The sequence below is a fragment of the Natronosalvus caseinilyticus genome (assembly GCF_017357105.1).
Taxonomy (GTDB): Archaea; Halobacteriota; Halobacteria; order Halobacteriales; family Natrialbaceae; genus Natronosalvus; species Natronosalvus caseinilyticus.
In genome coordinates this window covers 1,922,893-2,038,235 of sequence record NZ_CP071596.1, presented here as the reverse complement: position 1 = coordinate 2,038,235, position 115,343 = coordinate 1,922,893, and the positions used below count along the sequence as shown (strand labels likewise).

The 115,343-nt window shown below is 63.3% G+C and carries 105 protein-coding genes, 2 tRNA genes and 1 pseudogene (1 of these 108 running past the window's edge); 53 read left to right on the top strand and 55 right to left on the bottom strand.

What is annotated here, in order from left to right:
* The first annotated feature begins 22 nt into the window (after positions 1-22).
* The 9 genes from J1N60_RS09900 (at position 23) to J1N60_RS09860 (ending at position 7,582) form a co-directional block, all read left to right on the top strand.
* Positions 23-1,000, top strand: a complete 978-nt coding sequence (locus tag J1N60_RS09900; RefSeq protein ID WP_312907031.1) for an ROK family protein — start codon at positions 23-25, stop codon at positions 998-1,000.
* A gap of 87 nt (positions 1,001-1,087) precedes the next feature.
* Positions 1,088-2,632 carry an LVIVD repeat-containing protein gene (locus J1N60_RS09895; protein WP_312907029.1) on the top strand — a complete coding sequence of 515 codons (1,545 nt, stop codon included), beginning with the start codon at positions 1,088-1,090 and terminating at the stop codon, positions 2,630-2,632.
* 38 nt (positions 2,633-2,670) lie between these two features.
* Positions 2,671-3,033, top strand: a complete 363-nt coding sequence (locus J1N60_RS09890) for a NifU family protein (protein WP_312907027.1) — start codon at positions 2,671-2,673, stop codon at positions 3,031-3,033.
* Positions 3,034-3,183: 150 nt separating this feature from the next.
* Complete coding sequence (locus tag J1N60_RS09885; protein WP_312907025.1) at positions 3,184-3,816, top strand: amino acid-binding protein; 633 nt, start codon at positions 3,184-3,186, stop codon at positions 3,814-3,816.
* Positions 3,816-4,757 (top strand): homoserine dehydrogenase, encoded by a 942-nt coding sequence (locus tag J1N60_RS09880; protein WP_312907023.1) that lies wholly within the window; start codon positions 3,816-3,818, stop codon positions 4,755-4,757. The genes J1N60_RS09885 and J1N60_RS09880 overlap by 1 nt, the downstream gene beginning before the upstream one ends.
* Positions 4,758-5,006: 249 nt before the next feature.
* On the top strand, positions 5,007-6,272 hold the full coding sequence (tuf, locus tag J1N60_RS09875) for a translation elongation factor EF-1 subunit alpha (protein ID WP_312907021.1): 1,266 nt from the start codon (positions 5,007-5,009) through the stop codon (positions 6,270-6,272).
* Complete coding sequence (gene rpsJ, locus J1N60_RS09870) at positions 6,273-6,581, top strand: 30S ribosomal protein S10 (protein WP_253434333.1); 309 nt, start codon at positions 6,273-6,275, stop codon at positions 6,579-6,581.
* Positions 6,582-6,785: 204 nt separating this feature from the next.
* Entirely contained in the window at positions 6,786-7,415 is a 630-nt protein-coding gene (locus J1N60_RS09865) for a rhomboid family intramembrane serine protease (RefSeq protein ID WP_312907019.1), read from the top strand.
* Positions 7,416-7,510: 95 nt separating this feature from the next.
* A tRNA-Ala gene (locus tag J1N60_RS09860) sits at positions 7,511-7,582 on the top strand.
* Between the two features lie 214 nt (positions 7,583-7,796).
* Here the strand turns inward: J1N60_RS09860 and J1N60_RS09855 are convergent.
* Positions 7,797-8,258 carry a hypothetical protein gene (locus J1N60_RS09855; RefSeq protein WP_312907018.1) on the bottom strand — a complete coding sequence of 154 codons (462 nt, stop codon included), beginning with the start codon at positions 8,256-8,258 and terminating at the stop codon, positions 7,797-7,799.
* Positions 8,259-8,665: 407 nt separating this feature from the next.
* Between J1N60_RS09855 and J1N60_RS09850 the strand changes: the two are divergent.
* A pseudogene (locus J1N60_RS09850) lies at positions 8,666-9,995 on the top strand (RNA-guided endonuclease InsQ/TnpB family protein).
* Between the two features lie 136 nt (positions 9,996-10,131).
* Here J1N60_RS09850 and J1N60_RS09845 read toward each other — a convergent pair.
* A complete protein-coding gene (locus tag J1N60_RS09845) occupies positions 10,132-10,362 on the bottom strand; it encodes a DUF8106 domain-containing protein (protein WP_312907016.1) in 231 nt (76 codons plus the stop codon).
* Between the two features lie 561 nt (positions 10,363-10,923).
* Here J1N60_RS09845 and J1N60_RS09840 point away from each other — a divergent pair.
* Positions 10,924-13,842 (top strand): Eco57I restriction-modification methylase domain-containing protein, encoded by a 2,919-nt coding sequence (locus J1N60_RS09840; RefSeq protein ID WP_312907014.1) that lies wholly within the window; start codon positions 10,924-10,926, stop codon positions 13,840-13,842.
* Between the two features lie 151 nt (positions 13,843-13,993).
* Here J1N60_RS09840 and J1N60_RS09835 read toward each other — a convergent pair whose 3' ends face one another.
* Entirely contained in the window at positions 13,994-14,557 is a 564-nt protein-coding gene (locus J1N60_RS09835; RefSeq protein WP_312907012.1) for a DUF7344 domain-containing protein, read from the bottom strand.
* A 639-nt stretch (positions 14,558-15,196) separates the two neighbouring features.
* Between J1N60_RS09835 and J1N60_RS09830 the strand changes: the two genes are divergently transcribed.
* A complete protein-coding gene (locus J1N60_RS09830; protein ID WP_312907010.1) occupies positions 15,197-16,336 on the top strand; it encodes a hypothetical protein in 1,140 nt (379 codons plus the stop codon).
* 385 nt (positions 16,337-16,721) lie between these two features.
* On the opposite strand, the gene J1N60_RS09825 is transcribed toward J1N60_RS09830, so the two are convergent.
* The 7 genes from J1N60_RS09825 to J1N60_RS09795 form a co-directional block, all read right to left on the bottom strand.
* Positions 16,722-19,700, bottom strand: coding sequence for a midas domain-containing protein (locus tag J1N60_RS09825; RefSeq protein WP_312907008.1), 2,979 nt, complete (start codon positions 19,698-19,700; stop codon positions 16,722-16,724).
* Positions 19,701-20,108: 408 nt separating this feature from the next.
* Positions 20,109-20,267, bottom strand: a complete 159-nt coding sequence (locus J1N60_RS09820) for a hypothetical protein (protein ID WP_312907006.1) — start codon at positions 20,265-20,267, stop codon at positions 20,109-20,111.
* A 100-nt stretch (positions 20,268-20,367) separates the two neighbouring features.
* The gene (locus J1N60_RS09815; protein ID WP_312907004.1) at positions 20,368-21,666 is read right to left on the bottom strand and encodes an ABC transporter ATP-binding protein; all 1,299 of its coding nucleotides are present in this window, start codon (positions 21,664-21,666) and stop codon (positions 20,368-20,370) included.
* Positions 21,663-22,874, bottom strand: coding sequence for an ABC transporter ATP-binding protein (locus tag J1N60_RS09810; RefSeq protein WP_312907003.1), 1,212 nt, complete (start codon positions 22,872-22,874; stop codon positions 21,663-21,665). Before J1N60_RS09810 ends, J1N60_RS09815 begins: the two co-directional genes overlap by 4 nt.
* A 1-nt stretch (position 22,875) precedes the next feature.
* Positions 22,876-23,877 (bottom strand): ABC transporter permease, encoded by a 1,002-nt coding sequence (locus J1N60_RS09805; RefSeq protein ID WP_312907002.1) that lies wholly within the window; start codon positions 23,875-23,877, stop codon positions 22,876-22,878.
* Positions 23,874-24,950 (bottom strand): ABC transporter permease, encoded by a 1,077-nt coding sequence (locus J1N60_RS09800; protein WP_312907001.1) that lies wholly within the window; start codon positions 24,948-24,950, stop codon positions 23,874-23,876. The genes J1N60_RS09805 and J1N60_RS09800 overlap by 4 nt, the downstream gene beginning before the upstream one ends.
* Before the next feature lie 166 nt (positions 24,951-25,116).
* Positions 25,117-26,781 carry an ABC transporter substrate-binding protein gene (locus tag J1N60_RS09795; RefSeq protein ID WP_312907000.1) on the bottom strand — a complete coding sequence of 555 codons (1,665 nt, stop codon included), beginning with the start codon at positions 26,779-26,781 and terminating at the stop codon, positions 25,117-25,119.
* 107 nt (positions 26,782-26,888) lie between these two features.
* Between J1N60_RS09795 and J1N60_RS09790 the strand changes: the two genes are divergently transcribed.
* The 3 genes from J1N60_RS09790 to J1N60_RS09780 are packed head-to-tail and all read left to right on the top strand — an operon-like array spanning position 26,889 to position 28,456.
* Complete coding sequence (locus tag J1N60_RS09790) at positions 26,889-27,524, top strand: ribonuclease H family protein (protein WP_312906998.1); 636 nt, start codon at positions 26,889-26,891, stop codon at positions 27,522-27,524.
* A gap of 51 nt (positions 27,525-27,575) precedes the next feature.
* Entirely contained in the window at positions 27,576-28,028 is a 453-nt protein-coding gene (locus J1N60_RS09785; protein WP_253434235.1) for a DUF2240 family protein, read from the top strand.
* A 23-nt stretch (positions 28,029-28,051) separates the two neighbouring features.
* Positions 28,052-28,456 carry a DUF7993 family protein gene (locus tag J1N60_RS09780; RefSeq protein ID WP_312906993.1) on the top strand — a complete coding sequence of 135 codons (405 nt, stop codon included), beginning with the start codon at positions 28,052-28,054 and terminating at the stop codon, positions 28,454-28,456.
* A 65-nt stretch (positions 28,457-28,521) separates the two neighbouring features.
* On the opposite strand, the gene J1N60_RS09775 is transcribed toward J1N60_RS09780, so the two are convergent.
* The 5 genes from J1N60_RS09775 to J1N60_RS09755 all read right to left on the bottom strand — a co-directional run bounded on the left by J1N60_RS09775 (position 28,522) and on the right by J1N60_RS09755 (position 34,157).
* Positions 28,522-29,577, bottom strand: a complete 1,056-nt coding sequence (locus tag J1N60_RS09775) for a Leu/Phe/Val dehydrogenase (RefSeq protein ID WP_312906991.1) — start codon at positions 29,575-29,577, stop codon at positions 28,522-28,524.
* 1,227 nt (positions 29,578-30,804) lie between these two features.
* Positions 30,805-31,458, bottom strand: coding sequence for an HAD family hydrolase (locus J1N60_RS09770; RefSeq protein WP_312906989.1), 654 nt, complete (start codon positions 31,456-31,458; stop codon positions 30,805-30,807).
* 114 nt (positions 31,459-31,572) lie between these two features.
* A complete protein-coding gene (locus J1N60_RS09765) occupies positions 31,573-32,847 on the bottom strand; it encodes a cation:proton antiporter (RefSeq protein ID WP_312906987.1) in 1,275 nt (424 codons plus the stop codon).
* Positions 32,848-32,880: 33 nt separating this feature from the next.
* Complete coding sequence (locus J1N60_RS09760; protein WP_312906985.1) at positions 32,881-33,375, bottom strand: cation:proton antiporter regulatory subunit; 495 nt, start codon at positions 33,373-33,375, stop codon at positions 32,881-32,883.
* Positions 33,376-33,530: 155 nt separating this feature from the next.
* The gene (locus tag J1N60_RS09755) at positions 33,531-34,157 is read right to left on the bottom strand and encodes a DUF8159 domain-containing protein (protein ID WP_312906983.1); all 627 of its coding nucleotides are present in this window, start codon (positions 34,155-34,157) and stop codon (positions 33,531-33,533) included.
* A gap of 87 nt (positions 34,158-34,244) precedes the next feature.
* On the opposite strand from J1N60_RS09755, the gene J1N60_RS09750 reads away from it, so the two are divergent.
* On the top strand, positions 34,245-35,504 hold the full coding sequence (locus J1N60_RS09750) for a cation:proton antiporter (RefSeq protein ID WP_312906981.1): 1,260 nt from the start codon (positions 34,245-34,247) through the stop codon (positions 35,502-35,504).
* A 56-nt stretch (positions 35,505-35,560) separates the two neighbouring features.
* Here J1N60_RS09750 and J1N60_RS09745 read toward each other — a convergent pair whose 3' ends face one another.
* From J1N60_RS09745 to J1N60_RS09730, 4 genes are read right to left on the bottom strand one after another with little or no spacing between them, the layout of a single operon-like run.
* A complete protein-coding gene (locus tag J1N60_RS09745; RefSeq protein WP_312912520.1) occupies positions 35,561-36,286 on the bottom strand; it encodes an ABC transporter ATP-binding protein in 726 nt (241 codons plus the stop codon).
* Positions 36,279-37,088: an ABC transporter ATP-binding protein gene (locus J1N60_RS09740; protein ID WP_312912519.1), complete on the bottom strand. Its 810-nt coding sequence runs from the start codon at positions 37,086-37,088 to the stop codon at positions 36,279-36,281. Before J1N60_RS09740 ends, J1N60_RS09745 begins: the two co-directional genes overlap by 8 nt.
* Positions 37,088-39,133 (bottom strand): ABC transporter permease, encoded by a 2,046-nt coding sequence (locus tag J1N60_RS09735; protein ID WP_312912518.1) that lies wholly within the window; start codon positions 39,131-39,133, stop codon positions 37,088-37,090. Before J1N60_RS09735 ends, J1N60_RS09740 begins: the two co-directional genes overlap by 1 nt.
* Before the next feature lie 18 nt (positions 39,134-39,151).
* A complete protein-coding gene (locus tag J1N60_RS09730) occupies positions 39,152-40,471 on the bottom strand; it encodes a substrate-binding domain-containing protein (protein WP_425499341.1) in 1,320 nt (439 codons plus the stop codon).
* A gap of 265 nt (positions 40,472-40,736) precedes the next feature.
* On the opposite strand from J1N60_RS09730, the gene tnpA (J1N60_RS09725) reads away from it, so the two are divergent.
* Entirely contained in the window at positions 40,737-41,117 is a 381-nt protein-coding gene (tnpA, locus tag J1N60_RS09725) for an IS200/IS605 family transposase (RefSeq protein WP_312912516.1), read from the top strand.
* The gene (locus tag J1N60_RS09720) at positions 41,114-42,442 is read left to right on the top strand and encodes an RNA-guided endonuclease InsQ/TnpB family protein (RefSeq protein ID WP_312912515.1); all 1,329 of its coding nucleotides are present in this window, start codon (positions 41,114-41,116) and stop codon (positions 42,440-42,442) included. The genes tnpA (J1N60_RS09725) and J1N60_RS09720 overlap by 4 nt, the downstream gene beginning before the upstream one ends.
* A gap of 47 nt (positions 42,443-42,489) precedes the next feature.
* Here the strand turns inward: J1N60_RS09720 and J1N60_RS09715 are convergent, their stop codons facing one another.
* A complete protein-coding gene (locus J1N60_RS09715) occupies positions 42,490-42,951 on the bottom strand; it encodes a MaoC/PaaZ C-terminal domain-containing protein (RefSeq protein WP_312912514.1) in 462 nt (153 codons plus the stop codon).
* Positions 42,952-43,094: 143 nt separating this feature from the next.
* On the opposite strand from J1N60_RS09715, the gene J1N60_RS09710 reads away from it, so the two are divergent.
* From J1N60_RS09710 to J1N60_RS09695, 4 genes are all read left to right on the top strand, one after another.
* Positions 43,095-43,508, top strand: a complete 414-nt coding sequence (locus tag J1N60_RS09710; protein WP_312912513.1) for a universal stress protein — start codon at positions 43,095-43,097, stop codon at positions 43,506-43,508.
* Positions 43,509-43,675: 167 nt separating this feature from the next.
* The gene (locus tag J1N60_RS09705; protein ID WP_312912512.1) at positions 43,676-44,272 is read left to right on the top strand and encodes a GNAT family N-acetyltransferase; all 597 of its coding nucleotides are present in this window, start codon (positions 43,676-43,678) and stop codon (positions 44,270-44,272) included.
* 202 nt (positions 44,273-44,474) lie between these two features.
* Positions 44,475-44,864 carry an IS200/IS605 family transposase gene (gene tnpA, locus J1N60_RS09700; RefSeq protein ID WP_312912511.1) on the top strand — a complete coding sequence of 130 codons (390 nt, stop codon included), beginning with the start codon at positions 44,475-44,477 and terminating at the stop codon, positions 44,862-44,864.
* A 1-nt stretch (position 44,865) separates the two neighbouring features.
* Positions 44,866-46,050 (top strand): RNA-guided endonuclease InsQ/TnpB family protein, encoded by a 1,185-nt coding sequence (locus J1N60_RS09695; RefSeq protein WP_312912510.1) that lies wholly within the window; start codon positions 44,866-44,868, stop codon positions 46,048-46,050.
* Here J1N60_RS09695 and J1N60_RS09690 read toward each other — a convergent pair whose 3' ends face one another.
* Both J1N60_RS09690 and J1N60_RS09685 read right to left on the bottom strand, forming a co-directional pair.
* The gene (locus tag J1N60_RS09690) at positions 46,051-46,893 is read right to left on the bottom strand and encodes an enoyl-CoA hydratase/isomerase family protein (protein ID WP_312912509.1); all 843 of its coding nucleotides are present in this window, start codon (positions 46,891-46,893) and stop codon (positions 46,051-46,053) included. It lies immediately after the preceding gene.
* Positions 46,893-47,813 (bottom strand): 3-hydroxyacyl-CoA dehydrogenase family protein, encoded by a 921-nt coding sequence (locus J1N60_RS09685; RefSeq protein ID WP_312912508.1) that lies wholly within the window; start codon positions 47,811-47,813, stop codon positions 46,893-46,895. Before J1N60_RS09685 ends, J1N60_RS09690 begins: the two co-directional genes overlap by 1 nt.
* A 169-nt stretch (positions 47,814-47,982) precedes the next feature.
* Between J1N60_RS09685 and J1N60_RS09680 the strand changes: the two genes are divergently transcribed.
* On the top strand, positions 47,983-49,125 hold the full coding sequence (locus tag J1N60_RS09680; protein WP_312912507.1) for a thiolase family protein: 1,143 nt from the start codon (positions 47,983-47,985) through the stop codon (positions 49,123-49,125).
* 79 nt (positions 49,126-49,204) lie between these two features.
* Here J1N60_RS09680 and J1N60_RS09675 read toward each other — a convergent pair whose 3' ends face one another.
* The gene (locus J1N60_RS09675; RefSeq protein ID WP_425499349.1) at positions 49,205-50,692 is read right to left on the bottom strand and encodes a zinc ribbon domain-containing protein; all 1,488 of its coding nucleotides are present in this window, start codon (positions 50,690-50,692) and stop codon (positions 49,205-49,207) included.
* Positions 50,693-50,697: 5 nt separating this feature from the next.
* Positions 50,698-51,870, bottom strand: a complete 1,173-nt coding sequence (locus J1N60_RS09670) for a thiolase domain-containing protein (protein WP_312912505.1) — start codon at positions 51,868-51,870, stop codon at positions 50,698-50,700.
* A gap of 180 nt (positions 51,871-52,050) precedes the next feature.
* Here J1N60_RS09670 and paaK (J1N60_RS09665) point away from each other — a divergent pair, with 180 nt between their 5' ends.
* Positions 52,051-53,337: a phenylacetate--CoA ligase PaaK gene (paaK, locus tag J1N60_RS09665; RefSeq protein WP_312912504.1), complete on the top strand. Its 1,287-nt coding sequence runs from the start codon at positions 52,051-52,053 to the stop codon at positions 53,335-53,337.
* 580 nt (positions 53,338-53,917) lie between these two features.
* Here the strand turns inward: paaK (J1N60_RS09665) and paaI are convergent.
* Both paaI and J1N60_RS09655 read right to left on the bottom strand, forming a co-directional pair.
* On the bottom strand, positions 53,918-54,313 hold the full coding sequence (gene paaI, locus J1N60_RS09660) for a hydroxyphenylacetyl-CoA thioesterase PaaI (protein ID WP_312912503.1): 396 nt from the start codon (positions 54,311-54,313) through the stop codon (positions 53,918-53,920).
* Positions 54,314-54,443: 130 nt separating this feature from the next.
* A complete protein-coding gene (locus tag J1N60_RS09655; protein ID WP_312912502.1) occupies positions 54,444-55,082 on the bottom strand; it encodes a helix-turn-helix domain-containing protein in 639 nt (212 codons plus the stop codon).
* Between the two features lie 87 nt (positions 55,083-55,169).
* Here J1N60_RS09655 and paaA point away from each other — a divergent pair, with 87 nt between their 5' ends.
* The 6 genes from paaA to paaK (J1N60_RS09625) all read left to right on the top strand — a co-directional run bounded on the left by paaA (position 55,170) and on the right by paaK (J1N60_RS09625) (position 59,471).
* Positions 55,170-56,108 carry a 1,2-phenylacetyl-CoA epoxidase subunit PaaA gene (gene paaA / locus J1N60_RS09650; protein ID WP_312912501.1) on the top strand — a complete coding sequence of 313 codons (939 nt, stop codon included), beginning with the start codon at positions 55,170-55,172 and terminating at the stop codon, positions 56,106-56,108.
* A gap of 2 nt (positions 56,109-56,110) precedes the next feature.
* Positions 56,111-56,440, top strand: a complete 330-nt coding sequence (gene paaB / locus J1N60_RS09645; protein WP_253434174.1) for a 1,2-phenylacetyl-CoA epoxidase subunit PaaB — start codon at positions 56,111-56,113, stop codon at positions 56,438-56,440.
* Positions 56,440-57,294 carry a 1,2-phenylacetyl-CoA epoxidase subunit PaaC gene (gene paaC, locus J1N60_RS09640; RefSeq protein ID WP_312912500.1) on the top strand — a complete coding sequence of 285 codons (855 nt, stop codon included), beginning with the start codon at positions 56,440-56,442 and terminating at the stop codon, positions 57,292-57,294. The genes paaB and paaC overlap by 1 nt, the downstream gene beginning before the upstream one ends.
* Positions 57,295-57,467: 173 nt before the next feature.
* On the top strand, positions 57,468-57,872 hold the full coding sequence (gene paaD, locus J1N60_RS09635; RefSeq protein ID WP_312912572.1) for a 1,2-phenylacetyl-CoA epoxidase subunit PaaD: 405 nt from the start codon (positions 57,468-57,470) through the stop codon (positions 57,870-57,872).
* A gap of 1 nt (position 57,873) precedes the next feature.
* On the top strand, positions 57,874-58,041 hold the full coding sequence (gene paaE / locus J1N60_RS09630; RefSeq protein WP_305882370.1) for a 1,2-phenylacetyl-CoA epoxidase subunit PaaE: 168 nt from the start codon (positions 57,874-57,876) through the stop codon (positions 58,039-58,041).
* A gap of 146 nt (positions 58,042-58,187) precedes the next feature.
* Entirely contained in the window at positions 58,188-59,471 is a 1,284-nt protein-coding gene (paaK, locus tag J1N60_RS09625) for a phenylacetate--CoA ligase PaaK (protein ID WP_312912499.1), read from the top strand.
* Positions 59,472-59,531: 60 nt separating this feature from the next.
* Here paaK (J1N60_RS09625) and J1N60_RS09620 read toward each other — a convergent pair whose 3' ends face one another.
* Positions 59,532-60,977, bottom strand: coding sequence for an aldehyde dehydrogenase family protein (locus J1N60_RS09620; RefSeq protein ID WP_312912498.1), 1,446 nt, complete (start codon positions 60,975-60,977; stop codon positions 59,532-59,534).
* A 232-nt stretch (positions 60,978-61,209) separates the two neighbouring features.
* Between J1N60_RS09620 and J1N60_RS09615 the strand changes: the two genes are divergently transcribed.
* Positions 61,210-61,686: a VOC family protein gene (locus tag J1N60_RS09615; protein ID WP_312912497.1), complete on the top strand. Its 477-nt coding sequence runs from the start codon at positions 61,210-61,212 to the stop codon at positions 61,684-61,686.
* Positions 61,687-62,146: 460 nt separating this feature from the next.
* On the opposite strand, the gene J1N60_RS09610 is transcribed toward J1N60_RS09615, so the two are convergent.
* The 5 genes from J1N60_RS09610 to J1N60_RS09590 all read right to left on the bottom strand — a co-directional run bounded on the left by J1N60_RS09610 (position 62,147) and on the right by J1N60_RS09590 (position 69,636).
* A complete protein-coding gene (locus J1N60_RS09610) occupies positions 62,147-62,521 on the bottom strand; it encodes a methylglyoxal synthase (RefSeq protein WP_312912496.1) in 375 nt (124 codons plus the stop codon).
* Between the two features lie 72 nt (positions 62,522-62,593).
* Positions 62,594-64,120, bottom strand: a complete 1,527-nt coding sequence (locus tag J1N60_RS09605; protein WP_312912495.1) for a TrkH family potassium uptake protein — start codon at positions 64,118-64,120, stop codon at positions 62,594-62,596.
* 240 nt (positions 64,121-64,360) lie between these two features.
* On the bottom strand, positions 64,361-66,673 hold the full coding sequence (locus J1N60_RS09600) for an amino acid permease (protein ID WP_312912494.1): 2,313 nt from the start codon (positions 66,671-66,673) through the stop codon (positions 64,361-64,363).
* The gene (locus J1N60_RS09595) at positions 66,666-67,097 is read right to left on the bottom strand and encodes a universal stress protein (RefSeq protein ID WP_312912493.1); all 432 of its coding nucleotides are present in this window, start codon (positions 67,095-67,097) and stop codon (positions 66,666-66,668) included. The genes J1N60_RS09600 and J1N60_RS09595 overlap by 8 nt, the downstream gene beginning before the upstream one ends.
* A 178-nt stretch (positions 67,098-67,275) precedes the next feature.
* A complete protein-coding gene (locus J1N60_RS09590; protein ID WP_312912492.1) occupies positions 67,276-69,636 on the bottom strand; it encodes an amino acid permease in 2,361 nt (786 codons plus the stop codon).
* A 318-nt stretch (positions 69,637-69,954) separates the two neighbouring features.
* Between J1N60_RS09590 and trkA the strand changes: the two genes are divergently transcribed.
* From trkA to J1N60_RS09575, 3 genes are read left to right on the top strand one after another with little or no spacing between them, the layout of a single operon-like run.
* Positions 69,955-71,289, top strand: a complete 1,335-nt coding sequence (gene trkA / locus J1N60_RS09585; protein WP_312912491.1) for a Trk system potassium transporter TrkA — start codon at positions 69,955-69,957, stop codon at positions 71,287-71,289.
* On the top strand, positions 71,289-72,842 hold the full coding sequence (locus tag J1N60_RS09580; RefSeq protein WP_312912490.1) for a TrkH family potassium uptake protein: 1,554 nt from the start codon (positions 71,289-71,291) through the stop codon (positions 72,840-72,842). The genes trkA and J1N60_RS09580 overlap by 1 nt, the downstream gene beginning before the upstream one ends.
* 51 nt (positions 72,843-72,893) lie before the next feature.
* A complete protein-coding gene (locus tag J1N60_RS09575) occupies positions 72,894-73,313 on the top strand; it encodes a VOC family protein (protein ID WP_312912489.1) in 420 nt (139 codons plus the stop codon).
* Between the two features lie 312 nt (positions 73,314-73,625).
* Here the strand turns inward: J1N60_RS09575 and J1N60_RS09570 are convergent, their stop codons facing one another.
* Together J1N60_RS09570 and J1N60_RS09565 are read right to left on the bottom strand one after the other, a co-directional pair.
* Complete coding sequence (locus J1N60_RS09570) at positions 73,626-73,919, bottom strand: HalOD1 output domain-containing protein (RefSeq protein ID WP_312912488.1); 294 nt, start codon at positions 73,917-73,919, stop codon at positions 73,626-73,628.
* Positions 73,916-74,272: a DUF7344 domain-containing protein gene (locus J1N60_RS09565; protein ID WP_312912487.1), complete on the bottom strand. Its 357-nt coding sequence runs from the start codon at positions 74,270-74,272 to the stop codon at positions 73,916-73,918. The genes J1N60_RS09570 and J1N60_RS09565 overlap by 4 nt, the downstream gene beginning before the upstream one ends.
* A 935-nt stretch (positions 74,273-75,207) precedes the next feature.
* On the opposite strand from J1N60_RS09565, the gene J1N60_RS09560 reads away from it, so the two are divergent.
* From J1N60_RS09560 to J1N60_RS09540, 6 genes are all read left to right on the top strand, one after another.
* On the top strand, positions 75,208-75,867 hold the full coding sequence (locus tag J1N60_RS09560) for a helix-turn-helix domain-containing protein (RefSeq protein WP_312912486.1): 660 nt from the start codon (positions 75,208-75,210) through the stop codon (positions 75,865-75,867).
* Between the two features lie 2,221 nt (positions 75,868-78,088).
* A complete protein-coding gene (pyrF, locus tag J1N60_RS09555) occupies positions 78,089-78,886 on the top strand; it encodes an orotidine-5'-phosphate decarboxylase (protein WP_312912485.1) in 798 nt (265 codons plus the stop codon).
* A 15-nt stretch (positions 78,887-78,901) separates the two neighbouring features.
* Complete coding sequence (locus J1N60_RS20635; RefSeq protein ID WP_425499340.1) at positions 78,902-79,243, top strand: AN1-type zinc finger domain-containing protein; 342 nt, start codon at positions 78,902-78,904, stop codon at positions 79,241-79,243.
* Positions 79,244-79,343: 100 nt separating this feature from the next.
* Positions 79,344-80,111, top strand: coding sequence for a Nif3-like dinuclear metal center hexameric protein (locus tag J1N60_RS09550; protein ID WP_312912484.1), 768 nt, complete (start codon positions 79,344-79,346; stop codon positions 80,109-80,111).
* A 459-nt stretch (positions 80,112-80,570) separates the two neighbouring features.
* Positions 80,571-82,253, top strand: coding sequence for a hypothetical protein (locus J1N60_RS09545; protein WP_312912483.1), 1,683 nt, complete (start codon positions 80,571-80,573; stop codon positions 82,251-82,253).
* 227 nt (positions 82,254-82,480) lie between these two features.
* Positions 82,481-83,566, top strand: a complete 1,086-nt coding sequence (locus J1N60_RS09540) for a deoxyhypusine synthase (RefSeq protein ID WP_312912571.1) — start codon at positions 82,481-82,483, stop codon at positions 83,564-83,566.
* Positions 83,567-83,682: 116 nt separating this feature from the next.
* Here J1N60_RS09540 and J1N60_RS09535 read toward each other — a convergent pair whose 3' ends face one another.
* Positions 83,683-83,892, bottom strand: coding sequence for a DUF7563 family protein (locus J1N60_RS09535; RefSeq protein ID WP_312912482.1), 210 nt, complete (start codon positions 83,890-83,892; stop codon positions 83,683-83,685).
* 466 nt (positions 83,893-84,358) lie between these two features.
* Between J1N60_RS09535 and glmU the strand changes: the two genes are divergently transcribed.
* Together glmU and J1N60_RS09525 are read left to right on the top strand one after the other, a co-directional pair.
* On the top strand, positions 84,359-85,540 hold the full coding sequence (glmU, locus tag J1N60_RS09530; RefSeq protein ID WP_312912481.1) for a bifunctional sugar-1-phosphate nucleotidylyltransferase/acetyltransferase: 1,182 nt from the start codon (positions 84,359-84,361) through the stop codon (positions 85,538-85,540).
* 265 nt (positions 85,541-85,805) lie between these two features.
* Positions 85,806-86,057: a translation initiation factor eIF-1A gene (locus J1N60_RS09525; RefSeq protein ID WP_254160516.1), complete on the top strand. Its 252-nt coding sequence runs from the start codon at positions 85,806-85,808 to the stop codon at positions 86,055-86,057.
* A 253-nt stretch (positions 86,058-86,310) separates the two neighbouring features.
* Here J1N60_RS09525 and glmS (J1N60_RS09520) read toward each other — a convergent pair whose 3' ends face one another.
* The 8 genes from glmS (J1N60_RS09520) to J1N60_RS09485 all read right to left on the bottom strand — a co-directional run bounded on the left by glmS (J1N60_RS09520) (position 86,311) and on the right by J1N60_RS09485 (position 97,777).
* Entirely contained in the window at positions 86,311-88,125 is a 1,815-nt protein-coding gene (gene glmS / locus J1N60_RS09520) for a glutamine--fructose-6-phosphate transaminase (isomerizing) (protein ID WP_312912480.1), read from the bottom strand.
* Between the two features lie 427 nt (positions 88,126-88,552).
* On the bottom strand, positions 88,553-89,242 hold the full coding sequence (locus J1N60_RS09515) for a helix-turn-helix domain-containing protein (RefSeq protein WP_312912479.1): 690 nt from the start codon (positions 89,240-89,242) through the stop codon (positions 88,553-88,555).
* Between the two features lie 255 nt (positions 89,243-89,497).
* Positions 89,498-92,809, bottom strand: a complete 3,312-nt coding sequence (locus J1N60_RS09510) for a bacterio-opsin activator domain-containing protein (protein ID WP_312912478.1) — start codon at positions 92,807-92,809, stop codon at positions 89,498-89,500.
* Positions 92,810-92,963: 154 nt separating this feature from the next.
* Positions 92,964-93,638, bottom strand: coding sequence for a cytochrome c biogenesis CcdA family protein (locus J1N60_RS09505; RefSeq protein ID WP_312912477.1), 675 nt, complete (start codon positions 93,636-93,638; stop codon positions 92,964-92,966).
* Between the two features lie 3 nt (positions 93,639-93,641).
* Positions 93,642-94,199 (bottom strand): TlpA family protein disulfide reductase, encoded by a 558-nt coding sequence (locus J1N60_RS09500; RefSeq protein WP_312912476.1) that lies wholly within the window; start codon positions 94,197-94,199, stop codon positions 93,642-93,644.
* 1 nt (position 94,200) lies between these two features.
* Positions 94,201-95,046, bottom strand: a complete 846-nt coding sequence (locus J1N60_RS09495) for an SCO family protein (protein WP_312912475.1) — start codon at positions 95,044-95,046, stop codon at positions 94,201-94,203.
* A gap of 117 nt (positions 95,047-95,163) precedes the next feature.
* Positions 95,164-97,344 carry a CDC48 family AAA ATPase gene (locus J1N60_RS09490; protein ID WP_312912474.1) on the bottom strand — a complete coding sequence of 727 codons (2,181 nt, stop codon included), beginning with the start codon at positions 97,342-97,344 and terminating at the stop codon, positions 95,164-95,166.
* Between the two features lie 61 nt (positions 97,345-97,405).
* A complete protein-coding gene (locus tag J1N60_RS09485; RefSeq protein ID WP_312912473.1) occupies positions 97,406-97,777 on the bottom strand; it encodes an Hsp20/alpha crystallin family protein in 372 nt (123 codons plus the stop codon).
* A 257-nt stretch (positions 97,778-98,034) separates the two neighbouring features.
* On the opposite strand from J1N60_RS09485, the gene J1N60_RS09480 reads away from it, so the two are divergent.
* The 3 genes from J1N60_RS09480 (at position 98,035) to J1N60_RS09470 (ending at position 100,526) form a co-directional block, all read left to right on the top strand.
* Positions 98,035-99,240 (top strand): DUF7350 domain-containing protein, encoded by a 1,206-nt coding sequence (locus J1N60_RS09480; protein ID WP_312912472.1) that lies wholly within the window; start codon positions 98,035-98,037, stop codon positions 99,238-99,240.
* Between the two features lie 104 nt (positions 99,241-99,344).
* On the top strand, positions 99,345-99,542 hold the full coding sequence (locus J1N60_RS09475; RefSeq protein ID WP_312912471.1) for a hypothetical protein: 198 nt from the start codon (positions 99,345-99,347) through the stop codon (positions 99,540-99,542).
* Between the two features lie 225 nt (positions 99,543-99,767).
* The gene (locus tag J1N60_RS09470; protein WP_312912470.1) at positions 99,768-100,526 is read left to right on the top strand and encodes a ribonuclease H-like domain-containing protein; all 759 of its coding nucleotides are present in this window, start codon (positions 99,768-99,770) and stop codon (positions 100,524-100,526) included.
* Between the two features lie 138 nt (positions 100,527-100,664).
* Here the strand turns inward: J1N60_RS09470 and ddfA are convergent, their stop codons facing one another.
* The 7 genes from ddfA to mct form a co-directional block, all read right to left on the bottom strand.
* Positions 100,665-100,940, bottom strand: a complete 276-nt coding sequence (gene ddfA / locus J1N60_RS09465; RefSeq protein ID WP_312912570.1) for a DdfA family disk-determining factor — start codon at positions 100,938-100,940, stop codon at positions 100,665-100,667.
* Between the two features lie 434 nt (positions 100,941-101,374).
* A tRNA-Thr gene (locus J1N60_RS09460) sits at positions 101,375-101,448 on the bottom strand.
* Positions 101,449-101,463: 15 nt separating this feature from the next.
* Positions 101,464-101,979, bottom strand: coding sequence for a GNAT family N-acetyltransferase (locus J1N60_RS09455; RefSeq protein ID WP_312912469.1), 516 nt, complete (start codon positions 101,977-101,979; stop codon positions 101,464-101,466).
* Between the two features lie 150 nt (positions 101,980-102,129).
* A complete protein-coding gene (locus tag J1N60_RS09450; protein WP_312912468.1) occupies positions 102,130-102,708 on the bottom strand; it encodes a CBS domain-containing protein in 579 nt (192 codons plus the stop codon).
* A 145-nt stretch (positions 102,709-102,853) separates the two neighbouring features.
* A complete protein-coding gene (locus J1N60_RS09445; RefSeq protein ID WP_312912467.1) occupies positions 102,854-103,609 on the bottom strand; it encodes a GTP cyclohydrolase III in 756 nt (251 codons plus the stop codon).
* A 224-nt stretch (positions 103,610-103,833) separates the two neighbouring features.
* On the bottom strand, positions 103,834-104,154 hold the full coding sequence (locus J1N60_RS09440; RefSeq protein WP_312912466.1) for a DUF5785 family protein: 321 nt from the start codon (positions 104,152-104,154) through the stop codon (positions 103,834-103,836).
* Positions 104,155-104,206: 52 nt separating this feature from the next.
* A complete protein-coding gene (gene mct / locus J1N60_RS09435) occupies positions 104,207-105,379 on the bottom strand; it encodes a succinyl-CoA:mesaconate CoA-transferase (protein ID WP_312912465.1) in 1,173 nt (390 codons plus the stop codon).
* Positions 105,380-105,514: 135 nt separating this feature from the next.
* Here mct and glmS (J1N60_RS09430) point away from each other — a divergent pair, with 135 nt between their 5' ends.
* Genes glmS (J1N60_RS09430) through citE form a run of 5 tightly spaced genes read left to right on the top strand, consistent with a single transcriptional unit; the run spans position 105,515 to position 110,973 of the window.
* On the top strand, positions 105,515-105,976 hold the full coding sequence (gene glmS, locus J1N60_RS09430) for a methylaspartate mutase subunit S (protein WP_312912464.1): 462 nt from the start codon (positions 105,515-105,517) through the stop codon (positions 105,974-105,976).
* Positions 105,977-107,422 carry a methylaspartate mutase subunit E gene (locus tag J1N60_RS09425; protein WP_312912463.1) on the top strand — a complete coding sequence of 482 codons (1,446 nt, stop codon included), beginning with the start codon at positions 105,977-105,979 and terminating at the stop codon, positions 107,420-107,422.
* Positions 107,403-108,692, top strand: coding sequence for a methylaspartate ammonia-lyase (locus tag J1N60_RS09420; protein WP_425499348.1), 1,290 nt, complete (start codon positions 107,403-107,405; stop codon positions 108,690-108,692). The genes J1N60_RS09425 and J1N60_RS09420 overlap by 20 nt, the downstream gene beginning before the upstream one ends.
* Positions 108,685-109,884 (top strand): 2-methylfumaryl-CoA hydratase, encoded by a 1,200-nt coding sequence (mch, locus tag J1N60_RS09415; RefSeq protein ID WP_312912461.1) that lies wholly within the window; start codon positions 108,685-108,687, stop codon positions 109,882-109,884. Before J1N60_RS09420 ends, mch begins: the two co-directional genes overlap by 8 nt.
* 36 nt (positions 109,885-109,920) lie before the next feature.
* On the top strand, positions 109,921-110,973 hold the full coding sequence (gene citE / locus J1N60_RS09410) for an L-malyl-CoA/beta-methylmalyl-CoA lyase (protein ID WP_312912460.1): 1,053 nt from the start codon (positions 109,921-109,923) through the stop codon (positions 110,971-110,973).
* Positions 110,974-111,066: 93 nt separating this feature from the next.
* Here the strand turns inward: citE and J1N60_RS09405 are convergent, their stop codons facing one another.
* The gene (locus J1N60_RS09405; protein ID WP_312912459.1) at positions 111,067-111,465 is read right to left on the bottom strand and encodes a hypothetical protein; all 399 of its coding nucleotides are present in this window, start codon (positions 111,463-111,465) and stop codon (positions 111,067-111,069) included.
* Positions 111,466-111,609: 144 nt separating this feature from the next.
* On the opposite strand from J1N60_RS09405, the gene J1N60_RS09400 reads away from it, so the two are divergent.
* A complete protein-coding gene (locus tag J1N60_RS09400) occupies positions 111,610-112,044 on the top strand; it encodes a DUF7539 family protein (protein ID WP_312912458.1) in 435 nt (144 codons plus the stop codon).
* A 106-nt stretch (positions 112,045-112,150) separates the two neighbouring features.
* Here J1N60_RS09400 and J1N60_RS09395 read toward each other — a convergent pair whose 3' ends face one another.
* From J1N60_RS09395 to J1N60_RS09385, 3 genes are all read right to left on the bottom strand, one after another.
* Complete coding sequence (locus J1N60_RS09395; protein WP_312912457.1) at positions 112,151-112,336, bottom strand: hypothetical protein; 186 nt, start codon at positions 112,334-112,336, stop codon at positions 112,151-112,153.
* Positions 112,333-112,686 carry a HalOD1 output domain-containing protein gene (locus tag J1N60_RS09390; RefSeq protein ID WP_312912456.1) on the bottom strand — a complete coding sequence of 118 codons (354 nt, stop codon included), beginning with the start codon at positions 112,684-112,686 and terminating at the stop codon, positions 112,333-112,335. The genes J1N60_RS09395 and J1N60_RS09390 overlap by 4 nt, the downstream gene beginning before the upstream one ends.
* A gap of 92 nt (positions 112,687-112,778) precedes the next feature.
* On the bottom strand, positions 112,779-113,420 hold the full coding sequence (locus tag J1N60_RS09385; protein ID WP_312912455.1) for a helix-turn-helix domain-containing protein: 642 nt from the start codon (positions 113,418-113,420) through the stop codon (positions 112,779-112,781).
* A gap of 286 nt (positions 113,421-113,706) precedes the next feature.
* Here J1N60_RS09385 and J1N60_RS09380 point away from each other — a divergent pair, with 286 nt between their 5' ends.
* The gene (locus tag J1N60_RS09380) at positions 113,707-114,363 is read left to right on the top strand and encodes a helix-turn-helix domain-containing protein (RefSeq protein ID WP_312912454.1); all 657 of its coding nucleotides are present in this window, start codon (positions 113,707-113,709) and stop codon (positions 114,361-114,363) included.
* Between the two features lie 61 nt (positions 114,364-114,424).
* A complete protein-coding gene (locus J1N60_RS09375; protein ID WP_312912453.1) occupies positions 114,425-114,835 on the top strand; it encodes a DUF7344 domain-containing protein in 411 nt (136 codons plus the stop codon).
* Positions 114,836-114,923: 88 nt separating this feature from the next.
* Here the strand turns inward: J1N60_RS09375 and J1N60_RS09370 are convergent, their stop codons facing one another.
* Positions 114,924-115,343, bottom strand: the 3' portion of a protein-coding gene (locus J1N60_RS09370) for an NAD-dependent epimerase/dehydratase family protein (protein WP_312912452.1). It continues 372 nt past the right edge of the window; only the last 420 of its 792 coding nucleotides appear in the window; the start codon falls outside the window, past its right edge; the stop codon is at positions 114,924-114,926.

The following is a 115,343-nucleotide window of genomic DNA, read 5'->3' as shown; positions in this document are numbered from 1 at the left end:
GACGTCGGTTGCACGGATAGGAATGGTCTACTACGCGGGCGTCGACCTCGGCGCGACCAACGTTCGAGCGGTCATGGGCGACGGCGAGGGCCGAACCGTCGGCTCGAGCAAGAACGGGACGCCTCGAGGCCCGACCGGGATCGACGTGACCGAGAAGGTTCTCGCGACGCTTCGGGAAGCCTGCGCGGACGCCGGGGTCGAACCGGCTCGGGTCGAGGCCGTCGGCATCGGCTCGATCGGCCCGTTCGACCTCGCTGAGGGGGCGGTGATCGACCCCGCGAACTTTCCGGAAACGGTCGATCGAATCCCGCTGACGGGCCCGATTTCGGTGCTCGTCGACTCCGAGGAGGTCTACCTCCACAACGACACCAACGCGGGCGTCATCGGCGAGCGATTCCACTCCGACCGAAACCCCGACGACATGGTGTACGTCACGATCTCCTCGGGGATCGGCGCGGGAGTGTGCTGTGACGGGCGGATCATCTCCGGCTGGGACGGCAACGCGGGCGAGGTCGGCCACTGCGTCGTCGACCCCCGTGGGCGGTTGACCTGCGGCTGTGGCAAGGAGGGCCACTGGGAGGGCTACTGTTCGGGAAACAACATCCCCGAGTACGCCCGCCTGCTGGCCGAGGACGATCCCTCGATCGACACCAGCCTGCCCCTCGAGGACCCCGACTTCACGGCCAAGGACGTCTTCGATCTGGCCGGCGAGGACCAACTCGCCGACCACACGATCGAGCAGGTCGCCCACTGGAACGTGATCGGCATTTCGAACGTCGTTCACTCCTACGCACCCCTGGTCGTCTCTCTCGGCGGTGCCGTCGTCTTGCACAACGAGGACCTCGTGGTCGACCCCATTCGCGAACGGGTCCCCGAGATGGTGATGTCGAACGTCCCCGAGATCACCGTCACCGATCACGGTGACGACGTCGTCCTCGAGGGCGCCCTGGCGAGCGCGATGACCGAGGGAACCGGCGACCGGCGTCGAATGCGCGGGTAACCGTGTACTGGCGTCAGCGTCGACTACGCGAATCGCGTCGCCATCGACATCGGACAATGTTTTATACTCGAGGTTCGTGTTGATAATATGCAACGACGTGCCCTCCTCCGAACGGTCGCTGGCGCCAGTAGCGTCGGCATCGGTCTCAACCTCGGCCCTGGCGTCTCGAGCAGATCCGCCGTCGCCTCGGCGGCACAGGAATCCTACGAACCCCTGGGATCGGTCCCCGTCGACGGGGCCTGCGAGGTCGTCGTCGGCGACGACCGGGAGACGGCGTACCTCGCGACGGTCGACGGCTTCGCCACCGTCGACGTGAGCGATCCGACCGATCCGCAGGTGCTGGCCGACAGACGAGGGCTCCTCGAGGACGTCCAGAACGAGGACCGCTCGTTCACCGAGATTCTCGACGTCGAGGTCAGTGGCGACCGGCTGATCGTCCCCGGGCCGGCAAATCCCGGCGGACCCAATGTCTTCCACGGGTTCTTCCAGTACGACGTGAGCGATCCCGCGAACCCGACGCTGATCGGCGAGCCCGTCGAGACGGGGTATCACCTCCACAACTGCTTTCTCGACGGTGATCGTCTCTACCTCCCCCGCAACGAGGTGGGGCAGAATCGGCGGCCGAACGCGGTCGAAATCTACGACCTGAGCGGGGACGACCCCCAACGCCTCGGCGAATGGTCGCTGCTCGATCACGAGCCGCGGTGGGACGACGTCGTCGAACCTTTCCTCTGGTACCTTCACGACGTAACCGTCCACGACGAGATAGCCGTCCTCCCCTTCTGGAACGCCGGCACCTACCTCGTCGACGTGAGCGATCCGAGCGACCCGACGTACGTTTCCCACGTCTCGGAGACGTCCCTCGAGGAACAACTCGAGATCAGCGACGCCGAGATGATGGACTACTACACCGGACTCCCGGGCAACGACCACTACGGCGCGCTCGACGATACCGGGTCGATCCTCGCGGTGGGCCGGGAGGCCTGGGTGACCGACGCACCCGAGGCCGACCGACACGGCGGCATCGACCTCTACGACGTCATCGACCTCGAGAACCCCGTCCACGCGACGACGATCGACGCGCCAGAGACGCCGAACGGCGCCTACGAGGCCGGCCAGTGGACGACCTCGCACAACTTCGAACTTCGCGACGGACTCCTCTACTCCTCGTGGTACCGTGGCGGCGTAAAGCTCCACGACCTCTCGACGCTCGAGGAACCCCAGGAGATTGCCGCCTGGCGAGACCCGTCCGTTGCGGCGTTCTGGACGGCCCGGGTGCTCGAGCCGTCGGCGACGTTCGTCGCCAGCAGTACGCCAATCCTCCCCAACGCCGGGACCGAAGGCACGCTGTACGTCTTCGCGAGCGAGGCCGGTGAACAGGTCGACCCGCCGTCGTTCGACGCGGCGGACGGCTCCGGATCGGGAACCGGTGACGGAGGCAACGAAACCGAACCAGGCGAATCGGGCAACGAGACCGACGCCGAGAACGAGACCGGTGACGACGACGGCAACCAGTCCGAAGACGGTCCCGAAGACGACGACAGCGACCCGACTCCCGGATTCACCGCCGCGGGCGCTGCCGGCGTCGTCGGCGGGACACTCGCGCTCGAGGCCTGGCGTCGTCGACGCTAAACCAAACCCTTTCGGCGGTCGCCTTCCTAGAACGCCCAATGACCGACGCCGACGACGAGCCACTGAAAGCGCGCGTCGAGCAGTGGCTCACCCGCGAGATGCCGATCATCAAGATGCACGGCGGGACGAGCGCCGTTCGCGAAGCCGATCCGGAGACCGGCGAGGTGATTATCGAACTCGGCGGCGGCTGTACCGGCTGTGAGGTCGCCGACATCACGACCAGCAACATCGAGGCCGAGTTGCTGACCTGGCCCGAAATCACCGACATCACCGTCCGGGTTCCGGACCCGCGCGAGAGCCTCGGCGGACCCGACCAGGCCGAGTCGATCATGGGCATCGACCGAACCGAGGGCGGACGCGGGGACTGGGGGTCCTCGAACCCGGGGAAGGACCACTTCTGAGTCCTGAGCCCCGAGATCGAGCCCTGAACCGCTAACCGTGGCACCTGCTGACACCGCCGGTCAGTTTTGGCGACGCCTATACGCTTTTTTATGCCCGTTACGCAGATGGAGCCATGACGACGCGTGGACGACCGTCGGGAGGGATCGTCGATGAGTGACGAGTACGCTTCCGGGTCGTCGACAACAGGAGCTGCGGCCGACTCCGAGGCCGAGGCTGATGCCGACGCCACCGCGGTCGACAGCGAAGGCGACACCCCGGAGACCGACGGCGGCCGACAGGCCTACACCGTCCGCCTCGAGCTGATCGACGAACCAGGCGAACTCCTCCGGGCGCTGGCACCGATCAGCGAAAACGGCGGCAACCTCCTGAGCATCCACCACGAGCGCGGAAACATCACCCCGCGAGGGCACATCCCCGTCGAGGTCGACCTCGAGTGCGTCCCGGCCCGGTTCGACGACGTCGTCGACGGGTTGCGCGAGGCCGGCATCAACGTCATCCAGGCCGGACCCGAGCGCTACGGCGAGGAACTGACCGTGGTGCTCGTCGGCCACCTCGTCGAGACCGACCTCTCGGATTCGCTCTCACGAATCGAAGGCGACGCCCACGCCGGCGTTCTCGACCTCTCGCTGAACGCTCCCGACGGAACCGACGCGGTCTCGAGCGCGCGACTTCGCCTCGCCGTGGACACGGGTCGACGCGAGACCGTCCTGGAGGGCCTTCGCTCGCTCGCCGACGAGAAGGGACTCGGTCTGATCGAGCCGCTGTCGGGAGGTGAGATCTGATGCGCCTCGCGATTCTCGGTGCCGGGGCCGTCGGCGGGTCGGTCGCGGAACTCGCCGGCGAGTACGGCCACGAGGTCGTCGCCCTGGCGAACTCGAGTCGGGCCGCCGTCGCCGACGACGAGGAACTCGACGTCGAGTCGGCACTCGAACGAGCGGCGAGCGACGAGCCCCTCGGCTCGAGCGACCCGGATCGGGTCTTCGAGACCGACTACGACGTCCTGGTCGAGGCGACCCCGACGACCCTCGGCGAGGCCGAACCCGGCTTCTCCCACGTCGAGCGCGCGCTGGCCGACGACAGACACGTCGTCCTCGCGAACAAGGGGCCGGTCGCCGAACGCTACGAGGACGTTCGCGCGCTCGAGCGAGAGAGCGCGGGGTCAGTCCGGTTCGAGGCCGCCGTCGGCGGCGCGATCCCGGTGCTCTCGACCATCGAGGACTGCACGCCCCAGGCCGTCACCGCCGTTCGCGGCGTCCTCAACGGCACGGCGAACTTCATCCTGACGCGAATGGCCGCGGAGGGCCTCGAGTACGAGCACGTCCTTGCGGAGGCCCAGGACCTCGGCGTCGCGGAGGCGGACCCGACGTTCGACGTCGACGGCACCGACGCCGCGCTCAAGTGCGTCATCCTGGCCAACGTCCTCGCCGACGGCGGGTTCTCCCTCGAGGACGCCGACGTGACCGGCATCCAGGACGTTCCGCCGAGCGCGCTCGAGCTCGCGGCCGAGGACGGCCGAACGATTCGCCTCGTCGGGGAGGCGACCCGTGAGGGGGTGCGCGTCGGCCCGCGGCTCGTCCCCGAAAACGGCGCGATGGCCGTTTCCGGCACGCGAAACATCGTCCAGATTCAGACGCGCCACGCGGGCGACCTCTACTCGAGCGGCCGCGGCGCGGGCGGGCCGGAGACGGCGACGGCGGTACTCTCGGACGTGGGGAGACTCTGAAGGGAGGCGGGGTGACTCTGAGGGGTCGAAAACGCCCCAGGATCGCTGTGCCGTCGCCCCGTGGTTTGTCACACTGACGGCGAGCTCGAGTGAGCGACCGTCCGATCAGCAACGAACACCGTCAGGGCGTGCGCACTACTCACAAACCGCAAGCAAGCGACGGGGTCACACGAATACGCTTTCGAAATGGTTTTAACCGCATCGGCCAAAAGAGACCGATATAAGCGCCTTTGCGCGTGAGCTACAACAATGAGCGACAAACCGCACCAGAACCTGGCCATCATCGGCCACGTCGACCACGGAAAGAGTACGCTGGTCGGACGCCTCCTGTTCGAGACGGGAAGCGTACCCGAGCACGTCATCGAGCAGCACCGACAGGAAGCCGAAGAGAAGGGCAAGGGCGGCTTCGAGTTCGCCTACGTCATGGACAACCTCGCCGAGGAGCGAGAGCGTGGTGTCACCATCGACATCGCCCACCAGGAGTTCGACACGGACACGTACTACTTCACCATCGTCGACTGTCCTGGTCACCGTGACTTCGTCAAGAACATGATCACGGGCGCCTCCCAGGCCGACAACGCGGTCCTCGTCGTCGCCGCCGACGACGGTGTCGCGCCCCAGACCCAGGAGCACGTCTTCCTAGCCCGCACGCTCGGTATCAACGAGCTCATCATCGGCATCAACAAGATGGACGTCGTCGACTACTCCGAAGACTCCTACAAGGAAGTCGTCGACGAGGTCAACAAGCTCCTCAACCAGGTCCAGTTCCAGGTCTCGGACGACTCGTTCATCCCGATCTCGGCCTTCGAGGGCGACAACATCGCCGAGCCCTCCGACAACACCCCCTGGTACGACGGCCGTACCCTCCTCGAGTCCCTCAACGACCTGCCCGAGGCTGACGAGGCGTCGGACGCACCGCTGCGTCTCCCTATCCAGGACGTTTACACCATCTCCGGTATCGGGACCGTCCCCGTCGGACGCCTCGAGACCGGGACGATGAACACGGGCGACAACGTCTCCTTCCAGCCCAGCGACGTGGGCGGCGAGGTGAAGACCATCGAGATGCACCACGAGGAAGTCCCCTCGGCCGGCCCCGGTGACAACGTCGGGTTCAACGTCCGCGGCATCGGCAAGGACGACATCCGCCGCGGTGACGTCTGTGGTCCCGCCGACGACCCGCCGACGGTCGCCGAGACCTTCCAGGCGCAGATCATCGTCATGCAGCACCCCAGCGTGATCACCGCGGGCTACACCCCGGTCTTCCACGCCCACACCAGCCAGGTCGCCTGTACGATCGAGTCCATCGACAAAAAGATGGACCCCTCGAGCGGCGAGGTCAGCGAGGAGAACCCCGACTTCATCCAGTCGGGCGACGCCGCGGTCGTCACGATCCGACCGCAAAAGCCCCTCAGCATCGAGCCGGCAAGCGAGATCCCCGAACTCGGGAGCTTCGCCATCCGCGACATGGGTCAGACCATCGCCGCCGGCAAGGTCCTGAGCGTCAACGAGAAATAAATGCAGCAAGCACGCGTTCGACTCGCGGGCACCAACCCGAACGATCTGGACAACATCTGTGCAGACGTCCGCGAGATTGCGAACAACACCGGCGTCAACCTCAGCGGGCCGATTCCGCTGCCAACGAAGACGCTCGAGGTGCCAACGCGAAAGTCGCCTGACGGCGAAGGCACCGCTACGTGGGAGCACTGGGAGATGCGCGTCCACAAGCGCCTGATCGATCTGGACGCCGACGAACGCGCACTCCGACAGCTCATGCGCATCCAGGTGCCGAACGACGTCTCGATCGAGATCGTCCTCGAGGACTGAGGCGGTTCTCTCGTTCTCGGGTTCGAATCTCAAATCTCGAGTCACGAGATTCGTTTTCACTCGTTTTCGTTACTCGAGCGACTGCACTGTGCACTGCACACTGAGCGCCCACGGCTCGAGACTCGAAGCGGACCCTGCCGTCAACCGACCCGGCAGCGCACATTCGCGGTACATACTTTTGTGTCCGATCGACGAACACACAGTATGGCGTCTGACTCCGCGAGCCCGATCCTCGAGACGCTCGGTCTGTTCGCGATCGTGTTCGTCCTGCAGGCGATCGCAGCGATGTTCAGCCTCGGTCTGATGGCTGGCCTCTTCGTCCTCGCGCCGCCGCTCGAGACCAACCCGTGGACGATTATCACGAGCGTCTACGCCCACGGCGGTGTGGGTCACCTCGTCTCGAACAGTATCGGGCTGATCGTCTTCGGCTGGCCGATTGCCCGCGCGACGACGCGACTTCGCTTTCACACGTTCTTCGTGGTGACGGGTGCGATCGCCGGCGTCTCACAGATTCTCGTGACGGGGGCAGTTGCCTCGTTCGTCGGTGGCTCGACGGCAGGCGTCCTCGGCGCCAGCGGCGCCGTCTTCGCGCTCATGGGCTACCTGATCGCCGGCAACCGCGTCTCCGACAGCGTGGCGGCCCGCGTCGAGATTCCGCTCTGGGCGACGCTACTGTCGTTCGTCGTCCTGGCGGCCGTGATCACGGTCGCCACGGGTGCGCCGGGTGTCGCCCTCGTGGCTCACTTCACCGGATTCCTGCTGGGGCTCGTAACCGGTCGCCTGGGCGTCCTCGAGGTCTCGCGGGCCGCCGAGCGAACTCGAGCGACGGCGTGAGAAGCGAGCCAGGGACTCGAGCGAGCACGCCACTCGATGACGAACCTACCCCGAAACACAAGCTACAAGTACGAACCGCGGATAGAACTCCTCGAGGGCTCGTAGATCAGTGGCAGATCGCTTCCTTCGCAAGGAAGAGGCCCCGGGTTCAAATCCCGGCGAGTCCACTTCCTCACGTCGCTTCGCTCGTTGAGTCGTGGACTCGCCGAACATCGCAAACCCGTCGGGTTTGCTCAATCCCGACGAGTCCATCAGAGCGAATTTTTGAGCGAGAGAAAATGTCGAAGCGGGATTCGAAGCCCTGGAAGTCACAGCTCGAGCGACCGTCTTCCTCCGGGTTCAAACTAGCAGTCCCGTGAATTGACCGCTCACAGTGTGAGTTTACTGCTCCTCGCGAGTACACGCATTGCCCGCTACCAGGGTGCTTATTCCGAGCGTACCACCTTCCTCGATGCGATAGATTACTTCGGTTTGTTCACTAACCTGTGAGGCTATAATCTCTCGAGGACCGACACGCTCTCGGTCGTCAACCTGGCCCTCCAGGGTGAGCGTTTCTACCGTCCCGTCGAACCAATCGCGTGGGTGTAATTCCTCGTCGGAAACGACGTCGCCCGTGGCGCTCGGCAGGTCGTAGGTCCCCTGATGAACCGTCTCACCATCGGCCTGGACGTGAATATCGATCGTGTGATCCGAGTGCTGATCTCTGTTGTGGATCTCGAGATGACACACTGTAAACTGCTCAGTTTCGTCCTGGTCTGCCAGAGAACTGCAACCACTGAGACTGGCAAAAAGTGAGGCGCTACTCAGGGAGATGACCCTTCGGCGTGAAATTTCCCTGTTCATGGATAAATACAATCGTCATCTATTGAATATCTTATGGTTCAAGGGGTACCTGGCAGAGACCTCATCATCAACGGACGAAACCTCATCGTGACGTCCTGTCGAGTGGCCACCCCTCTGCACGTTATGTGTAGGCCGGAAAACGGTGACGTGAGATGAACGCTCGAGTTGCCGAGGATCGGTAATTCACCGCACTACTGCGCCGAGTTAGTCTAATCCAGTCGGAGAGAGAGACGTGGGTATCGATGAGATGATCAAAGGACCATCATTACACAGAATCAAGGAGAAAGCCTACGACTTCAGTCGTGGGATGAATCCGACACTCCGCTACCCGACCACGTGCGATGGCAGGTCTGAGTCTCCCACGCTAATCCATACTTTTACGAACCAATATTACGTATCACGTAGTGATGAAGCGAACCAACCAGTTCGACGTTTGCCCTCGTTCCGAAAAGGAGCGCGAGGTGTTCGTTCGCTGGTTGGACGCTTCTGCGAGTCTCTGGAACGAGACCAACTACGCTCGTCGCCAAGCCTTCCTCGAAGACGATGAGAGCGTCTGGGACGCCGATACCGGTAGCCTCGAAGGCAAATACAAAGGCGTCCTCAGCAGTAGTGTCGCCCAGCAACTCATCCGCAAAAACTCCGAAGCGTGGCGATCGTTCTTCTCCAGTAACGAGAGGTACCACGCCGGGAAACTCGATGACCGACCGTCGCCACCGGGTACTGGGGCAACGAAGGCGACGGACGAGTCCTACGCACCTACGTTCGAAACGACCAGTACACCCTCAAGTTCGGGAAGCGTTCCCGGCTCGAAGTCCCGATTGGCTCCGAACTCAAAGGCGAACTCGGGCTGAACCGGAATCAGCGCCTTCGCGTTGAGGTTACGGGCGACCCGAAGTGGAGCGGCGAGCAGGGCCGACTCGAACTCGTGTACGACGAACTCGCGAAGACGTTCAGGGCTTATCAACCAGTCACCATCGCCAGTTCTCAACTGGATTCACCACTGGCTTCGGAAGAAGCCGCTCTGGACGTTGGCGCGAACAACCTCGTCGCCTGCACGACAACGACCGGCTCCCAATACCTGTATGACGGACGCACCTTGTTCACGGAGTTCCGCGAAATCACCGAACAAATCGCGTACTATCAGTCGCTCCTCGAAGACCAACGCAAGTCTAGCAAGCGCATCAACCGCTTGTATCGAACGCGCACGAACCGCCGCAACCACGCCCAAGACAGCCTCGTCCGAGACCTTGTGGAACGCCTGTATGACGAGGGTGTTTCGACGCTGTACGTCGGCGACATCAAGGGCGTTCTCTCAACGCACTGGTCGTCGCGTGTGAACGAGAAGACACACAACTTCTGGGCGTACCGGCGGTTCATCGACCGCCTCGAAGACATATGCGAAGAGTACGGTATCACGGTCGGGGAAGAATCCGAAGCGTGGACAAGTCAGAGTGTCCTGTGTGCGGTGAACGCGACAATACACGTCGTCACGAAGATTCGTTGACGTGCCCATGTGGGTTCGAAGGACACGCCGACCTCATCGCGTCGGAATCGTTCCTGAGACGGCAAACAGCAGTCGGGTCGATGGCACGGCCCGTGTACCTCACGTGGAACAATCACAACTGGCGGGACGACCATAGCCCGCCTTCCATCGCGGAAACAACGACCAACGAGGAATACACAACCCGGAGTACCGCATCACGCGGGAATATCGCTCTCGGGGACTCAGACGACTGAGACTCCCACGAGAGGAATCCCACGACTTCAGTCGTGGGTGGATGTCAAGAAGTGAACTGGCACGAGCGAATCCGACCACTCGACGAACGGTTCTAGCCGACGCCGAACAGCCGTCTGACAACGGCACGTCGACGACTCAGTCACCTGGACGATAGCAAAGGGCGCCCTCGCTCTCCGGGACCGGATCGACGCTAGACGGACGGGAGGTGATCGTCGTTCCACACGCCGGGCACTCGATGTCGGTGGTATCGTCGTGCACTCGGCGAATCCAGTTCGCTTCGAGGGGGCTTTCGTGACCGCACGCGAAACAGATGAGCATCGACTTTCGAGGCGTCGATCGGTCGGGGGGCTCAGCGGAGGGAGACATACTCGACTGTAGCGGCCGGAGACGGATAACGGTGATTGCCACGTGACGATCCACAGCTACATATCGCTGGAGATGCCGGAGTTACGGTGAAGGTGTGGGTCAAAAGCGATACCGTTCTCGCTCAATTGGGCGTGGTCCACTCGTGGCCACAGTGGACGCATTCGATCGTAACCAATCCTCCGTCTCCGAGTAGTGTGCTTCGATTTATCTCGCCACAGTTCGGACAGCGAGTGCTGTTCACGGTGTTATATTGGTAGACTGTGTTCAAAACGGATACTCCCAAGCGTTTGGGGTGTGAGTATCTCCGTGACAATTACTGACCCGAATCCGGGTCGTGGGAGTCGAATCGGGAGTGGGAACTCCAGTGTGGGGATCAATCGAACAGCGGATAATTCAGCGTGAACCTCCGAATAGTCCTCGGACGCTTCGACGTCGTCCCACCACCGATCGACCGCTAGTCGCCCTCGCGCCTTCACCACCGTCGCTACGTCCGTTCGCCGAGCGGCACTCGAGTGACCCGTTGATCAACAGAATCAATACGCCCCCGCCTGAGTCCAGAGTATGCCGGGTACTCCATCCGAATCGGAGTTCCACCGTGTTCTCTGTACGCGATTACGTGACTGTGTCCACCGCGAACGAACGCCGTTCGAATCCGTTCGAATCGAGGAGGGAGGCGAGCCGGGACTGGGGAACATCGTCGTCGAATCCGACGTCACCGAGAGCCTGGTCATCGCAGTCGAGCGCGATTGCGTCTATCCCCTCGACGCCGACGTAATGACGCAGGCTCGAGACACCGCAGATGCGGCCGACGTCGAGCACTTCGCGACGTGCAACTCCCGTGACTTCTTCCTGTTTCACGACACGGGCCAGCGTGAGATTTTGGAGATTCCCCACTACTACCTCGATTTCCGTGACGTCGACGTCGACGGTCCGTCGGCAAACGACCGATTCTCGACGATTCTCTACGCGGTTCAGTTTCTCACGACCCACGGTGAACTTCCCGAACAGAGCGCACGCGACCGAATCGTCGGCCCGCTTCGTTCGTTTCACGACTCGATCTGGCCGACGTTCCGGGACCTCGCTCGAGAAACGTACGATTCCGACCCCGATTTCGCCGAGAGATTCGACGAGTGGCTCCGGGAGAACGAGTACGCGTCACTCGAGGAGTCTATACGGTTCTCCCTCGCCGCCAAACAGTACGCGTACCTGGTCGCCAGTCACCTTCTGTTCGCCGAAGTCGTTCGAGAACAGCGGTCCGAACCAGGCGAGACGAGCAGCTATCCGCTCGAGCCCCTCGTCGAAGGCGCCTCGGCGGCCGATAGCCCACCCCGAATCGGGCAGCAGGTCGAAGCGATTCGGGCGGAAATTGACTTCGAACCCGCGTTCGACGACGGTCCGTCGTTGTTCGCCGCGTACCCACACAATTCGAAAACGCGGTCAGCCGTGCGTGCACTGCTCGGGCGTATCGAGACAGAGAGCCTCTCCACCGTCGACGAGGACCTGCTGGGGGAACCGTACGAGGACCTGATCACAGAACACGATCGAACGTCCCTCGGGCAGTTTTACACCCATCCAGATATCGCCGAAGCGATCTGTACCTGGGCGCTGCAACCCCAGGAGCAGAGAGATGGCGTCCCTCGAGTCCTCGATCCGGCGTCCGGAAGCGGTACATTCCCGGTAAAAGCGTACCACCGAATGCAGGCGCTAGCACCCTCGGCAACACACCAGGAGATTCTCGACAACATCACCGCAATCGACGTCAGCCGATTTCCGTTACACCTCACGGCGCTCAATCTCGCGTCACGAACCGTCCAGGAGCGAACCAGCCGATTACACACGATCAACGACTCCTTCTTCAACGTGTCACCCGGGGACAGGCGGCTGTCGCGGGGAGACGATACGGAAGACGAGACGAGGAGATACGACGCAGTAGTCGCGAACCCGCCGTACATCCGCCAGGAGAACCTGTCTCCCGACAGGGACCACTTCCGTTCTCACCTGAGGACGTACGGCGCGGAGAACTCGAGTCGATACGCGAGCGGGCGGAACGAACTATCGACCAGGTCCGACGCGTACGTCTACTTCGTCTCACACGCGTTGCAGTTCCTCCGAGACGGGGGACGCCTCGGATTCATCGTTCCCGCGAAGTGGCTAACGACGAAATACGGCGAGTCGTTTCAGGAGTTCCTGTACGATCAGGCGAAAGTCCACGCTATCGTCGGGTTTTCCGACAGAGCGTTCACCCCCCTCGTCGATACGGTAGTGTTGTTCGCCGAACGATGTACCGACGAAACGGAGCGTCGGGAGACGGTTACGGACTTCATCCGGGTGAAAGAGCGACTGTCGCCTGCGGAACTCCCGTCGATTGCGGGCGCTCGACGGTCGGTCCCCGACGGGAAGGCGTTTGGAATCGAGATGACCGACGCGTACCGAGTCGTCAGTCTCTCCCAGAACCGCCTGGAGAGACAGGGTGGGCGAAAGCTCGGCCACTACCTGTACGGCCCGAGTCCGTTCATCTCGCTCGTCCACAGCGACAAGATGCGGCGGCTGGATACGTATGCAGACGTGGCGTTCGGCAACAAGACGGGAAATAACGACTTTTTCTTGCTCGACGAGCAGGACGTCACGCAGTGGGGGATCGACGAGCGATTCCTGCAGCCAGCGATTCGATCGATTCGAGCGCTGGAGTCGTATCGCGTGGCGGATACGGATCAGTACCTTCTCGATTTCTGCGCGTACGTCGATACTGTCGAGGCACGTCAGGACGGATTGGGCTCGACGAGCGACCTGGCAGAAGCAGTAACGAACGAGTTACGCACCGACGGGTACGAGTCGACGGTCAGCTACCTCGAGTACGGGGAAGAAGCGGGCGTCCCCGATGGACGAACCGTGTCTCAACGTACGCCCTGGTTCAACCTGGGACACCTGCTCGTCCCGGACGTCTTACATCCAGTGTTCTACAACGAACGGGTGTTCACGGTCGACAACGCCGGTGGGTATGCGCCGACGAACGCGATCCAGTGCGTCGATATCACCGAGTACGACGACGTACTTCCGGCTATTCTCCACTCGACCGTGTACAAGGTACTGCTCGAACTGTGGGGCCGTCACGAGGGCGGAGGGGCGCTTCAGTTGCTCACGTACGAAGTGTCGTCGGTTCCGGTTCCCAGTCCGGAATTGATGTCCGAGTCACAACGTGAGCGGATTGTGGCGGCCGGAGAGAAACTGGTACGGGGTGTCGACGGAGCACAGGACGAACTCGATCGAGTGCTCCTCGAGTTTCTGGATCCGGAACTGGACCTCTCCGTCGAGGAACTACAGGCCGCCCACAGCAGACTGGTGGCACAACGAGTAGACGGAGCAGCAACGGAGAACGTCCTGGTCGAGGATACCGACGGGTTCGACGAATTCGAGTTGACCTCCTCGATACCCAACTACGACCCAGACGGGGAAACGGACGCGAGTGTGGACGATTTTTGAACGAAGCGAGGAGCCGTTTGACGAATCGACGGTCCGCTACTTCGTCTCGAGGCTCGGCATCTGAGAGGTTACCGACGGGCACACCGGAACTCGAGTCGAGGTCCCTGTACAATTTTCACCGCTCTCGAGCAGCAGGACGAGGACGGCTCGACTACCGACGCGTGTCGTCGACGGTGAGCGTGAAATCCGGCGCAATCGACGTCGTCGATCGCCGAGCGGATCGATACGCGGCGTAGCTCGAGACGAGCACGACCGCGAGCAGGGTGATGCCCACGAGTCCACTGATCGCGGTCGGGAAGAGCTGGCCTCCCCAGAGGCTCACCGACGCGGCTGCAATCGAGACTCCGACGATCGTGGCTGCCGACTGCCGATCGAGTGGGGACGGGTCCGTCCGAAATTCGATCGTGACGCGTTTCGTCCGGTCCGTCGGCGAGACGACCTTTCGTTGCCGATCGAACGAGACGAGGTCTCGCTCCTCGAGCAACGGGAGGTGGGACTGATAGAGCGAGCTATAGACCGATTTGACGGTTCGCCTGTCGAGTTGATCGGGTTCGCACCCGGATTCCCAGCTCGCGACGCGTTCGACGAGGTCGAAGAGGTCCACCGGACCGTCTCGCTCTGACAGGCAATACAGCACGTATCGCCGCCGGAGATTCCTCGTCATCTCTCGAATGTCTTCCGAGAGGTCCTCGAGCAGCTGACTATTCCCGTTCATGCGTACAGCATTCACTCGACTCCATCGACCACTGCTCTCTTAAAGGGAGAACCTCGTCATGGGTTGACAATTAGAGTTATATCGTCCGTAAACCGTCACATGTTGAAGTTTCCGACTGCGGTTACTCGTCATCGTACGTGTGTGTCGTCGATACGTGCCATTTCACCGCCGTAATAGTCCCGTCGACGACACATCACTAGCGATTCACGTACGCCAGACGCGAGGGTGTCGAGACGTATCAGGATCGAGTCGACCACCGGGAGAGACCGAAATAGTTCATCGAAAGGCCACATTATACTTCCGGGATCGGGGATCGTAGAACCGGCGGGGACTCCGCACGAACACGTCCTCGAGCGACGATTCCGATAGCCGGTCCGTAACCCCCTTTTAACTCCGCTATTTCGAATTTCGCGGGTCCGTGGCCAGGTGCGCCGGCCGGTATCCAGCCCGTACACCTCGGTAATGGCCTCCTCTCTCGAGCGATGTTCGCAGTGAGTGTTCGATATTCGCCTGCTACAGACCGCTCATCCCACTGTAAATCTCCCGGATAGGCCCCAGCGGCCCCGTTGGACCACCCTACGAATGGTTGGGAAGTCATTATTAAAACACGCCGTTACCGTCGTCAAAATCGGTATTATCATGCAAAGACACACTCCCGTCCCGATCACACTACTCGCGGTTGTCATCGTCGTGATCGGCATGGCAGTCCCAGCAGGCGCATCGCTGGCAGCGACAGGTACCGTTATCGAAGCGACCCAGACGCCACTCGAGGCGACGTCGTACCAGCCCGATCAGTCACACGCGAACGCCGGGAACGGCACCGACTCGGCCACGGTCGTGACCGAAGACGGAACGATGTCGATCGAGGAGGCACTCGCCGAATTCGACACCCACGAACTCGAGGCGGTCGTCATCGAATCGAGCACAATCGACGGAGAAGAGTCGACGCGGGTGCACGCCCTGGAAGACGAGGACGCCGAACTCGTCTGGGGAACGCTGCTGGAGTCAGCGGACGACGCCGACGAGGCGACGCTCGCGGACTTCACGAACGACGTGACGGCGTCGACTGCGAACGGCGAAACGCTCGCCGTCGACGACGGCGAAGCGACGATCACGACCGATCACGGGACGGTCGTGACGGTGGAGCAAGTCACCCGCGATCGAACCGAGCAGGACGGCGAGTCGACGGCGACCGGACCCGACAGCCGCGCAGCGGTTTATCAGGAGAACAACCAGACGACGAATCAGAACGCAACGGTCACGGTCGACGCCGAACGGGCAGCCGTCCTCGTCGTCCAGTTGAACGTCCAGGAGAACGACCAGAGGGGCTACGCGGCGGCGGCTGGCGAGAACGCGTCGGCGGTCGTCCAACAGGAGAACGACCAGCGCGCGACCCAGTTCGCCTCGGTGAACGTCACCGCGTCGGAGGCGGCGGTCGTCGTCGCCCAGATCAACGTCCAGCGCAGCGAGCAAGAGGCGATGGCCGCCGCGGCAGGTCCAGGTGCGACGGCCGACGTGATACAGGAGAGTTCCCAGCTGAACGACCAGGACGTCGATATCGTCGTCGAGGCGAACGAGAGCGCGATCTACGTGATCCAGGAGAGCGTACAGATCAGTACCCAGGAGGAACACACGAGCACGAGCGACGGAGACGAAAGCGATGAGGACGAAAGTAACGACGGTGATGACGAGGACGAAACCGACGACGAACACAAAAACGAAGACGAGAGCGAGTGTGTGCCGGACTACAAGAAGCAAAAGAAGGCCGGCCACACGTAGGTGACGAACGACGGTCCGGATCAACGAGGAATCAGCACTAAACGCGGACAGTGAACGAATCGAAGTCCGTGTCCTTTTTCACGATTTCGCTACAAAATTCGTCGATGATGGGTCTTGGATGTCTCCCTAACGGAGTATCCGGACGAATCGGCTGGACCAACCGGTTCGAATAACTCGAGTTACCGCGGGTCAATTCTCGTTCAACCCGCTAGAGACGTCCGACTATCAACTCGCTCGACTCGCCTGACTCGCTCGAGACGCTCGACGAAATCACCTTTCTACAGAAAGAACAGGCCGAGTGCCTCGGGGCTTGACCCCGAGGCGGTTCACGTGTGCGTACTCAAGTCTGGGTTACACAGCTGCAAAAAACACCAGCCGAAGGCGATTACGTGGCGCTCTGGCTGGTCGTGATCGTGGTCGACTGGGACTGGGACTGCGTGTTGTCGTCACCGGACGCGTGCTGCGTTTGCGTCTGGTCGACTTCGGTCTCGTCGGTCTGGGTCACCGTGTCAGCGCCGTCCGAGTCCTGTTCGGCGTTCTGTTCGATCGAGGCGTCTTGTTCGGCGGTCTGCTCGTTGTCGTCGCCGTCCTCGACGGTCTGTTCCTGGTCCTGGGTGACTTCCGCGTCCTGTTCGATGGACTGGTCGTTATCGTCGCCAGTGGCATCCTGGTCGGCGTTTTGCTCGACCTCGGCGTCCTGTTCGGCAGTCTGTTCGTTGTCGTCGCCGTTCTCGACGGTCTGTTCCTGGTTCTGGTCGGTTTCGGCGTCCTGTTCGACGTTCTGGCCGTTCGAGGTTCCGGTCGCCTCCTGGTCGGCCTCTTGTTCGACGTCGCTCTCCTGGTCGGCCTCCTGCTCGTTGTCGTCGCCGTCTTCGACTTCTTGTTCCTGCTCGGCCTCCTGTTCGGCTTCCTGTTCAGCCTCCTGGTCGTTAGCGACACCGTTGGCGTCCTGATCGACCTCTTGCTCGGTCTCCTGTTCGGATTCGGCCTCCTGGTCGTTGTCGTTACCGTCTTCGACTTCCTGTTCCTGCTCGACTTCCTGCTCGGATTCCTGTTCGGCTTCCTGATCGTTCAGGGCACCGTCGGCATCCTGTTCGACTTCTTGCTCAGATTCCTGTTCGCTTTCGGCCTCCTGCTCGTTGTCGTCGCCGTCTTCGACTTCCTGCTCTTGTTCGGCTTCTTGTTCAGTTTCCTGTTCGGCCTCCTGTTCGTTGGCGAGACCGTCAGCGTCTTGTTCGACTTCTTGGTCGGCCTCTTGTTCGCTTTCGGCTTCCTGTTCGTTGTCGTCACCGTTCTCGACTTCTTGTTCCTGTTCGATCTCCTGTTCGACTTCCTGTTCGGACTCCTGGTCGTTCAGTGCGCCGTTGGCGTCCTGGTCGGTTTCCTGTTCGGTTTCTTGCTCAGCCTCGGCTTCTTGTTCGTTGTCGTCACCGTCTTCGACTTCCTGTTCCTGTTCGGCCTCCTGTTCGGATTCTTGCTCTGCTTCCTGATCGTTGGCGACACCGTTGGCGTCTTGATCGACCTCTTGCTCGGATTCCTGCTCGGATTCGGCTTCTTGTTCGTTGTCGTCACCGTCTTCGACTTCCTGTTCCTGTTCGGTCTCCTGTTCGGATTCCTGTTCGGCTTCCTGGTCGTTCTTGACGCCATCAGCATCCTGGTCGACCTCTTGCTCGGTCTCCTGTTCGCTTTCGGCTTCCTGCTCGTTGTCGTCGCCGTCTTCGACTTCCTGCTCTTGCTCGGCTTCTTGTTCAGCCTCCTGTTCAGCTTCCTGGTCGTTCAGGACACCGTCAGCGTCTTGCTCGGTTTCCTGCTCAGACTCCTGGTCGCTTTCGGCCTCTTGTTCGTTGTCGTCACCGTCTTCGACTTCCTGTTCCTGTTCGGCCTCCTGTTCGGATTCCTGTTCGGCCTCCTGATCGTTCTTGACGCCGTCGGCGTCTTGTTCGACTTCTTGGTCGGCCTCTTGCTCGCTTTCGACTTCCTGCTCGTTATCGTCGCCGTCCTCGACTTCTTGCTCTTGCTCGGTTTCTTGTTCAGCCTCCTGTTCAGCTTCCTGATCGTTGTAGTCGCCGTTCGTCTGCTGGTCAGTCTCCTGGTCTGATTCTTGCTCAGCCTCGGCTTCCTGCTCGTTGTCGTCACCGTCCTCGATTTCCTGTTCCTGCTCGACCTCCTGTTCGGCTTCCTGCTCGGACGCTTGCTCGTTCTCGTAGCCGCTCGCTTCTTGCTCGGCGTCCTGATCGATGTCCTGTTCGCTCTCGGCTTCCTGCTCGTTGTCGTCACCCTCTGCCGTCTGCTCCTGGCTACTGTGCTGCTCACCGTCCTGTTCGGACGATTGTTCGTTGTCGTCGCCATAGAGGACGAGCTGAACCGACCGTTGGTCGATCTCGTTGTCGTTTTGCTCGGCAGTTTGTTCGTTGCCGTCACCCTCGGCGGTCTGTTCCTGGCTCAACGACTGGCTGGCACTCTGACTGGCATCCTGGTCGTTGTTATCGCCGAAGAGCACGAGCTGGACCGACTGCTGATCGATGTCGTTGTCGTTTTGCTCGGCTTCTTGGTCGTTGTCGTCACCCTCAGCAGTCTGCTCCTGGCTGAAGATTTGCTCGGCAGCCTGCGTGGTATTTTGCTCATTGTCGTTGCCGAAGATCACCAGCTGAACCGACTGTTGGCCGATGTCGTTGTCGTTTTGCTCGGCTTCCTGGTCGTTGTCATCACCCTCGGCCGTCTGGGATTGCTCGAGCACCTGCACGCCAGTCTGACTCGCGTCTTGCGCGTTGTCGTTTCCAGCGATCGAAAGCTGGATCTGGAACTGGCTGATGTTGTTGTGGTTCTGTTCGGCGCTCTGGTCGTTGTCGTCACCCTCGGCGGACTGCGACTGGACGAGCACCTGCGCCGCCTCCTGGGCACTCAGCTGGTCGTTGTCGACACCCAGGATGACGTACTGGATCTGATCCTGCTGGATGTCTCCGTGCTGTTCGGCTGCCTGGTCGTTGTCGTCACCCTCGGCGGACTGATCCTGCGTGTAGAAAACGAGGATTCCCTGGTCTTCTACCTGCTCGTTGTCGTCACCGAACAACGCCCACTGCTCCTGGCTCTGCTGGTAGTAGAGCACCTGGGTCGCCTCCTGGCAGTTATCGTCGCCGGTCGCGAGTTGACTCTGCAGCAACTCGCCGTCTACCGTGGCGACCTGGTCCTGGTAATTCTCGTCGCCGTCGGCTTCCTGATAGCTATCTTGCGCCCCGTCGACAATCGTTACCTCCGCCTGTTCACAGTTCGATGCATTCGAATTCGATCCCGATGTCGCCCCGAGCGCCACCGCACTCCCGGCAAAGAGCATGCCGGTCGCCACGAGTAGCGCGACGAGAGTCACTATGAAACGATTCTTGCTTGACATTTATTTCATCCGGCGGGTAGCCCGCCAACACACCCTCTCGAGAACACCCCACTTTGTTATCTAAACCGAACACGTGGGTAACTTCGATTGCAAATGTCGAGTCCGCCAGTAACCTCGATTACGAATTCGAAACCGTCGTTACTGTCGTCAGAAAACGGTGTAATCGACGCTAGCGGCGTACGTATCGAAAACCGATGCTCGTCAACGGCTAGAACGTAGGACAACGAAGACGCAGACGAACCGACCCACTCGCAACGTGCAGGCGAGACACCGGACGGACTCCGGTCATCGAGATTATCTCCGCTGTGTGTTTGTCGTGCTCAAAAGCCGTTTCTCGAGGGGCTTCTATGGAGCACAGCGCCCAGCACACAGCTCACAAATCCGTTAGGATGGATCGCCGAGTTCTTCAGATTCCCACTGCGACGCGAGTCGCTCGGCCAGTTCGGGCGGCCGGTGTTCGTTCAGCAAGTGGTTTTCGAGGCTCTCGCCGGAGTCGATCGTTTCCTTACACAGTTCGCAGTAGATCGGTGCTTTGCTCGCCATAGCACCAGTAGGCGAGAAACGCGCAAAAGCATCTCGTACGCAACGGGGCGTTCGAGGCGGTAATCCACCGTTTCCCAGGAAAATCCAGATTCGTCGAACCTCAGTGCTCGCCGTCGTACAGGTGACAGGCGACGGGATGGGCCCGCTCTCCCAGTTCCGGATTCTCGAGTTCACAGACGCTCTCGTAGGCGTCGCGCAACCGCGTCGCGGATTCGTCCCAGTCTTCCTTCGCGAGCGGCGCCAGCGCTTCCTCGACCACTGCCTCGTGTTCCGGCGGCAGCGGCGTGTCGACAACGTGGGCCTTCAGGTCTGCGACGAAGGCGTCCACCTCGGCCGGGTCCACGGCGATGCCGTCATCGGTCATCACGGCGTGGTCGCTGACGACCTCGAGACTGATATTCTCCCGTTCGACCAGTTCCCTGAGGGTCATGATCTCTCGATACGCGGCTTGCTCGATTGTCACGTCCTCGGGCGGGATCACCTCCGGGCACCGCGTCCGGAACCGACAACCACTCGGCGGGTCTCGCGGCGAGGGGACGTCGCCGGATAGCGTTTTGCGGTCGCGGTCCTGTTCGTCGGTCGACGCCCGTGGGACGCTCTCGAGGAGCGCCCGTGTGTAGGGGTGTTTCGGCGAGTCGAAAATCTCTTCGACGGGGCCGATTTCGACGATCTCGCCCAGGTACATCACGGCCACTCGATCACAGATGTGGCGGATGACCGAGAGGTCGTGACTGATGAGCAGGTACGTGAGGTCGAACTCCTCCTGGAGGTCCTCGAGCAGGTTGAGAACCTGTGCCTGGACGCTCACGTCGAGTGCGCTCGTCGGTTCGTCGAGGACGACAAACTCGGGTTCGAGGGCGAGCGCCCGTGCGATGCCGATTCGCTGGCGCTGGCCGCCCGAAAACTCGTGTGGATAGCGGTCGATCTGATCGGCCGACAGGCCGACGCGCTCGAGCAACTCCTGGGCCCGGTCGCGGCGTTCTTCGGCAGTGCCGACGTCGTGGACCGCGAGTGGCTGCTGGATCGTCTTCCCGATCGTCATTCGCGGGTCGAGACTCGAGAACGGATCCTGGAAGACGACCTGTGCGTTTCGCCGGAACTCGTTGCGACGGTCACCCTCGAGTTCGAAGACGTTCTCGCCCTCGAACTGGACGATGCCGTCGGTGGGTTCTTGCAGGTGCAACAGCGTCTCTCCCGTCGTCGACTTTCCGCAGCCTGATTCGCCGACGAGACCGAGCGTCTCCCCGCGGTGCACCTCGAAGTCCACGTCGTCGACTGCGCGGACGGCGACGGGCTCGTGTCCAAACAATCGGTCGATGTACGAATCCTGTTCGTAGAAATACTTGCGGAGCCCCTCGACGCGAACCAGCGGCTGGTCGCTTCCGGTATCGATGCTCATTGGGACTCACCCCCGTCGGTCGTCACCGTCGCCTCGGGCTCGAGGGCGTCGTTCTCGAGTGCTCGATCCGGATCGTACTCCATCTCCGCGAGGTAACACTTCGTCGCGTGGTCTGTACTTCCCTCGGCCGCGTACGCCGGCGGCTTCTTCAGGCACTCCTCCATCGCTTTCGGGCACCGATCGGCGAAGTAACACCGGTCGGGCATCTCGTGATCGAGGAGGCTCGGGACGTTCCCCGGGATCGAGCGTAACCGTTCGGTGGTTCCCTCGAGGTCGGGAACGCTCCCGAGCAATCCCTTCGTATAGGGGTGGACCGACCGGTCGAAGATGTCCTCGAGGGTGCCGCGTTCGACGATCTCCCCGGCGTACATCACGCCGACGCGATCACACATCCGGGCAACCACGCCGAGGTTGTGCGTGATCAGCAGGATAGTCATTCCCGTCTTCTCTTGGAGGTCGTTCAGGAGGTCGAGAATCTGGGCCTGGATCGTTACGTCGAGTGCGGTCGTCGGTTCGTCGGCGATCAGAATGTCCGGTTCGCCAGCGAGCGCCTGTGCGATCATCGCCCGCTGGAGCATGCCGCCGGAGTACTCGTGGGGGTACTCGTCGGCGCGCTGTGCCGGGTCCGGAATCCCCACGGTCTCGAGCAATTCGATCGCCTGTGCCCTGCTGTCCTCGCTCACGTACCGCTTCGATGGGAGCGCCATCGACATGACGTACGATCCCAGGGAGTACTCCGGCCCCCGCGTTCGGGCTTCGCCGGATCGCGGGTTGGGGGTCGCCCGTTGCTGGACCTCGACGGCCTCGGCGATCTGTTCGCCGACAGTCAGACTGGGGTTGAAACTACTCTCGGGGTCCTGAAAGATCATGCTGAAGGACGTTCCTCTGAGCGAGCGACGGGCCTCGTCGGGAATCGCGAGCAGGTCGACCAGGTCTCCATCGACGGCCCCGGGATGGGACTCCCGCATGGCGTCGGCGAACGACGAATTTCGGTACTCGATCGATCCGCTCGTCACCTCCCCAGGCGACTCGACCAGGTCCATAATCGAAAGCGCCGTTACGCTCTTTCCGCTCCCGCTTTCGCCGACGATACCGAAGACCTCGCCGCGTTTGACCGTCAGATCGAAGTCGTTGACGGCGTTTACCTGTCCCTCGCTGGTGAAAAACTGGGTCGATAGGTTGCTGATGCGAAGAATGTCGTCACTCATGTTAGGCACCTCGTTCGCTTCCTTCGATGTTCGGGTCGAGCGCGTCGCGGAACCAGTCGCCGAGCAGGTTGACCGCGATCACCGTGAGCATGATCCCGACCCCCGGGAACATCGCGATCCACGGTCGCGACCGAAGGAGGTCCTGCCCGCGCTCGATTTCGTACCCCCACGACAGCGTCGTTCCGGAGAACCCGAGGTACGCCAGTGACGCCTCGAGGAGGATCACCACGGCGACCTGAATCGTCGCGAGGACGATGATGGGCGTCAGGCTGTTCGGGAGGATGTGCTGGGTGAGGATCGATCGACTCGGCATCCCGTAGCTCTTGCTCGCCTTGACGTACTCCTGGTTCCGAAGCGACAGGGCCTCCCCACGGGCGACCCGCGCGAACCAGACCCAGATAACGAGACCGGCCACGACCGTCACCGTACCCGGAATGGGGATGGATTCGGGCATGCCATCGGCCAGTCCGGCCACGACGATCGGGTCGGGGACGTAGATCGGTGAGGAGCCGAAGACGCCGACCAGCGCCATCGCGAGGACGAGTGAAGGGAACGCCAACATCGTGTCGGCGACTCGCATCAGTCCGTCGTCGATGCGGCCGCCGTAGTAGCCGGCGATGAGCCCGACTGGAACACCGACGAACATGGCCAGTGCCGTTCCCAGCAGGGCGACCAGCAGCGAAACGCGGGCGCCGTAGACGAATCGCGAGAAGACGTCCTGTCCGACGTTGTTGGTCCCCAGGATGTGCTCGCTCGTGGGTTCGACTGTCACGTCGCCGATTTCACCCTCCTGAGCGACTTGCGTCTCGTAGCTGTGACCCATCGGTGGGTACGGTGAGCCGCTCTCGGCGTAGTATCCCGTCCGGGTCGGGTCGTGGGTAGCCAGTAACGGCGCGAAGATTGCCATGAGGACGATCGCGACCAGCAAAACCAGCCCGACCTTGGGCAGGAGACTCTCGGCGAACGTCTGTTTGAGATTCGACGTGATTCGGTTGGAGATCATTCGTTGTTCACCTGCGGATTGAGCGACGTGTACAGCGCGTCGACGACGATGTTGATGATGATGAACGAAATGGCGATGAAGAGGATGATTCCCTGCATCAGCGGCCAGTCTCGAATGCGTAGCGCGTCGACCAGTCGAAGCCCGAGACCCGGCCAGTTGAACACGGTTTCGGTGATGACTGACCCGCCGATCAGCGATCCCATTTGAAGACCCAGAACCGTGATAATCGGAATCATCGTATTTCGCAGGACGTGTTTGTACCGGATCAGCGGGTTCGGGAGCCCCTTGGCCTTCGTCGCCGTCACGTACGGCTTCCCGAGTTCGTCGATCATGCCACTCCGGGTGAGCCGGGTGATGAGCGCGGTGAAGTACGTCCCGAGGGTAATGGCCGGAAGGGTGATGTAGTGCAACCAGGTTCCCATCTCCCTAATCGACTGGTCGAAGACGATCGCCCGAACTGCGTCCGCGAAGCTCACGCCCCGTCTTCCGGTCGGGAATCCGTAGAAGTCGTAGCCGATGTAGGTGGGATACGGAACGTGGACGATTCCGATCGAGAACGTGTCGGTAGCCACGTCCGGGTACGGAATGCCGAACCAGACGCTCATCACGAGGATCAACATCAGCCCGAGCCAGAAGTTCGGCGTACTGATCCCGAGGAGGGAAAACATCGTCGCGCCGTAATCGGCGGGTTCGTTCCGGCGCGTCGCGGAGACGACCCCGAGGGGAATCGCGATGACGATCGCCACGATCGTTGCGGCGACCGTGAGTTCGATCGTCGCCGGAATTCGCTCGATAACCATCGCCGAGACGTCCCTGCTCGATTGCCACGAATAGCCGAGGTCGCCCTGGAGCAACCCACCGACGTAATCGAGATACTGAACGTGTATGGGGTCGTTGAGCCCCTCTTCCTCCCTAACCCGCTCGACGAGCGCCCGACTCGCCCCTTCCCCGAGCATCAACGTCGCTGGGTCACCCGGCGAAACGGCCCGTAGCCCGAACAGGACCGTCACCACACCCCAGATGACGAATACGCCCTGGAGTATCCGCCTGATCAGAAATTTCCTCAGTGCCATCGGAACGTATCGAAGGAACCCACGAACATTAATTATACTGTCGGTCCCCGCCCGATTCTGGCGGTTTTGGGGCTCGTACGCGAACTCGAGCTGTCGCTGGTGAACCCGGTCGTTTGGCGCCTCAAAAGTCGAACGGCGGTTCTATTCGACGACGATGGGACCCGACCTACGCCTCCATCTCCCAGATGTAGATGGTCTCGTCCTCGCGGGGGTCCCACTGGATGTTGCTGTTCGCCCCGTAGATGCTCTCCTGGGTGTGCAGGAAGACGAACGGCGCCTTCTCACGCGCCAGCGCGTTGACATCCTGGAGCGCCGCGGTCCGTTCCTCGGGGTCGTCGATCTGCTGAGTCTCGAGAATGGCGTCGCTGAGCTCCTCGTCGTCGAAGGTGCGCGACGGGTTGTCGGGAATCGTGAAGAATCCCTGCACGCCGTAGTCGGTGTCGCCCGTGATGGTCCCCCAGCCGATCATGTAGAAGGGGATGTCGAACTGGCCAGGTTCGACGCCGGCCTGATTGGCGTCGGAGACGACCGGGAAGTCGACGATTTCGGCTTCACAGCTGACGTTGTCGAGCTGGTCGATCATGTCGGCGACGCGCTCGCCGATTGCGGCGTCGTTGAGGTACCGGCCCTGCGGGGCGGTGAGCGTGATCTCGACGTCGCCGTAGCCGCTGTCCTCGACGAGGCTCTCGGCACGGCCGGGGTCGTGCTCGTAGGGCTCGAGTTCGTCGTTGAAGCCGTTGATGCCGGGGGCGACCGGCTGTCCTCGCGGTTCGCCGAAGCCGCTCAGGATCTCGCTGACGATCGCCTCGTTGTCGACGGCGTAGTTCATCGCCTGGCGGAACTCCTGGCTGTCGAACGGTTCCACCGTGTTCTTCATCGGACAGAAGATGTTCCGGAAGCTGGTGACGTTTCGGATGTCGATGTCGTCGGCGTCCTGGACGGTCTGGACGTCCTCGGGGAGGATGTTCATCGTTACGTCGCTCTCGCCGGTCTCGAGCGCGGCGACGCGGCTGCTCGACTCGCCGGTGGCGTTGAACGTGACCTGGCTGAACGGCGGCTGATCGCCCCAGTAGTCGTCGAACGCTTCGACGACGATTTCCTCACCGGAGGTGTACTCGACGACCTCGTACGGACCCGTTCCGTTGAACGCTTCGGGTTCGGCGCCGGCGATCGCCTCGTTCTCGGCGTCGTAGTTGTCGATCGCCCACTGTTTGTTCATCGCCCGTGCGTAGTTCCCGAACTCGAACTCCGCGAGACCGGCCGACGCGCCGTAGTTGATCGCGACGGTGGTGTCGTCGACGGCTTCGGCGCCCTCGATGGAGCCGAGACCGTACGTTCCGATCGGGCTCTGAACGCCAATATCGGGATCGACCGTTCGGTTGATGGTCCAAGCGACGTCCTCGGCAGTGAGGTCGTCGCCGTTGTGGAAGACGACGTCGTCCCGGAGGTAGACCTCCGTCGTCCCGTCGTCCTGTGCTTCCCAGTCCTCGGCGACGCGCGGGAAGATGCCCTCGCCGGGTTGGAAGTCGAAGAGCGGCTCGTAGATGTGGTCGTAGACGTTGAAGTAGTCCCCGGTGATGTGGTCGAGTGGATCCTGCGTGTCGGGGAACTGCGTCAGCGTCAGCGTGATCTCGTCGATATCGCCGCCGCCGTTACCGTTGCCATTCCCGTTGCCGTTTCCATTGCCGTTGCCGCCGTTTCCATTCCCGTTACCTTCCTCCGGGTCGTCACCGATACAACCGGCGATCGATGCGAGTCCGAGCGTGGTCGCACCGGCTGTGTATCGAAGGACGTTCCGGCGGTTCGTGGTGAGTTTGTCAGCACCCTGCATACGCATACATGTACAACCATCCTATTTATACGTTGTTGGATTCGGTCGACCAGCACTCGATGAGAGACGGCCTAGTTGTTAAGTACTTGACTGTCCTACAGCGGCATATGGCCGCTCACGGCCGCCCCGCACTTCGGGACCTGTTCGACGAGTCGCCGACGCCGCACATCGCCCACCCCCCGTCGACCCATCATCGTGACTTCTACGTCGCCACCGACGGGTCATTCCGACGGGCTGGCGGCGGCCTCGGGGCCGTCATCGAAACGCGCGACGGCACGCGCGTCGGTCGCATCGCAGCCACCGACGCACCGCCGGACAACAACGTCGCGGAGTACCGGGCGCTCCACCTCGGTCTCGACGTTCTCGCAGCCAGGGCGCCAGTCGACGCCCGCGTCGGCATCCTCGTCGATCACGACCAACTCGCGAGCAACGTCAACGCCGCAATCCTGGCCGCCGGACACCCCGACCACAAACCACCCCGACCGTACACCGTCCCGGCGGCGACGACCCATCACTGGCGCGGGATCATCGCCAGACTCAACCGGTTCGGTGAGGTCCGAGCCGCCCGCATCGACAGCAGCCAGAACCCCGCACACCCCCTCGCGAACGCCCCCGAGGAGTACGCCCACGTCAACCGCGAACTCGACCGGTGCGTGCTCCCCGACCCGCCCGAGGTGACGTCGACGCAGGTCCCGCCGCCGTCTCGAGCCAATCGGAACCAGGGTGGACGGGCGTCCGACTGACGGGAACCCGAACCGCCAACGTTATTCACCCCGTCGCGAGAGTCGTTCTCGATGAGCCTTCGCGTCGCGGTCGCCGCGCCCTTCAAACAACACGGAACGAATCGGCTGCGCGAGAACGAGTTCGTCGTCGCGCTGTCGCTCGATCGCGACTGGTTCTCACCCGATCAGTCACAGCGACTCATCGACGTCGCGACCCAGGAGGGCGTCCTCGAGCGTGACGGTCCCGAACTGGTGGCGACGTTCGATCCCTCGAGCGTGACCATCGACGACGACTTCGTCCCCGGCGACGACCTGCTCAGAGAACGGTCGACGTTCGAGCGCGTCCTGGACGCGCTGGTCGCCTCGGGCGTCGAAAAGCACGAGGCCGTCGGCGCGATCAACTCGCTCCAGCAAGAGTACGCGATCACGATCGAGGCCGCCGCAGTCGTCTACGCCAGTGGAGAGGGGATCGACGTCGACGAACTCGCCCCCGCCGCTCGCTCGGCGTTGATCGAAGACGGTTAGCCTGCCCGGGGACAACCGCGCGTATGGTCGAGGATCGGATCACCGACGGCCGGCGGATCGCCGAGTTGCTCGCCTCCGAAATCGACGGGCGAGCGGACGACGAACTCGTATCACTCGCGGTGACGAACGCCGATCGCGACGTCGAACCGGCAGTCGGCGGCGCCCGCGCGTTCGATATTTCGTTCGTGGACGAGGACGGCGACCCGCTGGAGCGCCTCGCTCGCGTCTTCGTTCACCCGGATCGAGCGCACCTCGAGTTCGGTCGCGGACGAGAAGCGGCCGTCGACGCCGCCGCAGAGGCCGATCTTCGGACGCGTCCGAAGGCGACGACGCCGGCGAAGACGCTCGTCTTTCTCGAGTGCGCGGCGGCAGTCAAACGCGGCGTGACTGTCGTGCAGGCCGCGGCTCGAAACGGCGGTGTTCGGTGAAATCGGGACGCGGGAACGACTCGGTCCCAGAGATCGAGATCGGAGGCGAAACCGAGCTCGGGTACCTACCTGGTCGACGGAGACGCCGCCTCGGTCTTCGGCGCCTCGATCCGCTCGAGCGCGTACCGATCCGCGGCCTCGAGCACGGTCACGCTGTCGGCCTCGGCACGCTCGATGAGCGTTCGGGTCCGGTCACCGATGGCCACCGCGTCGGCGAGCGCCTGTTCTCGCGTGTCGCCGGTGTGTTCGGCCGCGACGGTGATCAGGCCGCCCGCGTTGAGCACGTAGTCGGGTGCGTAGAGAATGTTCCGGTCGTGAAGCGCCTGCGCGTGGGCTCGCTCGTCGAGGATGTTGTTCGCCCCACCAGCAACGATGTCGCACTCGAGTTGCGGAATCGTCTCGTCGTTGACGACGCCGCCGATCGCACAGGGGGCGAAGATGTCACAGGACTGTTCGTAGACGGCCGAGGGGGCGACGGTCTCGAACCCGTATTCGCGGGCGAGCGCGGCCGTCGCCTCCTCGTCGATGTCGCTCACCGCGACCTCGGCGCCGTGCTCGGCGAGGAGCTCGGCGAGGCCGCTGCCGACCTTTCCGACGCCCTGGACGACGACGGAGAGGCCGTCCACGTCGGGCGTCCCGTAGGTGGCCTCGACGCAGGCTCGCAGTCCCTCGAAGACGCCGCGGGACGTGATCGGCGAGGGGTCTCCGAGTCCCGCGCTCGTCCCGACGACGTGGTCGGTTTCGCCCGCGATCACGTCCATGTCCGCGACACCGGTGTTGACGTCGACTGAGGTGATGTAGTAGCCGCCGAGTCGGGCGATCATCCGTCCGTAGGCCGCCATCAGGTCCTCGGTTTTCTCGGACGGGTCGGCGCGGATGACGGCCTTCCCGCCGCCCAGGTCGAGGTCCGCGGCGGCCGCCTTGTAAGTCATTGCACGCGAGAGGCGCATGACGTCGCGCAGGGCGGCGTCGTGGCTCTCGTAGGGCAGGAGTCGGGTGCCACCGAGGGAGGGGCCGAGCGTCGTGTCGTGGATGGCGACGATCGCCTCGAGGCCGGTTTCGTCGTCGACGAAGTGCGTTACCTGTTCGTGGCCGGACGCGGCCATCTTCCCGTGTACCATCGTGCAAGAATTGCACGAATAGAACTATTAATGTGGCTATTTTCGATTATTCGCGTTCAGTTCCTCGTCGCGGAAAGACGATGCGAACTGTGCCTCGTTGAGACTCTTCTATGGCGATACATATCGGTTGTCGTGCGAATAGAGAGCGAATGTGGCACGACATCTGGTTCGATTTACAACAAAACGTACTAATCGTCTTTCAGAAACCTCATAATCGGGTTCTCTGTCCGGAAAAGTGGGTATGGTCTCTGTTTCGAGGGCCGATTATGAAGATAGTCTAGGAAGGATTGCACGATGAATATCTCCCTCGAGCGTATGACTTGTGTCCCAATCGTCGAGTAGGGGGCTTCTCGAGGCGATTGGGAGGTTTTCACGTATATTCTGGTGATTGCCGAGGCTGATGGGCGAGCGAGGTCCGTTTCGTAATCGGTACTCGCTGCGTAGATGCAAGACTCGAGGCATCAAACGTGCATAACCAGTTCGAGACGCGCTCTATAGTGTGTTTACCTTCTCGGAAAGTGTCTCAGTCTCTTCGGTAATTTCAGTGGTGTATAGAACCCCAAAATCGATAGCAGGAAACCGATTATGAACTTTTGAATCGTGTACTGGCCGGACCTACGATCGACTCAAGTGGTAAGTGAAATCACTGCAGAGAAGCCTCTTAACCACCAAATCCGATTTTCGTGAGAGTGGCTCGAGGCTCTCTTCGTGGCGATTCTCTTCCGGGTTACCGCCAACCCGTAAACGCAAGAGGGAAACCGATTATGAACATTTGAGAGCGTGATTTTCCACGCTTTTCGAGCCACTCCCTTTCTCCTGCTCACGCCTACTTCTGGCCTGGAAGCCATCTCGAGCGATAATCGCCTACTCCAGGATCGCTTCCTAGGTTCGTCCATAGACCACCTCAACACACTTCTTCCGGACAACTGTCGTGGTTATGATCACCAAGGTAGTCTGGCCAGTACGATCATAGAAGCGCTCATCCCTATGTGAAATTCTCCATTCGTTAGGGAGCATATTCACTGAGGCCCCTACCTTCGGCTTTCAGTTTAGCGGTTGCTCTGGAATCAAGAGTTGCTACGTCCAACATTTACTCCATGTCGGGGTGAGCATGCGGTTAGTAGCCCGGAACCGGTATGCGCGATATCACCGTGGAGGTGGCCCCAATGTACCGGTGACGGACCAGGACCGCCCGCGATTATAGCGATCACGTGCCGATGCGAGTGGCTACAACGACGCCAGAACCGCGGGCAAGTCGCGCGCGATGGTGGGTTGATCGACGTGCGCAACCGCCCGCGAGTCCGGTTCCGTATCCGCCCGAAGCACCTGGACCGCGCGCATTCCGGCTCGAGTCGCCCCCTCCACGTCCGCCTCGCGCTCGTCGCCGACGTACACGGCTCGCTCGGGTGCGACCGACAGTTCCTCCAGGATGGCCTCGAACGCCCGCGGATCGGGCTTGCCCGCCTCGAGTTCGCCGGTGACGAGCGCCGCGTCGAATCGCCCCTCCCAACCGAGCGTCTCGAGTTTGTCCCGCTGGGCGCGGACAGGGCCGTTCGTCAGGAGTCCCACGCGGTAGGTCGACCGGAGGTCCTCGAGCATGGCCTCGACGCCCGCCAGTGGCGTGAGGGCGTCGGCAATCGACTCCCGGTAGGCCGTGGCGACGGCGCCGGGCTCGGCGCTCGTGTCGTGGTCGGCGAGCAGGTCCGCGAAGATGGGTTCGCGGCTCTCGCGCGTGAGGTTGTTCCGGTGGGCCTCGAGGTACGCCTCCCTCGAGAGCGGCGGTGCGCCGGCCGCGGCCGTCGCCTCGGTGAGCAACGTCTCCCGGTCCCGGTCGGGGACCGCCAGCGTGTAATCTAAGTCGAAGACGACTGCCTCGAGCATGGGCGATGGAGGGGGCTCGAGGGGTTTGAAGTTGTCTGTTGGAATCCAGTGCGAGGTCGCGCCGACGTCCGCTGTGAGTTCGTTTCGGATGAAGAAACTCGACGGTCGAATCGATCAATCGCCGCTCGAGACCGCCCCGCTGCGCGCCTCGAGGCGCGGCACGAGCACCGCTTCGATGCGGTCGGCGTACTGCATGAACGTCGTCCCGAGGATGCTCATGACCAGCACGTAGCCGACGGTGAACGCGTAAATCCGGGTGGCGACGGGTTCGGCGATCGCTCCGCCGGCACCCGCCACGGCGATGCTCGCGATGATCAGGGAGAACTCGCCGCGGGTCGTCATGCCGAGGCCGACCCGCAGGGATCGTCGCTCGTCGAGGTCGTAGATTCGGCCACCGAGGTAGCCGCTCAGCAGTTTCGTCGGCGTCGTGACGATCACCGCGACGGCGATCAGCCCGGCGACGCCGGCGAACAGCTGCGGGTTCGTCTCGAGGCCGATCCAGAAGAAGAAGATGGCGGCGAAGACGTCCCGAACGGGCTCGAGCAGTTGTTCGAGGTCGTGGACGTGGTCGGTCGCCGAAAAGGCCATCCCGACGAAGAAGGCGGCGACGGCCTCGCTCACGCCCAGGGCGAGCGCAGCGCCCGCGATCAGGACGAGAATCCCCAGCGCCCGGAGGACGAGGAACTCGTTGGAGTCGGTCTCGAGACTCCGCTGGAACCAGGCGGTGCCGAACTGGACGAGTATCAAGAGCGCGAGGATGAATCCGATCGCAACCCCAATCGAGCCGAGGGCCTCGCCGACGTCGCCGCCGCCCAGGACGAGCGCGGAGACCACCGCGAGGTAGATTGCGATGAAGAGGTCCTCGTAGACGAGCGTGCCGAGCATCGGGTTCGCCTCGTCGTTGGCGATCCAGCCGAGGTCGATCAGGGATTTGGTGATGATCGCACTCGAGGAGATGTAGACGACACCTGCGACGAGCAGGGCTGCGAGGAGTGACTCGAAGAGCACGAACCCGAGGAGCAGTCCGGCGCCGAAGTTGACGGCCAGGTCGACACTTCCGGCTTTCCCGATGCGATGTCTGGCCGCCAGCAGTCGCTCGAGATTGAACTCGAGGCCCAGGAAGAACAGCAAGAAGACGATCCCGAGTTCGGCGCCCAGGTGGATGAACTCCGACTGGCCGTCGAGTGCCAGTGTCTCCCCGTGTGGGAGAACGTCGATTCCCAGGAGAGCTGGAATATCGACCGTTCCGAGCACGTACGGACCCGAAAGCATCCCGGCGACGATGTAAAACGGGATCACCGACTGGTCGATCCGTGAGGCGAGCAGGCCGGCGACGGCGGCGACGGCGAAGAGCGCGCCGACGTCGACGAGGTGGGTTTCAGCTGCCACTCTCGGACACCTCCAGTAGTGGCTGCACGAGGATCACCGCCCGCCGTCGCCTCCAATGAGTGTCTCGAAGTCCCGGCAGTCGTCGCGGTCGCCGACGACGACGAGCGTGTCGTCGGCCGCGAGCGTCGTTTCCGGATCCGGTGCGGCGAGAACCTCCTCGCCACGCTGGATCGCGACGATGGAGACGCCGGTCCGCTCGCGGATCTGTGCCTCGGCGATGGTCTGACCGACGAGTTCCGAGGCCGGGTCCAGGTTGTACCACTCGATGAACGTCTCGTCGGTGAGCATGGTCTCGACGCGCTCCGATTGCACCGGCTGGAAGTACGCACCCTCGAGGATCGTTCCGATCTTTCGAGCGAGCCGATCGGACAGTTCGAACACCTTCTCGCTGTCGGCGTCCTCCTCGATCTTTTTGTAGATTTCCCGTTTCCCCGTGTTGTGTGTGACGATGACGAGGCGCTCCCCGTCCTCGAGTTCTACCTCGTACTTCTTGCCGACGCCGGGAAGGTCGCTCTCGTAGATGGTCATACCCTGATGACGGGAAGGGAACGTAATAAACGCCGCGGGAATTGGCGGGCCTGCGCCGAGGATGTCGTGGGAGACGGGTCGCGGACATCGGCTCGAGCGTCGACCTGAACAGGGCCGCTGGCCCGACCGACGTGGGTTCCGCGCCGGCCCCGCAGCTATTCTTCCGGAGAGACGCCGACGAACGGCGGGTGGCGCCGGGAGTCGATCGTCGCCGCCACCAGTTCGCCGTACTCGCTGGCCGTGAGGTCGCCAGTGACGTAGCGTTCGGCCCATGCACTCTCGACCGTCGCCGAGCCGTAGGATTCGGGCGCATCGTCGAGAATCGTGATCGCGAGGGCGACGGCGTCGTAGCCGGATTCGACCAGTGCCGCGTAGGCTCCGGCGATCGGCCCGAGTTCGTGGATCGTCCCCGATTCGTACCGCTCCCGATTGACGTACTCGAGGGTCAGCACGTCCCGCTCACGCTCGAGTGACTCGACCGTGAGTTCCCGGGAATCGAGCGCCTCGGCGAACGCATCCTCGTCGGTGATCTCGTCGTCTACCGACTCGATTCCCGCCGCGAGCACGTCCGTCCGTTTCGTGATCGGCACGTCGGGAACGAGTTCGGCGATCGGCCAGGACCGATTCGGTGGAAGTTCCTCGCCAACGTCCTGAGTACAGCCCGCGAGCGACGCGGTGACGCCAACGCCGAGGACGGCGAGCGCGGCGCGTCTGGAGATTCGAGCCGGCGAGTTCGACTCCGACTCGACCGACGCACCCTCGACCTCGAGCCGTCGTTCCATAGCGAACGAACGACGACCGTCACAAACGGCCCTCTGCCTGCAACTGACGGGTCCGGTCTTATCCGATCGTTGATGGATAGTATCGGTGTGGTACTCGAGTTGTACGACATCGGCTTCGTCGTCGTCGGTGTGACGCTGTTCGGCATCGCCGTGCTTCCCCGATACGTCGCCGACAGAGCGATTTCGTTACCGATTTTCTTCGTGGGCCTCGGCTTTCTCGGAGTCTGGTTGCCGATCGGAATCCCCGCGCCGGATCCGCTCGAGCAAGGTCACGTCGTCGAACGGCTGGCGGAGTTCGGGGTCATCATCGCACTGATGGGCGTCGGACTGAAACTCGACCGGCCGCCAGGACTGCGAGCCTGGGCGTCGACCTGGCGGTTGCTGCTGATCGCGATGCCGCTATCGATCGTCGGCGCGGCGGTGATCGGCTGGTGGCTGGTCGGCCTCCTCGTTCCGACGGCGGTACTTCTCGGCGCGTGTATCGCCCCGACGGACCCCGTGCTCGCCTCCGAAGTGCAAGTCGACGAACCGGGAGACGGATCCGAAGAGGACGTAATCGGCGAGGGGGAGTACGGTGACGAGGTCCGGTTCGCCCTCTCCTCGGAGGCGGGGCTCAACGACGGTTTCGCCTTCCCGTTCACGAACCTCGCCGTTGCCGTCGCGCTCGTCGGCCTCGCTCCGGGTAACTGGATGGGAGAGTGGCTGCTGATCGACGTCGGCTACCGGATCGTGGTCGGCTCCCTCCTCGGCGTGATTCTCGGCTGGATCAGCGCCAAACTCATCTTCGCCACCGAACCGAACACGCAAATCGCCAGGTCGGTCCAGGGCCTCGAGGCCGTCGCCGGGACGCTCCTCGTCTACGGGATCACCGAACTCGTCGGCGGGTACGGCTTCATCGCCGTCTTCGTCGCCGCAGTGACGATCCGCAGTTCCGAACGGTCTCACGAGTACAACGACGCGCTCCACCAGATCAGCGAACTCGCCGAACAGGTCGCGATGGGGGTCATCATGGTCTTCTTCGGCGGCGCAATCGCCGGCGGACTGCTGGCGCCGTTGACCCTCCAGGCGGGGATTGCTGCCGTCGCCATCGTCTTCGTCGTGCGTCCGCTGGCCGGTCTCGTCGGCTTCCTCGGCTCGAATACGGGGTGGGCCGAACGCGGCGCCATCGCGTTCTTCGGTATCCGGGGGATCGGCTCGTTTTACTACCTCGCTCACGGCCTCAACGAGGCCGCCTTCTCCGACGCCGACTTGCTCTGGGCGCTCGTCGGAGCCGTCGTCCTCATTTCGATCGTCATCCACGGAATCACGGCGAACCCCGTCATGCGAATGGTGACGGACTCCTCGTGAGCGAGAAGGCGCATCGGCCGGCGGCGACTCGAGTGAAAACTCGCAAAAGAAAACGATCAGGCCGTGACGCCGAGGAACCGATCGAGTACCTCCTCGTCGGCCTCGAGTTCCGCTGAGGTCCCCTCCCAGACGATTTCGCCCTGGTTGATGACGTAGTTCCGGTCCGCGAGGGCGAGGCCGACGTGGACGTTCTGTTCGATGAGGAGAACCGTGATCCCACGGTCGTTGAGGTCCTCGATGATGTCCATGACGTCCTGCACGATGTAGGGGGCGAGCCCCTCGGTCGGCTCGTCGAGCAGGATGAGGTCGGCCCCCGCGACGAGCGCCCGGGCGATGGCGAGCATCTGCTGTTCGCCACCCGAGAGCGACGACCCGGCGTTCCCCTCCCGCTCGGCGAGGTTCTCGAACGTCTCGAGCGCCTCGTCGACCGACAGCGAGTCGACGTCGTCAGCCCCGCCGTAGGAAGCGAGTTCGAGGTTCTCCCGGACGGTCAACTCGGGGAATATCTGACGCTCCTCGGGGACGAGCGAGAGCCCCCGCTTGGCGGTCGCCGTCGCGTCGAGCTGGGTGATGTCCTCGCCGCGATAGGCGATGGTTCCCGACGTCGGCATGATAATTCCCATGATCGACCGGAGCGTCGTCGTCTTGCCGGCGCCATTGCGCCCGATCAATGAGACGATTTCGCCCTCGTCGATCGTGAGCGACAGGTCGTGCAGGACTCGCGTCTCGCCGTAGCCCGCGTCGACGGACTCGAGTTCCAGAAGCGGAACGCGATCACTCATCGAGCGTCCCTCCGAGGTAGGCGTCCTGGACGGCCTGGTTACTAGCGATCTGGTCCGGCGTTCCCTCCGCGAGGAGTTCGCCGCGATTCAACACGCTGATTCGATCGGAAAGTTCCATGACGAGTTCGATGTCGTGTTCGATGAGTAATAATGTCTGATCTACCAGGACGTCCTGGATCAGATCGATCGTTTCTCTCGTCTCCTCGACGCTCATGCCGGCAGTCGGCTCGTCGAGCAAGACCAGTTCGGGATCGGTCGCCAGGACGACGCCGATCTCGAGGCGGCGCCGATCGCCGTACGCCAGCGCGTTAGCGGTGACGTCCGCGACTGATTCGAGGCCGACACGCTCGAGGATGCGCTCGGTTTCGGCGGTGATCTCGTCGTAGCGGTCGGTCGGTCGAAACAGCGACTCGAGCAGCCCAATTTCCTCTCGGTTTACCGATTGGACCGCTAGCCTGACGTTTTCTCGAACTGATAAGCCGCCAAATATATTCGATATCTGGAACGATCGGCCGATGCCGCGGCGAACGCGCTCGGCCGGCGAGAGCGACGTAATAGGAGTCGGTTCCTCGTCGTCGCGTCCGGCGAAGTAGATCTCCCCTTCCGTGACCGGAAGCGCCCCGGATATGAGGTTGAACAGGGTCGTCTTTCCGGCCCCGTTCGGCCCGATCAGGCTCCGGAACTCGCCGTGCTCGAGCTCGAGTTCGACGTGGTCCGTCGCCGTGAATTCGCCGAAGCGTTTGACCAGTCCCTCGGTGCGGAGGATGGTTTTCGTGTCGTTCGGAAGCGGTTCGGTCGCCATCAGTCGTCACCTCCCGGTGCCGTATCGTCAGGGGTCGGTTTCGAGCCGGGACCGCCCGAGATGAGCGGGCGAAGCTGTCCCGGAAGCGAGACCAGCCCTCGCGGGAGGAAGATGACGAACAGAATGAAGATGATACCGAGTACCAATCGCCAGTAGCCGGTGAAGTCGGTCAGTACGTTCTCGAGGCCGAAGAAGACGAACGAGCCCAGAATCGGCCCGTACAGCGTCCCCATACCCCCGAGGACAACCATAACGATAACCTCGCCCGATTTGATCCACTCGGCGGCCGAGGGCGTAACGAGTCCCGTGTTGAGCGCTGACAGGCTGCCGGCGAGTCCGGCAACTGCCCCGCTGATGACGAACGCGCGGCGCTTGTAGACGGTCGTGTCGTAGCCGAGGAACGTCGCCCGCTGTTCGTTCTCGCGGATCGCTTTCATGACCGCGCCGAACGGCGAGTTGAGAATTCGGCGGGTGAGGAAGAACGAAGCGACGAGGGCCGCCAGTACGACGTAGTAGAACAAGGCTGAGCCACCGAGGACGACCGGACCGAGGACGACCTCGATTTCGTTGAGTTCGATACCGGCGCCTCCGACACCGTAGTACGCGCCGAAGCCAAAGAGCCCGTCCGAGCCGCCGGTAAACGGCCGCTCCTCGATGAGACCGAAGAGCGAAATCGTATCCAGCGAATAGATCGCGTTGTAGAACAATTCCGCGAACGCGAGCGTAATCATCGCGAAGTAGACGCCGGCGACCCGAATCGAGAGAACCCCGACGATCCACGCGGCCACCGCAGAGAGCGCGATAGCCAGCGCGATTGCGACGAACGCGGACTCGCTCACGTTGATCAGCGTGATCGCGGCCGTGTACGCGCCGAGCCCCCAGAAGAGGACGTGGCCGAGCGAAACGAGGCCGGTGTACCCCATGACGAAATCGAGCGACAGCGCGAACAGTCCCCACAGGAGCATCCGGGTCACGAGCGTGACTGCGTACCCCGAGTAGAGCCAGCCGCTTCCGAACGGAATCAACACCAGCAAGACCACCATCACGAACCCGAGTTTCAACCGCGTGTCCTGATCCAGAAAGCCACCGTCGGTTCCGGCCAGCAACGTCCCGCTTTCGTCCTCCGGAGCTTCGGTTCCGAACAGCCCCTGTGGGCGAACCAACAAGATCCCGATCATCAGTAGAAAGATCACGGTCCCCTCGAGCGCGGGGACGTTGGGTCGAATAATCGTCTCCTGGAGAACCCCGACGAGAAGCCCCCCGACGACCGCACCCTTGAAACTCCCGAGACCGCCGAGGACGACGATGACGAACGCTGGGATGATGAACGACATCCCCATGCTGGGGCTCACTTGCTGGGTGCCGCCAACGATGATCCCTGCAATCGCCGCGAGGGCGGCGCCAGCGCCGAACACCAGCGAGTAGTATCGGTCGATATCGATGCCCAGATTCCGGACCATCTGGCGGTCCTGTGACCCGGCGCGAATAATGAGCCCGTACCGCGTGTACTCGAGTGCCGCCCAGACGGCGAGGGCGACGAGAGTCCCGAAGACGATGATGAACAGGTTGTACGAGCTAAAACTGAACCCAAACAGCTCGAAGGTGCCACGGATGATCTCGGGGCGATTGAACGAGCGGTTCCCCGTTCCCCACACCAGATAGATCAGGTCGTTGATGACGAGCACCAGTCCGAACGTGAGCAAGATGTGATAGAGGGGATTTCGTCCGTACAGCGGTCGGACGGTGAATCGTTCGATCGCCACGCCGACGACCCCGACGAGAAGCGGTGCGATCAACAGGGCGGCGAAGAACGCGTACCCGCCACCGAGGGGTGCAATTAACGCGAGCGCGAAGTACGCGCCGAGCGTAAAGAGTTCGCCGTGGGCGAAGTTGATGACGTGCATGACCCCAAAGATCACGGACAGCCCGGCCGCTAGCAGGACGTATATGAGGCCGACCGTGAGCCCGTCCAGCAGTCCCTGCAAAGAGACGAAAGAAAAGACTCCGGTCGTGACCCCTTCCAGAAGGATGTGTAAAGATGTCATTCAACTAGTGCTCTCCGGTCAGAGTGAACAACCCGTCGATTCACAGTCGGGGGCAGCTTCCTCGCCGTCGAGTTCCCACCCCTCGAGGAGGTTCACGTCCGCGATGTCCCCCTCTTCGGGTTCGACGCACTCGGCCATCCAGACCGGGTTCGTCGCCTGATGATCGCACTCCCGGAACTCGACGGGACCGAAAATCGTCTCGTGTTCCATACCAGGCAGGGTGTCTTTGACGTCGGCAGGGTCGGTCGAACCGGCCTCCTGAATGCCGTTCGCGACCATCCGGATCGATTCGTAGCCGACACGCGAAAAGTTGTCCGGGAGGTCGCCGTCGTAGGCGTCCTGGTAGTCGCTGACGAACGTCTGGTTGTCGCCGGTCTCGATCGTCGGAACGTACCGGGTCCCGCTGTAGATGCCGTAGGCACCCTCGCCCGCACCGGACATCACGGCCCGGAACGATCCGGTCGTCGTCACGATCGGAATTTCGTCGTGCAGTCCCCGATCTTTCGCCTGCGTGAGGAACGTCGCCAGATCCGCGCCGGTCATCCCAACGACGAGCGCATCCGCCTCGTCGCTGGCGTCCGAAATCTGCGTGATGAACGAGGCGAAGTCCGTCGAACCGGGGTCCGAGCGGGTGATGCCGACTCCCTCGTACCCATCGCTGAGGTTCTCCATCCGCGTGCCGATCTCGTTGTGGACGGAATTGCCGTAGGCGTAGTCGGCAATGTGGTAGAACAGCTGGTCGCCCATCTCCTCGGCCATCCACTGCGACATGACCTCCGCGATCTGGGCAGTGCTCGTCTCGAACCGGAACACCCACTCGTTGCAGTTCTCCCCGGTGATGGAGACGTCGGCCGCCCCCGGCGTGTACAGTACCTCGTTGTCCTGGGCGAACTCGTTCATCGCCAGCGCAACCGAACTCGAGATGCACCCGGTGAAGAACTCCGCGCCCTGGGACTGGACGGCGTTGTTCGCCTCCTGGATCGCGGACTCGGAGTCGAGCTGGGTGTCGTACTCCTCGTACTCGAATTCGAACTCGTACTCGTCGCTCTCGTTTATCTGCTGGATGGCCAGTTCCGTTCCTCGGTGGCGTTCTTCGGCTAGCGCGCTGAACGGCCCCGTGAACGGCTCGAGGACGGCGAGTGGGACGGTTCCACTCGCGCCGCCATTGCCGTTTCCGTTACCGTTGCCGTTTCCATTCCCGTTGCCGTTCCCATCCCCATTTCCGTCACCTGACGATTGAATACACCCGGCGAGTCCGGTCAGTCCGGCCGCCCCGCCGACGACTGCACCCCTGAGAAATTGCCGCCTGTTCCCCTGGCTCATGGTATCTCGAGTCACAAGTCCATCTATCGCGGATGTTGTATAAATATTCACCCGTAGATGGACGGGTTATATAAACATACTAGCTATTCAACTGACGGAAAATCGACCGAAGACGAACGGTTCGTTCAGAACGGCGTTGAAATATTACGGAAAATTCGAGGCGAAAGCCTTGCCCTTCAGGGCGGGGATGAAGCCGACCAACAGGATTCAACCGCCGACGATGGCATAGACGGGGTTCCAACACAATCTTTAAGCCGCCCGACCGTGATAGTATGCATAGATGGTGAAGAGTACCCGTCACGCGAAATATGAACTCTACTACCACATAGTGTTCGTGCCGAAGCATCGGTGTTCACACTTGACGGGGAAGACGAAAGAGCGTCTCGAAGCCATCTTCGCGGAAATCTGTGAAGACAAAGGCCTCGAACTGGCCGAGTCCGAGGTCATGCCCGACCACGTACACCTGTTCATCGGGAGTCCACCGAAGAACGCCCCGTCACTCATCGTCAACTGGGTCAAGGGCATCTCCGCCCGCAAGTACAATCAGCGGTACGACGACCGTGTGAAGTGGACTCGTTCGTACTACGTCGGAACAGCGGAAAGCGCCTCAAAAGGCGCCGTCGAACAATACATCGCTGAACAGGAAGGTGGCGACGAATGAAGCGCGTCAACACCTTCGAGGTCGTCCCCCAGACCGAGAACGACAAAGAGTGCCTCCTACGGCTACTCGACGCCTCCGCCTCTCTGTGGAATGAACTCACCTACGAACGTCGTCAGAACTACTTCGGTAACGGCGACGTGTGGGACACCTCCGAGTACCGTGGACAGTACAACGGTGTCGTCGGAAGCGCAACCGGTCAACAGGTCACGCGCAAGAACAGCGAAGCGTGGCGGTCGTTCTTCGCCCTCAAGGAGAAAGGCGAATACGCCAACCCACCGTCGTACTGGGGCAACGAGGAAGACGGACGCGAACTCCGAACCTACATCCGATGCAACCAGTACACGATTCAGTGGGGCAAGCGTAGTCGTCTCGAAATCCCTGTCGGGCAAGAACTGAAAGACGAATACGGACTCGGCTACCACGAACGACTCCGCCTCGAAGTCCGAGGCAACCCGAAGTGGGACGGCAGACGGGGTCGTCTGGAACTTGAGTACGACGAGGTTAGCGACACGTTCAGGGCTTTTCAACCAGTCACCGTACCTGATTCTCGACTGGATTCACCACTGGCTTCCGAAGAAGCCGCCCTCGACGTTGGAGCGAACAACCTCGTCGCCTGTTCCACGACCACTGGGAACCAGTACCTCTACGACGGACGCGAGTTGTTCGGACGGTTCCGCGAGACGACCGACGAAATCGCCTGCCTACAGTCGAAATTGCCCGAGAGACGAAGTCTCTCGGAATCACGGAAGACGGAGTCTTCCGGACGACTCCGCGAGGGACGCTACAGTTCCAAGCGAATTCGACGGCTGTACCGACAGCGGACGAAGCGCCGTGACCACGCACAGAACGCGCTGTTGCGCGACCTCGTTGAACGGTTGTACGACGAGGGCGTGGCGACGGTGTACGTGGGCGATTTGACCGACGTGCTGGAAACGCATTGGTCGGTCAGGGTGAACGAAAAGACGCACAACTTCTGGGCGTTCAAGAAGTTCATCCACCGTCTCGCGTGCGTCTGTGAGGAATACGGCATCAGCCTCGAAGCCGAGTCGGAAGCGTGGACGAGTCAGACGTGTCCCGAATGTGGCGACCACGGGGAGACGGTTCGCCACGGATATACGCTGACGTGTCCATGCGGATTCGAGGGACACGCCGACCTCACGGCATCAGAGACGTTCCTTCGAGAAAACAGCGAGACGGAAGTCAGGCCGATGGCACGGCCCGTGCGATTCGAGTGGGACGACCACGAGTGGTCGGGGAAACCACACCCTCACGAAAGTCTCAAAGAAGTGCGCACAAACCCGCAAGTTGCCTCCGTGGGTCGGTAGCCGAACTCCCAACGGAGGAATCCTCGCGCTTTAGCGCGGGGAGGATGTCAATCCTGCATCTTGATGAGGAACTTCATGTCACCCTCGAACACCACGTCGTCCTCCTGGTTCGTCATGGTGGTATCGATCGTCACCAGACCCGCATCGTCTTTGCTCGAGAGTTCGCGCTTTTCGGTGACCTCCATGTCGAGTTCGATGGTGTCGTCCATGTAGACCGGATTGGGGATGTTCATGTAGTTCATCCCGAGGAAGGCGTAGACCGTCCGCTCGACGATGCCACAGCGGTAGACGAACCCGGTCGCCAGCGTGAACGTCATCGGGCCGTGAGCGACCCGGCCGTCGAAGTGTCCCTCCTCGGCGAAGTGCTTGTTCGTGTGGAGTTCGGTCCAGTCGCCGGTGAACATCGAGTGGAGGACGAAGTCGGACTCGGTCACGGTTCGGCCGACGCTCTCGAAGGTCTGTCCCACTTCGAAGTCCTCGAAGTAGTGAGGCTCGTAGCTGTATGCCATGATACGACTGTTCAAATAGAGCGGATAAATAGATTTTCCTCGCGTCATATGTCCGATCGACGCCCCCTCGAGCAGCACACCCAAATCGGCTCGAGGCATCTCGCACCCGAGAGATTATGACGATTCCACCACAATCGACGTGCATGTACCGGATACTGGTCGGTCTGGACACCAACGTCGAACGAGCACAGGCGCAGGCCCGAATGGTCGCCTCGCTCCCCGCAGCGAGTACGGACGTGACCGCAATCTTGACCCACGTCTTCCAGGACAACCCGGAGGGGGCGTCGATCCAGCAACTCGATTCCGTCCGACGCGCCATCGACTTCCTCGAGGACCACGACGTCGAGTACGAGTACTACGAGACGAGCGGGGAACCGGCGACCGAACTCGTCGAGGCGGCGGCCGAACTCGACGCCGACATGATCTGTCTCTCCGGCCGCAAGCGGACGCCTACCGGGAAGGTGCTCTTCGGGAGCGTCACCCAGGCGGTTATCCTCAGTAGCGAGCGACCGGTGACGACCGTCTCGCCGTCATCCTCAGAATCGGGTGATCGATGACGGCCGTTTCGCCGGAGTGAACAGGGGTTCAGAGCTCGCCGTCCGTTCGAGACTCCTACTCGAGACATCGTTCGCCCCTTCGAGAGCCTCGACATATATAAAGGACCCCCGCATGTTCGGGACGAACGTGATGGTGCTGGCAGCCGTATCTACTGACAAGAACGATAATGTCGACCGATACCTGCGCTGCCTGGAACCCGTCAGCGTGTGAGGGAACCGCTGGCTGTCCGCCCCGATGCCCGCGCTTCATCGACAAGCACGGACGCGCGCTGCTCGTCGAACCCGCGAGCGACCACCACCGCGAGGGCCTCCGAGCCATGTACGCGGACTACCCCGACGCCCACCGGTCGATGGGACTGCCGCCGATTCGTCTCGAGCGAATCGACGCCTGGCTCGATGCGTTGCTCGAGACGGGCACCAATCTCGTCGCTCGAGACGGGACGCGCGTCGTCGGCCACGCGGCCTACGCCCCGACCTCGAGCGCGGAACCCGAGTTCGTGATCTTCGTCGATCCGGACTATCACGACGGGGGCGTTGGCAGCGAACTCTGCCGGCACACGATCGCCACGGCCGCCGAAAACGGCCACGAGGCGCTCACGCTCGACGTAGACGCAGCCAACGAACGAGCCGTACACGTCTACCGGAAGCTGGGGTTCCGGATCACCGGTCGAAGCGGCGGCGACCTGGCCATGCGCCTCTCGTTCGACGAACCCATCGTCGACGCCGTCCGACTGCCGCCGGCCGAGCGGGAGACGCTCGCCTGAACGGCGCTCGATGGTCGGTCGGCGACGCGTCGAAAACTGCGGCGGGATGTAGCAGAATATCGGTTACATAGATACGAGGAGAAAGCCCACGACTTCAGTCGTGGGATGAATCCGAAAAAGCCGACACAATCGCTCCTCGAAAGCACGGTGTAAGGTTGATAGAATCAAAGCAACTAATAGTGAGTAGTATCTATCTAACTGTATGCCACGCGGGTATAGTCAAGAGCGAACGTCGGTTCACAACCTCCACTACCACTTCGTGTGGTGTCCGAAGTACCGCAAGTCGGTGCTGACCGACGAGGTTGTAGACCGTCTCGAACAACTCATCGAGGAGAAAGCGGACGAACTCGACCTCGACATACTCCGACTGGCAATCCAGCCCGACCACGTACACCTGTTCATCACGGGGAATCCGAAACTCTCCCCGAACAAAATCATCCAACAGATCAAGGGCTACACCTCGCGGAACCTCCGAGACGAATTCGACTTCGGCCTCCCCTCGCTGTGGACGCGCTCGTACTTCGTCTCCTCAGCAGGCGAGGTATCGAGCCAGACCATTGAGGAATACATCGAAGCCCAGACCGGCCAATAAAATGCGTCGCGAAGTCACCACCACGATACGGGTCAAGCTCCACTCACTCACTCAGCGGAAAGCCCGACTCATCGAACGCGAATACACTGCGTTCCAAGACGCCGTTCACGGTGACGATGACGCGAACCTCTACTCCGCCACCAAGCAACAGGCGGGAAAAGTCCGGTCAACCAAGAACCCACGCGAGGATACCGAACAACCAGTCGTTCTTCGAAATGACTGCATCACCATTGAACACGACGAGGATACCGTGCTGTCGTCGTGGTGGTTTAAACTCCCCGTCTACAACCCCGAGCGAGAACGCGGAGACAGCATCTGGGTACCCGTTCACGTTCCCGAGAAAGACACGCACCTTCTCACCGACGAGCACATCCGAGACTCGGAACTCGTCCGCCGCGACGGTGAGTGGTACGTCCACCTCGTCTGCAAGCGGTCTGTGGCCGTTGCAGACGCGTACGACGACGTACTCGCCGTCGATATGGGTGCCAAATGGATAGCCGTCAGTACGTTCCTCTCCGACCGTGAGACCAAATTCCACGGCGTGGAAGTGCGACGCATTCGCGAACACTACAAGCAACTCCGCAAGTCCATCGGGAAGGCGAAGGTTCGTTCGGGGGCACGAGTGATCGACCGCATCGGCGACAAAGAGTCGCGAACGGTCGAACACGAACTACATCAGGTGGCGAACGGACTCGTCGCCCGCGCTCGTAAACGGAACGCTGCCATCGTGTTCGGTGATTTGACGGGCTTGCGTTTCGACAACGATAAGGGTCGGTACGTGAACGACAAGACGCACAAGATGCCGTACGCGAAGCTGGCGACCATCCTCACGTACAAAGCCCATCTCGATGGTCGAGAGTGTTTGCCGGTGAACGAGGCGGACACGTCGGTGACGTGTTGGCGGTGTGGCAGTCAGCACACGAGTCGTGACGTGCAGGGTCGGGTGGAGTGCCACGACTGTGAGTTGGATGATAATGCGGACAAGAACGGTGCGTCGAATATCGGTAAACGAGCCGTCGGTAAGGACCTTCAGAGCCCGCTATCGACGGTGGGGGCTGTTGTGGCTCAGCCCGAAACGCAGGTCAGACTCGAGGGAACTAACGGTAAAATGGAACCTGCGAACTCCTCGGAAGACGTGGGCCTAACCCTCAGTGAGGGAAGCCCACGACTTCAGTCGTGGGAGTAGTCACTCGCCCGTCCACTCCGGCTCTCGATCCTCGAAGAACGCGTCGATCCCCTCGTCCTTGTCCGCAGTTCCGAACAGCTGAGCGAACAGTTCGGCCTCGTACTCGATGCCCTGCTCGAGGTCGGTCCGTGAGGCCGCCTTGACGGCAGTCTTTGCCAGCTCGAGGGCGACGGGGCTCTGCTCGGCCATCGATTCGGCGAGCCCGTAGACCTCCTCGTCCAGTTCCTCGGCGTCTCCACAGACGATATCGACGAGACCGATCTCGAGCGCCTCCTCGGCGTCGATCAGGTCGCCCGAGAGGATCAGGCGCATCGCCTGGCCCTCGCCGACCAGGCGGGGGAGGCGCTGGGTGCCGCCTCCGCCGGGCATGATCCCGAGGTTGATCTCCGGCTGGCCGATCTTCGCCCGTTCGTGGGCGATGCGCACGTCACAGGCCTGGGCGAGTTCGCAGCCACCGCCCAGCGCGTGGCCGTTGACCCGTCCGATCACCGGCTGAGGCAGGTCGTCGATCACCTCGTAGACGCGGGGGCGCTTCGAGATTTCGCGCTGCTCGAGGGCGCTCCGGTCGCGGAACTCGCCGACGTCAGCGCCAGCGACGAACGCCTTCGCCTCGTCGGCGCCCGTGAGGACGACGACGCGGACGTCGCTCTCGGCGACCGCGGCCGCGATTTCCTTCAATTCGCGCCGAACCTGTGCGTTGAGCGCGTTTCGAGCGTCCGGGCGGTCGATCGTGACGGTCGCGACGCCGGGCACGCGGTCGCCGACGCTCGCGTGGACCAGATCGCAGTCCTCGGCCGCGGCGTCGATGTCCTCGGCGCCGTCGACGGGTCCGTCGGGGAGCATCAGTTCGACCCTCCGCGGTCGTCACCGTCTTCGCCGGCGTCACCCTCGTACTCGCCGCTGACGCCCACGATCTCGCCGTCCTCCCAGACGTAGAATCCCTCGCCGGTCTTCTTGCCTAACTTGCCCGCGCGCACCTTCCGCTTGAGCGCCTGGGGCGGCCTGAACCGCTCGCCGAGTTCCTCGCGCAGGTACTCGAGGATGTCCAGGCGAACGTCGAGGCCGACGACATCGCCGAGTTCGATGGGGCCCATCGGGTGATTGTAGCCGAGTTCCATCGCGGCGTCGACGTCTCGCGGGTCGGCGACCCCTTCCTGAACCATCCGGATCGCCTCGACGCCGAGAGCGACGCCGAGTCTCGAGGAGGCGAACCCTGGCGAGTCGGTCACTTCGACTGGCGTCTTGCCAATCTCGTCGACGAACTCGTGAGCGAACTCGACGGTGTCGTCGTCGGTCTGTTCGGCGACGACGATCTCGACCAGCCCCATGATGTGGACCGGGTTGAAGAAGTGCAGGCCGATCACCCGTCCGTCGCGCTCGGCCGCGTTCGCGATCTCCGTGATCGACAGCGACGAAGTGTTCGTCGCGATAATGGTCTCGTCGTCGACGAGTGCCTCCACGTCCTCGAGCGTTCCTTTCTTGAGGTCGAGGTCCTCCGGAACGGCCTCGATCACGAGGTCCGCGTCCTCAACGGCTTCCGCGAGGTCCGTCGTTCCCGAGAGGCGCTCGAGGGTTGCGTCGGCCTCCTCGCGGGTGACCTTGTCGCGTTCGATGCCACCCTCGAGATTGGCTTCGATGGACTCGAGGCCGTTCTCGACGTATTCGGTTTCGATGTCTCGCACGGTCACGTCGTGGCCCGCCATGGCCGTCACCTGGGCGATGCCGTGGCCCATGGTGCCGGCGCCGAGTACTGCGACTCGCATGTGTCGGGATTTTCGGGGCTGTGTGAAAGCCGTTTCCGTTCGGGCGATACGTTCGGCGTGACGAACAACCCTGCGCGCCGAGTCGTTCATCGCCACCCCGGCTCCACAAGACCGGCGACCCCTGTGGAGAGCCAAACGCTTAACCCCCGACCGTCCGACCTCTCTCGTGATGACAGACGCCGACGCAGAGGCCGTTATCGTCGATGCCGTACGGACGCCGCAGGGACGCAAGGACGGCGGACTCGCCGAGACCTACCCCGAGGACCTCGTCGTGACCGTCCTCGAGGCGCTGGTCGAACGCACGGGGGTCCCCGCCGAGGAGTGGGACGACTTCCGACTCGGCTGTGCCAACCAGGAGAACGAACAGGGGCGGAACCTGGCGCGCCAGTCGCTGCTCGCCGGCGGCTTCCCGGAAACCGTGCCGGGAGCGACGACCACTCGACTCTGTGGCTCCTCGCTGACGACGCTCGTCGACGCCGTCCGGGCCGTCGAAACCGGTGACGGCGACGTCTACCCCGTCGCTGGCGTCGAACACATGAGCCGGATCCCGTTCTCGAGCTGGCTCCACCCCGGCATCGAGGAGCGCTACGATGCCGACGACCTCCCGATGGGCGCGACCGCCGAACGCGTCGCGAGGCGGTACGACATTTCGCGGGCGGACCAGGACGCGTTCGCGCTTCGGTCCCACGAACGCGCGCTCGAGGCGTGGGACGAGGGTCGGTTCGACGACGAGGTCGTCCCGGTCGATACGCCCGAGGGAATCGTGGAGACAGACGAGGGCCCCCGTCCCGACACCGATCTCGAGACCCTCGCCGGCCTGCCCACCGTGTTCGCGGACGACGACGCGGCCACCGTGACGCCCGGCAACGCCTCGCCGCTGACCGACGGCGCCGCAGGGCTGCTCGTCACGAGTCGCGAGTACGCCGAGGAACACGGTCTCGAGGTCCTGGCCAGCGTCGGCGCCCGCGGCGTCGCCGGCGTCGACCCGACCGTGATGGGAACGGGGCCGATTCCCGCCACCAGGCAGGCGCTCGAGGCAGCCGACCTCTCGGTTTCGGACCTGGACCTCGTGGAACTCAACGAGGCGTTCGCCTCCCAGAGTCTCTACTGCGCCGACGAACTCGGGTTCGACGAGGACAAACTGAACGTCAACGGCGGCGCCATCGCACTCGGCCACCCGCTCGGCTGCTCCGGCGCCCGCATTACGACGACCCTGCTCCACGAACTGGCTCGCCGCGACGGCCGCTACGGCCTCGCGACGATGTGCGTCGGGTTCGGCCAGGGGGTCGCCGTCGTCTTCGAGCGGGAGTGAATCAGCTCGAGCGTGCTCTTTTGTCGAGACGAAAATCCAGTTCGAGCGATCAGGACGAGAGTGCTCAGAACGCAGGCGCTCAGGACTCGAACAGTTGCATCTTGAATCCGTACCGGGTCACGCCCTCCTGGGTGTAGATCCGCCGGATCGTCGCGTCGACGCGGTCGCCGACCGACACGGACGCCGTGTCGGGCGTCAGCACCTGCGTGGGGGTCGAGACGGGCTCGTCGTCGGGTTCGGGTCCCTCGAGGGCCACGACGGCGCTGACGAACGCGCCCTCGCGGGCCTGCTGCTCGACGAACTCCGGCGGGGCACCACCCTGGCCGATCACGGTCGCGGCTTCGACGGTTCCCGTCCCCGGGAGTTCGACGTCGTCGTACTCGTCGAGCGTTCCGCACTCTCGACACGCGCCGGAAGGCGGGAACGCGAGCCGTCCGCACTCCCGGCACCGACCCGCGAGGAGGCGGTGGCGCTGGGCCATCGTCCGTTTCCAGCTGGGGACGCTGACGTAGGCGCCGCCACCGTCGGGTTCGCCGGGCGTCACGTCGCCGCGAATGCGGAGGTACTCGCCGTAGGAGAGGGTTTGGTTGCCCTCGAGTGTGGTTTCGACGGGGACGCTATCGCTCGAACTCGAGTCGCCGCCCGCGTCGCTCTCGTCCCTCCCGTCCGCATCGCCTCCGCCCACCTCGAGGCGCATTGCGATCGCCCCGCCGCCCGATCCGTACGCGACGAGAGCGAGCGAGCGGTGGCCGGCCTCGAGCGCCTTCGCGAGCCCGAGGAGAGTGCTCCCGGCACCCGTGTCGCCGAGATCGTGGACGGTCGTCCCCGCCTGGATCCGGTCTGTGTCGACGTCCAGCGCGCTTGCGGCGCGATAGGGCAGTTTGCCGTTCGGTGACTGGAGGCAGACGGCGTCGACGTCCTCGAGCGAGGACTCGAGCCCCTTGACGGCCGACGCGACGGCGTCGGTGTAGGCGTCCCGGTCGTACTGCGTGATGCCCAGACCGGTCGTTTCCGTCGACCCCGCTTCCCGGAATCGAGTGCCTGTGACGGCGTCGACGTACTCTCCGGCGTCCGTGACTCTCCCAGAACCGTCGGGCGTCAGGACGAGCGCGGCGGCGCCCGCCCCGCCCGCGTGCTCGTGTTCGTCCGAGGGGGCACCGCGAGGCGCGTCACTGGCGACGACGAGGACGGCGTCGTCGGTCGTGGTCTCGAGGCCCGTCCGGAGCGCGTCGGCTCCGACGCGGGTGCTCCCGGTGAACTGGCGGCTCTCGAGCGACGACTCGAGTCCGAGGAAGCTGGCCAGGCGCGGCCCCAGCGCCTCCTCCTCGTAGGGTGGCGTGGTCGTTCCGAGGAAGAGATGGGTGACGGTCTCGGGATCGACCGCGGCGGCCTCGAGCGCCCGTTGGGCGGCCTCGTACGCCATCGTCAACGTATCTTCGTCGCCAGCGGGCACAGCCGTCTCGGAGATGCCGGCGCCCTGGAACTGCCCCCAGGCTTCGGTGACGGCCTCCGCCGTGAGCCGGTAGTCAGGGGCGTACGCGCCGATACCCGCGATGCCGAGGTCCATGTCAGTCATCGCGCCACCTCCTGCTCGAAGACGTGGACCGCCGTCGCGCCGCCGCTCCCGCCCACGTTGTGGGTGAGGCCGTAGCGCGGGTCCTCGAGTTGGCGGTCACCCGCGTTCCCCGTGAGCTGGTCGAAGACCTCGACGACCTGCCCGGTGCCGGTCGCACCGATGGGGTGGCCCTTCGACTTGAGGCCGCCGGAGGTGTTCACTGGGAGGTCGCCCTCCGGGTCGGTGACGCCCTCGCGGAGGAGTTTCGGGGCCTCGCCGGGTTCGCAAAAGCCCAGGTCCTCGTAGGCGATGAGTTCCGCGATGGCGAAGCAGTCGTGGACCTCGGCGAAGTCGAGGTCGTCGGGACCGATTCCCGCGCGCTCGTAGGCTCGTCTGCCGGCCTCCTGGGAGGCCGAGATGCTCGTGTAGCTGTCGCGTTCGGCGAGGCCGACCCGCTCGCTGGCCGCGCCGACGCCCGCGACGCGAACGCGCTCGTCGGTGTACTCGGCCACGACATCCTCGCTGGCGAGGAGGACCGCAGCGGCGCCGTCGGAGGTCGGACAGCAGTGGTAGAGGTTGAGGGGGTCGGCGACGGCCGGCGCCGCGACGGCGTCCTCGAGCGAACACTCGAAGCCGAGGTGGGCCTTGGGGTTCTTCGCGCCGTTGGCGTGGTTCTTGACGGCGACTCGCGAGAGGTCCTCGGGGGTCGCGTCGTAGGCGTCCAGGTAGGCGCTGGCCATCTGGGCGTACACACCGGAGAAGGTGGTGCCGGTGAGGCGTTCCCACTCGGTCTCCCCGGAGACACCGAGCCAGTACTTCGTGGTGTCGCCGGACATGTCAGTCATGACCTCGAAGCCGCCCGCGAGGACGACGTCGGCCATGCCACTCTTGATCGCCTGGACGCCCTGGCGGACGGCGAAGCCGCCGGCGCCGCAGGCGTTTTCGATCCGCGAACAGGGCACGTTGTGGAGGCCGACGTGTTCCGTGACGGCCGGGCCCGAGAGGCCAATCTGGCGACCACCGACGCCGAGGGTGGCGACGACCGCCTCGTCGATGTCCTCGGTCTCGAGGCCGTTGTCCACGCGATCCCTGGCGGCCGCGTACGCCTCCGCGAACAGTTCCCGGTATCCTCGCTCCGGGAACGAACCGAAGGCGGTCTGTCCAGCACCGATGACGTAGACGTCCCGCATACTCGACCCTTGTCAGGTGGCGGATTTATAGCTTCGGACCCTGGCAGGCCTGGCTCGAGTGGAGCCGGCAACCGTAGTCGTCCGCTCTCGTCCCCGTAAATGCCGTCCACTGCCCCATCAGCCCGGGCGTTTGTGCCTACCACATAATTTTTGGTGCCCCACTCCAGAGAGGGAGATGAGATGGCCTACCAGGCAATAGAGACCGCTCCACGGAACGAACTCCGGGAGTGCCAGAACGAACGTTTACAGGAAACGGTGCGAAACGCCTACGAGAACGTCGACTTCTACCGGAACGCGCTCGAGGACGCCGGACTCACCCCAGACGATATCGAGACGGTCGACGACATCACGAAGCTCCCGTTCACGACGAAGGAGGACTTCCGCGACGAGTACCCCGACGGCCTGTTCGCCGTCGACGACGAGGACATCGTCCGGATCCACGCCTCCTCGGGAACCACGGGGAAGCCGAAGATCGTCTCTTACACGCAAAACGACGTAGACGTCTGGAGCGACGCCGTCGCCCGGTGTCTCGAGGCTGCCGGCCTCGGCGCGGGCGACACGGTCCAGAACGCCTACGGCTACGGGCTCTTCACCGGGGGCCTCGGGCTCCACTACGGCGTCGAGGAACTGGGCGCGACCGTAATCCCGATCGGCGGCGGCAACACCCAGCGCCAGGTCGAGATGCTCGAGGACCTCGAGAGCGACGCCATCGCCTGCACGCCGTCGTACGCGCTGTATCTCGCCGAGACCGCGGCGGACATGGGCGTCGACATCGAGGACCTCCCGCTGCGGGTGGTCATCTTCGGTGCCGAACCCTGCACGGACCCGATGCGCGAGGCCATCGAGGAACGCCTCGGCGTAAAGGGAATCGACATTTACGGCCTCTCCGAGATCGTCGGCCCCGGCGTCTCCATCGAGTGCGTGGAAGCCCAGGAGGGACTGCACATCCACGAGGACCGGTTCTACCCGGAGATCGTCGATCCCGACACCGGCGAGCCCCTGCCGGAGGGCGAGGAGGGCGAACTCGTCCTCACGACGCTCTCGAAGGAGGCTCTGCCCGTCCTCCGGTACCGGACCGGCGACCTGACGACGCTTTCCAGTGGAGAGTGTGAGTGCGGTCGCACCACGGTCCGCATGGACAACGTCACCGGCCGCGCCGACGACCTCGTGATCGTCCGCGGGGTCAACTTCTACCCGAGCGAGGTCGAGGACGTCGTCCTCGAATTCGACGAGGTCGCCCCGCACTACCGGATCGACCTGAATAGAGAGAACAACCTGGACACCCTCGAGATCACCATCGAGTGCGAGCACGACTTCGACGGCGACCGCGAGGAACTGCGCGACCGGGTGCTCACCCGACTCCAGAACGTGCTCTCGTTCACCCCCGATACCCTCACGATCGAGGAGCCTGGTGGCATCGAGCGAACCGAGGTTGGGAAGGTCAAGCGCGTCTACGACCACCGCTGAGCGTACGCGTATCGAGTCGCGATCGTACACTCGAGGTGCGATTCTCGAGGGTCGTCCGACCGTCAATCCGACAGTACTACCGTTTCTGTACGTTATAGCTCTACTTTCGATACCGAAGGTTCGTTTGCGGCGGAGCCAATCGTGAAATCGAACTATGGCCGGGAGCGCGTGCCCGCGACGGCGGGCCGCGCGACCCGGGGGAGGGCAGGCGGTACCCCTGGCGGACCGAAAGGGCGAACGGCGCTCGCGCCGACGGGGAGTCGCAGTGACGGCCCTATCCGAGCATAGCGAGGATATCCGTCACTGCGGTTGCGAGCGGCGTGAGGGGTTTCGTCGTGTTCGTGCAACTCGATCCGTCGTAATCGTTGTCAGAGCCGTGTTCGTCCATCTCGAGTCTCACGTTGAGTCACACTTCGACGAAGGCCGGCTCGAGGTCGACGCAACTGATCGACCGAGAACCAACCGATCGACCGAGAACCAACCGATCGACCGAGAACCAACCGATCAACCGAGAACCAACCGATCAACCGAGAACCAACCGATCAACCGAGAACCAACCGATCAACCGAGAACCAACCGATCAACCGAGAATGTACACGCGACCGCGGAACGTGGCGATTCGATCGTCGGCCTCGTCGGTGACGATCACCTCGTACTCCGCGGTGCGACCCGCGACGTGGGTCTCCTCCGCCGTCGCCGTCAGGACATCGCCCACGTCTACCGCCTCGAGGTAGGAGATGTTCGTCTCGAGGGCCACCGCCGTCTCGCCGTGGGAATTGGAGGCGGCCGCGAACGCCGCATCGGCCAGCGAGTAGACCGCCCCGCCGTGGGGCGTCCCGTGGAAGTTCGTCAGGTCCTCGGTGACCTCGAGTTCGGTCCGGGCGAGGCCGGGTTCGAAGTCGACGAGGTCGATGCCGAGGGTCGCACAGTAGGGATCGCTCTCGATGTGCTCGCGCAGCGCGTCGGTGTCTGCCATACCCACAGCCAGTGTGGCCGGGTGGCAAGAAACTACTGGTGGGGGCAACCGGTCGTCGAGAGCGACGTCGGCTCGAGTGACGTCGAAGGCGAGAGTGGCGCAACTCGAGTACCGTAAATGGCGAGTCACCTCACGCGAAAATCTGTCGAAACAGCGACTCTTCCGCCCGCCGAACCCGCTCGAGAAACGCCGACTTGCTGATCCCCAGTTCCGTCGCCACCGCCTCCGAACTCGTCCCCCGCGGGATTTCGAAGTAACCCATCTCCACGGCGACCCGGATACACTCCTCCTGGGCGGGCGTCAGATCCCACTGCTGGCTCGGGGCTTCCTGGGCCTCCGACTCCATCGGGTAGACGCGCTCGAGGCGCACGCCGACGGTGTCGCCCGCAGTCTCCATCACGTTCTTGAGCACGTCCCGGCCGACGACGGCTCCGAAGACCGTGGCGGCGCCGTTTCGATACCGGAGCGTCTCGACGATCAGGCCGCCGTTGATCAGGTCGTGGACCACGCAGGGTTGCTTCGAGAGACACCGGAATCGGTACCGTCCGTCGACCTCCGTGACGTGGAGGTAGCGGATGCGGTCGTCGGCGTCGAGCGTCTCGACGAAGTGGTCGTTTCGCGGCGAGCTAAACTGCAGCAGGTCGTAGCCGTCGGCCCGCAGCTGTGGCGCCTGGGCGTGGACCTCGAGGTCGACTGACTTTGTCGCCTCGGCGAGCGGGCAATCGTCGTGCTGCACCCGGAATTCGACGGCGAGACACTCCTCGATCATGGGGGAAGATACGCGCGAGAGTATTTAAAACCCCGTCATGTGGCGGTCAACTGCTAAGGGTCGAAACGACGTGTAGTATAGTGAACGATGGACATCGACACCGTCAAAGAACGGGCCGGGCCGCGGGAGTTCAGCCCCGCGGACGACATGCCCCTCGAGTACCGGGAGGCCGCCACCCGGATGATCGAGTTCCACGCCAACAGCGAGATCATGGGGGCGTACCTCGAGCGGCCGTTCATTCGACAGGCACCGAGTATCGACCGCAAACTGGCCTTCTCGGCGAAGGTGCAGGACGAGATCGGCCACGGGCAGTTGCTCTACCGCGCGGCTGAGTCGCTGGGCGTGAAAACGCGCGAAGAGATGCTCGACGACCTGGCCAACGGGAAGGGGAAGTTCCTCAACTGCTTCCACTACCCGATGGACAGCTGGGTCGAGACGCCGATGATCGCCTTCTTCGTCGACGGCGCGGCGATGCGCCGCCAGGCGACGCTCCGCCGGACGAGCTGGGAGCCCTACGCCCACGCCATGGACAAGGTGTGCTTCGAGGAGGGGTTCCACGTCAAACACGGCGAGAGCATCCTCGCGGAGTTGATGACTGGCTCGAAGAAGGAACAGGAGATGACCCAGGAGGCCTTCGAGACCTGGTGGCCCCGGATCATCCAGTTCTTCGGGCCGACCAACGACAAGAGCACCCACCACGACTTCTCCGCCGCGGTGGGACTCAAAGCGCAGTCCAACGACGACCTGCGCTCGATGTTCCTCCGGGAGTACATCCCGAAGGCCGAGCGCTACGGCCTCGAGATCCCCGACGAGCCACGCATCCGCGAGACCGACAGCGGCTACGAGGTCGTCGAGGACGACCTTGACTGGGACGAGTTCTTCCAGATTGCGAAGAACGACTACGAACCCGGTCTCGGCCAGATCGACGGCCGCAAGCAGGCCCAGGGCGCCGTCCAGTGGGTCCGTGACAGTCTCGAGTGGGAGAACCGACCGGCCGGAAGTCCGAAACCACAGGCGGCTGACTGACCATGATCTGGGAAGTATTCCGACAGGAAGAGCAAGGTGGGTACCACACCCACTGCGGCAACGTCCACGCGCCCGACCGCGAGATGGCCAGGCAGTTCGCGGCCATCCAGCACGGCCGGCGCAAGGCGACCAACAGCCTCTGGGTCGTCCCGAAGGAAGAGGTCGCCGAAATCGACGCCGACGAGACTTCCTTCGGCGGCACGACCGACAAGAGCTACCGCTGGGGGCCGACCTACAAGTCCGACGTCGACCACGCCGCCGAGGTCATCGAATCGGACAAAGAACAGGAAGCCGCCGAACGACAGCGCTCGAAAGCGCAGGGTGACGACTGATGGCGAGTGCCGAATCCGTCACGGCCGACGACCTCTCGGCCGACGAACGAGACGCCCTCGAGGCACTATTGCTCCGGCTGGCGGACGACGAGTTCGTCCTCGCCGAGCGCTACACCGAGTGGCAGGTCCGCTCGCCCACCCTCGAGTCCGACCTCGCGCTGTCGAACAACGCCCAGGACGAACTGGGCCACGCCCGCCTCTGGTACGACGTGCTCGAGGACCTGGGCTACGAGGAACACGAACTCATCTACGAGCGCGAGGCCGACGCCTGGCGCCACAGCACCCTCGTCGAGCGGCCGTTCCCCGAGGGCGACTGGGCAGACGCCATCGTCCGCCACTACCTCTACGACGTGGCCGAGAAGCGTCGCCTCGAGGCGCTCGAGGACTCGGCGTACCCGAAACTCGCTGACCGCGTCGGCAAGATCCAGGCCGAGGAGCGCTACCACCTGGAGCACGCCCAGAACTGGATGGAACGGCTGGCTGACGACGAGGGAGACGACGGCGGCCGAGAACGCCTCCAGCAGGCCGTCGACCGGCTGTTCCCGTACGCGCTGACCCTGTTCGCCCCCGTCGACGACGAAACCGAAGCGGCGATCGAGGAGGCCGGCTTCCGCGACGCCACGCTCGAGGAGCTGGCCACCGACTGGGCGAGCGAGGTCGTGCCGTTCCTCGAGGGACTGGGACTCGACGTGCCGATCGGCGAGGACGATGTCCTCGATCTCGATCCGGACCTGGCGCGCGGGCGCGACGGCGACCACACCGACGCCTGGGCGGACCTCCGCGAGGAGTTCACTAGCACCTACCGCGAACTGGGTCGCTCGGAGGCGACGAAGATCATGGAGAAACCGGAGTAACGCCTCCAGTTACCCGTACTCCGTACCCGCTGCTACCAACCACAATGAACCGTAACACACCATCCGACGTCGACGTTGACGCCGATGCCACGCTCGAGGCCGACTCACCGACCGAGAGCGTCGACGAAACGAACGACGACAGCCTCGAGCCGGGAGCACAGTTCGACCCGGACCTGGACCCCGAGAGCGAGGCGACCCCGTGTTCGTACACCGACTACCGCTCCGGCGAGGCCGTCGAGGACCTCCCGGCGACCGGCGAGGGCGCGACGGGCGTCGAGGCCGCCGTCTGGGACGCCCTCTACGGAGTCGAAGATCCCGAGATGCCGGTCAGCATCGTCGACCTCGGCCTGATCTACGGGCTCGTAGTCGAAGACGGTCACGCGACAGTCGACATGACGCTGACGTACTCGGGCTGTCCCGCACGGGACATGCTCCAGGACGAAATCCGAGAGACTGTCGCGGACGTCGACGGCGTCGAGTCGGTCGACCTCCGGCTCGTCTGGAGCCCCGGCTGGACTATCGAGATGGTGACCGAACAGGGCCGATCCGACCTGCGAGAATTTGGGTTGAGCATCTAATATGCGCGAAACCGATCCGTCCGTGATGACGAGCGGCGAAGCGTCGGGAGCGGAGTGTCCGTACTGTGAATCGACGGACACCGTCCGCGAGCATCCGAAGGGGCCGTCGCTGTGTCGCTCGATGCACTACTGCAACGAGTGCCAGCAGCCGTTCGAGAAGTTCGAGTGAGTCGAGGACTCGAGTGCCAGCATACTAACGTACACCGGCGAGCCGGCCACGCGAAACCCGGAGCGTTCGCTGACGCACAAACCCGTCACGGGCGACGAAACCGACGCCAAGAACTATAGGCTCGCCCTTCGTCCCCTCGAGACAGCATGGTCGCATCCGACGAACGGCTCCCGAGGGAGGAACGCCGGGAACTGCAGACGAAGCGGCTCCGCGAGACCGTCGAACGCGTTCGCGAGAACGTCCCATTTTACGACGAACGGCTCACAGCGGCTGGCGTCACGGCCGACGACATCGAGACGCTCGAGGACGTCACCAAACTGCCGTTCACGACGAAAGCCGACTTTCGAGACACCTACCCCGACGGCCTGTTCGCCGTCGACGACGAAGACATCGTCCGTATCCACGCCTCCTCGGGAACCACCGGAAAGCCGAAGATCGTCGCCTACACCGTGGGCGACCTCGAGCTCTGGAACGAGGTGATGGAACGAGCGATGCGAGCCGCCGAACTCGGGCCGGACGACACGGTCCAGAACGCCTACGGCTACGGGCTCTTTACGGGTGGCCTCGGCTTTCACGCCGGAGCGGAGTCGCTCGGGGCGACGGTGATCCCGACGAGCAGCGGCAACACCCAGCGCCAGGTCGAACTCGCCGCGGATCTCGAGAGCGACGCGCTCTGTTGTACGCCCTCCTACGCGCTGTACTTCGCCGAACGGGCCGAGGAGATGGGCGTCGATCCGCGGGAACTCCCGCTGTCGATCGTCCTCTACGGCGCCGAACCCTGTACCGAGCCGATGCGGGAGGCCATCGAGGAGCGCCTCGGCGTCACGGGCATCGAGAACTACGGCCTCTCGGAACTGATCGGCCCCGGCGTCGCCGTCGAGTGCGCCCACGCCCAGGACGGCCTGCATATCCAGACCGACCACTTCTACCCCGAGGTGGTCGACCCCGACTCCGGCGAACCCTTGCCGCCCGGTGAGGAAGGCGAACTCGTGCTCACCTCGCTCACGAAGGAAGCCCTGCCCGTCCTCCGGTACCGGACCGGCGACATGACCGCCCTGATCGACGAACCCTGTGACTGCGGCCGGACGACGATCCGAATGGACGGCGTCACCGGCCGCGCCGACGACCTGCTGATCGTCCGCGGCGTCAACCTCTACCCCAGCCAGCTCGAGGCCGTGATCCTCGAGTTCGACGCCGTCGCCCCCCAGTACCGGATCGACCTCTACCGCGAGGACGCGCTCGACCGACTCGAGGTGACGGTGGAACTCGAGCGCGGGTTCGACGGGGACGAAGAAGCGCTCCGAGACCGGTTGCTCGAGGCGATCTCGAGCACGCTCTCGTTGACGCCCGACACGCTCGCCCTCGTCGAGTACGGCTCGATCGAGCGAACCGAGGTCGGGAAGGTCAAGCGAGTGTACGATCACCGCTGATTCGAGTCGCACCGAACCGACTGAATCGGCGCCGGGCGACGACCGCGTCCGTTCGCCCTGCTACTCGAAGTTGATGTTCACGTTCTTCGCCTGTGTGTACTCGCCGATAGCTTCGGCACCCTGCTCGCGGCCCTCGCCGCTCTCCTTGACGCCGCCGAACGGCGTCTGTGGGAAGGTGACTGGATACTCGTTGACGCTCACCATTCCGTACTCGAGGTCGCGGGCGAAGCGGTGGGCTCGCGAAAGGTCGTTCGTCCAGACCCCCGCGAGCAGGCCGTAGGGTGAGTCGTTGGCGACCTCGAGGGCCTCTTCCTCGTCTGCGACCTCGATGACCGAGAGCACCGGTCCGAAAATCTCCTCGCGGGCGACGGTCATGTCGTTGGTCACGTCCGTGAGCACGGTCGGCTCGAGGAAGTAGCCCTCTCGGGCAGGGATCTCGCCGCCGGTTGCGACGGTCGCTCCCTCCTCGAGGGCGGTTTCGACGTAGTCGGCGACCTCGTCCCGGTGACTCTCGCTGACGAGCGGGCCCATCCGCGCGTCGTCGTCGATACCGTTCCCCAGCGGCGTGTTCTCGGCGCCAGCGACGACGCTATCGACGACTTCGTCGTGGACGTCCTCGTGGACGACCAGCCGGGAGCCTGCCCAGCACATCTGCCCGGCGTTCATGAAGATGCCGTAGTGGACGCCCTTCGATGCAGCCTCGAGGTCCGCGTCGGGGAAGATGACGTTCGGTCCCTTCCCGCCGAGTTCGAGCGTAACGCCGGTGACACTGTCGGCGGCCTGGCCCATCACGCGCTTGCCGATCTCCGTACTGCCCGTGAAGGCCACGTGGTCGACACCCTCGTGTTCGGCCAGCGCCGCACCGGCGACGCTTCCACGGCCGGGGACGACATTGAGCACGCCATCGGGGAACCCGACTTCCTCGGCGGCCTTCGCGTAATACAGCGCGGAGAGGGGCGTCTGGCTCGAGGGCTTGACGACCGCGGTATTGCCACAGGCCAGCGCGGGCGCGAGGCTGCGCCCCGCCAGCTGGAACGGGTAGTTCCACGGGACGATGTGGCCCGTCACGCCGACGGGTTCGCGGATGGTGTAATCGAGGCGGTCACCCGGGACTGGAATCTGGTCGCCCGCGAGCTTGTCCGCCCAGCCGGCGTAGTACCGGAACGTGTCGATGACCATCCCAACCTCGAGGGTCGCCTCGAACTGCGTCTTGCCGTTGTCGTGGGATTCGACGAGCGCGATTTCGTCCTTCCAATCCTCGAGCTGGTCCGCAAACGCCTGCAGGTACGCGGCGCGCTCGGCGGGGTCGAGGGAGGCCCACTCGCTGCCGCGCTCGAGCGCGGCGTCGGCTGCCGACACGGCAGCGTCGACGTCTGCTTCACTCGCCGCCGCGACCGTCGCGTAGGTCGTCTCGTTCGCCGGATCGACCGATTCGATCCGCCCGCCGTCTTCGCCGCCGGTCCATTCGCCGTCGATGTAGAGGTCCGTTGGACCCGTGTAGCTCATGCACGAAAAACGACGGACGGAAGCGTGTTATAGGTTGGTGTAACGGCACGACTCCGGCCCCTCTCGGTTGCGGAAATCATCGCCGTCTATCGCCGTCCAGCGCCGTGCAGACGACTCCCGTGTGGCCCCCGCCTGGAAGACAATGGCTCGGCCTGGAATCCGGACTCGGCGCCACAGGGAGCGCGACGATGGCGTCCCAAACGATTATCGTCCTCGAGAGACGTTTCGACGTATGGACGGGGACGACCTGCCGCCGATGCGCGTCGATCACACCGGAATCGTCGTCGAATCCATTCCGGAGGCCGAACCGCTCCTGTTCGCCCTCGGCTGTGAGAAGATTCACGAGGAACCGAGCATGTACGGGTCGTTCACCTGGGCGACCTACGTCCTTGGCGGCGCCTCCCGACTCGAACTCATTGCCCCACAACCGGGGTCGAACTCGTTTCTGACCGACTACCTCGAGGAACACGGCCCCGGCCTCCACCACGTCACCCTCGAGGTGGCTGACCTCGAGGCCGCAGTCGAGGCGCTCGAGGCGGCGGGCGTGTCGGTCATCGACCACAACGAGTTCGAGACGTGGGGCGAGGCGTTCGTCTCCCCGGCGAATCCCACGGGCGTCCTCTTTCAGCTGATGGAGTACTACGAAGGGTACGCCGCCGAGCGGGACGCGGGCTGTCGATTGTTCGTCGACGGAACACCTCTCGAGTGAGTCGGTTCTCGCTGGCCGACGACCCGTCCGTCGGTTCGCATCTGACCGATCGAGCGTTCGCGCTAAAAGCGTGATGAATTAGTATAGATTACGAGCATAGCTATGTAATAGTGTGTCAGTTACTAACGTAATACGGCGCGTTCGGTCTGGATCGGAGATTTCTCGGAATTAAATAATAGACTATACTATGATATTTCTGTATCGAGAGCGAAATCGGCGCCTACGGCGTTTATCGAGAAGAATCCGCTCTGACGGCGTGTCCTTCCGAAAAATGCCAGCATCGGTCTTCGACGTCGGGAGTCCCGTACGGCCGGCGTACAAGGTCGACGAAGTTCGGATTCTGTCGTAATTAGCTCTATAACGACTATAGAGTCGGTCTTGGTATCGTCGAAGCGTGGTGACGATGAAATCGAGACTGGAGGTAAATGTTTATGATATGTTTGTAGAATAGTACGGAATCTTACGATACGTCGTCAATTCCTTCAAGCAGGTATCGTGCGCTCGCGAGATTCGTCGCCAAGGCGGTGTCATGGACGTCACAGATCCGCAGGAGTGCCGAGATGTCGGGCTCGTGGGGCTGGGCCGTGAGCGGATCGCGCAGAAAGACGATCCCGTCGAGAAGGTCTTGAGCAACCTCGCTCCCGATCATCAGGTCGCCGCCGAGGGGCCCCGACTCCTTCCGGTCGATCTCGAGATCGGTCGCCTCGATCAACCGTTTGCCGGTCGTGCCTGTCGCGATGAGGTCGTAGTCGGCGAGTACGTCCTCGTACTCGCGGGCGAAGGCGATGAGGTCGTCTTTCTTCTCGTCGTGGGCGATGAGCGCGAGTCGGACCATAGGCTCGGTTCGTCCTCGAGGGGCAAGATACCTCGGACGCTCGGTCTCGAGTCTACGAGCGCCAGCGACCGCCTACGAGCGCCAGTAGGCCGGGAGCAAGAGAACTAGTACGGGGATGATCTCGATGCGACCGATCCACATCATGAAGATCATGACGAAGCGGGTGAACAGCGGGAAGCCGGCGTAGTTGTCGAACGGGCCGGCCAGGCCGAACGCGGGGCCGATGTTGAGGAAGATGGAGGCGGCCGCGCCGAGAGCCTCGAATTCCGAGACGGTGATCCCATCGCGCGCCGCGTCGACGACGATGAAGATGGTCAACAGGAAGAAGATAAGAATCGCGAGCATCACGTAGGCGAAGATGTCGTTGATCGTGTCCTCGTCGACGACGGTATCGCCGAGTCGGACGGGCCTGACCGCTCGCGGGTGGACGGAGAGAAAGAGGTTGCGAGCCAGTCCCTTCAGGATCACCAGCCAGCGCAGGGACTTGATCGAGCAGGTCGTACTGCCGGCCATGCCGCCGACGAACATCCCCAGAAAGAGGATGTGCTTCGCGCCGGGGTTCCAGAGGTCGAAGTTCGTCGACGCGTATCCCGTCGTCGTCACCATCGAGACGACGTTGAACAGGCCGTGTCTGAGCGTCGCCTCGTAGCCCACGGTGTCGCCGGCGAGGCCGATGAGTACCGAGACGATCGCTCCGAAGACGGCGATGACGCCGATGTAGAAGCGAAACTCCTCGGACTCGAGCGGCCGTGCGTACGATCCGCGGGCGACCGCGTAGAGCAACACGAAGTTCGTCGCGCCGACGATCATGATCGGGATCATCGTCCACTGGACGAGCGGCGTGAACGCCCCGATGCTGTCGGGTTCGGGCGAGAAGCCGGCCGTCGAGACGCTCGTCAGTGCGTGGGAAATCGCGTTGAAGAGGTCCATCTCCGGGGCCAGTCCGAGAAGGTGAAACGCGTAGAAGATCGCCGCCGCCGCAACCGTAAGCCCGACGTAGAGCCCCCAGATGAGCCGTGCCGTGCTCTCGATCTCGGGGGTGAGCTTCGTGACCGTCTGGGTCTGGGTCTCGGTCTCCATCAGCTGCGCACCCCCGACCATCAGGTTCGAGAGCAGGCCGATGGCGACGATCAGGATTCCCAGCCCGCCGAGCCACTGGAGGATCTGTCGCCAGAGCAGGATCGATCGCGGCTGATTCGTGAAGTCCCAGCCGCTCATCACCGTTGCGCCCGTTGTGGTCAGGCCACTCATGCTCTCGAACATCGCGTTGACCGGTCCCTCGAGTCGGCCAGAAAAGGCAGAGGCGGGGTCGGCACCCAGTCCCAGCAGGAAGAACGGGATCGCACCGATCAGCGCGACCCCGAACCACGTCAACGCGACCATCAGGAACGCCTCGCGCTGACCGAGGTCGCGCTCGTCGGTCAGGCGCTCGAGCAGCGTGCCGATGGCGACGGTGCAGGCGATGGCGACGACGAACGGAATCGTCTCGTCGCCGTCGAGGGCCGCGAGCGCGAGCGGCGCGGCTAGCGGGACGGCGAGCCAGAAGAGAACGGTTCCCGTCACGCTACAGCTCGAGCGCCAGTCGACTCGGATCCTCATCGAACGACTCGACCTGTGTCAGCGACGGTGATAACGATACTGGGTTTGGTCGTCCAGTTCGGGGTGTGATTCAGGGACTCGAACACGGTGTCGAGGGTACGGCGTCGAGGGGAAAGTGTCGCGAAACGGCGTTCACTCGAGTGCCGCGAGAAAGTCGTCCAGGAGTGCAGAGCGTTCGTCCCTCCGGGTCTCCCCATCGGGTGGTAAACCTCGAGTGAGGCTCGAGCGGATCGTCGACGGTCAGGTGCCGGATTCCATTTTTGGCTCGCCTTCTTCCGTTTCCGTGGACGCTTCGACTCCTGGACGGCCGAAGAGCCGTTCCCGGAGCGACCGCTTGGCCGGACGTTCGGCGAGCAGAACCGAACAGTCGACCTCGTCGACGACGTCGAACACGAGCGAACCGCCGACGAGGCGGGAGAGCAGCCCCTTCCTGGTTGCGCCGAGGACCACCATCGTGTGATCGTTCGCGGCGCGCTCGATGGCTCCCTCGACGTTGCCGTCTGTTTCTACGAGGAGGGTCGCGTTGCCGAGCCCGTGATCGTCGGCCCAGGTGCCGAGGAACGCCGTTCCTTTCGCCCGGTCGGTATCCTCGTCGACGACGTGCAAGATCGACACGTCGGCGCCGTGGACGTCCCGAAGCGCCTTGGCCGCCTCGGCGCTAAGGTCCGAGTCGGGACCGCCGGCCGTCGGCACGAGTACGCGCGAGGGGTCGAACCCACGGTCCTTGAACACCAGGAAGTCACATGGGAGGTTCGTCGTGAGTTCATCGAGCGCGCCACCCGTTCGCCCGCTGGTCCAGGGCCTGCTCGGACTCCATCCCATCACGACGGTGTCGGCGTTCAGTCGTTCGGCGGAGTCGACGACCTCCTCGAGCGATCGGTGGGAGACGACGGTGTGCGTTTCGATGTCGACGTCGTACTCGGCGGCAACCGCGCGGGCGTTTTCGAAGAGCTGATCCGATTCGTCGTCGATTCGTTCGATCTGATCGGCGACGTAATCGAGTGAGGTCTGGTCGGGAACCTGCACGACGTGGACAGCGTGAACGACGCCGCCCTTTTGGTTGGCCATCGTACAGCCGAGGGCGACCAGTTCGTCCTCGGTCCGGGGGTTCGAGACGGGGACCATCACGTTATAGGGGGCGGTCGCGTCGGGCGAGGCAGCCTCGGCAGCCGAAACCGCGATGTCGGGCATCTCCTCGGACCGGTCGCGGACGTACTCCCCGAGGACGCCCTGGATCGGCGTGCGATAGCGTGCGTAGAGAACGTACCAGAGGACGGCCCCGACGATGAACACCACCGCCAGGATCTGGGAGGTGGTGTCCATGAAGTAGATGAGTCCCAGCGACAGGACGAACCCGAGAATCGGTACGATCGGGTACAGCGGAACCGTGAAGTCGGGATCGTAGTCGGGATGCTCGGTCTCGCGGAAGACGATTAGCGCGGCGTTCATCAGGGCGTAGACGATCAGGTGGAGGACGCTCGCCGCTTCCGCGAGCACCTTGACGTCACCGCCCATGAGGATGACGAAGACGAGGATCAGCCCGCCGGTAACGATAATTGATCGGTAGGGTGTCGCGAATCGCGGATGGATTTCGTTGAGCCAGTCGTTGACGATCTTGTCCCGTCCCATCGCGAAGTTGATCCGGGCCGACGCCAGGATCGAGGCGTTCGCCGAGGAGGCTGTCGCCAGCAGCGCACCGAGGGCCATGATCACCGCGGCCGCACCCGCGTAGTTTCCGGGGAACGCCACTTCGGTCGCCTGGGCGACCGGCGCCTCGAGGTCGAGGTCCGGCCACGGGACGACGCCGAGCATGATCGTCACGAGAATGCCGTAGAGCACCGTGACGATGGCGACGCTCCCGACGATGGCGATTGGGAGATTCCGTCCCGGGTTCTTCATCTCCTCGCCGACAGTGGCGATCTTGGCGTACCCCAGGAACGAGACGAAGACGAGGCCGGTCGCCGGCAAGAGTTCGGCGGTGCCGAACGGCGTGTAGCCGCCGCTTCCCGACACCGTTCCCCAGTCGAAGGCGAACCAGCCCGCGATTGTGAAGATCCCCAGGATCGCGAGCAAAATGGAGACGATGATCGTCTGTACGCCGCCTGTCTCCTTCGCGCCGATGTAGTTGACGCCGACGAAGACCGCGCCGGCAACGATCGCCCCGACCTGAACGTTACTGAGAAACAGGATCGAGGGTAACTCGACGAGTTCACCCAGGTAACGGCCGAACCCTATGGTGTAGAAGGCCGAGGCGAAGGCGAGGCCGAGCCAGTCGCCCAGTCCAGATATCGAACCGAACAGCGGGCCGAGCGCGCGGTTGACGTAGTAGTAAGCGCCGCCGGCTTTCGGCATCGCCGTTCCGAGTTCGGAGACCGACAGGGCGTTGACCATGGCGATGAGCCCGCCGACGAGGAACGAGATCACGACGATCGGGCCCGTTCCCTGGGCGGCCTCACCGGGGAGGACGAAGATGCCCGCTCCGATCATCGTCCCGATGCCAATGGTCATTGCAGGAATCAGGCCGAGGTCCTTGGCGAGTTCCTCGTCACTCATCTCGGTCACCCGGCAGGATCAGGACCGGTCGATCGGTTCGGTTGATCAATTTTCGCGCGACGTCCCCCGTTAGTAGCTGTCGCCACCGACTCTCGCTGCGCGGGACGAAAACGATCGCGTCGGCGCGTTCGTCGTCGGCGACCTCGAGAATCGTCGCCGCGACGTCGATCCCGTATCCAACGGTGGGTTCGACGATGAGCGTGGATTCGTCGATGACCGCCTCGAAGATCTTGAAGAGGGTTTCGGCGAACTCCTCTCGCTGTTCGACGCCTGCAGCATCGGGAGCACCGCCAGCTTTTTCGACGACGTAGATTGGAATCAGGGTGCTGTCGTCGAACCGATCGGCGACGGCTTTACCCGTTACTCGGGCGTCCGCTTCGTTCGCAATCGGCACTAGGACACGCCGAAACGGCTCGTCGCTCATCCAAATCCACCTCTCGTCGATTCGAGAGCGTTCTTCTCGAGCAGCGTACAGCGACTGGCCGATGGTATCATAATTGAGGATATCTATCGATACATGATAAAACTCTCGCTTGGATTTTCGAATCCGCAATATTAGAGTCGAGTATTGTCGAATCGACAGTAGTCCCGTTCGCCGTCGCTTACTGGGTGGTGGTTTCGGAGTTGCTCTCGTCGACGTCGGGCGTCGTCGGCTCAGGTTCGACGCCCGTCGGTTCGTCTTCGAGGTCGCTGTCGCCGGTTCCGCCCCCGAAGAGTCGGTCCCAGAGGCTTCGCGTGTGCTTTTTCTCCGCCAGCAGGACCGAACACTCGACCTCGTCCAGGACGTCGAGCACGAGCGACCCGCGAACGAGTCGCGAGAGAACGCCCTTCTCGGTCGCCCCGATCAGGAGAAGTGTAGCACTTTCGGCAGCCTCGGCGATCCGGCTCTGGACGTCGCCGGTCTCGACGCGGAGCCTCGCGTCCTCGAGTCCGTGATCGGCCGCCCAGGACGAGAGGAACGCCTCTCCCTGCTCACGCTCGCCGTGGTCGGTCACGTGCAGCAGCGTCACGTCGGCGTCGTACTGCGACTGGAGGGTCGTTGCGACCGCGGCAGCGAGTTCGGAGTCGGGGCCGCCGGCGGTCGGGAGCAAGATTCTCGAGGGGTCGAACCCGCGGTCGCGGAAGACGAGGAAGTCACACGGGAGCGAGTGAGCGAGTTCGTCGATGGTCGTTTCGGCCCGGCCCGGGGCACCGTGGGATTCGGGACCCCAGCCCATCACCGTCACGTCGGCGCCATATCGTTTCGCCGCTCCGAAGATTTCCTCGAACGGGTCGTGCGAGAGGACGATGTGCGTCTCGACATCGGCACCGTAAGTCTGGGCGTCGGCCTGTGCTTGCTCGAGCAGGTCGTGGGCGGTCTCGTGTGCTTTCTGTTCGCGCGCGGCCTCGAGAGCGGTCTGTCTCGGGACGTCGACGATGTTGACGGCGACGACGGTACCGTCGTGCTGGTTGGCGATGGCCGATCCGAGGGAGATCAGGTCCTTCTCGTGTTCGGGGTTGGCCAGCGGCACCATGACCCGGTAATCGCTCTGTTCGGGAGCGACGCTCGTCGCGGCGGAGACAGCGACGTCCGGGAGCAGTTCCGAGCGGTCGAGGATCCAGGCGTCGAGGACGCCAGCCGCTTCGACGTGCCGTCGGGCGTAGAAGAGATACCACAGCGCCGCGAAGATGACCAGCCCCAGCGAGAGGTAGACGACGCGCGGTTCGATGTAAACGATGAGGGCGAACGAGGAGAGCGTCCCGATGATCGGGACGATAGGATAGAGCGGTACCTCGAAGTCCGGGTCGTACCCCTCGGGTTCGGTCTCGCGCATGACGATCAACGCGATGTTCAACAGTCCGTAGACGATCAGGTGCAGGACCGATCCGGCCGTCGAGAGCAATGCGAGGTCGCCCACGATCAGGAAGAAGAGGATCAGCCCACCTGTGACGGCGATGGACTTGTACGGCGTTCCGAATCGGGGATGGATCTCGTTGAGTTTCGGAGTGACGATCTTTTCTCGACCCATCGCGAAGTTGATCCGCGAAGACGACAGGATTGAGGCGTTCGCCGAGGAGGCCGTCGCGAGCAGGCCACCGAAGAGCAGAAGGCCAGCGCCGAAGGCGCCGAGGCTGTACCCGAGGAGGTCGTACTTGCCGAACAGGAGGCGAGCGGCGTCGACGACGGCCGTATTGTTCTGGGCGACGAGTTCGTTCGGCACGGCCGCGAGCAAGACCACGAGGAAGAACGCGTAGATGGTCGTGACGATGACGACCGACCCGATCACGGCACGGGGGAGGTTTCGACCGGGATCTTTGATCTCCTCGGCGACGGAGGTGATCTGGACGAAGCCGAGGTAGGAGACGAAGATGATCCCCGTGACGGGAAGGATTTCAGCGGCCATGCCCGGTTGCGCGGATCCGGCGAGCGAGTCCAGGTCGGCGTTAGCCAGACCGACGATCGAGAACAGCGCCAGAATCCCCACAAGTAAGAGCACGATGACGATCTGGAGGGTTCCGGTCTCCTTCGCGCCGATGTAGTTGACGGCGATGAAGAAAAGCGCCCCCACCAGGCCGATCAACTGGGCGGGGCCGAGCGTCACAGGCCCAAGCGCGAGGGCGCCGAGGCCGACCAGGTCGTTGACGTACTCGCCGAGACCGTACATGTAGAACGCGGAGGCGAACGCGAGGCCGATCCAGTTGGCCCACCCGGTGATCGAGCCGAACAGCGGTCCGAGTGCGCGATTGACGTAGAAGTACGCACCGCCGGATTTCGGCATCGCCGTCCCCAGTTCGGAGGCCGACAGCGCCGTGAAGAGGGCGATCACGCCGCCGAGGACGAACGTCGCCGCGGCGAACGGTCCGGCCCGGAAGACGGCGGTCCCCGGCAGGACGAAGATGCCCGCCCCGATCATCGTCCCGATCCCGATCGTCAGCGCCGCGAGGGGCCCGAGGTCCTTGGCGAGTTCTTCGTCGCCACTCACGTCGGATCACCTCGAGAGACCTCGTCGTGGACGAGAGTGCGACTCGAGCGCGGCGTCCCGTGGTAATTTCGGGGCGTTCGTCCGTCGTTGCGGCCGGCAGATGGGTGAGCGAGTATGAACATTGGTGGGAAGAATACGGCTGCTACCACCACGTATTCACACGGGTGATATCAGGGCTTCGCTCTCTCGGCGTCAGTGACGTCCCGAGCGTTAGCTCGTGCATACTAACTGGTCAGTCAGCTATCGCACTACGTCGTAACGTCTATTTCGGTACCAGCAAAACACCACCTCAATGACCGAGCCGCCACGGGGGATATCGTGCACGTAGTCATCGTCGGCGCTGGCGAAGTCGGCCGGGCAATCGCAACGAACCTCGAGGAGACCCACGACGTGGTCGTCGTCGACCGTAATCCGGATATCGTCGAAGAACTCACCTACTCGCTCGACGTGCTCACCATCGAGGGCGACGGGACCGAAATCACGACGCTTCACGAGGCGAACGTCGAGGAGGCCGGCCTCGTCATCGCCTGCACGGACGACGACGAGGTGAACCTCGTCATCTGCGGCGCGGCCAAGACGCTGACCGACGCGTTCACCATCGCCCGCGTGCGACGACGGACGCTGCTCGAGACGTGGGAGGGGTCGGAGGGCGCCTTCGGCGTCGACTTCATGGTCTGTACCGACCTGCTCACGGCCCAGGCGATCTTCCGCATCTCCGGCCTCCCCGGCGCTCAGGACGTCGACATGTTCGCCGGCGGTCTCGTGCGAATGGCCGAGTTCGAAATCAGCCCCCAGAGTCCGATCGCCAACCAGAGCGTCCAGGATGCCGATCGGTACGACTCGTTGACGTTCGCGGGAATATTCAGAAACGGGGACATGATCGTCGCCCGCGGAGAGACGGTGATCGAACCGAACGATCGCGTCGTCGTCATCGGGAGCCCCGACTCCGTCTCGACGTTCGCCGACGATCTCGTCTGTCTCCCCGAAACCGAACACGAGGAGGTCGTCATCGTCGGCGCCAGCGAGATCGGCTACCAGGCCGCCCGCGAGTTCGAAGAACACGGCTACGAACCACGCCTCATCGAGCGAGATCCCGATCGCGCCCGGCAAGTCGCCGAAGCCTTGCCAAACACGCTCGTTATGCAGAGCGACGCCACCGACACCGAGTTCCTCGAACGCGAGCACATAGACGAGGCCGACATCGTCGTCTCCGCCCTCGGCAGCGACGAGCGCAACCTGCTCGTCTCCCTGCTCGCTCGACGGCTCGGCGTCGACCGCACCGTCGCCGTCATCGAGAACCTCGAGTACGCCGAACTGTTCGAGACCGTCGGCGTCGACGTGGCGATCAATCCCCGCGAGGAGACCGCCGAGGAGATCGTCCGCTTCACGCGATCGAACCGCGCGGAGAAGGTGGCCATGCTCGAGCACGACCGTGCCGAGGTCATCGAGATCGAGGTCGGCGCCGACAGCGCCCTGGCCAGTCGAACGATCATGGACTCGGTCGCCGACCTCCCCGAGGGCGTCGTCATCGGCGCCATCTCCCGCGGCGGCAATCTCGTGACCCCCCGTGGGGACACGACGCTCAGGCCCGGCGATCACATCGTGCTGTTCGTCGATGCGACGGTTCTCGATCAGGTGCTCGAGGCGATTTAATGGACTCCCACCTCCACGTCGACACCCACCTCCGCGTCGACTGGCGGGCTGGGCTGAGCCTCGTCGGGACGATTCTCGCGTTTCTCTCGCTCTTTTTCGTGCTCCCGATCGTAACGGCGCTCGCGTACGACGGCCAGGACCTCTGGGTGTTCGTCACCACGATGGTCGTTACTGCGGGGTTCGGGCTCACGCTGCGACAGTTCGACCCGGATCCGGATCCCGGCGCTCGAGAGGCGTTCATGGTCGTCGCACTGACGTGGCTTCTCGCCGCAATCTTCGGCGCGCTTCCCTACCTCCTCGCCGGAAACGGAACGGTCGCCCACCCGACGAACGCCCTCTTCGAGAGCATGAGCGGCTTTACGACTACTGGCGCGACGGTGATGGGCGACATCTCCTTCGACACCCACTCGAGGGCGATGTTGCTGTGGCGACAGCTCACCCAGTGGGTCGGCGGGATGGGGATCATCGTCCTCGCGGTGGCAATCCTCTCCCAGATGTCCGTCGGTGGCGCCCAGTTGATGGAAGCCGAGAGTCCTGGTCCAGGTGTTTCGAAGCTGACGCCCCACATCGCGGAGACGGCGCGGGTGCTCTGGTTCGCCTACATCGGCTTCACCCTCCTCCTGATGGCGCTGCTGTACGGCCTTCACCTCGCTGGATTTGCACCGGAGATGGATCTGTACAACTCGATCGCTCACGGTCTCTCGACGATGCCGACCGGCGGCTTCTCACCGGAGGCGAGAAGCATCGAGGCGTTCTCGCCGGCCGTTCAGTGGCTCATCGTACCGTTCATGTTCGTCGCCGGGGTCAACTTCGTCCTCTGGTGGCACCTCGTCTCCGGGGACACGCGAGCCCTGTTCCGGGACAACGAGTTCCGCCTCTACCTCGGGGCCGTCACCACGCTCTCGGTCGTGCTCACAGTGGTCCTCTTTTTCGATGCCACCGCCAGCACGGATCGGGTCGGCCAGATCGGCGGTCGCCTCGAGCCCTCGTTACGGTACGCGACCTTCCAGATCGCCTCGCTGACCAACTCGACTGGCTTTGCGAACGTCGACTTCGATCAGTGGGGCGGCACCGCGAAGGGTGTGATGCTGTTCGCGATGTTCATCGGCGGGAGCACCGGATCGACCGGCGGCGGGATCAAAGTCCTGCGGTGGCTCGTCATCCTCAAGTCCCTGCGTCGAGAGCTGTTTACGACCGTTCACCCCGAGGCCGTCCGTCCGGTTCGTATGAACGGAAAAACCCTCGACGAGGAGGCGATTCGGGGCATCTACGCGTTCACGCTGCTGTACTTTTGCCTGTTCTTCCTCGGAGTTCTGCTACTGGCTGCCGACGCCGCCCGCGTCGGCCTCGACCTCGAGGCGATCGAACTGGTCACGGCTTCGATCGCCACCCTGGGCAACATCGGCCCCGGGTTCGGCATCATCGGTCCGATGGGCGGCTACGGCGAGTTCCCGGTTACCTCACGACTCCTGATGATCCTCTACATGTGGATCGGCCGCCTCGAGATCTTCCCCGTGTTGGTGTTGCTGACGGCGGCGTACTGGCGGTCGTGATCCGCGAGGCGGTCGACGCGCTTTTTTCGCCGCCCCTCCGAGGTCGAGTCGATGACGACGCCACGCGCACACCACGTCGGAATAACCGTCTCCGACCTCGAGTCCGTCTTGCCCTTCTACCGCGACGTGCTCGGGTTCGACGTGCTCGATCGCTTCGCCGTTTCGGGGCCCGCGTTCGCCGACGCCGTGGACGTCCCAGACGCCGCGGGCAGGTTCGCCCACCTCGAGGCCGGGGACGTCCGCCTCGAACTCGTCGAGTACGCGCCGACCGGAGCGGCCAGGTCGAACTCCGAACTGAATCAGTCGGGAGCGACCCACGTCGGCTTCTCGGTGGCCGACCTCGAGGCGTTCTTCGCGTCCCTGCCCGCCGAGGTCGAGACGCTGAGCGAGCCCCGGACCACCGAGAGTGGCACCTCGATCCTCTTTCTGCGCGATCCGGAGGAGAACCTGGTGGAAGTACTCGAGCGGTAGCCCCGCCCGCGATCTCGACGTTTCTGTAGCGTCGATGAGCGCCCAGTATATAGGCCGAGCGACGACGTAGGTTTCGAGGCGTTCACTCTCGAGTGCGAGGACTGATGGTCGTCGAACTGCCATATTTGTTGAAATACCTATTACAGTTATAGATTTTAACGACTGTGCTGAATACAGAGCGCGAATGTGGCCCGAGCTGAGGGCTGATCCACGGAGGGTGCTGATCGATCAGTCCAAGTGAAGAACTCATCACGGCAATGGTCGCCTATCCAACACTGCCCCCAGAGCGCGTTCTGGACCAGTCTCGGCCACTTATTCGACTGATCGCCCCGTGACGCGAATCTCGACCCCACCACCCCCCCAGAGTTCGACCTTGACCCCGTCGGTGCCGAACGTCACGGTCGTTCTCGACGGTGCGTCGTGGCGAAAGAGGGAATTGAGGGCGTCAGCGTCTATGTCCTCGTAGAGGACGAAATCCGCTCGCAAGAGGTCTTCCCCCTTATAGTCCTCGATGGCGTCGAGCACCGCTTCGGTCAACGAGCGGTCCTGATTAGGAGTGTACCATTCCCGTGTTTGGCTCGTTCGCCTGGGCTTGTCTTGCGTCATGTACTTCTCATTCCTCCATGGCATTTGGGAGAACCGGACTCGGAGAAGCGCTCCGCTACCCGTTCGAGTTGCGAGTGACCGTGATATCGGACCATTTTGGTCCGCCTGTCGTAGTCAACGAGTCCAGCGTCGTCCAGTTTGGGGAGTGCAGCGTGGTGGAGCCGGATTGCAACCTGCGTCTCGTCTGCGTGGTCACGTCGGGCAAACGCGGTTGCAATGTCATCGACAGTGGCGTGGTCTTCGGACGCGTCTTTGAAGTACTCGATGACAAAACGACAGTGCCGATTGGCGAGCGCGAGAAGGAGCGTATCTCTCCTGGGAATCATCGGCGAGGAGTCGGTTTCCGTGAACATGGTGTACTTAACTCTGAAGAGACCGCTCCACGTGAGACTTCATTTTGGTTATACAACTTCTTTATATAGTATTGAGTTCAGGTCTTCAACCCAATGAGGGGATTGCCGAGGATTCTCCGTGTCCCTCGCTGGAGTCGTGAGCCAATTGCCTACTGTGAGATACCGGTTACTGCTTGTGCGTACGTGTAGTGAGTGGGTGGTTCTCAGGTGTCGGCGTGAAACAAACGAAGTCGTCGTGCTGAATGGCACCTCTGTATTTCGCACGCCATTTCTGACAGCAGTTCGGTAGTTAGTCGAGTCTCTACAAGATACAGAGCGCGAATGATGCACGACATTTGGCTCGATCTGCGAAGACGATGATCGCTCAGTACAGATAATAGACGTAACACCAGTTCAGAAGAATAGAGAGTCTGTCTTGTAACCCAAATAATCACACCAAGGATAAGTCACTGTAGCCTGTAGTGAAACCATGAACTATTTTGTAGAACATGAGTATCCGTTTCTATCCCCTCAAGCAACTATCGAATGTACCGACTGTCAAAGTGAGGATGGGAAAGTAACTAAAGTAACATATGAGAGTGGGAAGATCTATTGGGCATTCGTTTGCGAGGACTGTATCAGAGTATACGTTATGAATTCGAATATTGCTGAAATCGACCGTGTACGGCTATCGTGAGAGTTGGTCTGTAAGCGTTCGTATGTAGTGATTGATCTCTTCCTGAAACGGCGAAATAAATGGGCTGCCCGTACTGCATACACCCTCTGAGTCGCCCATGTCATTTTTGAAAGGAGCCAGGCGATTCATTTGGTATGTGCAGAACTCAGGGCGCGTCGCTAGCACGGCGAGAGCGACCAAAGCGGATTGACGGAGTCCTTCGTCCCCTCCACATTGTTCCATGGAAGAGTTTTACAATCAGTGTGACATCGTTCGAGTCATGGCGACTGAGGCGACCTATACCGTTCCATCCGATCAGTTCCCCCTCGGCACCGTCTTCGCACAACTCCCGGACGTGACGGTCGAGCTGGAGCGACTGATCCCTTCACAGGACGTGGTGATTCCCTACTTCTGGGTTCGAGGAACGAAAGTCGAGGACATCGAGGACGCGTTTGCTGCCCATCCAGGCGTGAGGGACATCCAACTCGTCGATTCCGTTGATGGCGAGTATCTCCTGCGTGTCGAGTGGTCACTCGAATACGACGACGTGCTGAGCGTGCTGACTGAGATCGGCGTTCCGCTCATCAAAGCAACTGGCACGAGCCGTCGGTGGACGTTCGACATTCGCGGAGACAGTCGAAGCGATCTTGCAACCTTTCAATCCCGCTGTCGAGAGTTAGAGATCCCGGTCACGCTGACGGAACTACACGCACTGACACCGGTTGAGACCGAAACCGAAGCCGCACTCACTGACAAGCAACAAGACACACTGGTACTCGCCCACGAGCGTGGGTACTTCGAATCCCCGCGCGAAGTGACGATGGAAGAACTCGGCGACGAACTCGGCATCTCTCAGCAGGCCATCGCGTCTCGGCTCCGTCGAGGGATGAAACACATCCTCGAGAGTACCCTCCCCGAAACAATGGAGTCGAATCGATAAGGTACTTAAAAACCCGTTGGATACCCAAAAGAAGCGCTGACGGTATTACTCGTTGAAGGAATAGTTATGCCTAATGGAAAGAGCAAACGAGCAGCCGTTATATGTCTCAATTGTGGAGCTGCCTATGCAGCGAAGCAATGGCCTGACGGAACGGCGCAGCCGATCGGGGCGAGAAACGGATGCCAATGCGGGTCAATCGAATTTCAGGCCGTCAAAAAGACGAGTACTACGGATTTCCGTGACGACTGAGTTGACAAACAAGTGGGCTACTGAGCAGACCGAGGAAATACGCCACACTATCGTGCTGAACTCTTCCTCTATATCTCGCACGCCTCTACTGACAGCTCCCCGGGAGTTCGTTAACGCCAACGAACCTGACATTCTATCCTACAACTTTTATTTCAGTTAGGATATATCTCGAAAGAACGTCGTACATACGCACGTTGATTCGGCGTCAGTGGCATATCACATGGAGGTCGCGGGCCCCGAGTTCTCTCCGATCGGCGAATTCATCGACCTCGAGGTCGTCGACGTATACGGACAGCCGAGTGAGGAACTTGTCCACCAACTCGAAAAGAAGGCATCGACACTGGGACACGGGCGCGTATTGATGCACGACCGTTACGACGGAATTGAGCGAGTTCCTGGCAACTAATCCGTGTGCTGAACTCCTCCTCTATATTCAGCAGAGAATTCATGGAATCTACTGGAGGTTACAACAAAACGTACTAATCACCTTTCAGATGGTTCATAATCGGGTTTTACGTCCGGAAGAGTAGGTATGGTCTCTGTTTCGAGGGCCGATTATGAAGTTAGTCTAGGAAAGATTTCACGATGAGGATCTCCCTCGAGCGTATAACTTATGACCTAATCGTCGAGTAAGAGCCCCCTCGAGGCAATTAAGGAGCGTTCGCGTATGGTTGGTGATTGCCGGGGCTGATGGGCGAGCGAGGTCCATTTGGTGATCGGTACTCGCTGAGCAGATGCAGGGCTCGAAGCGTCAAACGTGCATAACCGGTTCGAGACACGCTCTATGGTGTGTTTTCCTTCTCGAAAAGTGTCTCAGTCCCATCGGTGATTCCAGTGCTGTCTAGCACCTCAAAACCGATAGCAGGGAACCGATTATGAAATTTTGAATCGTGTACTGGACGGCCACCCGTTCGCCTCGAGTGGGTGAGTGAGATCCCTGCAGAGAAGGCTCTAAACCGACGAATCCAATTTCGCGAAACTGGCTTGAGGCTCTCTACGTAACGCTTCTCTTCCTGGTGAGCGCTAACCCGGAAAATGCAAGCGAGAAACCGATTATGAACTTTTGAGAGCGTAATTTCTCCCTCTTTTTCGGTCACTCTCTTTCTCTGTTCCTGCCTATCTCTGTTCTGGAAGCCATCTCGAGCGATAACTGCCTACTCCATGATCTCTTCCTAGATTCGTTCATAGGTCACTCTACACATATCTTCCGGACAGTTGTCGTGGTTATGATCATCAAGGTAGTCTGGCCAATACGATCATAGAAGCGCTTACCCCTGTGAATTCCTCTATTCGTTAAGGAGCATGTTCAGTTCGTACCCATATGTACCGGTTGGTTCCCTTCAATATGATTGAAATAAACGAGATCAATGTGCTGCATCCATTCTCCCACCCTCTGTATTCAGCACCCTATTCCTATCAACGTTTGAGGATTTTAACAGGGCTAGGAGGATCCAGCGAGAGCCGATCCGCGAACGAATTCTCGTTCGTGCCAGCGAACGATTGTGTCAACGGGCGGCCGACGACCGTCGTATGTTCACACGTGACATAGGTATCTATGCTATGAAGCATCCAAATGCACAGCACCGACCAACCGTCCCAGTCGGGGCGACGCCGGTCGCGAAGTACGTGTCCTGGAACGATCATCGTCGTACGATCCACGACGAGGCAGTAGCGGCTCGAGAGCGCCACGCGTTACGCGCGTGGTGACGACTGTCCGCGCTCTCCGCGGCGAGCGCCGCTCGAGCGTTTATTTTGGCGCGTTCGAACGCATCCGAGTCTATGCTGGATACTACCTGTAGCTGGAGATGAGCGCCAGATTCCCTTCTCGAGGCGCAACCCAGGGGGCAAAGTGATCGTCTCAGGTATCGAATCCCATTCCACCCCGACCGATCGTTCGAACCAGTGATCATCACTCCGTCCGGACGTGTCCACAATAGCAACGTTTTCGTCCCTGCCTCGAGCACTCGAGGCCATGAACTTCTTCGATCGGTTGCACGACCGCATCGTGACGGTCGACAGCGTCGTCAGCGTCGGGCTCGACCCGGATCCGAAGCGCATTCCCGACCACCTGCAAGATTACGACCTCCCGCGGTGGGCGTTCAACCGTCGAATCATCGACACCACCCACGAACACGCGGCCGTGTTCAAACCCAACGCCGCGTTCTACGAGGACCCCGACGGTTGGCGGGCGCTCGAGGAGACCATCGCCTACGCCCACGGGAAGGGCGTTCCTGTCCTGCTCGACGCTAAGCGGGCAGACATTGGGAACACGACGCGACAATATGCACAAATGCTCGAGAAAGTGGATGCCATCACCGTCAATCCCTACATGGGCCGGGACTCCCTCCAGCCGTTCCTGGCGAACGAGGAGGCGGGCGTCTTCGTCCTCTGTCGCACGTCTAACCCCGGCGGGGCCGACCTGCAGGACCTCGAACTCGAGACGGGCGAACCACTGTACGAACGCGTCGCGGCCCTCGCGGATCTCTGGAACGAGAACGACAACGTGGGGCTGGTCGTGGGCGCGACGAAGCCCGAGGAACTCGAGGACCTCCGCGAGCAGGTGCCCGACCTGCCGTTCCTGGTGCCGGGCGTGGGCGCCCAGGGCGGTGACGCCGAGGCGGCCGTCGAGTTCGGCCTGGCGAACGGGGTCGGCCTCGTGAACTCCTCGCGCGGGATTATCTTCGCGGGCGAGGACGCTGGCGAGAAGTTCGCGGACGTGGCTGGACAGGCGGCGAAGCGGCTGAAAGCGCGGTTGAATCAGTACCGGTAGGCTCGGGCCACGGCGATGGCTAAATCGAACTCCTATCCAGTAACTCGAACGTGGGAAACGTTATCACGTCCTAATCGAGAGCTAGCGCTAGTACAGATGACTCGCTGCCACGTGTGCCACGAATCACTGGATCTTCCGAACGATTGCAACTACTGTGGCGAATACTACTGTAGCGAACACCGTCTTCCCGAGAACCACAACTGCCCGAACCTGGACCAGGTTCACACCCTCGGGCCGGAGTTTCGTGAGACGACGGTTCAACCTGCGAACGAGGAAAGCGCTTTCACACCGTTGCGAATCGGTGTGGGAATACTCGTTCTCGCGACACTCGTCACACTGATCGTATTGGTCCTCTGACTATCGTCATTTCCTCCCGCTATCAGCAGATGCGTCGAGCGTCATTTGACGACGAGTCCGAACCGTCCGACTCAACACCCCTCCCGACGAACCCTCGAGTATGGATCTCACCACGCTCGTCGACCGCTTCGACGAGGAACTCAGAACCGAGGACTTCGCCGACCTCGACGCCAGCGCGAACGGCCTCCAGGTTGGCCCCGACGAACAGACGGTCGAGCACGTCGCCTTCGCCGTCGACACTGCTCGAGAGACGATCGACGCCGCCGCGGAGGCGGGTGCAGACGTACTCGTCACTCACCACGGCCTCTCCTGGGGCGGGTTCGAGCGCGTCACCGGACGGACCTACGACCGCCTCGAGCCCCTGATCGAACGTGACCTGGCGCTCTACGTCTCCCACCTGCCGCTCGACGGCCACCAGGAACTGGGCAACGCCGCCGGCGTGGCCGACGTGCTCGACCTCGAGGAGCGCCGGCCGTTCGGCGAGTATGGGCCCGAGTACATCGGCCAGCAGGGTCGGGCGGCCGAATCGTACGCGCCAGCAGAACTCCAGGAGACACTCGAGTCCACGCTCGACACTGGCGGCCAGTCGGTACAACTCCTCGAGTTCGGGCCCGACGAGATCGAGAACGTCGCCATCGTCACCGGTTCCGGGGTCGACTGGCTCGAAGAGGCCGTCGACGCTGGCGCCGACGCGCTCGTCACCGGCGAAGGGAAACAGCAGGTCTACCACGAGGCGAAGGAGGCAGGGATACACGTCGTCCTGGCAGGGCACTACGCCACCGAGACGTTCGGCGTGCGCTCACTGCAAGGGCTGGCCGAGGAGTGGGGCCTCGAGATGACGTTCCTCGAGGCGCCGACGGGGCTGTGAGCAGGTGATCCGGCGACGAGCCGCGCCCGCGTCTACCAATTAGCTCGCCAACCATTGCACCGAGTTTCGGTTCGTTCCCACCGTCACTACCCTGACGCTCGCGAGCACATCGGGGAGAGGCGACGGTCCCACACGGGGCGTTCTCGAGCCTTCTAATCGCCTCCTACTCCTTCGAACAGCGGTCGGTTTCAGGCGAAGGGAGTTGCTACTCGGGGAACGAATCGACGGGCCGGCTGGCCGGATACGGATCCTGTCACTCGTCTAATTAGTGATGAATCGAGTTTGGGACCGATTACTCGAGCGATTCTCACGCCCTCGTTCGGTCAACGGCGGGGTTATTCTCGCGTGCGAGACGATTCACGCCGAAGGATGCTCGTGAAAACCGGTAGTTCATCGATTACAAACTGTCCATCTCGTGGAGGTGTACTCACTCTGGGGGCGATCCCCCGGGAGACTACGATGACAGACGAACGATCCATCACGAGACGGGACAGCCTCAAACGAATCGCCGCCTCCGGCGCGCTCCTCGGTGGCACCGGTTTCGCCACCAGCGTGAGCGCGGGCGAAGGGATGGCCGACAACATCAGGCTCGTGGCCAGTTGCTACGAGGAAGACCGATCGAAGTTCCGCGTCGACAATCACAACAAGAAGACGGTGAAAGTCACCTGGGACGTCTACGGGACCGACCAGTCCGGATCGCTCAAAGTGTCCGGCAAGGACTCGGCGTACTTCTGGGTCGACGCCGACCACGGTGACGCCACGGTCAGGCTCTTCTACGACGGCGAACAGATCGACGTCAAGCACGCCAACGACCAGAAGGTGTGTGCGCCCGAAGACCCCAAAGAAGCGATCGACCTCGAGCCCGCGTGTTACATCGACGAGCGCGTCTACAACGGCGAGAACGACGTCACGGTCGATCCCGACGGGACCTGCGACGAGGCGACGTACTGCTTCACGTTCACGGTGGGTGACGACGCCGACGGGAACTCGCTGAACGAGATCGAGGCCGACTTCTGTGGAAGCGGCGTCGACATTTCGGACGTCGGCGACGAGGACGTGACGGTCGAACTGAACGGCGACGACGTGACCGACGATCTGGACGAGGTCGACGGCAGCAACGACGGCCAGACGCTCACGCTCACCTTCGGCGGTAGCTACGACCTCGAGGAGGGCGACGAGATCCGGGTCTGCCTCGACGACGTCAAAAACCCCGCCGAAGCGGGCGTCTACACCGCGCGGTTCACGCTGAACGACGAGGAGTCGTGGGTGAGCGCGTTCACGATCGGCGAGGTCGACGACGGCTCGAAAGGGAAGAAAAAGAAGAAGGGTGATCACTTCCCCGGGATGGCGAAGTTCTGCGTCCACAACGAGTTCTACGAGGACGTCGAGGTCGTCTGGCGCAGCACCTACATGCATCAGTCGGGCCTCCTGACGATTCCCGCACGCGGCACGCGGTGCTTCTGGGCCGACCTCGACAAGAAGGGGAAGGCACACGTCAAACTGCTCTACGACGACGAGCAGGTCGACGAGGCCGACGCCAACACCGACGAACGCTGCACGCCGAACCCGCACAAGATCCGGTTCCGGGCGGTCTGCCACGAGAACGGTCGCGCACGGTTCCGCGTGTTCAACTACAACCAGCAGACGGTGCCCGTGTCCTGGTCGATCGACGACGATGACGATGACGACGACTGCGAGTACGACGGCTCCGGCTACGTCCCCGCGATGGACTCGCTGGATTTCTGGGTCGACGTCGACGACGATGACGACGACGTGACCCTCTCGTACCTCGGCGAGGAACTCGACACCGACGAGGTCGCCGAGAAGGTCTGTGGCCCCGAGAACCCCAAAGAGGCCATCGACCTCGAGGGGCTGTGCTACCGGCCCGGGAAGGGCAAGAAGCCGGGGAAGGCCAGGTTCGCCATCCACAACTGCTACGACTACAAGGTCCGGGTGACCTGGAAGAGCGCCTACACCAAAGAGGCCGACACGATCAAACTCGATGTCGGCGAGACCCACTACTTCTGGGTCGACCTCGACAAGAAGGGGAAGGCGATGGTCAACCTCTACTTCAACAACAAGAAGATCGACGAGGCCGACGCCGACACCGACACGCTGTGTGAGGAGTACGACGACGACTGAGTCGACGCGAACGCCGACTGTTCCACGCTCCATTATTTTTTCGCCGCTGATTCGACGCGTTAGTTGCGAGGCTCGAGCCCGAACCCGAACCCGAGACGGACGGCTCTCAGTTCAGACTGAACCGCTCGAGACTGAGGAACGGGATGTCGAACATGCAGATGCGGTTCGACGCGACCGTCGGCCAGAAAATCGCGGTGTTGAAACGACTGGCACACCCAGGCTCGAGTATGACTGGCGACGAGGACCACGACCACGACCACGGTCACGATCACGATGACTCCAATGCCGAGCACGAGCCCGACCACCACGATCCCGAACGAGAGACGTTCGCTCACGACCCCGTCGGTCACGCCGAAGTCCATTCCGGGATGTCCGTCGATGACCTCGCGAGCCAGTACGGACGCGCGGGCGTCGGCGCGGCGAACCTCCACAAGGCAATCGACGTCACGAGCGCCATGTTCGACGACGACGTCACCGTCTTCTTCGGCCTCGCGGGCGCGATGGTGCCGACGGGGATGCGAAAGATCGTCTCCGACCTCGTTCGCGACGGGTACGTCGACGCCCTGGTGACGACCGGAGCGAACCTCACTCACGACTCGATCGAGGCCATAGGCGGGAAACACCACCACGGCGCCGTCCACGCCGAGGGCAAGACCGAACGCGAACACGACGAAAGCCTTCGCGAGGAGGGCGTCGACCGAATCTACAACGTCTACCTCCCCCAGGAACACTTCGCGGAGTTCGAGAGACACCTCCGGGAGGAGGTGTTCCCCGTTCTCGAGTCCGAGTGCGAAGACGAGGGGTCGGTCTCGATCGAACGGCTGACCCGCGAGCTGGGGCGGGCGAACGCGGACGTGAACGAGCGGGACGGCGTCGACGAGGATCCCGGTCTCGCGGCGGCGGCCTACGAGAACGACGTGCCGATCTACTGTCCCGCGGTCCAGGATTCGGTGCTGGGACTCCAGGCCTGGATGTACTCCCAGACAACCGCCTTCTCACTCGATGCGCTGGGGGACATGACCCGCCTGACCGACCTCGCGTTCGAGGCGGATGAGGCCGGCGCGTTCGTCGTCGGCGGCGGGGTGCCGAAGAACTTTACCCTCCAGACGATGCTGGTCACCCCGCGAGCCTACGACTACGCCGTCCAGCTGACGATGGACCCGCCCCAGACCGGCGGGCTCTCGGGGGCGACCCTCGACGAGGCCCGGTCGTGGGGGAAACTCGAGCCGGAGGCTCAAAATGTGTCGGTGTACGCCGACGCGACCATCACGCTGCCGCTGGTCGTAGCGGCGGCGCGCGATCGCGTCGAATAATTGCCTCGATACCGGGTGACAGGCAATTCCTGGACGAGGCGGTTCTGGGTTCGGATCAGGTCGTGGAGCGTGGGGGCCGAGTGGTCAGGTAGGGATTTACGAACCACGACGGGCGGTCAGCGCCGTTCCTCGGGGATGAAATCGGCCGTCTTCATCTCCCGGTAGGTCGAGCAGTCCGGGCACGCGTGGACGTCGTCTCGATTGTCGCCGAACACGCGGGCGAACTGCCGGGTCACCCGGTTGCCACAGTTCAGGCACTCGGGTGTAGTCGTGGTCGCCGCCTCTCGAGACGCCATCGGGGTCCACTGCGTTGGTTCAGTCGACATCAACAGCCTCTTTCGACGTTAGGGTATTTACTATAGGTCGCCTAACGAATGAAATCGGCTGCAAGCGTTTCAAATCGCCGTGCAAGTCTCGAATGGGACAGTGTCCCGAAATCCGGACAATCGGCCGACGGTAGGCATGTAATGGACCGTTATTCGCACGTAATACGAAATTAGTCGCGGGATAGACGATTGCCAGCCGACCGAGTGGTCTCTACCGTTTTCGAGGGAGACGAACCCGAACGAGCCCGATACGGCCAGTTTCAACATTCGGGAAGACGGATGCAAACCGTTCAGCCGGCCGTGCTCGCTCCGGCACTGGAACGATCTCGACGACGAACTGGTGTGGGCGACGAAACGTCGTCGCCTCTCCCTCGCTGGACGACGTTCCCGACAGCCGGTCACGCTCCCATCGGGTGATCGATAACCCGTATAGTTATCCGTGAATTCGTATAACCCGTAGGTACTGATGAAAGCCGTGATTCTCGCTGCTGGGGAGGGGACTCGGATTCGTCCGCTCTCGGGCGAGTTGCCGAAACCGATGCTCCCGGTTGCCGACCGCCCGCTGCTCGGCCACACCGTCGACACCGCCATCGACGCCGGAGCCGACGAGATCGTCCTGGTAATCGGGTACGAAGCCGATGCGGTTCGCTCGCACTTCGGCACGGAGTACCGTTCGACGCCGATTCGCTACGCCGTCCAGGATTCCCAGGAGGGCACCGCCCACGCCGTCAACGCAGCGCGCGAGCACCTCGAGGGCCCCTTCGCCGTCCTTAACGGCGACAACCTCTACGATCAGGCGGCCATCGACGAACTCTTCACTCGCTGTCCCGCCGTCTGTGCGATCGAAGTCGAGGAACCCCAGCACTACGGCGTGCTCAGCACCGACGACGAGCGCGTCACGGACATCGTCGAAAAGCCGGAGAATCCACCCACCAACCTCGCCAACGCCGGGGCTTACGCCTTCCCCGCCGAGGCGAAAGCGTGGCTCGAGGTCCCCGAGAGCGAGCGCGGCGAGTACGAGATTACCGACGTGCTCGCGACCGTCATCGACGAGTACGACGTCACGCCCGTGGTCGTCGACCGCTGGCTCGACGTGGGCCGGCCGTGGGAACTGCTCGAGGCCAACGAGTGGAAACTCGGCGAACTTGAGCCCCGGATCGACGGCGAGGTGAGCGAGGACGCCACACTCGAGGGGCCCGTCGTGGTCGAGGAGGGCGCAGAGGTCCGCGCCGGTGTCGTGATCGAGGGACCGGCGCTGATTCGCGGGGGGGCGACCGTGGGTCCGAACGCCTACGTTCGTGGCTCGACGCTCGTCGGCGAGGGCGCGAAAGTCGGCCACGCCGTCGAGGTGAAAAACAGCGTCCTCTCGTCGGGGGCGACCGTGGGCCACCTCTCGTACGTGGGCGACAGCGTCCTCGGAGAGAACGTGAACTTCGGCGCCGGGACGAACGTCGCGAACCTGCGCCACGACGGCGAGGACGTCCGATTCACCGTGAAGGGCGAGCGCGTCTCGACCGGACGCCGGAAGTTCGGCGTCGTCGCGGGTGACGAGGTCAAGACGGGTATCAACACGAGTCTGACGCCGGGGTTGAAGCTCTCTGCGGGGGCGACGAGCTATCCCGGAGAGACCGTCGACCGGGACCGATAACCAGCAGGCGGCCGTCGACCAGGACCGATACTCACGGACAGCTCCCGACGAATCTCGAGTCGATAGCCACCGAGGCGCGCAGGACCAGCACCTTGTCGTAGTGATCGAATCGACGTACCTCGAGTCCGACGCCAGCCGACGAATACATCCCTGTGTTTCCTCCCTCGAGTGTCTCGTTATATGATACCACGAGCCACCGATACGTTATACCGCTGGAGTTCGTAGTGATAGTGTGAGCGAAGAACACCAACGACGCAATTTGCGGATGCCCAACGATGACGAAGTGTTCGCCGTGGTCACCGAACACCTCGGCGGCAACCACGTCCGACTCCAGTGTGAGGACGGCAAGAGCCGTCTCGGACGTATTCCCGGCCGCATGAAGTACCGGACCTGGATCAACGAGGACGACATCGTCGTCGCCGAACCCTGGGACTGGCAGGACGAGAAGGCGACGATCGAGTGGCGCTACACCGGCCAGGACGCCGACCAGTTGCGCCGCGAAGGGCACATCGACTGAGTGTTTTCGCTGACGGTACTCGCTGGCTCGCCTCGAGAGCGACGGGTTCGCTGCTAATCGGCGTGTCACTCGAGACGAAGAGAGTCACCTGCCCACCTGTAGCGAGACTGCGTTCTGACTATTGTTTGTATAGTGTTAGGAGTTGAACCGATGAAAACCGTCTGGCACCGCAGCAGCGTCTCGACAGTCGGGATCGCGTGACCGGAAGCGGCGGCCTCGCCGCCTCGAGGCGGTCACCCGAATCGATGCTCGATTATTCGACCGTGACGCTCTTCGCCAGATTCCGGGGCTTGTCGATCGGTCGCCCCAGTGCGTTCGCCGCGTGGTAGGACACCAGCTGGAGCTGGACGTTCGCGAGCAGGCCCGCCAGGTCCGGATCGACGTCCGGAATCTCGAGGTGGGCGTCCGCGATATTCAACGCACGGTGGCCCTCGGGACACACCGCGATCACCGGCGCACCTCGCGTCTGGGCTTCCTCGGCGTTGTTCAGTACTTTCTCGTCTTCCTCGCCGGTGAAGATCGCGAACACCGGCGTTTCGGGGGTGACGAGCGCCAGCGGGCCGTGTTTGAGTTCGCCCGAGGCGAACCCCTCGGCGTGCTCGTAGGTGATCTCCTTGAACTTCAGCGCGCCCTCGAGCGCGACCGGGAACCCGAGACCGCGACCGATGAAGAAGAACGACTGGCTGTCGAGGTACTGCTCGGCGAGGTCCCTCGAATCGTCGTCCTCGAGGACCGACTCGATCGTCTCCGGGAGCGCCGAGACGTCCTCGAGCAGCGCCTCCAGGTTCGCCCGCTGTTCGCCGACGACGTCGCCGGTCACCCGCTGGGCGAGCAACAGGAGCATGACGGCCTGTGAGGAGAACGTCTTCGTCGCGGCGACGCCGATTTCGGGGCCGGCGCGGATGAGCAGGGTGTCGTCGGCCAGTCGCGCGGCCGTCGAGCCGACCACGTTCGTCACGGTCAGCAGTCGGGCGCCGTCGGCCGCCGCCTGGCGCATCGCCGAGAGGGTGTCCGCGGTCTCGCCGCTCTGGGTGACGGCGATCACGAGCGTGTCCTCGTCCACGGGGGGAGCACTCACTCCGTACTCGTTGGCGAGGTGGGCGCTCGTCTGGACGCCGGCACAGTTCATCGCAATCGATCCGTAGAGGGCGGCGTGATAAGACGTGCCGCAGGCGACGAACTGTACGCGCTCGATTCCCTCGAACGTTCCCGGGGGGAACGACTCGAGGGCGACGTCGCCGGCCTCGTGGTCGATCCGGCCCTCGATGGCCTGGCTGAGCGAGGTACCCTGCTCGTAAATCTCCTTGAGCATGAAGTGGTCGTACTCGCCCTTTCCGGCCTGTTCGGGGTCCCAGTTCACCGTCTCGGCTTCCCGTTCGATGGCGTTGCCCTCGAGGTCCGTGAACTCGATACCGTCGGGGCGGACGACGACCACGTCGCCGTCTTCAAGGTAGACGACGCTGTCGGTGTACTCGAGGAACGCGGGGACGTCGCTGGCGAGGAAGTAGCCCTCCTCGTCGAGGCCGACGACCAGCGGCGAGCCCTGTCGGGCGGCGTAGATGACGTGATCGTCGGCGACCATCGCGGCCACCGCGTAGCTTCCCTCGAGATCCTCGATGGCCTGCCGGAACGCCGCCTCGGCGGATGCGCCCTCGTCGAAGTACGACTGGATGAGGTGCGGAATGACCTCGGTGTCGGTGTCGCTGGTGAACTCGTGGCCCGCGGCTACGAGGTCGGCTTTCAGTTCGGCGTAGTTCTCGATGATGCCGTTGTGGACGACGGCGACGTCCTGGGTCGAATCGGTGTGAGGATGGGCGTTCTCGTCGGTCGGCGGCCCGTGGGTGGACCAGCGGGTGTGGCCGATGCCAACCTCGCCGTGGAGGGTGTCGCTGTCGATCGTGCGTTTCAGGTCGTCGACCTTCCCGGAGCGTTTCTGGACCTTGATTCCGGAGCCGTTCTGGACGGCAACGCCCGCGGAGTCGTAGCCGCGATACTCGAGGTTCTCGAGGCCGGTCAGCAGGGTATCGATCGCCTGGTCGGTGCCCACGCGTCCGATGATGCCACACATCAGTGGCTCACCTCGTTGATCGCGACGTCGACCGCGGGAGTCTGTCGGGTGCGAGGGAGAGATGCGGAGCCGTTTCGGGGGGAGCCGCCACGGGTCGCTCGGACCGTCAAACGATGCACTGTCATAGCACTACAGAGCGGCGCTCGACCCATTACTATAGATCCACTAACGCGGTCGATAGTCACCACGTACTCTCTCCACCGGCTGATACGTCGCGAACCGGCCTCGAGCCCGTCGAAATTGCCGTCTTTCGACGCAGATCGAATTATTTCACGAGATGGGAGAGAATTCCGCCCGCGCAGACGGTCCTTTCCATCGGTATGTTCACCCATCGTGTCTCCGGAAACAGTTTTGAACCGATTACACGATCGAAAACGGTGGCTATAACACAGTCTATAATCGCGACCCGACTAGTTCGAATCGAGCCCTAGAGCGACGACTCACACAGCTCGGTCACTGCCCGCCGGAGCCGCTGTGAGACGGCGGATTTCGAGATCCCCAGCGTCTCGGCGAGTTCGTCCTGCGAGATGCCGCGCGGAACGTCGAAGTACCCCTCCTCGTAGGCGACGCTCAGAAGTTCTTCCTGTTTTTCGGTCAACCCGATCGCGGTCGTCTCGTTCGCTTTCGCCAGGCGCAAGTGGTTGACGTGAAACGAGATTCCTCGTCGGCGACACGACTGGTTGAACGCCAGTAAGCTATCGCGGTCGGGAAAGCGCGTTCGAAGTACCCAGCCGGTCTGTCCGCTCGAGAGATCGAGGACGCGGCCGCCGGCTTCGACGACCTGGCTCGTGAATCGGACCGCTCGGTCGGTAACCGTGGCGCGATACACCCGTCTTCGGGGGTACCGTTCGACCAGCGTCGGATTCGAGACCGTGGTATCGCGCGCGAGCGCAGATTCGAGTTCGTCGAAAGGAGCGGCCTCGGCGACGAAGAATATCACCGTGGTGCCGTCCTCGAGCTCGCTCGAGTACTCCAGCTCGACGCGACCGCTGGAGAGCCGACGAAGCGTCGGTCGGAGAATCAGTTCGTCGTGATCGAGTTCGAGTTCGGCGACGATTCCGTCGTCGGCCTGAGATCGAAGCGGAACCGAATCGGCATCGAGTGGGTTGGTGCTCATCGACGGACCACCCCGCGCGGAGCGCGAGCCGGGTAATCGCCGCTTATCGCAGACAGATACATCAAGCGTGCATTTCGCCCCGAGTCACTTGGTGGTAGACGCTAAATGGTGAAACGGGCGATTAACGGGGCGCTAAACTGATTCATCCATCGGCTCGAGTGACAGTCACGACACGACGAGTAATTCGGAATTTCCGACCCTGACGCGTGTACCAGCGAGCGGACGACGGTTCATACAATCGGGTTAGTTCGGTGATCACTCGAGCCGCCCTGCCTCGAACAGGAGTTCGTACACCTTTCGCTCGGCGATGCGCAAGTGTCGCGTGAACGTCGGCTGGGACACGTCGAGCAGGTCGGCGACCTCGCCGCCGGTGTGCTCGCGCGGGGACGCGAAGTAGCCCGCGTAGTACGCGACCCTGAGCGTCTCGAGCTGGCGCTCGGTCAGCTGCTCTCTGATACGGTCCTCGAACGAGCCGTACGGGCGGTCCCCGGACGAGACGACCCGTTTCGAGTGGAGTTCGACGCCAGGTTCCCAGCGCTCGAGGCGGTCGACGAACGACCGGATGCTGGTTCCGGGCGCGAGATCTACGACGAACGTCGGTTGCCGCTCGCGTCCGTCTATCGTGCGGAGATCTCCCCCATGTGCGCCCACCAGTCCGACGAGCGTCTCGCCGACGAGGCGCGCCTCGACGTGGAGACGGGCGCCTCGTTCGCTCGATACGTCGAGCGCCTCGAGCCCCTCGATTTCGTCGGCGGTCGAGCGAACGGTCGCCGCCTCGAGGTCGTCGTCTGCAATCGAGCACACGACGGACGTCCCGCTCGGCCCCTCCGAGAGCGCCAGTAGGTCGATTCGGCACCGACAGCGTGTGGCGAGGACGACGAGGGGATCACCCGACTGGTTCCCCTCCGTCGGCTCCCCCGGCCCGGTTCGAGGACGGTCCGCCCCGTCGTCGGCCGACGGGAGCGTGAACGAGAGTTCGAGTCGGTCCTCGGCGGTCAGGAACCGTCGGTACTCGCCGACGGCGAAGGCGAGCGAGAGGTGCGTTCGGAGGGTCTTGAGTCGCTCGAGCAAGTCCGACGTCACGGTAGCCGCCGGGATGGAGAGCGCCAGCACGCCGTATCGCCGGTCGTCGAACGACAGCGGGAGATAGACGGCGTCGCCGGCCCGGTCGTCGGGGCGGTCTGATCGACCACGACGGTCGGTTCGTCCCACCGTCCCCGGCGTGTTCCGGTCGGCGGCGGGGACGTGGCTCACAGATCTCAATTCGATCGCCGCCGAAATCGAGTCGACGTCTTCTACGAAGCCGTCGGTTCCGATCGGCGAACCCGAGGTCAACGACCCAGCGCTCGCTCGCTCGGTGACGGTCTCGGCGGCCGGATCGACGTCACCGAACCAGGCGCCGTCGACCCACTCGAGCGCCGCCAGGTCGGCGCAGAGTACCGACTCGGTGGCCCGGCGATCCGAGGCGTCGGCCAGCGTGGACTCGAGCCCCTGGACGACCGCCTCGAGCTCACCCAGTCGGTCGCGATCCGCTTCGAGGCGGTCGACCGTCTCCTCCAGTGCCTCGAGCGCGTGCCGGCGATCCATCGTCTCGAGTTCGGTCGCGGCCAGCGCCGTCATCCAGTCGGTCGCCTCGACGTCCGTCGAATCGAGCGTCCGCAGGCCAAGTCCCGTGGCGACGACGACCCCGCGGTCGCCGACTGGAGCGACGAACACCCGATCGGTCGCCACCGCCCCCGTTGCGAGCAGCGGGTCGAACGCTCCCGACTCGAGACGGCCGAGCGACGGTCCCGACAGCCGCCGCGGGTCGAGCGCCGGGACGTCCGCACAGTCGAGGGTCGGGAAGTGTATCGTCGGATCCGCATCGGTCGGCGCGACGGCCGCCGGATAGAGTCGCTCACCGTCGAGCAGGTAACAGCAGGCGGCCGACGATGGGGTAAGCGCGAGGGCGCCGTCGGCGAGGTGCTGGCTCACTACCGACGGCGAACTCGCCGACCGGAGCGCGCGACTCGTCCGGGAGAGGACGGAGACGATGGCGTCGTCCGCCGACGGCGGCCGGTCGCCGAGCACGCAGAACGCCGCCCGGTCTCGAGACAGCGACACGACGGTCGCCGAGACGGTTCGATCGCCGTCCCCCGTTCGGACGGTCGCCTCGAAGGTGTCCGCGCGCCGTACCGTGGAGTCGCCCGCTCGACGTCGGATTCTGTCGCACGTCCGTTCGTCGACCAGTGAATCGAGTGTTCCGGCGAGCACGTCCGTCGCGCCCAGCAGTTCCCGCGCGACCGGGTTCGCCTCGAGCGTTCGCTCCGTCTCCCGGTCGAAGACGACGACACCGATTCGGAGCGCCGTCGTCACCGTCTCGAGCGCCCGTGCCGTCTCGACGGCCGGACCCGCCTCGTCCTTCGGTGACGCCTCGTCGCGATCGGTCGACGCACCCACGGCGATGGCCAGCACGCCCGAGTCCGTGGGCGCGGCCACCCACTCGAGCGTCGATCCTTCCTCGTCCGGTGACCCCTCCCCGTCGAGGGAGAGCGACGTCCGAAACCGAACCGACGACCCGCTCTCTCGAGCCTCCCGAAGGTGGTCGAGAATCGCCTCGTGACGGTCCGCCGGCAGCGCCTCCTGAATCGGGGTACGGACCGTGAGACCGTCGACGAAGAGGACGCTGGCTTCGTCGGACGCCGCGACGATCCGCCACGTCTCGTCGACGGCGAACGCCGGGCGCTCGAGCGCGCCGACCCAGGCTTCGACGTCGGTCGAGTCCGATTCCGGGGCGGGGCCGACAGTCAGAACGAGGCTGTCGTCGGGTACCGGGTCGCCGCCTCTCACCGTCGCGACGTGCGTTCGCCACGTGCCATCGGCGTGGCGAAGCTGTACGGTTTGCGGCCAGGTCGGGGCGTCTCTCGTCTCAACTCCCCCCTCGTCCTCCGTCTCGTCCCCCGCTTCGTCCCCCACCTCGTCCGCCGACGAGGTTCGTGCCACCTCGAGTGCGCGTCGGATCGATTGTCGGTCGTCGTGGACGACCTCCTCGACGGGCCGATCGACGAGTTCACTCGGCGTGTAGCCCAGCACGGTTTCGACGGAGGGCAGGGCGGCCTCGACGGTGCCCGTCGAGTCGACGACGAGAGCCGTCCCGGGTCCGTTCTCGAGGGCGGCCCGTTCGAGCGCCGTTCGGGTCTGGTCGGCGGCGGACGGTGACGCATTTAATAGTGTTTCCACGCGTGCGCGAGCCTCCGCTCGCGAGGCGTCCGGGTCGAGTACGTCCGTCGCTCCGGCCTCGAGCGCCGCCTCGGCGTCGGCGCCGCTCGCAATCGCCAGGAGCGGACAGTCGGCGCGCTCGCGAACGCGTTCCAGATCGGTCGGCGGGAGGTCAATCGGGTACACCAGACAGCCTGCCTGCGCGACCTCGAGGTACTCGAGGGCCGTCCCGAGGTCGGTCACCCGGTGAACGGCACTCGGGCCGAGGACGTCCTCGAGCGTTCGCGCCATCTCGCCGACGCTATCGGTCGGGTCGATCACGAGAACTGGCGGCGTACCGCGGGACTCGAGACCGGCGCGCTCGCTCACCGGAGTCACCTCCGACGTGGTGTCGTCTGCGAGTCGTCTAGCCGCCCGGTCTCGTCAGTCACTGTCGAACACGACCGTCCTGAGACGATTAAGTAACCCCACCGTATCGACCGGTAGCGAGCGATTGCGTTCGCCGCGTCGGTCCCGAAACCGCTCACAGCACCTCGAGGATCACGATCGCGAGGTAGAGTTGCCCGAGGCCGGCGACGATCATGACTGCGCCAGCGAGGCGCTCGATCGTTCCCGTGTGCGCCGCGATCCACCCCGCCCCGGCGACGAGTCCCATCCCCGTCGCGACGGTGAGCGAGATCATGAGCCCGGTAACGCTCCCCACGTACGCGATGAGGACGAGTGCGCCAGCGCCCGCCGATAACGAGAGCGCGCTGGTCAGGACGCCGATGAACAGCGGCGCGACGCAACCGGCCGCCGCGAGCGCGTACCCGGCGCCGAAGACGCCGAACCCGAGGACGCTCGAACGGCGTTTCGGAAGCGCGAACGATAGCGAGGGCGCCCGTCCGGCGACGACCATAAGCCCGAACACGATCAGCAACGCGCCGACGATCGGTTCGAACAGGGTAATGTTCGAGAGCGTCTCGTGGCCGACCACGAACGTCGCCCCGAGCAGGACCAGAAACGTGATGATGACGCCGGCACCGGCGACGATCCCGCGAGCGAGCGAACCCCCGAGCGTTGGCTCGGCGTCCTCGGTTCGGCTCGCGTAGTAGCCGACGTAGCCGGGAAGCAGCGGGTACGCACACGGGGAGAAGAAGGTCGCGATACCGGCGCCCACTGCGAACGCGACCGTCGACACGAAGGCGAGATCGACCATCGATCAGATCGCGCGCTCGATACCGGCGACCAGTTCGTCGGCCGATTTGATGCCCCCCTCGGACCACTGGACGAAGCCGTACTCGTCGACGGCGACCGCGTACGGGTAGCCCTGGAGCCCGTAGCGCTCGGCGAGTTCGACGGTTCGGTCGACGCCGACCGTCCAGTTGCCGTCGTGTTCGGCCCACCAGTCGGCGAGTTCCGCCTCCGTGATCGAGGCGCCGGTCGACGACCCGACATTCTCGTTGGTCACCGAGACGAACAGCACCTCGTCGCCCAGTCGCTTGTGAGCCTCGACGAGCGCAGGCATCTGCTTGATGCAGGGCGCACACCACGTTCCAAAGAAGTCGATGAACGTCGGCTGCTCGAGCGACGGGAGCGAAATCGTCCCGGCCTCGCTCCCCTGGGCGTCGACCGTCTCGACCTCGAGTTGGTTGGCATCCTCGCCGAAACGACGGCGGATGCGAGACTGCAGGCTCGAGACGTCGGTCGTGGCGACGACGCCGCCGGTGGCGAGGACGCCGAGACTGCCGAGTCCTGCGAGGAGGTCGCGCCTGCGCATGTTACTGTCCAACGACCGTGCGTACGTCCTCGAGGACCTTCGAGGTATCGACCATGGTCCCGCGCGGATAGGAGCGTTCGACGACGCCGTGTTCGTTGACGAGCAGGATCAGGTTGATGTGGGTGAAGGCGTAGTCGCCGTGGTCGTGTTCGTTCTCGCTCGAGTCGTTCTCGTGACCGCTCGAGTCGTTGCTATCGTCATCGGTTCCCTCGGTATCGTTCTCGTGGTCTTCGTCGTCCTCGCTCTCGTTCCCGTCACCGTGACCCGCCGCCTCGTGATCCTCGACCCGCTCGAGTCGCATCCCGAACTTGTCGTTGAGCGTCGTCTGTGCCGTCTCGTTGTCTTCGGGACGAAGGAAGTGCCAGTTGCCCACCTCGAGGTCGGCTCCCTGCTGGCCGGCGTACGCCTCGAGCACCTCGGGGGTGTCCCGGTCGGGATCGAACGTGATCGCCAGGAGTTCGAGGTCGTCGACGTAGTCGTTCTCGACTGCGTCGGCCTGGGCACGGCGCAGGCGCAGCAGTAGGGCCGGACAGGCGCCGTCGGGGCAAGAGGTGTAGAAGAACGTCATGAGGTACGACTTCTCCCCCTCGAGGTCGCTCGAGGAGACGGTTCCTCCGGTCAGGGGGTCCGGGAAGGAAAACGACGGCATCTCCTGGCCGTAGATCGGGTGGACCGGATCGCCCCGGTCCTCGGTCGGCGCGTCGAGGGCGGTCTGGCCGTCGCCCCAGTTTCCGCGGCCGGGTTCGGGCTCGTCCTCGCCGAGCACGCCCTCGATCGAGCCGAGACACCCCGCAACCCCGGCGAGACCCGCCGTCGAGAGACCGCCGAGATACGTCCGTCTGTCCATACTCGAATCCTGGGACCGGTCGATCAAAGGCTCGTTGGTTCGACAATCCGAAAACCGATGGCCGCGGGATCGTCCTGTCGGCGCCGAGCGGAGGGTCTGTCCACCGTACGGCGCGATTTACTCCGCGGGGATCGGCTTCGGGCTCGAGTCGACGTCCTCGAGCGCCGCTTCGAAGTGGTCCATCGTGAGTTCGATCTCGTCGACCTCACCCGGGTCGTCCGTCCGGACGTACTCGCGCACGGCGATCGTCGCCGCCTCCCGACAGAGGGCCTCGACGTCGGCGCCGACGTAGCCTTCGGTCCGTTCCGTGAGCGTCTCGAGGTCGACGTCTTCGGCCAGCGGCTTGTCGCGGGTGTGAATCTCGAAGATCGCGCGGCGGGCGTCGTCGTCGGGCTCGGACACCTCGACGTGACGGTCCAGTCTTCCCGGCCGCAACAGGGCCTCGTCGATGAGGTCCGGCCGGTTCGTCGTCGCGACGACGACCACGTCCTCGAGTTCCTCGAGGCCGTCGAGTTCGGTCAGGAGCTGAGAGACGACCCGTTCGCCGACGTTCGACTCGCCCACGCCCCGACCGCGTTCGGTCGCGATGGAGTCGATCTCGTCGAAGAAGACGACCGTCGGAGCGTTTTCGCGGGCTTTGGAGAACACCTCGCGGACGCCCTTCTCGGACTCGCCGACGTACTTGTTCAGCAGTTCGGGACCCTTGATCGAGATGAAGTTCGACTGGGCCTCGCTAGCGACAGCTTTGGCGAGCAGCGTCTTCCCGGTCCCCGGCGGCCCGTACAGGAGGACGCCTTTGGCGGGTTCGAGACCGACGCGCTCGTAGGCGTCGGAGTGTTCGAGCGGCCACTGTACCGTCTCCTGGAGGCGTTGTTTGGCGTCGTCCAGGCCGCCGACGTCGCTCCACGAAACGTCGGGAACCTCGACGAACACCTCTCGCAGCGCCGAGGGCTCGATTCCCTTGAGCGCCGCCCGCACGTCGTCGTTCGTCACCTCGATCGCCTCGAGAACGTCGGCGTCGATCGTCTCGGCGTCGAGGTCCAGTTCCGGCCGAACGCGGCGAAGCGCGCGCATCGCGCTCTCTCTGGCGAGGTTTTCGAGGTCGGCGCCGACGAAGCCGTGGGTGTTCTCGGCGTACTGGTCGAGGTCGACGTCCTCGGTCAGCGGCATCCCCCGGGTGTGGATCCGGAGGATCTCCTCGCGGCCGACGCGGTCGGGGACGCCGATCTCGATCTCGCGGTCGAACCGACCGGGACGACGGAGCGCGGGGTCGATCGCGTCGACCCGGTTGGTCGTCGCGATGACGGTGAGTTGACCGCGTTCCTCGAGGCCGTCCATCAGCGAGAGCAGTTGGGCGACGATCCGGCGCTCGACGTCGCCACCGACTTCTTCGCGCTTGGGGGCGATAGAGTCGAGTTCGTCGATGAAGACGATCGCCGGGGCGTTCTCCTCGGCTTCCTCGAACACCTCGCGGAGCTGCTCTTCGCTCTCGCCGTAGTACTTCGACATGATCTCCGGGCCGGAGATCGTCTTGAAGTGGGCGTCGATTTCGTTGGCGACGGCCTTCGCCATCAGGGTCTTCCCGGTGCCGGGCGGACCGTGGAGCAAGACGCCCTTCGGCGGTTCGATGCCGAGCGTGTGGAACAGTTCGGGGTGGCGCATCGGCAACTCGATCATCTCGCGAACCTGCTCGAGTTCGTCCTCGAGGCCGCCGATGTCCTCGTAGGTTACCGTCGGTGCGGAGACGTCGTCGGCGTCGGGGTCGGACACGGTGATCGAGTCGCCGTCCTCGCCGACGGTGTCAATCTTCGTGGTGTTGCGAACGACGACCGTTCCCGACGGCTCGGTGTCGACGATCCGAACGGGAATCCGCCGACCGGACCTGCTCGAAAACAGTCCGAAGCCGATCGAAAAAGCGACTGTCTGCCCCTCAGTTACCGCCTGATCGACGAGTTTGTCCCGAACGTGTGCTCCCACGTCACCGCTGATCTGAATGTTCTGGGGAAGCGCGATCGTCACCGACCGAGCCGGCTCGACATCCGCGGGTTCGACGGCGACGCGGTCGTCTATCCGCACGTTCGCCTCGTGGCGAAGTTGGCCGTCGATCCTGATCAGCCCGCGGCCGGCGTCCTCGCTATCGCTGGGCCAGACGCGAGCGACCGTCCGTTCGCCGTCACCACCGTCGATGGTCACGAAATCTCCGCTGCTCACGCCCAGCTCGCCCAGCGCGTTGCGGTCGATTACGGCCATTCCACTGCCCGGGTCCCTGTTCTTGAGCTGTTTCACCGTGAGGTACATCGTGACTCACCTCGCGTGCAGGAAAAACGGAACAGGGAGCGGATCGCCCCGAGGCGGACGATCAGCCCTGAACCTCGATTTCGGTGCCGCTAACGGTCGCGCCGGTCTCGACCGGAAGACGCACCTCGAGGATGCCGTTCCGGTACTGAGCGGTGATCTCCTCCTCGACGACGTTCTTCGGGAAGCGGAACCGTCGGTGGTACGTCTTCCGCTGACCGCGCTGGTCGTCCTCGCGGTTCGCGGCGACGTTGAGCATGCCGTCGTCCCACGAGACGCTAATTTCCTCGCGATCGAAACCCGGCATCTCGACGCTCAGGACGAAATCGTCCTCCTCCTCGTACAGTTCGTAATCGGTACTCTGGGTCTCGAAGAGTCGGCTCGGGAAGTCGAGTCCCTGAATCCAGGAGCTTGGTGCGTTTCGTGGCAGTGCCATTACTATTCACCTCGCGTGCAGTTACGACTATGTGTGTGGTTCGTAATAAAATTAGCTCTCAGATTCGTTTCGATTCCTTTTGAAAATAGAACACTGGATCCGGGTTCGTCCGATCTGTGTCGGGGCCGAAACAGCGATTATCGGACCCACTTAAACGTGGATCAGCGCACCACCGACACCGCGAGCAGGTTCCGGACGCTGGGAGTACTCGAGCGGCGAACCAACGACGTTTTGCGCGCCGTGCCCCCATTTATCGTATGAATCAACAGGAGGGAACCGCGGACCGCACCGGACGCGCCTCCTCGAGCGGCGCTCGTTGGGAGCGACGCAACGTCCTTAAGGCCGGCGCGACCGGGTGTGGATTCGCGCTCGCCGGCTGCCTCGAGCGCCTCGGCTTCGAGGAGCAGTCGGCCTGGAACACCCCGCCGCTGATCGAGGATCGCCCCGACGCCGTCTACGTGCCGGCTGGCGAGGAGGAGATGGCCGCGTACGGCCAAGGGACGGCGGGCGACTACGCCGTCTCGCTCACCTACACGTTCCCCCACCGGTTCTGGCTCGTCTCCGGCGAGCGTCACCGCGTCGACGTCCAGACCGAGGACACCCACCACCTGATGATGACCGTCTGGGACGACGCGACCGGCGTCGTCCTCCCCGCCGACCTGGGCCTCGAGATCGTCGACGCCGACGGCGACCTCGTCCACGGCGACGCCCCCTGGTCGATGCTCGCCCAGCGAATGGGATTTCACTACGGCGACAACGTCACGCTCCCCGAGGAGGGATCGTACACGGCCCGAATCCAGGTCGGTCCGGTGACGACCCGCCGAACCGGCGACCTCGAGGGACGACTCGAGTCGACCGAGACGGTCGAGATTCCGTTCGAGTACGCCCGCGCGGACGTGCGCGACCTCGAACTGATCTCGGTTCCCGAGGACGAACAGGGGACGCGGGGGGCGCTCGAGGTGATGAGCCACGGAAGCGGGAACGGACACGAGGGTGAGCACGACGAAACCGGGTCGGGCGACGGACACGGAAACGGCGCCGCACCCGCGTTCACCGGACCCGCTATCTCGAATCTCCCCGGAACTCGCCTCGGCACCGAACGGAGCGGCGACGCCGACATCACCGCCATCGAGACCGATCTCGAGCGGCTGCGCGATGACGCGGACGCGGACGCGGACGCAGACACGTACCTCGCCGTCTTCCCGCGCACGCCGTACAACGACGTCCCGCTCCCCTTCACGTCGCTGTCAGCGACTCTCGAGGCCGACGGCGAGACGCTGCTCGAGGAACCGCTGGTCGAAACCCTCGATCACGAGTTTGGGCACCACTACGGGCTGGCAATCGACGACCTGACCGCGGCCGACCGCGTAACCGTCTCCGTCGACACCGCGCCACAGGTCGCTCGCCACGACGGGTACGAGACTGCGTTCTTCGACTTCGAGCCCGTTTCGTTCGATCAGTAAGACACGCTTCCGAACAGTTTCAGCGAGTTCGATCCCGGCTAGGCGGGCGCTGACCGGGCTTATGACTCGTATAACAAAAACGACCGATACGGTACGTGGGAGGTATGTCACAATCTGAACGCCCGCGAGTAACGGTCGGCTGTCCCGCCTGTAGCGAGTCCGTTCGAGCGGCCGTCCCCGGCGGACCGGGGATCAGGAAATCCGGACACCACCTCGAGGCGGACGACGAGGAACACCGTCTCAGCGGTACGGAGACGACGTGTCACAACTGCGGTCACACCGTCGAGCTGTACTATTACTAGGTTTCGGGGAGGAGGTTCGGATTCTCACGATCCGAGCGCTAGCCAATCGAAATCGACTGCGGAGTACAACGGGGGTTTCAATCTCGTTCGAGCCAGATAGTGGCGAGTCGAACGCCGAGAGCGCCTCGACCATACCTATAGAAAATATAGCAAAGACGACGGGCCGTTCGTTTCGTGTCCGGTCGAACCCACACGTTTTTGCGACCCGAACGCCCCTCATCGGACGTGCAAATCGAGAACAGCTTTCTCCCCGTTCGCGGCGTGGGCGAGACCACCGAGCATCGCCTCTGGGAACACGGCATCACCCACTGGGACGAGTTCGACGGCAGCGTCGTCGGCTCGACCGTCGCCGACCGCATCGAGGCCTTCATTGACGACGGCCGACGCCACCTCGAGGCCGGTGACGTCTCGCCGTTCGCCGAGGCGCTCCCGGCGGCGAGTCGCTGGCGGTTCTTCGAGAACGTTCGCGACGACGTCTGCTACCTCGACATCGAGACGACGGGCCTCGACGCCAGTCGTCACGACGTGACGACAGTGAGCGTCCACCGTCGTGGTGAGACGCGAACGTACGTCAACGGCCAGGACCTCACGCGGGACCGCCTTCAGAGCGAGTTCGACGACGCCGCGGCGCTCGTGACGTTCAACGGGCAGCGCTTCGACGTCCCGTTCCTCGAGACGGCGTTCGACGTCGACGCCTCGGTGCCCCACATCGACCTCATGTACCCCTGTCGCAAACTCGACCTGACCGGCGGGCTCAAACGGATCGAACGGGACCTGGGCATCGACCGCGACCAACCCGACATCAGCGGCCGCGACGCGATTCGCCTCTGGCACCAGTACGAGCGCGGCGACGAGGACGCCCTCGAGACGCTCGTGCGGTACAATCGGGCCGACACCGCGAACCTCGAGCCGCTGATGGAGACGGTGGCCGAACGCCTCCACGAGTCGGTCTTCGAACCCGTTTGTGGACGCAGCCTCGAGTAGCCATTTGCGGACGCGAGTTCGAATAACTGTTTCCGGATGCAAGCTCGAATAGCCGTCCATGTTCGACGCGGACGACACTACGTCGCTCTGGGCGCTGCTGTGAGGTGTGTGGGCAGAGACGACCGTAACGCGAACGCGTCAATCGAGAATAGTGACTTCGCCGTCGCTCTCGACGACCATCTCGTACCCACAGAACGTGAACGTTACTTCGCCGGGGCTCCGCGGAGTGCCATCCTCGCGCGGCGCGAACAGGGAGTCGAGCGCTTCAGGATTGAGAACGTCGTAGAGAGCGTCGTACTCGGGAGGTTCGATTTCGACAGGGTCGACACCCTCTTCTCTGGCAACGGCTTCGACGATACGGAAACTAAGAGGAACTCCTTCGTTCATGCTCGATCGGTCGGCTGACAGTAGCATTGGCGGATGCTTTACACGGTTGGATATAAAACCTGTGGCCTCAAGCCCCTCTTGCTGCACATTTCTATACACCAATCATCTAATACAGACATTATTCTTCAATTTGGGCATCTACTTTATCATAAAATTAGTACTGTCAGCGTAGTCTGAACGAGTTCAGTGGCGAACTCGAGAGTGTAATCACGCATTGAACGTCTGGATTCTATGAAACAGTCGGTCGATTGACCGAACGTCGCAGGTGGTTGCAATTTTTACCGGGTTTCTCGTCATCAACCGCGTGGGAGAGTAACACGCATAACGACTGTTCGACAGCAGGTGAAGGCGGGCTGCTCCTACACTCGTGCGAACCGCTCGAGGTGAGCGTGGACAGCACCACGCCGAATCGGGGCGATCGTCCATGCCGTTCGACGTCGGAACCGACAATCGCGAGAAAGAGCCAGGGACGGGATTTGAACCCGTGAACTCTCGATTACAAGTCGAGTGCATGTACCACCCATGCTCCCCTGGCGCGGTCTGTGAGTTATCACTCGTCCTTTGAGTGTGTATCGTTTTCGGCCGGCCGATCGAGTTCGCGTTCGAGGCCGACCCGAAACGGCTCGTACCCCGCCTCGCGGTAGAAGCGCCTGGCCTCCTCGTTGTCGGCCATCGCCTCGAGAACCAGCCGATCGACGCCGCGGTCGGCGAGGCTGGCCTCGGCGCGGTCGAGTAACGCCGACCCGAGTCCCCGACCGCGGTAGTCGGGGTCGACGTAGATGTTCGAGAGCAGGCCACGCGTACACGCCAGCTCGAGCGCGCCGTGTTCGACCGAGAAGGACGCGAATCCGACGATTCGGTCCCCGTCTCTGGCGACCAGCAGTCCGTCGTCGACCTGGTGAGCGCCGAGAGTCGCCCGCATCGTCTCCCGGTTTTCCTCCGGGCGAACGACGGAGCCGTGTCGGCGCTGATCGGTCGCGAGGCGGACCCAGCACTCCGTGACGGCCTCGAGGTCGTCACTCGTTGCCGGTTCGATCACGAGGTCGGGATCGTCGCCGACCGTCATTCGTGGATGAGCGGCGCTCGAGGGAGGTTCACTAACACTGGCAGCTCGAGACACGGATATCGCCGCTCGAGGTACAGGCTTCGCCGCTCGAGATGCCCGGGCGAACGAGCCACGGTCTGAATCGGCTGGTCACACAGCTCGGCGGGCACGTCACACCTGCCGGCAGTCCACGCAGACCAGTTGGCCGTTGGCCTCCTGGAGCGAGTCGGTGAGCGTCCCACACGCCTCACAGACGCCCTGCGTGCTGAACTCCTCGCCGCCGTTGGTCGCGTACTCGTCCGAGAGGGTCGTGGTGCCCTCGTTCGTGACGCCGACGCCCTCGGCGGCCGGTTGGCTCGTCGCACCGTGGAACGACCCCGCGACGGCGATGACGTCGCGCTGGGTAAGCACGCCGACGAGTTCGCCGTTTTCCTCCACCGCGAGGTTGCGAATGTTCTGACTTGCCATCGTGTCCGCGGCATCGGTCAGCGAGCGGTCGGTCTCGATCGTGAGCACTGGCGACGACATGACCTCGCCGACGGTCATCTCGCTCGGGTCGTCCTCGTCTTCGACGACGCCCAGGACGTCCCACTCGGTCATGATCCCGACGGCCTCGGACCCACGAACGACGAGCACGCAGCCGGCGCGCTCTTCGCGCATCAACTGCACCGCACCGAGTACGGTGTCGGATTCACTCACACCGACGTATTCAGTCGTCAGGGTATCCTTGACCGACAGATCCGATTCCATAGCCAAATACACAGCCCAAACGACCTAAAAGGTACCTCCGACACGTATATACGGTCACACACTGAAGTTTCGCTTTCTGTAGTACCCTGACGGCCCGGCGGCGATTCTTCTGTCGTACCCGAACGGACCGAGAACGATTCAGAATTCAGAACTCCACGCGCGTCCCGTTCGCCCGACAGTGCTCGAGGGCGTGTTTCGCCGCGTACCCCGCCTCGTGAGCGCTGGCTCCTGTACCGACGCCGACCTGCATGGTCACGTCGACCGCCGACTCGACGTGTTCGATGGCCTCGAGGTAGTCCGCTCGCTCGAGGTCCGGGCAAACGACGATGACGTTGTCGCCGCCGACGAAAAACGAGAGGCTGCCGTGGGCGCGACGCATGTGGCGCATGAGCGCGGCGTAGCCCTGTTCGATCTCGATGAAGCTATCGAAGGCGTTGAGTTCGTCGGTGTACTGGCCGGTCGCGTCGATCACGTCGAAGTGAGCGATTTGAACGTCGCCGTCTGTTCGGTGGGCGTCGTCGATGGTTCGGCCCTCGAGGATTTCGCGACGATTCTTGTCCTGGGCGCTGCCGGCATCCTGGATGAGGCTCGTCGCGTCCGAGAGCGCCTGCACCGGGGTCGTCCCCGTCGCGACGCCGAGGCTCAGGGTGACCGGATAGCGGTTACCGACGGATTCCTGGATCAATGCGTGGTCCTCGAAATCGAGGCCGTTCGTGACGGCGATCATGTTGTCGAATCGGGTGAAGAAGACGTAGCCGTCGCGAGCGCCGATGTACTGCGAGAGGTCGGCGTACAGTCGCGACTGGAGCGTCTGGAGGTCGGCTTCCCGTCGCGGTTCCGGCGTCACGGTCCACGGTCCGTAGTTGTCGATCTGGAAGAGCGTCACCTGCGTGTTCGTCACGGTACTCGTCCGTTTCGAACGATATCGTATAAGCGATACGTAATCCAGATTCGTGATGGACGATCCGAGGCGATTCGAGCGGAGGCCTCCACAATCGACCTCGCGGACGCGCCCGCCCGAGGAAGGGTTACTGATCGGGTGACTCGAGTGGATGTGTACTGAGACCTGGAACGAGAACGAAAACGAGAACGGCACAACGACGTTCGATCGAAACGAGGCGTCGATCAGGCCGACTTCGTCTCGGGGTTCGCCCCGACCGGGTGGTAGTCCCAGAAGTTCCCCTCGCGCATGGCCGCGCCGACCGCCTTGTGCATGTCCGTGATCGTCTCGAACTCCGATTCGCCGACGTACTCGAAGATGTCCGCGAGCGCGACGACCGACTGGTAGTTGATCCGGATGGGTTCCTCGCCGTGGGCCTCGACGAACGCGTCGCGCTCGAGCGGGAAGTCCTCGTCCTCGTCGACCTTTTTGGCGATGATCGCCATGTCGAACTTGCGCATCCCTTCGCTGCCCTCCTCCCCGTCGGGGTCGTGTGGCCAGTCCATACCAGAGCGTGTGCCCGGGGGGCGCAAAAGGATTACTCTCCGCTTCGACGGCTCAGTCTGATTCTGCCGCTCGAACCGCGTCCTCGAGTACTTCCTCGCGGTGTTCGTCGAGCAGCGGCGCGCGCCCACGCGGTCGTGGGGGCGTCTCGCTCATCTTGATCGGACTGCCCGCGATTTCGACCTCGCGGTCGGCCCCGGGCTGGACAACCGGAACGAGCATTTCGCGCGCGTGCACGTGCGGGTCGTCGAATATGTCTGCCGTGTTCTGGACGGGCGCGACGGGCACCCGGCCCTCGAGCGCGTCACAGATTTCGTCACACGTGCGCTCGCGCGTCCACTCGAGGATGGCCGCTCGGAGGGTTTCTCGACTACCCAGCCGACTCGAGGCGTCCGGGTACTCGGCGGCGAGGTCCGGACGATCCATCGTCTCACAGAGGGCGTTCCAGTGGTTCGAGCCGAACGCGGCGATCACGACGTGGCCGTCGGCGGCTTCGAACGCGTCGTACGGAAAGAGCGTCGGGTGGGAGTTCCCCTGGCGTGTCGGCGCCTCGCCGGTGTAGGAGTGCTGGTAGATCGCCCGCTCGGTCATGCTGATCATCGCGTCGTACATGGCGGTGTCGACGTACTGGCCCTCGCCGGTTCGCTCGCGGTGGTGCAACGCCGCGAGGATGCCGACGCAGTTCAGCGTCGCCGTGAAGAGGTCGCCGATGCCGGGGCCGACCTTCGTCGGCGGGCCGTCCTCCTGGCCGGTGATCTCCATGACGCCGCCCAGCGCCTGCGCGACGAGGTCGAACGACGGCTGGCCCTGCCGGTGTGTCTCGCCCGTCCGTGGATCCCCGAAACCGCGAATCGAGGAGTAGATCAGTTCCGGGTTGTGCTCAGCGAGCGTCTCGTAGCCCAGGTCGAATCGCTCCATCGTGCCCGCGCGGTAGTTCTCGACGACCACGTCGGCCTCCTCGACGAGCGAGAGGAACGCCTCGCGGTCACGCTCGGCCTCGAGGTCCAGTTCGAGGCTGCGCTTTCCGCGATTGACGCTCTGGAAGTAGCCGCCGTAGGCCTCTTCCTGAGCGCTTTCGACGAACGGTGGATTGGGGCGGATGAGGTCCCCACCCGGCCGTTCGATCTTGACGACGTCCGCGCCCATGTCCGCGAGCAACATCGTACAGTACGGTCCGGCGAGCACCTGCGTCAGGTCCAGCACGCGAAGCGAAGAGAGCGCTCCCATGGGTTCACCTCACGCAATGTGAGTAAAAATCTTTACTATAAATCATGATGGTGTCATAGAGTCCCACAGGAGGGGCGTTAAGGTGTATTAGGAGTATTATCATAATCGACCATTAAGTTTAAACACTGGTCTATCATGGTTGTGCACACAATGTCCCGCACGGTCGTTCTCGGGGTCATCGGGTCCGACGCCCACGTCGTCGGCATCACGATCCTCGAGCAGGCGTTCGCTGCAGCAGGCTTCGAAGTCATCAACCTCGGCGTCCAGACCTCCCAGGAGGAGTTCGCCGACGCCGCCAGCGAGCACGACGCCGAGGCCGTACTGGTCTCCTCGCTCTACGGCCACGCCGAGCAGGACTGCCAGGGGTTCCAGGAGACGCTCGAAGCCCACGAAGTCGACGCGGTGACCTACATCGGCGGCAACCTCGCCGTCGGCCAGGACGACTTCGAGCGGACTCGCGAGACCTTCCACGAACTGGGGTTCGATCGCGTCTTCGACGCCGAGACCCGGCCCGAGGAAGCGATCGCGGCCCTGAAACGCGACCTCCAGCTCACGGCCACGGAGCAAGAACGAGACCGGGCCACCGTCACCTCGTAGATGATACGCGACGAGCGCATTCCGGCCGAGGAGTTGCGACGCATCGACGCGGCCCTCCGCGAGAACTGGCCCACTGGCGAGGCCGTCGACTTCGACGAAGCCGTCGAGTTCCACGAGTCGTTGCCGCCCGCGAAGCGCTTCGCGGACGTACTCGAGTCGGCCACCCACCCGCTCTTGCAACCGAGAGCGGGCGTCCCGCGCCTCGAGGACCAGATCGCCCTGCTCGAGTACCTTCATTCGGAGGGTGAGGCGGACCTCCTGCCGACGACCATCGACTCCTACACGCGCGACAACGAGTACGGGAAGGCCCAGGAGGGACTCGAGGCCGCCCGCGAGTCGGGCGACGACACCCTCAACGGCTTCCCGGCGGTCAACCACGGCGTCGAGGGCTGTCGCGAGTTGATCGACGCCGTCGACGCGCCGATCGAGGTCCGCCACGGGACCCCCGACGCCCGCCTGCTGGCCGCGATCACGTTCGCGGGCGGCTTCCAGAGCTTCGAAGGCGGCCCGATTTCCTACAACATTCCCTACACCAAGCGCCACGATCTGGCGACGACCATCGAGCACTGGCAATTCGTCGACCGGTTGGCCGGTGCCTACACCGAACGCGGCGTCCGAATCAACCGCGAGCCGTTCGGCCCACTCACGGGGACGCTCGTCCCGCCGAGCATCGCGATCACCGTGATGGTGCTCGAGGGGCTGCTCGCAGCGACCCAGGGCGTGCGTTCGCTCACACTGGGCTACGGCCAGGTCGGGAACGTCGTCCAGGACGTGGCGGCCCTCCGCGCACTGCGAGCGCTCGGCGAGGAGTACCTCCCCGACGAGGTGTGCGTCACCACCGTCTTCCACGAGTGGATGGGCGGCTTCCCGCCCGACGAGGCGCGGGCGAATGGCGTCATCGGTCTCGGCGGCATGACCGCAGCCATCGCCCGCCCCGACAAGGTAATCACGAAATCGCCCCAGGAGTTCCAGGGCGTTCCGACGAAGGAGGCGAACGCGGCCGGCCTCCGAACCACGAGACAGATCATCGACATGGCACTCGAGCAGGACATCGACATCGACGGCATCGACGAGGAACAAGATCTGATCGAGCGCGAGACCCGCTGTCTCCTGGAGGCAGTCCTCGAGCACGGCGACGGTGACGTCGCCCGGGGCACGATTCGGGCGTTCGACTCGGGAGCGCTCGACGTTCCCTTCGCTCCGAGTGACAGCGCCCGCGGAGCCGTCCTCCCCGCGCGCGACGACGACGGCCGCGTCCGCATCCTCGAGTTCGGCGACCTCGCGATGAGCGACGAGGTCAAGGAAATCCACGCCGCGCGTCTCGCCCAGCGGGCCGAAACCGAGGGCCGCCAGCAATCGTTCCGCATGGTCGCCGACGACGTCGACGCGATCAGTGACGGCCGCCTCATCGGTCGGCCGAACGGGGGTGACACCCGTGCAGATTGAATCAGTCCGCGCGACTCCCGGGGTCTCCGGCTTCTACACCGACGACCAGCTGGCCATCAAGCGAGGTGCCCAGGAAGACGGCTTCGCCTACGCGGGTGACCCGCTCACCGACGGCTTCGAGTCGGTCCGTCAGGCCGGTGAGGCCCTGCTCGTCGATCTCGAGTTGAGCGACGGGACGGTCGTTCGCGGCGACTGTGCAGCCGTCCAGTACTCCGGGGCGGGCGGGCGTGACCCCCTCTTTCGCGCCGCCGAGTACACCCCACTGGTCGAGGGTGCGGTCGCCGACGCGCTCGTCGGTCGCGACCCGAGCGACTTCGGCGAAAACGCGGCCGTGCTCGAGGGCCTTCGCCAGAACGGCTCCCGACTACACACCGCCGTCCGCTACGGCGTCTCCCAGGCACTCCTCAACGCGGCCGCGCGTGCGCGAAAAACGACTATGACCGACGTGCTCGCTGACGCCCTCGAGACGGAACCGGCGACCGGACCGGTCCCCGTCTTCGGTCAGTCCGGCGATGACCGTCGACGGAACGCCGAGAAGATGCTGCTCAAGGGTGTCCCCGTCCTCCCCCACGGGCTGTTCAACAGCCCCTCGAAGCTCGGCCCCGAGGGCGAGAACCTGGTCGCCTACCTCGAGTGGCTTCGCGAGCGCGCCGGCGAACTGGGTTCCGAGGGCTACGAACCGCGCTTCCATATCGACGTCTACGGCACGATCGGCGAGCTGTTTGGCGCGCCGTTCGACGACGACGAAATTCTCGAGTACTTCGCCGACCTCGAGGCCGCCGCTGGCCCGATCCCCCTCCAGATCGAGGGGCCGATGGACGTCGGCACCCGCGAGGACCAGATTCACGCGATGGCCGAACTGCGCGACGGGCTCTCGTCGGCAGGCGTCGAAGTCGACGTCGTGGCCGACGAATGGTGTAACACCCTCGAGGATGTCCGGGCGTTCGTCGACGCCGGGGCGGCCGACGTCGTGCAGGTGAAGACGCCGGATCTCGGCGGGATTCACCGGAGCGGCGAGGCCGTCCGCTACTGCGAGGGGACCGACACCCGCGCGTACCTCGGGGGCACCTGCAACGAGACGGACGTCTCCGCGCGTGCCTGTGCGCACGTAGCGCTCGCGACCGACGCCGCCCAGGTGCTGGCCAAACCCGGCATGGGGTTCGACGAGGGGTACATGATCGTCGAGAACGAGATGCGCCGGACGCTCGCCCGGCGCGGGCACGCACCGGCCGCCTCGAGTGAAGCGGAGGAGGTGACTGCCGATGACTGACGCCGATGAGGACGGCTCGCGAGACGAGAACGACTCGAGTGCCAATTCCAGGAACGCGAACGACCTCGAGTGGACCGACCCCGACACCTTCACCAGCGCGCTCGAGCGAGCGGACACCCGCGAGAAAGGGCACCACTTCGAGGACTTCGCGGAGGGAGACGTAATCCAGCACGAACCCGGACTCCGACTGACTCGCTGGGGGAACGAACTGTGGACGAGCCAGACGCTGAACCACGACCCCGGGTACTGGCGCGCAGACGTCGCCCGTGACCGCGGCTTCGACGAACCGCCGATCCACCCGGACTACCTGCTGGCGGCCACCCTCGGCTGCACCGTCGAGGACCTGAGCGAGAAAGGCGGCTACTTCCTTGGCCGGACGAACGTCCGCTTTCCGGCCGACGTCGTCGCTCCGGGGACCGACCTGCGCGTCGAGAGCGAAGTCCTGACTACGAAGGGATCGAACTCGAGACCAAACTACGGCATCGTCACCTGGGCGACTCGTGGATACGACGCCGGGACGGGCAAAACGCTCTGCGCCTACGAGCGGACCAACATGATTCCGCGACGCGAGCGACTCGAGACGGACGGAAGAGGCGTCGGAACCGATGGAGACGGCGGTGATACCGACGAAGATGGCGTCGAAACCGATGGCGACGGCCACCCATCGGATACCGAACGTCCCACGAGCGCGCTCCCCGAAACGTTCGTCACCCCCGAGGGCGACGCGTTCGAGGACTTCGAAGTCGCTCTCGAGACGGCCGATAACCGGGACGCCGCCGTCGCCTACCGGCACGAACGCGGGCGCACCATGGACGACGTGACCGTCGCGACCCTGCCACTGGCGACGCTCAACACGGCGAAACAGCACCACAACGTCGACGCGATGGCCGACGCACCCTCGGGCGGAATCGTCGCTTACGGCGACGTGACGCGCTCGACGGCGCTGGGCCACGCTCGCTCGGACGAGCGAACCCACCGCGAAGTCGGTTTCGAGGACGAACGCTTCCACGCGTTCGTCACCCCCGGCGACACCGTCTACTGTTTCACGCGCGTCCTGGAGACGAGTCGCGAGACGACGACCGCGAACGAGCGGGCGGGGACCGTCCGCTTCCAGCACGTCGCGTTCAACCAGCGCGACGAGCCGGTGTACTCCGGAATTCGAACCGCCGAGATACTGACTCGAGACGACTGAAGCGAGTTTCACTACGAGACAACGACCACACTTCCAATGACCGATCGAACCTGCCGCACCTTCCAGACCGCACCGGCCGCCGTCCCGAAAGACGACACGGCGAAGTACCTCAGATCCGGCCTCACCGCCGAGGGCTTCCAGGCTCCCGACTGGCTCGTCCCCGACCTCGAGGACGGCACTGCCCCGGACATGAAAGCCGAGGGCCTCGAGAACGTTTGCGAATTACTCCCAGAATTCGAGTTCCCCGGGGAGATCTGGCCGCGCGTCCAGTGGAGCTACGACGACGAGACGTTGCGCGCGCGGGGCCGCGAGGAAATAGACACGCTCGTCCGCGACGTGGGCGACGAGATCGACGGCGTCGTGGTCCCCAAGGTCGGCCGTCGTTCGGACGTCGAGCGCGCCCTCGAGGCGGTAGCCAGAGCAGAAGCCGATCACGGCCATCCCGAGGGATCGATTGGCCTCTCGATCATCGTCGAAACGGCACGCGCCCGATCGGATCTGCGCGAGATTGCCCGGCTGGAGACCGATACCGGCCCCGGCAGCGAGCGGCTCACCGCCCTCGTCTTCGGCCCCGTCGACTACACCGCCGAACTCGGCGGACGCGACCTCGGCGACGGCCGCCCGCGCTGGGACGGCCTGCTCGAGGCGCTCTCCAACGAGGCGAGCGCCGGTGATTTGCTCGCCATCGGCGGCCCGTTCGACGACCTCTTCGTCGAGCGCGCGGGCGTGACCGTCTACAACGCCGACGGCTACGCTGACCAGGTCGAGCGCGAGGCGCGGATCGGTCTCGACGGCTCCTGGTCGCTGTACCCCAAACAGACGATCCAGGCCAACCGGATCCACACGCCCACGCCGACGGAACTCGAGCGCGACGTCCACAAAATCGAACGGTTCAACGCCGCGAAAGTCGAGGGGACGGGCGCGGTAACGATCGACGGCCAGATGGTCGACGAGGCGACGTTCAAGAACTTCCGGAACACCGTCGAGACGGTTCGGGCGATCCACCGTACCCGTCCCGAGCAGACGGACGACCTGTACGACGAGGGATTGCTCGAGCGGGCGCTCGAACTCGAGCTATCGTATCGGTAGGCTCGTCGGACGCGCCAAGCGGTCGGGGACCGACCTCGAGCGGCTGGGGAGCGGCCTCGAGCGTTCGACTGCGAATGCAAATCGAGGCGCCAATTACTCCGTCGCCGCAGTGCCTGTCTCTGTCCCTGCCTCCGGCAACATCTCGACGCGAAACAGGTAGTCGTCGTAAGCACTGTCGAGATTCGCGGGACTCTCCTCGTCGGTGTGGGCTCGACAGAGGAACGCCCTCGCTTCGACGGCACCGTGACCGGTCTCTTCCTGATAGCGTTCGACGACGACGAACGTCGCCGGTTCGGTACAGTCGCGACGGTGGCACTCTCGAGGCGAGTCGGAGCCGTCGTCCGTCGAGCCTTCGTCGTCGGCTTCCTCCCATTCGTTACCCGGCGGCTCGGCTTCGTCGGCACGGTCGCGCGCCTCCGAGACTTCCCGTTCTCGCTGTCGGTTCTCCTCGTTACGAGCTTGTTTCTCTCGACTCCGTTTCGTGTCTGCCATACAGTGACATACAGTCGTGATCGTGATAACGCTGTGGACGGCACGTTAATGGACGCCTCAGGAATGGCTGTCACGCCGCCGTCGCCAGCGAACTCACAGGCCGTCGACGCAAACGTTGATTGACCTGGCAGTCGTCACTAGCCCATGACCGAGCGTCCGGACGAACGGCAACTGATCGTACGCGCACAGTCTCACCTGGAGCAGTGGACGAACCGTGCCCGAACGGAGGCGTACTCGGAACTGTTCGAAGGTGACGACCCGATTCTCACGGCCGAGGACGTACAGCTTCTCGATGCGCTCGACTCGGCACTCGAGCGACAGGGTGGAGACGGCGTCTGGGGAACCGATAAGTACGGTATTCACACCGCTGGTGAGATCGAGGCTGACGTTCCGCTCGGCGTCGTCTGTGTCTATCACCCACAGATCACCGACGATTCCGTCCTCCGAGACGGAGACGATATCGACGACGAAACGGAAGAGCGACTCAACGCGGCGCTCTGGCAATACAGCGAGCGCGTTTCGACGCTCATCGAAGACGAACTCGAGGAGTTCGTCCGTCGAGTCCAGAGCGAAACGTAATCGAGGCGAGGTCGGATGCCTGCGCCCCCTTCGTTGCCACCGGGGCTGAACATCGTTCAGCGAAAATATCACCGTCCGCAGAAACCGCGTTCGCCGACGTACTCGTTCACTCCGACCCGTCGTTCTTTCGCACTTCGGTGACGATCACGTCCCAGTCTGGATGCTCGGGACCGTTTCGACACTCCCACCCACCTTCGACGTCGACACCGTTACCGTGCGCTCGACGAAGAAGCGACTGCATTTCGGCGTTGAGTTCCGCTCGAGTCGCGAGCGAGGCCTCTTCGGAGGTCATACGGGAGACACTCCCTCGGTTACGCCGTCCGTTCCCGTCTGCTCTCGCGAAGTGAGCGCGACCGTGCCGTCGTTGGAGACGGTTATCGCGTACGTCGCTACCCGAAACGTGATCGAAACCTCTTCGCCCGTCCCGTCTCGAACCCGGGCAAGATTGTCGAGCGCACTGGTGTTGACGGACGCGTGAAGCGGTTCCAGTTCGACTGGATCGACATCCATCACCTCCGAGAGTACCGCCACAACGGCCATGCTCGCAGAAACTGAGGTCTGGTCGTACTCGGCTCTGTACGTTTCCGACTCTGGATGAAACGCCATCGACGCCAACTCGACACCGGCCTGTGTATCAATCATACTACGTCACTCTAGCGGACTGAATCGGGTGAAGAGCGGCACTGATTATACAGAAGGTATTAATACCGGTCTACCGAGCGTTCCAGCCGAGTCTACGGATTAGCGAGCGTTCCGCCGATGAGCCGGCGATGGCCGCGTCTGAGTCGGGACGAAAGCGACTGCTGGGTGATACCGAGTTCGTCGGCGACATCCTCCAGCGACGCCTCGCGCGGCGAGTCGAAGTAACCTCGCTCGTAGGCCAGCACCAGTGCCTCTCGCTGGGTGTCGGTCAACTCGTAGCCGTCGCCCTGTACCGGGAGCAACGCGTGCACGGCGGTGATTTCGATGGGAATCTCGTGTTCCTGGCAACTGGTTCGGAACTCGCTGATCGCGTCGCGGCTTTCGCCTCGAACCTCGAAACGCCACCCGTCACTCGTCCCGATCCCAGAGAGGACGGCGACGTTGGTCTTGGCGAGAGCGCTCAGGATACCGAAGTACGACTCCTCCCACTCTGCCCGCATGAGAAACTCGCTATCGACGCTGTCGACGAGGTCGACGCTGACTATGCCAGCGTGAGCCTCAAAGGCGGCTTCGATATCCTCGGCCTCCGCGCCACGGATCCAGAAGTAGGGGATGATCAGGGTCTCATGTGGGATGAGTCGCTCGAGTTCGACCGTGACTCCCGGCAAGTTTTCGAAGACCGTACCCAGCGGAAACTCCTCTGCTGGACTCGTAAATTCTAACACGGTAGCCATACTCCCAGTTCGTCGGGACGGCGAATAACCGGTGTGGGTGATGTATCAAGCCACGACGCAGCAGTCCGACGATGGCGGTTCGAAGACGACGCAGCGACTCGAGTAATGGTAGTATGAGGACGACGCGGCGACCCAGGTAATGGCAGCATGAGCAGGCTACGATGATTCGAGCGGTGGGATTCCGAGGCGGAGAAATGGTTTCCCGATTCCAATCTCGGCAGAGCATGGTGTACCATGCCACCTAGTTTTGTACTAGCATGGCCAACCATGGTGACGATAGCGAGTCATGAGCGTGATCGCAGAATTCCGAATCCCGTCCGCCGACTTCGAACTCGGACGAATTCTGCACATCGATGGGATCACGTCTATCGAACTCGAGAACCTCGTGCCGATCGGTGAGGCCACCGTTCCCCTCTTCTGGATTCACAACTCGACGCGAAGCTCGTTTGTCGACGCCGTCAAACGCCACCCGACCGTCAACGACGCGTCGGAAGTCGATGTCTTCGAGGACCGAACGCTCTTCACACTCGATTGGGACGCGAACCAGGACCACCTCTTTCGGGGAATCAGAGAGACCGAGGGCCAGCTCTTGAGCGCCACCGGGACACCCGAATCGTGGGCCTTCGAACTGCGATTTCCCGATCACACGGCCCTTAGCGAGTTCACGACACGCTGTGAGGACACACAGATCTCGCTGGAAGTGGCTCGCGTGTACAATCCGACGGAACCGGACGCCGGTCCGTGGCACGGTCTGACTGGCCCCCAGCGGGAAGCGATCACGCTGGCCGTGGAGATGGGCTACTACGACATCCCGAGAGGCTGTACGACCAAGGAACTCGCCGACGAACTCGAGATTTCCGATCAGGCCGTCACGGAACGACTCCGCCGAGCGATCGGGGCGCTCGTCACGTACACGCTCCTCCCCTCCGAGGGAGACACGTAAGCTCGGGTTCCCTCGTGCATCATGGCGAATCCTCACACTTCTCACCCGGTAATGTGTGAATATGGATCGCCAGTCGAGCAAGTCGAGCGCGGAAGGATTGGGTATCGGGGGAGAGGCGACGAGAACCAGTTCACCGGTGGGCAGCGAACCGAATCCTCTCGACGAGGTTCTCCTGGCAATTGCCAGCGAGCAACGTCGAGTTATTCTTCGAACGTTGGAGCTCGCCGACGAAGAAGCGATGGAGATGGACGTACTTGCGGACCGGGTTGCCGAAGCGCTACGGAATACAGATCGAGCAGACAGCGAGCACAGACAACGCGTCCGAACGGCGCTCCATCACGTCCACCTCCCGAAACTGGAAGCGTGCAGGCTGGTCGTCCGCGACACCGAAACGAATCGGATTCGGAACGCCACCGGCGACCTGGGTCAGGAACTGCTGACGATGCTCGAGTCCTACGAGACACAAGGGTAACGCCGCCTACGACGATCGAACCGTTCGACGGTTCGATCCGTCTCGGTCCAACGATCTAACCGATTTTCGGTATCGATCTGCTGAGCGATTACTCGTCGAGCACGACGCTCGAGTCGTCGCGGGGCCGATACTCGAGTTCGTGCATCGTCTCGGCCAGCGACAGGAAGCGGTCCGCGTTGTTCGAGACGCCGTGGGCGGTGATAGCGTGGGTCGAGAGCGAGGCCGAGACCGTCGCTTCGAGAAGGCGCCAGCAATCGGCGGGGCTGAGCCACATCGCACGGGCGTAACGCTCGCCGGAGCCGTCGCGTTCGTCGCAGATTTCGCGTAATTCCTCCTCGTCCAGGAGCCAGCCGATTCGCAAGTTCACGACCTCGAGGCCGTGTCTGCGGGCGTAGTACTCGCCCATCGCCTCCCCGAAGACCTTCGTCACGCCGTAGTAACTGTCGGGGCTGGGCGGGTCGTCGGGGCGGACGACGCGCGGATCGCCTCCGGTGGTCTCGACCCTCGT

Coding starts and splice junctions, on each gene's coding strand:
- J1N60_RS09755 (WP_312906983.1), bottom strand. CDS start 34,157: ATGGAACGACGGCTCGAGGTCGAGGGTGCGTCGGTCGAGTCGGAGTCG.
- J1N60_RS09855 (WP_312907018.1), bottom strand. CDS start 8,258: ATGAACAGGGAAATTTCACGCCGAAGGGTCATCTCCCTGAGTAGCGCC.
- tnpA (WP_312912516.1), top strand. CDS start 40,737: ATGGTGAAGAGTACCCGTCACGCGAAATATGAACTCTACTACCACATA.
- paaK (WP_312912499.1), top strand. CDS start 58,188: ATGGTCGCATCCGACGAACGGCTCCCGAGGGAGGAACGCCGGGAACTG.
- J1N60_RS09540 (WP_312912571.1), top strand. CDS start 82,481: ATGACTGGCGACGAGGACCACGACCACGACCACGGTCACGATCACGAT.
- J1N60_RS09500 (WP_312912476.1), bottom strand. CDS start 94,199: ATGCGCAGGCGCGACCTCCTCGCAGGACTCGGCAGTCTCGGCGTCCTC.
- J1N60_RS20635 (WP_425499340.1), top strand. CDS start 78,902: ATGGCTAAATCGAACTCCTATCCAGTAACTCGAACGTGGGAAACGTTA.
- J1N60_RS09710 (WP_312912513.1), top strand. CDS start 43,095: ATGTACCGGATACTGGTCGGTCTGGACACCAACGTCGAACGAGCACAG.
- J1N60_RS09810 (WP_312907003.1), bottom strand. CDS start 22,874: ATGAGTGACGACATTCTTCGCATCAGCAACCTATCGACCCAGTTTTTC.
- pyrF (WP_312912485.1), top strand. CDS start 78,089: ATGAACTTCTTCGATCGGTTGCACGACCGCATCGTGACGGTCGACAGC.
- J1N60_RS09545 (WP_312912483.1), top strand. CDS start 80,571: ATGACAGACGAACGATCCATCACGAGACGGGACAGCCTCAAACGAATC.
- J1N60_RS09490 (WP_312912474.1), bottom strand. CDS start 97,344: ATGTACCTCACGGTGAAACAGCTCAAGAACAGGGACCCGGGCAGTGGA.
- J1N60_RS09680 (WP_312912507.1), top strand. CDS start 47,983: ATGACAGACGCCGACGCAGAGGCCGTTATCGTCGATGCCGTACGGACG.
- J1N60_RS09620 (WP_312912498.1), bottom strand. CDS start 60,977: ATGAGCTACACGGGTCCAACGGACCTCTACATCGACGGCGAATGGACC.
- J1N60_RS09880 (WP_312907023.1), top strand. CDS start 3,816: ATGCGCCTCGCGATTCTCGGTGCCGGGGCCGTCGGCGGGTCGGTCGCG.
- J1N60_RS09610 (WP_312912496.1), bottom strand. CDS start 62,521: ATGGTCCGACTCGCGCTCATCGCCCACGACGAGAAGAAAGACGACCTC.
- J1N60_RS09525 (WP_254160516.1), top strand. CDS start 85,806: ATGCCCAACGATGACGAAGTGTTCGCCGTGGTCACCGAACACCTCGGC.
- paaB (WP_253434174.1), top strand. CDS start 56,111: ATGATCTGGGAAGTATTCCGACAGGAAGAGCAAGGTGGGTACCACACC.
- J1N60_RS09515 (WP_312912479.1), bottom strand. CDS start 89,242: ATGAGCACCAACCCACTCGATGCCGATTCGGTTCCGCTTCGATCTCAG.
- J1N60_RS09550 (WP_312912484.1), top strand. CDS start 79,344: ATGGATCTCACCACGCTCGTCGACCGCTTCGACGAGGAACTCAGAACC.
- mch (WP_312912461.1), top strand. CDS start 108,685: ATGACTGACGCCGATGAGGACGGCTCGCGAGACGAGAACGACTCGAGT.
- paaK (WP_312912504.1), top strand. CDS start 52,051: ATGGCCTACCAGGCAATAGAGACCGCTCCACGGAACGAACTCCGGGAG.
- ddfA (WP_312912570.1), bottom strand. CDS start 100,940: ATGCTACTGTCAGCCGACCGATCGAGCATGAACGAAGGAGTTCCTCTT.
- J1N60_RS09805 (WP_312907002.1), bottom strand. CDS start 23,877: ATGATCTCCAACCGAATCACGTCGAATCTCAAACAGACGTTCGCCGAG.
- J1N60_RS09580 (WP_312912490.1), top strand. CDS start 71,289: ATGGACTCCCACCTCCACGTCGACACCCACCTCCGCGTCGACTGGCGG.
- J1N60_RS09535 (WP_312912482.1), bottom strand. CDS start 83,892: ATGTCGACTGAACCAACGCAGTGGACCCCGATGGCGTCTCGAGAGGCG.
- J1N60_RS09715 (WP_312912514.1), bottom strand. CDS start 42,951: ATGGCATACAGCTACGAGCCTCACTACTTCGAGGACTTCGAAGTGGGA.
- J1N60_RS09565 (WP_312912487.1), bottom strand. CDS start 74,272: ATGTTCACGGAAACCGACTCCTCGCCGATGATTCCCAGGAGAGATACG.
- J1N60_RS09685 (WP_312912508.1), bottom strand. CDS start 47,813: ATGCGAGTCGCAGTACTCGGCGCCGGCACCATGGGCCACGGCATCGCC.
- mct (WP_312912465.1), bottom strand. CDS start 105,379: ATGGGAGCGCTCTCTTCGCTTCGCGTGCTGGACCTGACGCAGGTGCTC.
- J1N60_RS09785 (WP_253434235.1), top strand. CDS start 27,576: ATGAGCCTTCGCGTCGCGGTCGCCGCGCCCTTCAAACAACACGGAACG.
- J1N60_RS09375 (WP_312912453.1), top strand. CDS start 114,425: ATGGATCGCCAGTCGAGCAAGTCGAGCGCGGAAGGATTGGGTATCGGG.
- J1N60_RS09845 (WP_312907016.1), bottom strand. CDS start 10,362: ATGTCTCCCTCCGCTGAGCCCCCCGACCGATCGACGCCTCGAAAGTCG.
- J1N60_RS09890 (WP_312907027.1), top strand. CDS start 2,671: ATGACCGACGCCGACGACGAGCCACTGAAAGCGCGCGTCGAGCAGTGG.
- rpsJ (WP_253434333.1), top strand. CDS start 6,273: ATGCAGCAAGCACGCGTTCGACTCGCGGGCACCAACCCGAACGATCTG.
- glmS (WP_312912480.1), bottom strand. CDS start 88,125: ATGTGTGGCATCATCGGACGCGTGGGCACCGACCAGGCGATCGATACC.
- J1N60_RS09390 (WP_312912456.1), bottom strand. CDS start 112,686: ATGATTGATACACAGGCCGGTGTCGAGTTGGCGTCGATGGCGTTTCAT.
- J1N60_RS09380 (WP_312912454.1), top strand. CDS start 113,707: ATGAGCGTGATCGCAGAATTCCGAATCCCGTCCGCCGACTTCGAACTC.
- J1N60_RS09865 (WP_312907019.1), top strand. CDS start 6,786: ATGGCGTCTGACTCCGCGAGCCCGATCCTCGAGACGCTCGGTCTGTTC.
- paaA (WP_312912501.1), top strand. CDS start 55,170: ATGGACATCGACACCGTCAAAGAACGGGCCGGGCCGCGGGAGTTCAGC.
- J1N60_RS09675 (WP_425499349.1), bottom strand. CDS start 50,692: ATGGACCTCGGCATCGCGGGTATCGGCGCGTACGCCCCTGACTACCGG.
- J1N60_RS09575 (WP_312912489.1), top strand. CDS start 72,894: ATGACGACGCCACGCGCACACCACGTCGGAATAACCGTCTCCGACCTC.
- J1N60_RS09655 (WP_312912502.1), bottom strand. CDS start 55,082: ATGATCGAGGAGTGTCTCGCCGTCGAATTCCGGGTGCAGCACGACGAT.
- paaI (WP_312912503.1), bottom strand. CDS start 54,313: ATGGCAGACACCGACGCGCTGCGCGAGCACATCGAGAGCGATCCCTAC.
- J1N60_RS09595 (WP_312912493.1), bottom strand. CDS start 67,097: ATGAGCGACGAGCCGTTTCGGCGTGTCCTAGTGCCGATTGCGAACGAA.
- J1N60_RS09605 (WP_312912495.1), bottom strand. CDS start 64,120: ATGAGGATCCGAGTCGACTGGCGCTCGAGCTGTAGCGTGACGGGAACC.
- tnpA (WP_312912511.1), top strand. CDS start 44,475: ATGCCACGCGGGTATAGTCAAGAGCGAACGTCGGTTCACAACCTCCAC.
- J1N60_RS09900 (WP_312907031.1), top strand. CDS start 23: ATGGTCTACTACGCGGGCGTCGACCTCGGCGCGACCAACGTTCGAGCG.
- J1N60_RS09800 (WP_312907001.1), bottom strand. CDS start 24,950: ATGGCACTGAGGAAATTTCTGATCAGGCGGATACTCCAGGGCGTATTC.
- J1N60_RS09495 (WP_312912475.1), bottom strand. CDS start 95,046: ATGGACAGACGGACGTATCTCGGCGGTCTCTCGACGGCGGGTCTCGCC.
- citE (WP_312912460.1), top strand. CDS start 109,921: ATGACCGATCGAACCTGCCGCACCTTCCAGACCGCACCGGCCGCCGTC.
- J1N60_RS09455 (WP_312912469.1), bottom strand. CDS start 101,979: ATGACGGTCGGCGACGATCCCGACCTCGTGATCGAACCGGCAACGAGT.
- J1N60_RS09480 (WP_312912472.1), top strand. CDS start 98,035: ATGAATCAACAGGAGGGAACCGCGGACCGCACCGGACGCGCCTCCTCG.
- J1N60_RS09505 (WP_312912477.1), bottom strand. CDS start 93,638: ATGGTCGATCTCGCCTTCGTGTCGACGGTCGCGTTCGCAGTGGGCGCC.
- J1N60_RS09690 (WP_312912509.1), bottom strand. CDS start 46,893: ATGCTCCCCGACGGACCCGTCGACGGCGCCGAGGACATCGACGCCGCG.
- J1N60_RS09835 (WP_312907012.1), bottom strand. CDS start 14,557: ATGAACGGGAATAGTCAGCTGCTCGAGGACCTCTCGGAAGACATTCGA.
- J1N60_RS09425 (WP_312912463.1), top strand. CDS start 105,977: ATGATACGCGACGAGCGCATTCCGGCCGAGGAGTTGCGACGCATCGAC.
- J1N60_RS09405 (WP_312912459.1), bottom strand. CDS start 111,465: ATGGCAGACACGAAACGGAGTCGAGAGAAACAAGCTCGTAACGAGGAG.
- tuf (WP_312907021.1), top strand. CDS start 5,007: ATGAGCGACAAACCGCACCAGAACCTGGCCATCATCGGCCACGTCGAC.
- J1N60_RS09560 (WP_312912486.1), top strand. CDS start 75,208: ATGGCGACTGAGGCGACCTATACCGTTCCATCCGATCAGTTCCCCCTC.
- J1N60_RS09475 (WP_312912471.1), top strand. CDS start 99,345: ATGTCACAATCTGAACGCCCGCGAGTAACGGTCGGCTGTCCCGCCTGT.
- J1N60_RS09450 (WP_312912468.1), bottom strand. CDS start 102,708: ATGGAATCGGATCTGTCGGTCAAGGATACCCTGACGACTGAATACGTC.
- J1N60_RS09895 (WP_312907029.1), top strand. CDS start 1,088: ATGCAACGACGTGCCCTCCTCCGAACGGTCGCTGGCGCCAGTAGCGTC.
- J1N60_RS09840 (WP_312907014.1), top strand. CDS start 10,924: ATGCCGGGTACTCCATCCGAATCGGAGTTCCACCGTGTTCTCTGTACG.
- J1N60_RS09670 (WP_312912505.1), bottom strand. CDS start 51,870: ATGCGGGACGTCTACGTCATCGGTGCTGGACAGACCGCCTTCGGTTCG.
- paaE (WP_305882370.1), top strand. CDS start 57,874: ATGCGCGAAACCGATCCGTCCGTGATGACGAGCGGCGAAGCGTCGGGA.
- J1N60_RS09740 (WP_312912519.1), bottom strand. CDS start 37,088: ATGGCGACCGAACCGCTTCCGAACGACACGAAAACCATCCTCCGCACC.
- J1N60_RS09790 (WP_312906998.1), top strand. CDS start 26,889: ATGGCCGCTCACGGCCGCCCCGCACTTCGGGACCTGTTCGACGAGTCG.
- J1N60_RS09770 (WP_312906989.1), bottom strand. CDS start 31,458: ATGCTCGAGGCAGTCGTCTTCGACTTAGATTACACGCTGGCGGTCCCC.
- J1N60_RS09820 (WP_312907006.1), bottom strand. CDS start 20,267: ATGGCGAGCAAAGCACCGATCTACTGCGAACTGTGTAAGGAAACGATC.
- J1N60_RS09485 (WP_312912473.1), bottom strand. CDS start 97,777: ATGGCACTGCCACGAAACGCACCAAGCTCCTGGATTCAGGGACTCGAC.
- J1N60_RS09815 (WP_312907004.1), bottom strand. CDS start 21,666: ATGAGCATCGATACCGGAAGCGACCAGCCGCTGGTTCGCGTCGAGGGG.
- J1N60_RS09395 (WP_312912457.1), bottom strand. CDS start 112,336: ATGACCTCCGAAGAGGCCTCGCTCGCGACTCGAGCGGAACTCAACGCC.
- J1N60_RS09695 (WP_312912510.1), top strand. CDS start 44,866: ATGCGTCGCGAAGTCACCACCACGATACGGGTCAAGCTCCACTCACTC.
- J1N60_RS09570 (WP_312912488.1), bottom strand. CDS start 73,919: ATGACGCAAGACAAGCCCAGGCGAACGAGCCAAACACGGGAATGGTAC.
- glmS (WP_312912464.1), top strand. CDS start 105,515: ATGGTTGTGCACACAATGTCCCGCACGGTCGTTCTCGGGGTCATCGGG.
- J1N60_RS09780 (WP_312906993.1), top strand. CDS start 28,052: ATGGTCGAGGATCGGATCACCGACGGCCGGCGGATCGCCGAGTTGCTC.
- J1N60_RS09735 (WP_312912518.1), bottom strand. CDS start 39,133: ATGACATCTTTACACATCCTTCTGGAAGGGGTCACGACCGGAGTCTTT.
- J1N60_RS09705 (WP_312912512.1), top strand. CDS start 43,676: ATGTCGACCGATACCTGCGCTGCCTGGAACCCGTCAGCGTGTGAGGGA.
- J1N60_RS09720 (WP_312912515.1), top strand. CDS start 41,114: ATGAAGCGCGTCAACACCTTCGAGGTCGTCCCCCAGACCGAGAACGAC.
- J1N60_RS09385 (WP_312912455.1), bottom strand. CDS start 113,420: ATGGCTACCGTGTTAGAATTTACGAGTCCAGCAGAGGAGTTTCCGCTG.
- J1N60_RS09760 (WP_312906985.1), bottom strand. CDS start 33,375: ATGACCATCTACGAGAGCGACCTTCCCGGCGTCGGCAAGAAGTACGAG.
- J1N60_RS09775 (WP_312906991.1), bottom strand. CDS start 29,577: ATGGTACACGGGAAGATGGCCGCGTCCGGCCACGAACAGGTAACGCAC.
- J1N60_RS09600 (WP_312912494.1), bottom strand. CDS start 66,673: ATGAGTGACGAGGAACTCGCCAAGGACCTCGGCCTGATTCCTGCAATG.
- J1N60_RS09795 (WP_312907000.1), bottom strand. CDS start 26,781: ATGCAGGGTGCTGACAAACTCACCACGAACCGCCGGAACGTCCTTCGA.
- glmU (WP_312912481.1), top strand. CDS start 84,359: ATGAAAGCCGTGATTCTCGCTGCTGGGGAGGGGACTCGGATTCGTCCG.
- J1N60_RS09400 (WP_312912458.1), top strand. CDS start 111,610: ATGACCGAGCGTCCGGACGAACGGCAACTGATCGTACGCGCACAGTCT.
- paaC (WP_312912500.1), top strand. CDS start 56,440: ATGGCGAGTGCCGAATCCGTCACGGCCGACGACCTCTCGGCCGACGAA.
- J1N60_RS09440 (WP_312912466.1), bottom strand. CDS start 104,154: ATGGACTGGCCACACGACCCCGACGGGGAGGAGGGCAGCGAAGGGATG.
- J1N60_RS09885 (WP_312907025.1), top strand. CDS start 3,184: ATGAGTGACGAGTACGCTTCCGGGTCGTCGACAACAGGAGCTGCGGCC.
- J1N60_RS09830 (WP_312907010.1), top strand. CDS start 15,197: ATGCAAAGACACACTCCCGTCCCGATCACACTACTCGCGGTTGTCATC.
- J1N60_RS09615 (WP_312912497.1), top strand. CDS start 61,210: ATGGACGGGGACGACCTGCCGCCGATGCGCGTCGATCACACCGGAATC.
- J1N60_RS09745 (WP_312912520.1), bottom strand. CDS start 36,286: ATGAGTGATCGCGTTCCGCTTCTGGAACTCGAGTCCGTCGACGCGGGC.